The sequence below is a fragment of the Micromonospora sp. NPDC005194 genome (assembly GCF_040608335.1).
GTDB lineage: Bacteria > Actinomycetota > Actinomycetes > Mycobacteriales > Micromonosporaceae > Micromonospora.
Genome location: NZ_JBEXIA010000018.1, coordinates 1 through 110,933, shown reverse-complemented (window position 1 = coordinate 110,933; position 110,933 = coordinate 1). Strand labels below are relative to the sequence as shown.

Annotated in this window: 115 protein-coding genes, 2 tRNA genes and 2 pseudogenes (1 of these 119 running past the window's edge); 54 read left to right on the top strand and 65 right to left on the bottom strand. The window is 71.3% G+C overall.

Annotated features, from left to right (window positions below):
* From ABZU53_RS17740 to ABZU53_RS17725, 4 genes are all read left to right on the top strand, one after another.
* Positions 1-1,447 carry the 3' portion of a phospholipid carrier-dependent glycosyltransferase gene (locus ABZU53_RS17740; RefSeq protein ID WP_355066757.1) on the top strand. It extends 206 nt beyond the left edge of the window, so 1,447 of the gene's 1,653 nt are visible here — the last part of the coding sequence; its start codon lies off the left edge, out of view; its stop codon occupies positions 1,445-1,447.
* A gap of 382 nt (positions 1,448-1,829) precedes the next feature.
* Positions 1,830-2,195, top strand: coding sequence for an MmcQ/YjbR family DNA-binding protein (locus ABZU53_RS17735; protein WP_354861851.1), 366 nt, complete (start codon positions 1,830-1,832; stop codon positions 2,193-2,195).
* An 87-nt stretch (positions 2,196-2,282) separates the two neighbouring features.
* Positions 2,283-3,578, top strand: a complete 1,296-nt coding sequence (locus tag ABZU53_RS17730; protein WP_355066747.1) for a VWA domain-containing protein — start codon at positions 2,283-2,285, stop codon at positions 3,576-3,578.
* Positions 3,578-4,360 (top strand): peptidase, encoded by a 783-nt coding sequence (locus ABZU53_RS17725; RefSeq protein ID WP_355066746.1) that lies wholly within the window; start codon positions 3,578-3,580, stop codon positions 4,358-4,360. Before ABZU53_RS17730 ends, ABZU53_RS17725 begins: the two co-directional genes overlap by 1 nt.
* Positions 4,361-4,414: 54 nt before the next feature.
* On the opposite strand, the gene ABZU53_RS17720 is transcribed toward ABZU53_RS17725, so the two are convergent.
* Entirely contained in the window at positions 4,415-4,684 is a 270-nt protein-coding gene (locus ABZU53_RS17720) for a hypothetical protein (protein WP_354863273.1), read from the bottom strand.
* 185 nt (positions 4,685-4,869) lie between these two features.
* Here ABZU53_RS17720 and ABZU53_RS17715 point away from each other — a divergent pair, with 185 nt between their 5' ends.
* Both ABZU53_RS17715 and ABZU53_RS17710 read left to right on the top strand, forming a co-directional pair.
* Positions 4,870-5,526: a 4'-phosphopantetheinyl transferase superfamily protein gene (locus tag ABZU53_RS17715; RefSeq protein ID WP_354863272.1), complete on the top strand. Its 657-nt coding sequence runs from the start codon at positions 4,870-4,872 to the stop codon at positions 5,524-5,526.
* Between the two features lie 141 nt (positions 5,527-5,667).
* Positions 5,668-6,573: a hypothetical protein gene (locus ABZU53_RS17710; RefSeq protein WP_355066745.1), complete on the top strand. Its 906-nt coding sequence runs from the start codon at positions 5,668-5,670 to the stop codon at positions 6,571-6,573.
* 58 nt (positions 6,574-6,631) lie between these two features.
* Here the strand turns inward: ABZU53_RS17710 and ABZU53_RS17705 are convergent, their stop codons facing one another.
* Positions 6,632-7,642, bottom strand: a complete 1,011-nt coding sequence (locus ABZU53_RS17705) for a hypothetical protein (protein WP_355066744.1) — start codon at positions 7,640-7,642, stop codon at positions 6,632-6,634.
* 184 nt (positions 7,643-7,826) lie between these two features.
* Here ABZU53_RS17705 and ABZU53_RS17700 point away from each other — a divergent pair, with 184 nt between their 5' ends.
* Positions 7,827-8,414: a hypothetical protein gene (locus tag ABZU53_RS17700; RefSeq protein ID WP_355066743.1), complete on the top strand. Its 588-nt coding sequence runs from the start codon at positions 7,827-7,829 to the stop codon at positions 8,412-8,414.
* 83 nt (positions 8,415-8,497) lie between these two features.
* Here ABZU53_RS17700 and ABZU53_RS17695 read toward each other — a convergent pair.
* The 6 genes from ABZU53_RS17695 to ABZU53_RS17670 all read right to left on the bottom strand — a co-directional run bounded on the left by ABZU53_RS17695 (position 8,498) and on the right by ABZU53_RS17670 (position 15,328).
* Positions 8,498-8,571, bottom strand: a tRNA-Ala gene (locus ABZU53_RS17695).
* 421 nt (positions 8,572-8,992) lie between these two features.
* Positions 8,993-9,772 (bottom strand): hypothetical protein, encoded by a 780-nt coding sequence (locus ABZU53_RS17690; RefSeq protein ID WP_355066742.1) that lies wholly within the window; start codon positions 9,770-9,772, stop codon positions 8,993-8,995.
* Between the two features lie 177 nt (positions 9,773-9,949).
* Positions 9,950-10,600 carry a GNAT family protein gene (locus ABZU53_RS17685; protein WP_234584369.1) on the bottom strand — a complete coding sequence of 217 codons (651 nt, stop codon included), beginning with the start codon at positions 10,598-10,600 and terminating at the stop codon, positions 9,950-9,952.
* Between the two features lie 79 nt (positions 10,601-10,679).
* The gene (gene glp / locus ABZU53_RS17680) at positions 10,680-11,993 is read right to left on the bottom strand and encodes a gephyrin-like molybdotransferase Glp (protein WP_139582488.1); all 1,314 of its coding nucleotides are present in this window, start codon (positions 11,991-11,993) and stop codon (positions 10,680-10,682) included.
* On the bottom strand, positions 11,990-12,952 hold the full coding sequence (locus tag ABZU53_RS17675) for a UTP--glucose-1-phosphate uridylyltransferase (RefSeq protein WP_354855901.1): 963 nt from the start codon (positions 12,950-12,952) through the stop codon (positions 11,990-11,992). The genes glp and ABZU53_RS17675 overlap by 4 nt, the downstream gene beginning before the upstream one ends.
* A gap of 9 nt (positions 12,953-12,961) precedes the next feature.
* The gene (locus tag ABZU53_RS17670; protein WP_355066741.1) at positions 12,962-15,328 is read right to left on the bottom strand and encodes a diguanylate cyclase; all 2,367 of its coding nucleotides are present in this window, start codon (positions 15,326-15,328) and stop codon (positions 12,962-12,964) included.
* Positions 15,329-15,413: 85 nt separating this feature from the next.
* Between ABZU53_RS17670 and ABZU53_RS17665 the strand changes: the two genes are divergently transcribed.
* Together ABZU53_RS17665 and ABZU53_RS17660 are read left to right on the top strand one after the other, a co-directional pair.
* A complete protein-coding gene (locus tag ABZU53_RS17665) occupies positions 15,414-16,091 on the top strand; it encodes a 5-formyltetrahydrofolate cyclo-ligase (protein WP_355066740.1) in 678 nt (225 codons plus the stop codon).
* Between the two features lie 27 nt (positions 16,092-16,118).
* Positions 16,119-16,295 (top strand): annotated as a pseudogene (locus ABZU53_RS17660) (FmdB family zinc ribbon protein); the annotation flags it as partial.
* 14 nt (positions 16,296-16,309) lie between these two features.
* Here ABZU53_RS17660 and ABZU53_RS17655 read toward each other — a convergent pair.
* Positions 16,310-16,537 (bottom strand): hypothetical protein, encoded by a 228-nt coding sequence (locus ABZU53_RS17655; RefSeq protein WP_355066758.1) that lies wholly within the window; start codon positions 16,535-16,537, stop codon positions 16,310-16,312.
* 644 nt (positions 16,538-17,181) lie between these two features.
* On the bottom strand, positions 17,182-17,364 hold the full coding sequence (locus ABZU53_RS17650) for a hypothetical protein (protein WP_354855904.1): 183 nt from the start codon (positions 17,362-17,364) through the stop codon (positions 17,182-17,184).
* 95 nt (positions 17,365-17,459) lie between these two features.
* On the opposite strand from ABZU53_RS17650, the gene ABZU53_RS17645 reads away from it, so the two are divergent.
* On the top strand, positions 17,460-17,789 hold the full coding sequence (locus ABZU53_RS17645; protein ID WP_355066739.1) for a hypothetical protein: 330 nt from the start codon (positions 17,460-17,462) through the stop codon (positions 17,787-17,789).
* Positions 17,790-17,822: 33 nt separating this feature from the next.
* Here ABZU53_RS17645 and ABZU53_RS17640 read toward each other — a convergent pair whose 3' ends face one another.
* A complete protein-coding gene (locus tag ABZU53_RS17640) occupies positions 17,823-18,305 on the bottom strand; it encodes a DUF2231 domain-containing protein (protein WP_355066756.1) in 483 nt (160 codons plus the stop codon).
* 203 nt (positions 18,306-18,508) lie between these two features.
* Here ABZU53_RS17640 and ABZU53_RS17635 point away from each other — a divergent pair, with 203 nt between their 5' ends.
* Both ABZU53_RS17635 and ABZU53_RS17630 read left to right on the top strand, forming a co-directional pair.
* Positions 18,509-18,937 (top strand): Fur family transcriptional regulator, encoded by a 429-nt coding sequence (locus ABZU53_RS17635; RefSeq protein WP_354855906.1) that lies wholly within the window; start codon positions 18,509-18,511, stop codon positions 18,935-18,937.
* Positions 18,938-18,987: 50 nt separating this feature from the next.
* Complete coding sequence (locus ABZU53_RS17630) at positions 18,988-19,851, top strand: oxygenase MpaB family protein (protein WP_354855907.1); 864 nt, start codon at positions 18,988-18,990, stop codon at positions 19,849-19,851.
* Between the two features lie 95 nt (positions 19,852-19,946).
* On the opposite strand, the gene ABZU53_RS17625 is transcribed toward ABZU53_RS17630, so the two are convergent.
* From ABZU53_RS17625 to ABZU53_RS17575, 11 genes are all read right to left on the bottom strand, one after another.
* A complete protein-coding gene (locus ABZU53_RS17625; protein WP_354855971.1) occupies positions 19,947-20,774 on the bottom strand; it encodes a PD-(D/E)XK nuclease family protein in 828 nt (275 codons plus the stop codon).
* Between the two features lie 137 nt (positions 20,775-20,911).
* Positions 20,912-21,526: a MarC family protein gene (locus ABZU53_RS17620; protein WP_354855908.1), complete on the bottom strand. Its 615-nt coding sequence runs from the start codon at positions 21,524-21,526 to the stop codon at positions 20,912-20,914.
* 41 nt (positions 21,527-21,567) lie between these two features.
* Entirely contained in the window at positions 21,568-22,440 is an 873-nt protein-coding gene (locus tag ABZU53_RS17615) for a PHP domain-containing protein (RefSeq protein ID WP_355066738.1), read from the bottom strand.
* 242 nt (positions 22,441-22,682) lie between these two features.
* Complete coding sequence (locus tag ABZU53_RS17610) at positions 22,683-23,885, bottom strand: hypothetical protein (RefSeq protein WP_355066737.1); 1,203 nt, start codon at positions 23,883-23,885, stop codon at positions 22,683-22,685.
* Between the two features lie 56 nt (positions 23,886-23,941).
* A complete protein-coding gene (locus ABZU53_RS17605) occupies positions 23,942-24,805 on the bottom strand; it encodes a SigE family RNA polymerase sigma factor (protein WP_355066736.1) in 864 nt (287 codons plus the stop codon).
* Positions 24,806-24,908: 103 nt separating this feature from the next.
* Positions 24,909-25,784 (bottom strand): PH domain-containing protein, encoded by an 876-nt coding sequence (locus ABZU53_RS17600; protein WP_354855912.1) that lies wholly within the window; start codon positions 25,782-25,784, stop codon positions 24,909-24,911.
* 6 nt (positions 25,785-25,790) lie between these two features.
* Entirely contained in the window at positions 25,791-25,949 is a 159-nt protein-coding gene (locus ABZU53_RS17595; protein WP_007455302.1) for a hypothetical protein, read from the bottom strand.
* 116 nt (positions 25,950-26,065) lie between these two features.
* Complete coding sequence (locus ABZU53_RS17590) at positions 26,066-26,776, bottom strand: TFIIB-type zinc ribbon-containing protein (protein WP_355066735.1); 711 nt, start codon at positions 26,774-26,776, stop codon at positions 26,066-26,068.
* A gap of 49 nt (positions 26,777-26,825) precedes the next feature.
* The gene (locus ABZU53_RS17585; RefSeq protein ID WP_354855972.1) at positions 26,826-27,449 is read right to left on the bottom strand and encodes an RNA methyltransferase; all 624 of its coding nucleotides are present in this window, start codon (positions 27,447-27,449) and stop codon (positions 26,826-26,828) included.
* A 53-nt stretch (positions 27,450-27,502) separates the two neighbouring features.
* Positions 27,503-28,027 (bottom strand): hypothetical protein, encoded by a 525-nt coding sequence (locus tag ABZU53_RS17580; protein WP_354855914.1) that lies wholly within the window; start codon positions 28,025-28,027, stop codon positions 27,503-27,505.
* Positions 28,028-28,131: 104 nt separating this feature from the next.
* Complete coding sequence (locus tag ABZU53_RS17575) at positions 28,132-28,647, bottom strand: MaoC family dehydratase (protein ID WP_354855915.1); 516 nt, start codon at positions 28,645-28,647, stop codon at positions 28,132-28,134.
* Between the two features lie 548 nt (positions 28,648-29,195).
* On the opposite strand from ABZU53_RS17575, the gene trxA reads away from it, so the two are divergent.
* The 3 genes from trxA to ABZU53_RS17560 all read left to right on the top strand — a co-directional run bounded on the left by trxA (position 29,196) and on the right by ABZU53_RS17560 (position 31,120).
* Positions 29,196-29,558 carry a thioredoxin gene (gene trxA / locus ABZU53_RS17570; RefSeq protein WP_030329190.1) on the top strand — a complete coding sequence of 121 codons (363 nt, stop codon included), beginning with the start codon at positions 29,196-29,198 and terminating at the stop codon, positions 29,556-29,558.
* A gap of 153 nt (positions 29,559-29,711) precedes the next feature.
* Positions 29,712-30,152 carry a hypothetical protein gene (locus ABZU53_RS17565; protein WP_355066734.1) on the top strand — a complete coding sequence of 147 codons (441 nt, stop codon included), beginning with the start codon at positions 29,712-29,714 and terminating at the stop codon, positions 30,150-30,152.
* The gene (locus ABZU53_RS17560) at positions 30,149-31,120 is read left to right on the top strand and encodes an MFS transporter permease (RefSeq protein ID WP_354855917.1); all 972 of its coding nucleotides are present in this window, start codon (positions 30,149-30,151) and stop codon (positions 31,118-31,120) included. The genes ABZU53_RS17565 and ABZU53_RS17560 overlap by 4 nt, the downstream gene beginning before the upstream one ends.
* Here ABZU53_RS17560 and ABZU53_RS17555 read toward each other — a convergent pair.
* Positions 31,084-31,503 carry a DUF393 domain-containing protein gene (locus ABZU53_RS17555; protein WP_354855918.1) on the bottom strand — a complete coding sequence of 140 codons (420 nt, stop codon included), beginning with the start codon at positions 31,501-31,503 and terminating at the stop codon, positions 31,084-31,086. The genes ABZU53_RS17560 and ABZU53_RS17555 overlap by 37 nt on opposite strands.
* Positions 31,504-31,595: 92 nt before the next feature.
* On the opposite strand from ABZU53_RS17555, the gene ABZU53_RS17550 reads away from it, so the two are divergent.
* From ABZU53_RS17550 to ABZU53_RS17540, 3 genes are all read left to right on the top strand, one after another.
* Positions 31,596-33,662 carry an intein-containing Rv2578c family radical SAM protein gene (locus tag ABZU53_RS17550; protein ID WP_355066733.1) on the top strand — a complete coding sequence of 689 codons (2,067 nt, stop codon included), beginning with the start codon at positions 31,596-31,598 and terminating at the stop codon, positions 33,660-33,662.
* A 26-nt stretch (positions 33,663-33,688) separates the two neighbouring features.
* On the top strand, positions 33,689-34,096 hold the full coding sequence (locus ABZU53_RS17545; RefSeq protein ID WP_355066732.1) for a CoA-binding protein: 408 nt from the start codon (positions 33,689-33,691) through the stop codon (positions 34,094-34,096).
* Between the two features lie 166 nt (positions 34,097-34,262).
* Positions 34,263-35,003 (top strand): hypothetical protein, encoded by a 741-nt coding sequence (locus ABZU53_RS17540; protein WP_355066731.1) that lies wholly within the window; start codon positions 34,263-34,265, stop codon positions 35,001-35,003.
* Here ABZU53_RS17540 and ABZU53_RS17535 read toward each other — a convergent pair.
* Positions 34,984-36,180, bottom strand: coding sequence for an acyl-CoA dehydrogenase family protein (locus tag ABZU53_RS17535; protein ID WP_354855922.1), 1,197 nt, complete (start codon positions 36,178-36,180; stop codon positions 34,984-34,986). The two genes, ABZU53_RS17540 and ABZU53_RS17535, sit on opposite strands and share 20 nt — an antisense overlap.
* 176 nt (positions 36,181-36,356) lie before the next feature.
* Between ABZU53_RS17535 and ABZU53_RS17530 the strand changes: the two genes are divergently transcribed.
* Positions 36,357-36,893 (top strand): DUF4190 domain-containing protein, encoded by a 537-nt coding sequence (locus ABZU53_RS17530; RefSeq protein WP_355066730.1) that lies wholly within the window; start codon positions 36,357-36,359, stop codon positions 36,891-36,893.
* A gap of 13 nt (positions 36,894-36,906) precedes the next feature.
* Here ABZU53_RS17530 and ABZU53_RS17525 read toward each other — a convergent pair whose 3' ends face one another.
* Complete coding sequence (locus ABZU53_RS17525) at positions 36,907-37,812, bottom strand: SDR family NAD(P)-dependent oxidoreductase (RefSeq protein ID WP_354855924.1); 906 nt, start codon at positions 37,810-37,812, stop codon at positions 36,907-36,909.
* 117 nt (positions 37,813-37,929) lie between these two features.
* On the opposite strand from ABZU53_RS17525, the gene ABZU53_RS17520 reads away from it, so the two are divergent.
* On the top strand, positions 37,930-38,427 hold the full coding sequence (locus ABZU53_RS17520) for a DUF4190 domain-containing protein (RefSeq protein ID WP_354855925.1): 498 nt from the start codon (positions 37,930-37,932) through the stop codon (positions 38,425-38,427).
* 76 nt (positions 38,428-38,503) lie between these two features.
* Here ABZU53_RS17520 and ABZU53_RS17515 read toward each other — a convergent pair whose 3' ends face one another.
* Positions 38,504-39,460, bottom strand: coding sequence for a CoA ester lyase (locus ABZU53_RS17515; protein ID WP_355066729.1), 957 nt, complete (start codon positions 39,458-39,460; stop codon positions 38,504-38,506).
* Positions 39,461-39,587: 127 nt separating this feature from the next.
* Here ABZU53_RS17515 and ABZU53_RS17510 point away from each other — a divergent pair, with 127 nt between their 5' ends.
* Both ABZU53_RS17510 and ABZU53_RS17505 read left to right on the top strand, forming a co-directional pair.
* The gene (locus tag ABZU53_RS17510; RefSeq protein ID WP_355066755.1) at positions 39,588-40,412 is read left to right on the top strand and encodes an SDR family NAD(P)-dependent oxidoreductase; all 825 of its coding nucleotides are present in this window, start codon (positions 39,588-39,590) and stop codon (positions 40,410-40,412) included.
* A 9-nt stretch (positions 40,413-40,421) separates the two neighbouring features.
* Entirely contained in the window at positions 40,422-40,697 is a 276-nt protein-coding gene (locus tag ABZU53_RS17505) for a hypothetical protein (RefSeq protein WP_354855927.1), read from the top strand.
* On the opposite strand, the gene ABZU53_RS17500 is transcribed toward ABZU53_RS17505, so the two are convergent.
* The 3 genes from ABZU53_RS17500 to ABZU53_RS17490 all read right to left on the bottom strand — a co-directional run bounded on the left by ABZU53_RS17500 (position 40,675) and on the right by ABZU53_RS17490 (position 43,627).
* Positions 40,675-41,424 carry a hypothetical protein gene (locus tag ABZU53_RS17500; RefSeq protein ID WP_355066728.1) on the bottom strand — a complete coding sequence of 250 codons (750 nt, stop codon included), beginning with the start codon at positions 41,422-41,424 and terminating at the stop codon, positions 40,675-40,677. The genes ABZU53_RS17505 and ABZU53_RS17500 overlap by 23 nt on opposite strands.
* Before the next feature lie 639 nt (positions 41,425-42,063).
* Positions 42,064-42,588 (bottom strand): SigE family RNA polymerase sigma factor, encoded by a 525-nt coding sequence (locus tag ABZU53_RS17495; RefSeq protein ID WP_355066727.1) that lies wholly within the window; start codon positions 42,586-42,588, stop codon positions 42,064-42,066.
* A 97-nt stretch (positions 42,589-42,685) separates the two neighbouring features.
* Entirely contained in the window at positions 42,686-43,627 is a 942-nt protein-coding gene (locus tag ABZU53_RS17490; RefSeq protein WP_354855948.1) for a DMT family transporter, read from the bottom strand.
* A 106-nt stretch (positions 43,628-43,733) separates the two neighbouring features.
* Here ABZU53_RS17490 and ABZU53_RS17485 point away from each other — a divergent pair, with 106 nt between their 5' ends.
* A complete protein-coding gene (locus tag ABZU53_RS17485; RefSeq protein ID WP_355066726.1) occupies positions 43,734-44,459 on the top strand; it encodes an HAD-IA family hydrolase in 726 nt (241 codons plus the stop codon).
* A 15-nt stretch (positions 44,460-44,474) separates the two neighbouring features.
* Here ABZU53_RS17485 and ABZU53_RS17480 read toward each other — a convergent pair whose 3' ends face one another.
* Both ABZU53_RS17480 and ABZU53_RS17475 read right to left on the bottom strand, forming a co-directional pair.
* Positions 44,475-45,005, bottom strand: coding sequence for a hypothetical protein (locus tag ABZU53_RS17480; RefSeq protein WP_354855950.1), 531 nt, complete (start codon positions 45,003-45,005; stop codon positions 44,475-44,477).
* A gap of 12 nt (positions 45,006-45,017) precedes the next feature.
* Complete coding sequence (locus ABZU53_RS17475; RefSeq protein ID WP_355066725.1) at positions 45,018-45,893, bottom strand: PhzF family phenazine biosynthesis protein; 876 nt, start codon at positions 45,891-45,893, stop codon at positions 45,018-45,020.
* A 33-nt stretch (positions 45,894-45,926) separates the two neighbouring features.
* Between ABZU53_RS17475 and ABZU53_RS17470 the strand changes: the two genes are divergently transcribed.
* The 3 genes from ABZU53_RS17470 (at position 45,927) to ABZU53_RS17460 (ending at position 49,068) form a co-directional block, all read left to right on the top strand.
* Complete coding sequence (locus ABZU53_RS17470; RefSeq protein ID WP_354855952.1) at positions 45,927-47,213, top strand: CBS domain-containing protein; 1,287 nt, start codon at positions 45,927-45,929, stop codon at positions 47,211-47,213.
* Entirely contained in the window at positions 47,206-47,832 is a 627-nt protein-coding gene (locus ABZU53_RS17465; protein WP_234584336.1) for a DUF1003 domain-containing protein, read from the top strand. Before ABZU53_RS17470 ends, ABZU53_RS17465 begins: the two co-directional genes overlap by 8 nt.
* An 87-nt stretch (positions 47,833-47,919) precedes the next feature.
* Positions 47,920-49,068 carry an Mrp/NBP35 family ATP-binding protein gene (locus ABZU53_RS17460; RefSeq protein WP_355066724.1) on the top strand — a complete coding sequence of 383 codons (1,149 nt, stop codon included), beginning with the start codon at positions 47,920-47,922 and terminating at the stop codon, positions 49,066-49,068.
* Positions 49,069-49,139: 71 nt separating this feature from the next.
* Here the strand turns inward: ABZU53_RS17460 and ABZU53_RS17455 are convergent, their stop codons facing one another.
* Together ABZU53_RS17455 and ABZU53_RS17450 are read right to left on the bottom strand one after the other, a co-directional pair.
* On the bottom strand, positions 49,140-49,562 hold the full coding sequence (locus ABZU53_RS17455) for a preprotein translocase subunit TatB (RefSeq protein ID WP_354855954.1): 423 nt from the start codon (positions 49,560-49,562) through the stop codon (positions 49,140-49,142).
* Positions 49,563-49,638: 76 nt separating this feature from the next.
* Positions 49,639-50,985, bottom strand: a complete 1,347-nt coding sequence (locus ABZU53_RS17450) for a trypsin-like peptidase domain-containing protein (RefSeq protein WP_354855975.1) — start codon at positions 50,983-50,985, stop codon at positions 49,639-49,641.
* A 281-nt stretch (positions 50,986-51,266) separates the two neighbouring features.
* Between ABZU53_RS17450 and ABZU53_RS17445 the strand changes: the two genes are divergently transcribed.
* A complete protein-coding gene (locus ABZU53_RS17445; RefSeq protein WP_354855955.1) occupies positions 51,267-51,854 on the top strand; it encodes an O-methyltransferase in 588 nt (195 codons plus the stop codon).
* A gap of 3 nt (positions 51,855-51,857) precedes the next feature.
* Here ABZU53_RS17445 and ABZU53_RS17440 read toward each other — a convergent pair whose 3' ends face one another.
* Positions 51,858-53,345, bottom strand: a complete 1,488-nt coding sequence (locus ABZU53_RS17440; protein ID WP_355066723.1) for a leucyl aminopeptidase family protein — start codon at positions 53,343-53,345, stop codon at positions 51,858-51,860.
* Positions 53,346-53,493: 148 nt separating this feature from the next.
* Positions 53,494-53,661, bottom strand: a complete 168-nt coding sequence (locus ABZU53_RS17435; RefSeq protein ID WP_007455245.1) for a DUF3117 domain-containing protein — start codon at positions 53,659-53,661, stop codon at positions 53,494-53,496.
* Positions 53,662-53,851: 190 nt separating this feature from the next.
* Here ABZU53_RS17435 and ABZU53_RS17430 point away from each other — a divergent pair, with 190 nt between their 5' ends.
* The 4 genes from ABZU53_RS17430 to ABZU53_RS17415 are packed head-to-tail and all read left to right on the top strand — an operon-like array spanning position 53,852 to position 58,082.
* A complete protein-coding gene (locus ABZU53_RS17430) occupies positions 53,852-54,670 on the top strand; it encodes a PaaX family transcriptional regulator C-terminal domain-containing protein (protein ID WP_007455243.1) in 819 nt (272 codons plus the stop codon).
* A gap of 4 nt (positions 54,671-54,674) precedes the next feature.
* Positions 54,675-55,466 (top strand): enoyl-CoA hydratase-related protein, encoded by a 792-nt coding sequence (locus ABZU53_RS17425; RefSeq protein ID WP_354855957.1) that lies wholly within the window; start codon positions 54,675-54,677, stop codon positions 55,464-55,466.
* Positions 55,467-55,525: 59 nt separating this feature from the next.
* On the top strand, positions 55,526-56,824 hold the full coding sequence (locus ABZU53_RS17420; protein ID WP_355066722.1) for a DUF1800 domain-containing protein: 1,299 nt from the start codon (positions 55,526-55,528) through the stop codon (positions 56,822-56,824).
* Between the two features lie 16 nt (positions 56,825-56,840).
* On the top strand, positions 56,841-58,082 hold the full coding sequence (locus ABZU53_RS17415; protein WP_354855959.1) for a DUF1501 domain-containing protein: 1,242 nt from the start codon (positions 56,841-56,843) through the stop codon (positions 58,080-58,082).
* Here ABZU53_RS17415 and ABZU53_RS17410 read toward each other — a convergent pair.
* Both ABZU53_RS17410 and ABZU53_RS17405 read right to left on the bottom strand, forming a co-directional pair.
* A complete protein-coding gene (locus ABZU53_RS17410) occupies positions 58,079-58,702 on the bottom strand; it encodes a hypothetical protein (RefSeq protein ID WP_355066721.1) in 624 nt (207 codons plus the stop codon). The two genes, ABZU53_RS17415 and ABZU53_RS17410, sit on opposite strands and share 4 nt — an antisense overlap.
* Before the next feature lie 25 nt (positions 58,703-58,727).
* On the bottom strand, positions 58,728-59,297 hold the full coding sequence (locus ABZU53_RS17405; RefSeq protein ID WP_355066720.1) for a DNA-3-methyladenine glycosylase I: 570 nt from the start codon (positions 59,295-59,297) through the stop codon (positions 58,728-58,730).
* Between the two features lie 138 nt (positions 59,298-59,435).
* On the opposite strand from ABZU53_RS17405, the gene ABZU53_RS17400 reads away from it, so the two are divergent.
* The gene (locus ABZU53_RS17400; RefSeq protein WP_355066719.1) at positions 59,436-60,329 is read left to right on the top strand and encodes a sterol desaturase family protein; all 894 of its coding nucleotides are present in this window, start codon (positions 59,436-59,438) and stop codon (positions 60,327-60,329) included.
* Here the strand turns inward: ABZU53_RS17400 and ABZU53_RS17395 are convergent.
* The gene (locus ABZU53_RS17395; RefSeq protein ID WP_354855963.1) at positions 60,274-60,771 is read right to left on the bottom strand and encodes an SRPBCC family protein; all 498 of its coding nucleotides are present in this window, start codon (positions 60,769-60,771) and stop codon (positions 60,274-60,276) included. The genes ABZU53_RS17400 and ABZU53_RS17395 overlap by 56 nt on opposite strands.
* The gene (locus ABZU53_RS17390) at positions 60,768-61,445 is read right to left on the bottom strand and encodes a DivIVA domain-containing protein (protein ID WP_355066718.1); all 678 of its coding nucleotides are present in this window, start codon (positions 61,443-61,445) and stop codon (positions 60,768-60,770) included. The genes ABZU53_RS17395 and ABZU53_RS17390 overlap by 4 nt, the downstream gene beginning before the upstream one ends.
* 151 nt (positions 61,446-61,596) lie before the next feature.
* Here ABZU53_RS17390 and folP point away from each other — a divergent pair, with 151 nt between their 5' ends.
* Positions 61,597-62,466 carry a dihydropteroate synthase gene (gene folP, locus ABZU53_RS17385; RefSeq protein WP_355066717.1) on the top strand — a complete coding sequence of 290 codons (870 nt, stop codon included), beginning with the start codon at positions 61,597-61,599 and terminating at the stop codon, positions 62,464-62,466.
* Between the two features lie 70 nt (positions 62,467-62,536).
* Here the strand turns inward: folP and ndhC are convergent, their stop codons facing one another.
* Positions 62,537-62,914, bottom strand: coding sequence for an NADH-quinone oxidoreductase subunit A (gene ndhC / locus ABZU53_RS17380; protein ID WP_354855966.1), 378 nt, complete (start codon positions 62,912-62,914; stop codon positions 62,537-62,539).
* Positions 62,915-63,077: 163 nt separating this feature from the next.
* On the opposite strand from ndhC, the gene ABZU53_RS17375 reads away from it, so the two are divergent.
* The 3 genes from ABZU53_RS17375 to ABZU53_RS17365 all read left to right on the top strand — a co-directional run bounded on the left by ABZU53_RS17375 (position 63,078) and on the right by ABZU53_RS17365 (position 67,684).
* Positions 63,078-64,496, top strand: coding sequence for a hypothetical protein (locus ABZU53_RS17375; protein WP_355066716.1), 1,419 nt, complete (start codon positions 63,078-63,080; stop codon positions 64,494-64,496).
* A 313-nt stretch (positions 64,497-64,809) separates the two neighbouring features.
* Positions 64,810-66,657, top strand: a complete 1,848-nt coding sequence (locus tag ABZU53_RS17370) for a 2-oxoacid:acceptor oxidoreductase subunit alpha (RefSeq protein ID WP_355066715.1) — start codon at positions 64,810-64,812, stop codon at positions 66,655-66,657.
* Positions 66,650-67,684 (top strand): 2-oxoacid:ferredoxin oxidoreductase subunit beta, encoded by a 1,035-nt coding sequence (locus tag ABZU53_RS17365; protein WP_354855969.1) that lies wholly within the window; start codon positions 66,650-66,652, stop codon positions 67,682-67,684. The genes ABZU53_RS17370 and ABZU53_RS17365 overlap by 8 nt, the downstream gene beginning before the upstream one ends.
* Before the next feature lie 71 nt (positions 67,685-67,755).
* Here the strand turns inward: ABZU53_RS17365 and ABZU53_RS17360 are convergent, their stop codons facing one another.
* Positions 67,756-68,400, bottom strand: a complete 645-nt coding sequence (locus tag ABZU53_RS17360; RefSeq protein WP_354859580.1) for an NAD(P)H-dependent oxidoreductase — start codon at positions 68,398-68,400, stop codon at positions 67,756-67,758.
* Between the two features lie 82 nt (positions 68,401-68,482).
* Here ABZU53_RS17360 and ABZU53_RS17355 point away from each other — a divergent pair, with 82 nt between their 5' ends.
* On the top strand, positions 68,483-68,962 hold the full coding sequence (locus ABZU53_RS17355; RefSeq protein WP_354859578.1) for a MarR family winged helix-turn-helix transcriptional regulator: 480 nt from the start codon (positions 68,483-68,485) through the stop codon (positions 68,960-68,962).
* A gap of 10 nt (positions 68,963-68,972) precedes the next feature.
* Here ABZU53_RS17355 and ABZU53_RS17350 read toward each other — a convergent pair whose 3' ends face one another.
* The gene (locus ABZU53_RS17350; protein WP_354859575.1) at positions 68,973-69,986 is read right to left on the bottom strand and encodes a potassium channel family protein; all 1,014 of its coding nucleotides are present in this window, start codon (positions 69,984-69,986) and stop codon (positions 68,973-68,975) included.
* Between the two features lie 168 nt (positions 69,987-70,154).
* On the opposite strand from ABZU53_RS17350, the gene ABZU53_RS17345 reads away from it, so the two are divergent.
* The 5 genes from ABZU53_RS17345 (at position 70,155) to ABZU53_RS17325 (ending at position 73,355) form a co-directional block, all read left to right on the top strand.
* Positions 70,155-70,751, top strand: a complete 597-nt coding sequence (locus ABZU53_RS17345) for a SigE family RNA polymerase sigma factor (protein WP_355066714.1) — start codon at positions 70,155-70,157, stop codon at positions 70,749-70,751.
* Complete coding sequence (locus ABZU53_RS17340; protein WP_354859569.1) at positions 70,730-71,317, top strand: helix-turn-helix transcriptional regulator; 588 nt, start codon at positions 70,730-70,732, stop codon at positions 71,315-71,317. Before ABZU53_RS17345 ends, ABZU53_RS17340 begins: the two co-directional genes overlap by 22 nt.
* A 136-nt stretch (positions 71,318-71,453) precedes the next feature.
* Positions 71,454-72,053, top strand: coding sequence for an ATP-dependent Clp protease proteolytic subunit (locus ABZU53_RS17335; protein WP_355066713.1), 600 nt, complete (start codon positions 71,454-71,456; stop codon positions 72,051-72,053).
* A gap of 55 nt (positions 72,054-72,108) precedes the next feature.
* Positions 72,109-72,879 (top strand): hypothetical protein, encoded by a 771-nt coding sequence (locus tag ABZU53_RS17330; RefSeq protein ID WP_355066712.1) that lies wholly within the window; start codon positions 72,109-72,111, stop codon positions 72,877-72,879.
* A 125-nt stretch (positions 72,880-73,004) separates the two neighbouring features.
* Positions 73,005-73,355: a DoxX family protein gene (locus ABZU53_RS17325; RefSeq protein WP_354859563.1), complete on the top strand. Its 351-nt coding sequence runs from the start codon at positions 73,005-73,007 to the stop codon at positions 73,353-73,355.
* A 47-nt stretch (positions 73,356-73,402) separates the two neighbouring features.
* Here ABZU53_RS17325 and ABZU53_RS17320 read toward each other — a convergent pair whose 3' ends face one another.
* Positions 73,403-73,801 (bottom strand): helix-turn-helix domain-containing protein, encoded by a 399-nt coding sequence (locus ABZU53_RS17320; RefSeq protein WP_355066711.1) that lies wholly within the window; start codon positions 73,799-73,801, stop codon positions 73,403-73,405.
* 105 nt (positions 73,802-73,906) lie between these two features.
* On the opposite strand from ABZU53_RS17320, the gene ABZU53_RS17315 reads away from it, so the two are divergent.
* Positions 73,907-74,809, top strand: a complete 903-nt coding sequence (locus tag ABZU53_RS17315) for an NADP-dependent oxidoreductase (protein ID WP_355066710.1) — start codon at positions 73,907-73,909, stop codon at positions 74,807-74,809.
* Between the two features lie 19 nt (positions 74,810-74,828).
* Here ABZU53_RS17315 and ABZU53_RS17310 read toward each other — a convergent pair whose 3' ends face one another.
* The gene (locus ABZU53_RS17310) at positions 74,829-75,350 is read right to left on the bottom strand and encodes a GNAT family N-acetyltransferase (RefSeq protein WP_355066709.1); all 522 of its coding nucleotides are present in this window, start codon (positions 75,348-75,350) and stop codon (positions 74,829-74,831) included.
* Positions 75,351-75,648: 298 nt separating this feature from the next.
* On the opposite strand from ABZU53_RS17310, the gene ABZU53_RS17305 reads away from it, so the two are divergent.
* Complete coding sequence (locus ABZU53_RS17305) at positions 75,649-76,614, top strand: aminoglycoside phosphotransferase family protein (RefSeq protein WP_355066708.1); 966 nt, start codon at positions 75,649-75,651, stop codon at positions 76,612-76,614.
* A gap of 76 nt (positions 76,615-76,690) precedes the next feature.
* Here ABZU53_RS17305 and ABZU53_RS17300 read toward each other — a convergent pair whose 3' ends face one another.
* The 3 genes from ABZU53_RS17300 to ABZU53_RS17290 all read right to left on the bottom strand — a co-directional run bounded on the left by ABZU53_RS17300 (position 76,691) and on the right by ABZU53_RS17290 (position 79,842).
* Complete coding sequence (locus tag ABZU53_RS17300) at positions 76,691-77,128, bottom strand: hypothetical protein (RefSeq protein WP_355066707.1); 438 nt, start codon at positions 77,126-77,128, stop codon at positions 76,691-76,693.
* Between the two features lie 450 nt (positions 77,129-77,578).
* Positions 77,579-77,651: transfer RNA gene (locus ABZU53_RS17295), tRNA-Arg, on the bottom strand.
* Between the two features lie 553 nt (positions 77,652-78,204).
* Positions 78,205-79,842, bottom strand: coding sequence for an AAA family ATPase (locus tag ABZU53_RS17290; RefSeq protein WP_355066706.1), 1,638 nt, complete (start codon positions 79,840-79,842; stop codon positions 78,205-78,207).
* A 517-nt stretch (positions 79,843-80,359) separates the two neighbouring features.
* Between ABZU53_RS17290 and ABZU53_RS17285 the strand changes: the two genes are divergently transcribed.
* The gene (locus tag ABZU53_RS17285; RefSeq protein WP_355066754.1) at positions 80,360-81,070 is read left to right on the top strand and encodes an alpha/beta hydrolase; all 711 of its coding nucleotides are present in this window, start codon (positions 80,360-80,362) and stop codon (positions 81,068-81,070) included.
* Between the two features lie 179 nt (positions 81,071-81,249).
* Here ABZU53_RS17285 and ABZU53_RS17280 read toward each other — a convergent pair.
* From ABZU53_RS17280 to ABZU53_RS17215, 14 genes and pseudogenes are all read right to left on the bottom strand, one after another.
* Positions 81,250-81,707 (bottom strand): annotated as a pseudogene (locus ABZU53_RS17280) (DUF296 domain-containing protein).
* Between the two features lie 70 nt (positions 81,708-81,777).
* Positions 81,778-82,227: a SitI3 family protein gene (locus ABZU53_RS17275; protein WP_355066705.1), complete on the bottom strand. Its 450-nt coding sequence runs from the start codon at positions 82,225-82,227 to the stop codon at positions 81,778-81,780.
* Positions 82,228-82,240: 13 nt separating this feature from the next.
* Complete coding sequence (locus tag ABZU53_RS17270; RefSeq protein WP_355066753.1) at positions 82,241-82,627, bottom strand: hypothetical protein; 387 nt, start codon at positions 82,625-82,627, stop codon at positions 82,241-82,243.
* A gap of 209 nt (positions 82,628-82,836) precedes the next feature.
* Positions 82,837-83,364: a DUF6244 family protein gene (locus tag ABZU53_RS17265; RefSeq protein WP_355066704.1), complete on the bottom strand. Its 528-nt coding sequence runs from the start codon at positions 83,362-83,364 to the stop codon at positions 82,837-82,839.
* A 179-nt stretch (positions 83,365-83,543) separates the two neighbouring features.
* Positions 83,544-84,446 carry a phosphotransferase gene (locus ABZU53_RS17260; protein WP_355066703.1) on the bottom strand — a complete coding sequence of 301 codons (903 nt, stop codon included), beginning with the start codon at positions 84,444-84,446 and terminating at the stop codon, positions 83,544-83,546.
* Positions 84,447-84,784: 338 nt separating this feature from the next.
* Positions 84,785-86,140, bottom strand: a complete 1,356-nt coding sequence (locus tag ABZU53_RS17255; RefSeq protein WP_355066702.1) for a serine hydrolase domain-containing protein — start codon at positions 86,138-86,140, stop codon at positions 84,785-84,787.
* Entirely contained in the window at positions 86,137-87,060 is a 924-nt protein-coding gene (locus ABZU53_RS17250; RefSeq protein ID WP_355066701.1) for an HEXXH motif-containing putative peptide modification protein, read from the bottom strand. Before ABZU53_RS17250 ends, ABZU53_RS17255 begins: the two co-directional genes overlap by 4 nt.
* A 103-nt stretch (positions 87,061-87,163) precedes the next feature.
* Positions 87,164-87,328, bottom strand: coding sequence for a hypothetical protein (locus ABZU53_RS17245; protein ID WP_354858845.1), 165 nt, complete (start codon positions 87,326-87,328; stop codon positions 87,164-87,166).
* A 111-nt stretch (positions 87,329-87,439) separates the two neighbouring features.
* Entirely contained in the window at positions 87,440-88,330 is an 891-nt protein-coding gene (locus ABZU53_RS17240; protein ID WP_355066700.1) for a protein kinase, read from the bottom strand.
* 11 nt (positions 88,331-88,341) lie between these two features.
* A complete protein-coding gene (locus ABZU53_RS17235) occupies positions 88,342-88,977 on the bottom strand; it encodes a hypothetical protein (RefSeq protein ID WP_355066699.1) in 636 nt (211 codons plus the stop codon).
* A gap of 9 nt (positions 88,978-88,986) precedes the next feature.
* Positions 88,987-89,715, bottom strand: a complete 729-nt coding sequence (locus ABZU53_RS17230) for a hypothetical protein (RefSeq protein WP_355066698.1) — start codon at positions 89,713-89,715, stop codon at positions 88,987-88,989.
* Positions 89,712-90,335 (bottom strand): hypothetical protein, encoded by a 624-nt coding sequence (locus ABZU53_RS17225; RefSeq protein ID WP_355066697.1) that lies wholly within the window; start codon positions 90,333-90,335, stop codon positions 89,712-89,714. The genes ABZU53_RS17230 and ABZU53_RS17225 overlap by 4 nt, the downstream gene beginning before the upstream one ends.
* A complete protein-coding gene (locus ABZU53_RS17220; protein ID WP_355066696.1) occupies positions 90,311-92,212 on the bottom strand; it encodes a radical SAM protein in 1,902 nt (633 codons plus the stop codon). Before ABZU53_RS17220 ends, ABZU53_RS17225 begins: the two co-directional genes overlap by 25 nt.
* Positions 92,213-92,249: 37 nt before the next feature.
* Positions 92,250-92,684 (bottom strand): NUDIX domain-containing protein, encoded by a 435-nt coding sequence (locus ABZU53_RS17215; protein ID WP_354858861.1) that lies wholly within the window; start codon positions 92,682-92,684, stop codon positions 92,250-92,252.
* A gap of 534 nt (positions 92,685-93,218) precedes the next feature.
* On the opposite strand from ABZU53_RS17215, the gene ABZU53_RS17210 reads away from it, so the two are divergent.
* Entirely contained in the window at positions 93,219-94,595 is a 1,377-nt protein-coding gene (locus ABZU53_RS17210) for a helix-turn-helix transcriptional regulator (RefSeq protein WP_355066695.1), read from the top strand.
* Here the strand turns inward: ABZU53_RS17210 and ABZU53_RS17205 are convergent.
* On the bottom strand, positions 94,571-96,403 hold the full coding sequence (locus ABZU53_RS17205; RefSeq protein WP_355066694.1) for a prolyl oligopeptidase family serine peptidase: 1,833 nt from the start codon (positions 96,401-96,403) through the stop codon (positions 94,571-94,573). The genes ABZU53_RS17210 and ABZU53_RS17205 overlap by 25 nt on opposite strands.
* A 365-nt stretch (positions 96,404-96,768) precedes the next feature.
* On the opposite strand from ABZU53_RS17205, the gene ABZU53_RS17200 reads away from it, so the two are divergent.
* The 5 genes from ABZU53_RS17200 to ABZU53_RS17180 all read left to right on the top strand — a co-directional run bounded on the left by ABZU53_RS17200 (position 96,769) and on the right by ABZU53_RS17180 (position 101,958).
* Positions 96,769-98,175, top strand: coding sequence for an APC family permease (locus ABZU53_RS17200; protein ID WP_355066693.1), 1,407 nt, complete (start codon positions 96,769-96,771; stop codon positions 98,173-98,175).
* The gene (locus tag ABZU53_RS17195) at positions 98,172-99,191 is read left to right on the top strand and encodes an acetamidase/formamidase family protein (RefSeq protein ID WP_355066692.1); all 1,020 of its coding nucleotides are present in this window, start codon (positions 98,172-98,174) and stop codon (positions 99,189-99,191) included. The genes ABZU53_RS17200 and ABZU53_RS17195 overlap by 4 nt, the downstream gene beginning before the upstream one ends.
* Complete coding sequence (locus ABZU53_RS17190) at positions 99,188-99,871, top strand: GPP34 family phosphoprotein (protein ID WP_355066691.1); 684 nt, start codon at positions 99,188-99,190, stop codon at positions 99,869-99,871. Before ABZU53_RS17195 ends, ABZU53_RS17190 begins: the two co-directional genes overlap by 4 nt.
* Positions 99,872-99,914: 43 nt before the next feature.
* The gene (locus tag ABZU53_RS17185; RefSeq protein ID WP_355066690.1) at positions 99,915-100,583 is read left to right on the top strand and encodes an N-acetyltransferase; all 669 of its coding nucleotides are present in this window, start codon (positions 99,915-99,917) and stop codon (positions 100,581-100,583) included.
* A gap of 259 nt (positions 100,584-100,842) precedes the next feature.
* Positions 100,843-101,958, top strand: coding sequence for a tetratricopeptide repeat protein (locus tag ABZU53_RS17180; RefSeq protein ID WP_355066689.1), 1,116 nt, complete (start codon positions 100,843-100,845; stop codon positions 101,956-101,958).
* Positions 101,959-102,185: 227 nt separating this feature from the next.
* On the opposite strand, the gene ABZU53_RS17175 is transcribed toward ABZU53_RS17180, so the two are convergent.
* The 3 genes from ABZU53_RS17175 to ABZU53_RS17165 all read right to left on the bottom strand — a co-directional run bounded on the left by ABZU53_RS17175 (position 102,186) and on the right by ABZU53_RS17165 (position 105,094).
* Positions 102,186-103,031, bottom strand: a complete 846-nt coding sequence (locus ABZU53_RS17175; protein ID WP_355066688.1) for a methyltransferase domain-containing protein — start codon at positions 103,029-103,031, stop codon at positions 102,186-102,188.
* A gap of 81 nt (positions 103,032-103,112) precedes the next feature.
* The gene (locus tag ABZU53_RS17170) at positions 103,113-104,573 is read right to left on the bottom strand and encodes a tyrosine-type recombinase/integrase (RefSeq protein ID WP_355066687.1); all 1,461 of its coding nucleotides are present in this window, start codon (positions 104,571-104,573) and stop codon (positions 103,113-103,115) included.
* Between the two features lie 200 nt (positions 104,574-104,773).
* The gene (locus tag ABZU53_RS17165) at positions 104,774-105,094 is read right to left on the bottom strand and encodes a helix-turn-helix domain-containing protein (RefSeq protein WP_355066686.1); all 321 of its coding nucleotides are present in this window, start codon (positions 105,092-105,094) and stop codon (positions 104,774-104,776) included.
* A gap of 1,849 nt (positions 105,095-106,943) precedes the next feature.
* Between ABZU53_RS17165 and ABZU53_RS17160 the strand changes: the two genes are divergently transcribed.
* From ABZU53_RS17160 to ABZU53_RS17150, 3 genes are all read left to right on the top strand, one after another.
* Positions 106,944-107,810: a hypothetical protein gene (locus ABZU53_RS17160; protein ID WP_355066685.1), complete on the top strand. Its 867-nt coding sequence runs from the start codon at positions 106,944-106,946 to the stop codon at positions 107,808-107,810.
* Positions 107,811-108,339: 529 nt separating this feature from the next.
* Complete coding sequence (locus tag ABZU53_RS17155) at positions 108,340-109,308, top strand: replication-relaxation family protein (protein ID WP_355066684.1); 969 nt, start codon at positions 108,340-108,342, stop codon at positions 109,306-109,308.
* Positions 109,309-109,932: 624 nt separating this feature from the next.
* The gene (locus ABZU53_RS17150; protein WP_355066683.1) at positions 109,933-110,871 is read left to right on the top strand and encodes a replication-relaxation family protein; all 939 of its coding nucleotides are present in this window, start codon (positions 109,933-109,935) and stop codon (positions 110,869-110,871) included.
* The last annotated feature ends 62 nt before the right edge of the window (positions 110,872-110,933 follow it).

The following is a 110,933-nucleotide window of genomic DNA, read 5'->3' as shown; positions in this document are numbered from 1 at the left end:
GACGTACTACGCCAAGGACGCGTACGGGCTGATCAGCCGGGGCGTCGAGTGGAACTACAAGGACAACGGCCCGTCGTACGTGGTGCACCCGCCGCTGGGCAAGTGGCTGATCGGCGTCGGCGAGTGGACCTTCGGCTATCAGGACGCGGAGTCGAAGGTCTCCGTCGGTGGGCACCTGTTCACCACCGCGCCGGAGTTCGGCTGGCGGTTCTCGGCGGCCGTGATCGGCACGCTGTCGGTACTGCTGCTGGTCCGCATCGGTCGGCGGCTGTTCCGCTCGACGGTGCTCGGCTGCGCGGCCGGCCTGCTGCTCGCGCTGGACGGCTTCCACCTGGTGCTGTCGCGCGCGGCGCTGCTCGACATCTTCCTGCTGTTCTTCGTGCTGGCCGCCTTCGGCGCGCTGGTGCTCGACCGGGACGCCCGCCGCCGGCGCTGGGCGCGCGCCCTGGACGACGGGCTCGACCCGAGTCTGCCGGGGCGCGCGGGTCGGCCGCCGACCGGCTGGCGCACGTGGCCGTGGTGGCGGCTCGCCGCCGGGGTGCTGATCGGCTGCGCCTGCGCGGTCAAGTGGAGCGCGCTCTACTTCGTGCCGGTGTTCGCCCTGTTCGTGGTCCTCTGGGAGGTCGGGGTCCGCCGCTCGGCGGGCGTCCGCAGGCCCTGGCGGGACACCCTGCTCGACGAGGTGCCCTGGCTGGTGCTGGCCGGCGTGCTGATGGTCGGCACCTACCTCGCCACCTGGTCGGGGTGGCTGCTCAGCGACGACGGCTACTACCGGCTCGCGTCGGCCTACCCGAGCGCCCCGCTCAGCGACACCCCGGTGATCGGCCCGCTGGTCAACCTCTTCGAGTACCACCGCGCCGCGTACGGCTTCCACGCCCAGCTCGACGATCCGCACAAGTACCAGTCGTGGCCGTGGCAGTGGCTGCTGCTCGGGCGGCCGGTGGCGTTCCACTGGTCCGGCGACGGCGCCTGCGGGGCGCCGACCTGCGCCTCGGAGATCCTGCTGCTCGGCACCCCGCTGCTGTGGTGGTCGTTCCTGCCCGCCCTCGTGGCGCTGGTCTGGCTGGGCATCGCCCGACGGGACTGGCGGGCCGGCGCGATCCTGCTCACCGTGGCCGCCGGACTGCTGCCCTGGTTCTGGTTCGCCCTCGACGGCCGGACGATGTTCTCGTTCTACGTCGCGCCGGCGCTGCCGTTCCTGGTGCTGGCCGTGGTGTACGTGCTGGGCGCGCTGATCGCTCCGCCCGGCGGCGACGTGGGTGAGACGGCAGCCCTGGTGCCCGGCGACGCGGGCTACGAACGCCGGCTGGTGGGCAGCATCGCGGCCGGGGCGTACGTGCTGCTGGTGGCGTTGTGCTTCGCGTACTTCTATCCGATTTTCGTGGGACGGCTGATCCCGTACTCGGACTGGCTGTCCCGAATGTGGCTCGACGGCCGCTGGATATAAGCACCGGCAGGCGACGCGCCGCACAGCGCGACGGAAAATCGGGCCCGCACGCGTCACGCGTGCGGGCCCGACCTCATACACGAAGACGCGCGCCCCGATCGCCTGCCACGGGGGAAGCGGGCGATTGGGGCGCGCATGAAGAGCTTAACCACCGCGCACCACCGGCACAACGGGTCAACTTGGGTCAGATTTCCGACGGATTCCACCCGGGCCGACGTCTCCCCTCCGACCGTTGACCGAGGGTGACCTGACGTGGACCCAGCGCCCCCGAACCGGCTGACTCGACGCCGACGGAGGCCGCTTCGAGGGCTGCCGGCGACCCGGCCCGACGCACTAGGCTCGCCGTGGTGGGCGTCGGGATCGTGACGGGAGGCGGGGTGCCGTGGAGCTGTTGGAACGGGTCCGGGCGATCTGCCTCGCGCTGCCCGAGGTGACCGAGCGGCCCAGCCACGGGTCACCGACCTGGTTCGTCCGGGACAAGAGCGTGTTCGTCACTCTGCACGCCGACGGGCACCACCAGAACGACTTTCCCCACCTCTGGTGCGCCGCGCCGACGGGCGCCCAGGCGGAGCTGACCGCCGCCGACCCGGCCCGCTTCTTCCGCCCGCCCTACGTCGGCGGTCGGGGTTGGGTCGGCGTACGGCTGGACGGCACGGTCGACTGGGCCGAGATCGACGAATTGTGTCGGGACGCGTACCGGGAGATCGCGCCGACGCGGCTGGTCGCACTGCTCGACCCGCCCGCCTGACCCGGCCGGGTCCACGCGTCCCCGGTCATCCGGGACGACCAACCACCCCAATGATCATCCAAAGTGGATTTTACTACACTGCCCGCCGTGATCAACTTCAGACGATCGGCGGCCGTCCTCCTCGGACTGCTGGCGACCACCGCGCTGACCGGGCCGGTCCCGGCGGCGGCCGACGAGGAGCAGGCGGCCGAGCCGCCCCGGGTCGAGCTGGTGCTCGACGTCAGCGGCTCGATGCGGGCCGCGGACATCGACGGGCGCAGCCGGATCTCGGTGGCCCAGCAGGCGTTCAACGACGTGGTGGACGCGCTGCCGGAGGAGACCCAGCTCGGCATCCGGGTGCTCGGCGCGACCTACAAGGGCAAGGACAAGAAGGTCGGCTGCCAGGACACCCAGCAGATCGTTCCGGTCGGGCCGGTCGACCGGACCCGGGCCAAGGCGGCGGTCGCGACGCTCCGACCGACCGGGTTCACCCCGGTCGGGCTCGCGCTGCGCTCCGCCGCGCAGGACCTGGGCACCGGCGCCACCACCCGGCGGATCGTGCTGATCACCGACGGGGAGGACACCTGCGCACCACCGGACCCGTGCCAGGTCGCCCGGGAACTGGCCGCGCAGGGCACCAGCCTGGTCGTCGACACGCTCGGTCTCGCGCCCGACGAGAAGGTACGCCGTCAGCTGCTCTGCATCGCCGGGGCGACCGGAGGCACCTACACCGCGGCGCAGAGCGCCGACGAGCTGACCGGCCGGATCAAACAGCTCGTCGAGCGGGCCGGTGACACCCACACCCGGGCCCCGACCGTGGTCGGCGGCGCGAGCGCCTGTGACTCCGCGCCGCTGCTCGCCCCAGGCGTGTACGCCGACCGGGAGTCGTTCTCCGAGCACCGCTACTACCGGGTGCCCGTACGCCCCGGGCAGGAGCTGCGCGCGTCGGTGAGCATGGCGCTGGACCGGCCGGTGAACCGGGACTACGGGGTGCTGCTGCGGGCCACCGCGGCGGATGGCCGGGAACTGGTCCGTGGCGCCGACGCGGGCAGCGGCCGGGCCGACGTGCTCTCCGCCGGTCTGCGCTGGTCGGCCACAGCCGACGACGAGGACACCGCCGACGACGAGAACGCGACCGCCGACACCTCGACGCCCGTCGTCGAGCCCACCACCGTCTGCCTGGTGGTGAGCAACTCGTTCGCCGCACGCCCGGGCACCGCGGCGACGCCCGGCATGCCGGTGGAGCTGACCATCGACGTGGTCGCCGCCGCGGGAGCCCCGGACGGGCCCGACCTCGGCCGGGGCTGGGTGCTGCTCGCCCTGCTCACCGTGGCCGGCCTGCTCACCGGCCTGATCGCCGGCCTGCTCACCCGCTGGTGGGTCGCCACCTGGAGGGAGAACTGATGCTTACCGCACTGTTCCGGTCGCTGGCGGCGCTGCTCGCCGCCGGTGGGGCCGCGCTGCTGCCCGGGCCGGCCCTGGCCGCCCCCACCCCGTCTCCGGGCGCCACGCCGGTGACCCGGGCCGGCACCTCGTTCCTCACCGCCACCCCGATCACGGCCGGCCAACCGGTGCGGGTGGACGCCTCGGTCGGCGACCACCTCTACTGGTCGTTCCCGGCGACCGCCGGGCAGGTGCACGAGATCAGCGCCACCGTCACCTTCCCGAAGGCACGCAGCGGCGCCTCCACCTGGACCGTCGACGTGTTCGACGGGCTGCGCCGACGGCAGGCGTGCACCGCCGGGGCGCAGACCCCGACGGTGGACGGCAAGGCGTCGAGCGTGGCGCTGGGCTGCACGCTGCGCGAGGTGCGGCCCTGGGCCGAGCCGTGGTCGGCCGACCCGCTGCCCGGCACGTACGTCGTCCGGCTCTCCGTCATCGACCTGCCCGAGCCCGACCTGGGCGCACCCGTCGACGTGGACCTGCTGGTCGGCGTCCTCGCGGACCGGGGCGCCTCGGCCGACGACGGTGAGCTGGCCGCGCCGCTGGTGGCGAACACCAGGGCGGGGACGGTGCTCAACGCCGTACCGACGCCCGACCCGGAGGCCGACGACGAGGGCGACTCGCCGGCGGACTGGCTGCCGGATCTCGGCTCGCGGTGGATCTGGACCGGCATCGGCGGCGTGCTCGCCGCGGTGGCCGGGGTGTTCGGCTTCGCGCTGACCCGCCGGCCTCGCCGGGCCTGAACCCGCCCGGCCAACCGGTGGCCCCGCCCACGCCGGGCGGGGCCACCGGCGGGCTCAGCGGCGTCGCGCGCCGCGGGGCAGCCAGCCGATGAACCGGTCCTGCAGCGACATCACCGGGGCCGCGCGCAGATCCTCGGCGGCGGCGGCGAGACACGAGCCCAGGTAGACGCTGAGCATCGCCCGATCATCCCCGTACTCCGCGAGCAGCCGGCTGCGCTTCGTCGCGCACGGCCACTCGTCGCCGCAGGAGCCGCAGCTCCAGCCCGGGGTCGTCGGTGCGTGGTCGTCGGCCCGATCCCCCGGCGGTTCGGTGCCATCGCTCATCGCAGGTCCTCTCAAGATGTTCGCGGGACTGGCCAGGTGTTGATGGTGGTCCCCCCGGAGCCATCCTGGAGGGCGCGACGCGTCCCTCCGGTGTTACATCTTTGCGGTACCTTCTCCCGTCGTGGGAGTCGGAAATCTGACGGTCGAGCGGATGCCCCTTCGCTACCGGACGGTAGGTGGCGGCCGTGCGTGACCTCCTGCCGCCGACGGTCGCCGTGGCGGTCGCCGCACCCGACGACTGGACCGGGGAACTCCTCACCGCCGAACAGGCGTGCCTCGGCGAACGGGCGGTGCAGACCCGTCGACGGGACTTCACCGCCGGCCGGGTGTGCGCCCGCCGCGCGATGGCCGACCTCGGCCTGCCGGTGGCGGCCGTGCCGGCCGCCGCCGACCGCGCGCCGATCTGGCCCGCCGGGGTGGTCGGCACCATCACCCACACCACCGGCTACTGCGCCGCCGCCGCGGCGCGCGCGACCGACCTGCGATCGGTCGGCATGGACGCCGAACGGCACCGCGAGATCAATGCGGGGGTACGCCGACTCGTGCTGCTGCCCGAGGAGGAGGAGACCCTCGCGCGGCTACCCTCCGACATCTCCTGGCCCGTCGTGCTGTTCAGCGCCAAGGAGACCGTCTACAAGGTCTGGCACCCCGTCGTCGGAAGCTGGCTGGACTTCCACGACGCCCACCTCACGCTGGACCCGGACTCCGGTACGTTCACCGCCCGGATCGCACCGGCGCGGGTGGACGCGGCGCAGGTCGCCGATCCTCCGGGCACGATCACCGGCCGGTTCGTGGTCGCCGACGGCCTGGTCCGCACCGCCGCCGTCCTCACGCTGCGCTGACCCCTGCACCGTCCATTCTGGCCGGTGCGTCGACGACTCGCGGACGGTGGGACACGAGCCGGCGCGGCGACCGGCGGGTCGGCGACGCACGGTAGCGTCGGCGGGTTCCCGAACCGCACGTACGAGGCGTCAAGGAGTACGGTGACCCACCCCCAGCCCCCCGCCGGGCCGCAGGACCCTCAGCAGCCGAACCCGGAGCCGCCGACGCAACCGTTCGCGGCGACACCGCAGCCGCAGCAGTCCGCCGCCGACCCGACGGTCCCGCAGGCGCCGGTGCCGCCCAGCCCGTGGTCGGCAGCGGCGAACCCGCCGCAGCCGCCGTTCTCGGGCGGCGCGTACCCGCAGGCCGGCGGCGCTTACCCGCAGCCCGGCGCGGGCGCCTACCCGCAGCCCGGTGGGCCGGGCTACCCGCTCATGCCGCCGCCGCCCGTGCAGACGAAGAACTCCAAGAAGACAGTGGTGGCCATCGCGGTGACCGCGGCCGTGCTCACCCTGCTGTGCTGCGCGGGCGGCATCGTGGCGGTGGTCATCGGCGCGAACCGCGCCGCGAACGAGGTGACCGACGCGCTGCCCACCCCGGCAGTCACCCGTGGTGTCGGGCAGCCGCCGGCCAGCACCGCGCCGTCGCCCCGGGCGTCCGCCGACAGCGACACCCGGAACATGTCCGCCGGGGACACCCTGGTCATCGACGACAACGGCGGCACCGTCGAGATCACCGTGACGAAGTTCAGCACCGCCACCAAGCCCTGCACGTCGTACGGCCTCAAGCCCGACGAGGGCATGTACGTGATCGCCGACGTGACTGTGGCGGTCACCAAGGGCACCGGCTCGGCGAACCCGCTGTACTTCCAGTGGGTCGCCGCCGACGGGACGGAGACCAACGCGATCGCCGGCGCCTTCTCCGGCTGCGGCAAACCGATGCCGGCCGCCAACGACCTGACCGCGGGCACCAAGCGCACCGGCAGCGTGGTGTTCGACGTGCAGGACACCTCGGGAGTGCTGGAGTACCAGCACAAGTTCGCGACCGCCGGCTCCTGGAGGCCGTGACGTGCCGTGGGGCCGGCCCGGTGATCGGACCGGCCCCACGCCCCCGTTTGGTGCGCGGTCAGCAGCCCGTCCAGCGCACCGGCGTCACCCGGTCGGCGTTGCGGAAGCCGACGATGGTGCCGGTGTCGGAGATGGCCCGAGCGCCGATGTTGATCCGCTCGCCGCTGCCCGGCAGGACCCGCGAGGTGGACCCGCGCGCGACCCGGTCGCCACCCACCACGACGCCCTTGGCGTTGACGTCGTCCAGCCCCATCTCCTGGTCGAGGAACGTGTACGAGCCGTCGCGCACGTCCCACCGCACCTTGGCCGGGCTGGTGCCATCCAGCCAGGCCTGGCCGACGGCCCAGTGGCCCGCGGCGGCGTTGAGCGAGGTCGACCCACCACCCGTAACCGCGAGCGGCTTGATCTTGCCGTTCGGCCGGCGGACCCAGCTGGTCCAGTCACCGAACGGGCCCGCGTAACCGACGATCGTCCCGTTCGGCGAGATCCCCACCGGCTGGGCGTTGACCGGGGCGTCGAGCACCTCGACCGTGCCCGGGCGGGCTGCCGGCCAGCGCAGGGCGACGAACTCGCCGGGCACGATGTCCGAGCCGTAGCCGACGATGTCGCCGGCCTTGTTGATGGCCGAGACGAAGATGCCGGTGGACGGCAGCACCGGCAACTGCTCGAGCTTGCCGTCGCGGAACGTCCACGGTCGGCCGATGCCGTTCTCCGCCCAGCCGTTGCCGATCACGATGCCGCTCTCGTTGACGTCGACCGGGTCGATCCCGTTGCCCGGCGCCTCGGTCTCGGTGAGCTGCTGCCCGTCCCAGGTCAGCAGCAGGTACTGGTTGCCGTCCTCCCGGATCCGCAGGGCGGTGCCGGCGACGAAGCGGCCCGACGGGTCGATGACGCTCGCGTCGGCGCGGTAGGTGTCCGTCGGATAGGGCAAGGTGCTGATCGTGCAGGCGCTGGTGGCCCCGGTCCTGGGCGCGGCGGTCGCCGTCGAGGCCACGGCGACGCCGAGAGAGGCGGCCAGCAGGCCGGCGGCGGTGCCGGCGAGCATCCGGTGTCGAGCGGTGTGCGTCATTCTCTTCTCCCCGTGCGGGCGGCCCGGATACTCCCGGGCGTCAACTGATGCCAGAAGCACCCCTGAACATGCCTCTCGGTTGCGGCAGGTCGGATGGACGACATGATCGACGTCTGCGGGCTAACCGTCTGGTATGGACGGATCACTGTTGCCCGGTGTGCGGCGTGGCCGGAGGATGGGGCCGGTGAGCACCGATCGGCCGCACGCCGGGCCTTCGCTGGATTACCACCTGGTCCGGTCCGCGCAGGGCGATCATGAGGTGGAGGGCATCCTCGTCGAGGAGTTCACCCGGCACGACGACTTCACCACGACGGGTCTGCACAGCGCGGGCTGGACGCCGAGCGCCGGTTGGTGGAGTTCCGCCTCGCTGAGTCGCGGTCTGCGCACCGATCCGGCCGTGCTCGCCCGGGTTGTTCCCATCGCACACGCCGACGCCGTAGCCGCCTACCGCCGCCTCGGAGGTCGGCACCTGCCCTCCGAAGCGGTCCTGCGCACGTACTTCCGTGACCATCAAGCCTTCGCGACCGCCCCGCCACTGCGGCTCGGCCCGACACAGCCACCGGAGGGCTTCCACGAGCGACGCGTGTACCGCGTCCTCTTCGCCAAGGACCTCCGGGCGGATCAGGTGGCGACCCTGAGGACCGTCTGGCGGACGACGGACGGCTGCACCGTCGGATCCGTCGCCGGTGGCCACCGTGAGATCCTCTACGAGCTGACGGAGGTCCTGCGGCAGCACGGCCTCGTGCTCGTGACCACCGAGCGCTTCAGTTGACCGTGCACGTCCGCGCCGCCGCGCTTGCCTTCATGATCGAAAAAGGCCGTCTCCGACTCGCGGAAACGGCCTTTGACCTGGGGTGGAGCTGAGGGGATTTGAACCCCTGACCCCCTCGATGCGAACGAGGTGCGCTACCAGTCTGCGCCACAGCCCCCCACCGGCGAACCGGCTTCGGTCCCACCCGGCTTACACCGGGCGGGCCGGCAGCAAGGCTAACAGGTCGCCGGCCTCCACCGCGAATCCGCCCCCGGTGCGGCGCTGTCACCAGCACGGAGATCGACTCGACTTCCAGGAAACCGGGGCATCCGGGACGCCTCGACACCCCGCCTTCCAGGAAGTCGAGTCGATCAAGCCCCCGCACACCCTTGATCGACTCGACGTCGCCGATGTGGCGGCATCATCTCGCGGCGATACCCCCACCTCGGCGAACCGGAGTCGATCAAGCGCCGCGACACCGGGCAGCGCGACGCCGGGCGTCGCGAGACCGGGCGCCGCGAGGCCAGGCGCCGCGAGGCCAGGCGCCGCGACACAGGGCAGCGCGACGCCGGGCACCGCGAGGTCGAGGCAGCGCGGGGTCAGGCGCCGCGGCCGGCCTCGTAGGGGCGGCCGCGCAGTCCTCCGGAGCGACGGTACGAGACCGAGCCGCCGTTGACGGCCGCCGGCAGGTCGCCGGGCCGGTCGAGGCCCATGGCTGCTCGGCGTACCCCCTCGCGCTGGGCCGCCAGGCGGCGTTGCGCCTCCCGGCGGGCCGCCGCGCGGCGGGCCTGTTCGCGGCGGACCTCGGCCTGGCGGGCGGCCAGCCACGCCGCCTCCCGGGCGTGGGCGCGGCGTCGACGCCGGCCGGCGAGGGCACGCCCGCGCAGGTGTACGACGTACAGGGCCAGCAGCAGGAAGGTGACCGAGAAGCCGATCCAGAAGCCGGGGCTGACGAACAGCACGCCGATCAACTCGACGACGTTGAGCAGCAGCAGCGCGGCGAGCACCCGGCGTCGGCGGTACACGGCGGGGGTGTGCTGCCGGCGCGGCGGACGACGGCGGGAGCGCTTCGGTGCCGGCGGTACGGCGCGCAGCCGGCCGGAGCGGCGTGCCGCCGGGGGCGCGGAGACCGGCGCAGCCAGCCTTCCTGTAGTCGCATCCTCACTGAGGGTGACGACGAGGGAGCGGGGCGGGTGCACGGGCTGCCGTCCTGGCACAGTGCGGCGCCGTCGACGGCGTTGGAGCACCCGCGCCGTCGACTGCGCCCGCTCCGCCACCAGCCGCTCGGTGGCGTCGTACCGACGAACCAGCGCCGGGGCCAGGGCGAGCAGGCCGGCGGCGGCGAGGACGGCGAGGAGCACCGAGGTCGGCACCCTCACCCCTCCCGTCACCGAATTCGGAGCAAACGCTGCCCGACCGCAGGATCTTCCACCGATCGTGCCTGGGTGCGTAGATCGTCCGGGCGGTGAGCGCTTGCCGCAGCTTGCAGTTACTTGAGGTTACGGCGCACCGACCGTGATGCCGCCGCGCCGCGCCGATCCCGTGCGTGGGACGGCTCACCGCGCGGTGGCGCGTACCCGGTGCCAGCGGGCCAGCAGACCACCCTCGGCGGCGACCTCTTCGCTCGTCATCGCGTATCCGATGTGGTCCCGCCAGGCGCCGTCGATGTGCATGTAGCGCACGTGGTACGACTCCTCGCGGAAGCCCAGCTTCTCCACCACCCGCCGCGACGGTCGGTTCTCCGGCCGGATGTTGACCTCCACCCGGTGCAGCCCACCCGGGCCGAACGCGTGGTCCACGGCGAGCGCGAGCGCCGTCGGGATCACGCCCTGTCCGGCGACTCGGGCGTCGACCCAGTAGCCGACGTAGCCGGAGCAGAAGGCGCGGCGCACGATGCTGCCGACGTTGAGGTGCCCGACCAACCGGTCCCGGTCGGCCTCCCGCAGGCAGACCGCGAACGGCATACCCTCGCCCTCGCGGGCGGAACGCCGCTGGTCACGGTGCACCCAGCGGAACGCGGCCGGCGAGTTCAGCTCGTCCCAGCTGCCCGGCAGCGACGACTCCCACGGTGCCAGCCAGGCCCGGTTGGCCCGGCGCACCTCCGACCACGCCGCCGCGTCGGAGCGCCGGTAGGGCCGTAGCAGCACCGGGCCGTCGACCAGCACCGCCGGCCAGCCGGGGGCTCGCGCGGGTCCGAAGAGGCTCACCCGCACAGTCTCCCGCGCGGGACCGGATCGTGCGCAAGTGGACCCACCACGCGCACCGTCGAAGAACAGCCGAGCGCACTCACCGGCGCCGGTCGAGCAGCAGGACGTCCACGGTGGAGCCGGCGGCGGCGGTGGTGACCCGCTCGCCGAGCACCAGCAGCCCGTTCGCCTCGGCCAGGCCGGAGAGGGTGAACGGGCCGCCGCGCAGCGGCTGCACGGTGTAACCGCCGCCGCGCCGCTCCGCGACGTGCGCGGGCCGGAACTCCCGCAGCCCGCCGGGGGACGACACGGTCTCCAGCAGGTGCGCCCGGACGCTGGGCCGGAACACCGGCTCGGCGCCGGCGAGCAGTTGGATGGCGGGGCGGGCCAGCACCTCGAAACCGATCAGCGCGGCCCCCGGGTCACCGGGCAGGCAGACCACCGGCACCTCCTCGGCGCCGACGGTGCCGAACCCGAGCGCGGTGCCGGGATAGAGCGCGACGTCGGTGAAGGTCACCGGCCCGGCGCGGCCACCCTCGCGGCGGGACAGGATCCGCCGCACCATGTCCCCGGGGCCGGTGCCGGTCCCCCCGGTGGTGATGATCAGGTCGGCGCGCAGGGTCTGGTCCTCCAGCAGCCCGCGCAGCCCTTCCGGGTCGTCGTCGCAGATACCGACCCGGTACGCCAGCGCGCCCACCTCGGCGGCGGCGGCGGTCAGCGCGTGCGAGTTCGCGTCCACCACCTGACCGGGCTGGCTGCCCCGGCCCACGTCGACCAACTCGTCGCCGGTGGCCACGATGACCACCCGAGGGCTGGGCCGGACCACCACGTGCCCGATGCCGGTGGCGGCGAAGACCGCGACGAGCGCCGGCGAGACGTACGTGCCGGCGCGGGCGAGCAGGGTGCCGGCCGGCAGTTCCTCACCGGCGCGGCGTACCCCGTACCCCCGTTTGGGGGTGCGGAAGATTTCCACGGCGGCCATGCCCTGGTCGGTCCACTCCACCGGGACCACGACGTCCGCGGCGACCGGCAGGGGCGCCCCGGCGGCCACCGAGAAGCACGAGCCCGGGGTGAGCCGCACCGGCCGCCAGCTCGCCGCGCCGAGGTCGCCGACCACGTTGAGCCGGATGGTCCGGCCGCCTGGCGTGCCGGAGGGGGCCGGGACGTAGCTCGGGCCCCGGCCCCCTCCGGAAATGTCCTCCCACCGGGCCGCGTACCCGTCCACGGCCGCCTGGTCGAAGGCCGGGAAGGCGTGCGGCGCGACGACATCCTCGGCGAGGACGTTGCCGTGCGCCTGGGTGAGGTCGAGGTCGAGTGGCGGCAGCGCTCGTAACCTGCGCAGCACGCTGCCCAGGTAGTCGGCGAGCGGCGTCAACTCGTTCGCGGCCGCCTCGGCGTCGGCCGTCGCGGTCATGTACCAGATCCGCCTGCCGCGTCGGCCTTGACGAACTCGGCCAGCCAGGAGCGGAACTCGCTGCCGAGGTCCTCGCGCTCGGCGGCGATCTGCACGACGGTCTGGAGGTACCCCAGCGGCATGCCGGTGTCGTAGCGGGTGCCCCGGTAGACGATCGCGTGCACCGGTGTGCCCTCGGTGCGCAGCAGTTCCATGGCGTCGGTCAGCTGGATCTCGCCGCCGCTGCCCGGCTTGGTCCGGCGGATCGCGTCGAAGATCTTGCCGGGCAGCACGTACCGACCCAGCACCGCGAGGTTGCTCGGCGCGTCCTCCGGCTGCGGCTTCTCCACCATGCCGGTGACCTTGACGACCTCACCGATGTCGGTCAGCTCCGCCTCGGCCGGCTCGACGGAGGCGATGCCGTACCGCTTGGTGTCGGCCGGGTCGACCTCGAAGAAGGCCAGCACCACGCCGCCGGTGCGGGCCTGCAGCTCCAGCATCGCCGGCAGCAGCGGCTCGGACGGCTTGACGAACTCGTCGCCGAGCAGCACCGCGAAGGGCTGGTCGCCGACGTGGGACTCGGCGTACCCGACGGCGTGGCCCAGCCCGAGCTGCTCCGGCTGCCGGACGGTGTAGATCTCGGCCAGCTCACTGGGCCGGCGCACGGCGGCCAGCCGCTCGGCGTCGCCCTTCTCCTCCAGCCTGGTCTCCAGGTCGGGGCGTCGATCGAAGTGGTCCACCATCGACGTCTTACCCCGGCCGGTGATCAGCAACACGTCGCCGATGCCGGCCTGGGTGGCCTCCTCGACGATGTACTGCAGCACCGGCCGGTCCACCACCGGCAACAGTTCCTTCGGCACCGCCTTGGTGGCCGGCAGGAAGCGGGTGGCCAGTCCGGCGGCCGGGATAACGGCCTTGACCGCCACGGGACGGCCGGTTGCGGCGACCGTCGATGAGGGGTTCGCTGAGTGCTCCGACATGCCGCGAGACTATCGGCCACGGCTCTGCCGCGGCGGGTGTGGCCCAGAAGACGCGCCGCCGCCCGACCCCGGCCGGGTGACGTCGGGGCCGGCCCGCGCGGCGTCCGCGGCGGTGGCCGCCGGCTCGTCCGCCGGATCCGGGCCGGCGTGCGCGGGCCCCGACCGGTTCGATTCCGGTACGCCAGCAGTCGACTCCGACCGGGCGTGCCCGCCCGGCTCCCGGGGCGCCTGCACGGGCCGGCCGGCACGCGGCAGCCCGTCGGGTGGGCTGACGGCGCAAGCGGGCACCGGTATCTCCCGCGTCGGCACGTCGGGGCGGGCCTCGGCCACGCGATAGGTGTCCCGGCCGGCCGCCTTGGCCGCGTAGAGGGCGTCGTCGGCGGCTTCCAGCACCTCCCGTCCGGTGCTGCCGTGGTCCGGGTAGACGGCGATGCCCACCGACACGGTGACCACGATCGGCCCCGCGTACGCCTCGACCGCGATCGGTGTCTCGCGCACCGCCGCGCCCAGCCGCTCCGCGACGATCGCCGCACCCCGGGCGTCGGTCTCCGGCAGGAGCAGCACGAACTCCTCGCCGCCCTGCCGGAAGGCCAGGTCGACCTCGCGGATCTCACCGCGTACCCGCCGGGCGAACTCGGCCAGCACGGTGTCCCCCGCCGCGTGCCCGTACGTGTCGTTGACGTCCTTGAAGCGGTCCAGGTCGAGGGCGAGGACGCTGAGCATCCGGCCGAACCGGCTGGCCCGCTCCACCTCCCGCCGGATCGACTCGCGCAGGTAGCGGTAGTTCCACAGCCCGGTGAGCGGGTCGGTGAGCGAGAGCCGCTGCGCCTCCTCGTGCACCCGGACGTTCTCCACCGCCACGGCCGCGTGGCCGGCGAAGGTGCGCAGGTTGACCAGGTCGTCGTCGTCGAACTCGTCCGCGCCCACCCGGTCGTAGAGCGCCAGCACACCGAGCGCGGCCGCAGCGGCGCCGGCCTCGTCGGGACTCCTCTCGCCGCCCGGGACGGTCGTTGTCGCGCCGCCCGGTGTGCTCGCGCCGCCCGCTGTGCTCGCGCCGCCCGGGGTGGCGAAGGGGACTGCGACGTAGGTGCGGCAGCGGGGCTCGCCGGTCGGGGCCTCGGTCGGTTCCACCCGGCCCCGCTGCGGCTCGCCGGTCGCGGCCACCGCGCCGACCACGCCCACTCCCACGGGCACCCGCAGTCCCTGCGACCCGTCCGGGTCCCCCGCCGGCCAGCGCCCGTCCAACCCCTCGCTGCACTGCGCGACGAGCACCCCGCCGGCCTCCACCAGCAGCACCGCGCCGGCCCGCGCCCCGGTGGCCGCGATGGCGCTGTGCAGGATCACCCGCAGGATGCGTTGCAGGTCGTGGGTGCTGGCCAGGGTGTCGCCGAGCACCGCGAGGTGCCCGCGTAGCTGGTCGCGGCTGCTGGTCAGCGCCGCGACGTACGACCCGGTCTCGCGGGTCATCCGGTTGAACGCGGCCGCCAGCCGTCCCAGCTCGTCGCGGCTGCGCACCGGCACCCGGGCGGTCAGGTCGCCGTGCGCCACCCGGTCGACCGCTCCGGCCAGCTCCACCAGTGGCCGGGTGGTCACCCGGGCCAGACGCCAGGCGGTGAACACGGCGAGCAGCCCGGCCAGCACGACCACGCCGGCCAGCGTGACGTGCAGCCCGGGCGGCCGCTCGCTCGGCACCGACAACACCAGCGGCAGCGGCTGGCCCGCGGACGGCCCGATCCGGCGCACGTACCGACCCTTGGTGCTCTCGGTGACGCGCTCACCGCTGGTGGCCCCGGCGGCGGCCAGCACCGCGTCGCGTACCTCCCGGGACTCGGTGGTGTGGGTGACCCGGGCGGCGCTCGCGCCGCCGTCGAGCAGGGTGACCGCGACCCCGGTCACCGCCGCCAGCCGGGCCACGAAGGCCGGGTCGATCAGGTGCGCGGCGGCCACCGTGCCCAGCAGCGCGCCGGCCGGGTCGCGGCGGTCCACCCGGGCGGCCAGCGCGCGGACCGGGCCGGACGACGCGGTGGCCGGCTCGGAGCAGTCCCGCCAGGGGGTCGACGGAGCGCCGGGCGAGGCGTACGTGACGCGTCCGTTCACGTCGGTGACCAGCACCGCTGCGGCCAGCCCACGGCCGACGAGCTGGCCGGCGGCGACGGCCGGGTCACCGGTGAGGGCGACCGCGTCGGCGGCGGCGCGCAGCTGCTGGCAGAGCGCGTCGACCGAGGTACGCACCGTGGAGGCCGCCACCGCGAGGCGCTCGGTGGACCGGCTGCGGTCGACGGCCGTGACGGTGGAGGCCACGAAGAACGCCCCGAGCAGGACCGGGCCGAGCACCACCACGAGGAAGGCTGCCGTCAACCGCCCGCGTAGCGTCACTCGGTCCCCCCGGAAGTTCCGCCTCCGTTGCTTGCGATGCTGACACAGAGCAACCGTGGGAGTGGCGTTGCGTCAGGAGTGTTGCGTGCCGGAATTTTCTGATGAAGCGGAAGTGACCCGAGTGGCGAAGCGGGACACCCGCGTCGACCTGCTCGCCCGCCGTCGGGCCCTGACCGCTCCGGCGCGGGCCGAGGCCGCCGGGCGCGTCCAGGCCGAGCTGGTCGCCCTGGTACGCCGGCTGCGCCCGCGCCGGATGACGGCGTACGTCCCGGTCGGCTCCGAGCCGGGCGGGGCCGACCTGCCGGAGGTGTTGCGGTCGGCGCTGCCGCCCGACGCCGAGTTGCTGCTGCCGGTGCTCCTCTCCGACCTGGACCTGGACTGGGCCGCGTACTCCGGACCCGATGCTCTAAGCGCGGCCGGTCGGGGTATGCGGGAGCCGACCGGCCCCCGCCTCGGCGTGGCCGCGGTCACCGGAGCGGAGCTGGTGGTCGTGCCGGCGCTCGCCGTCGACCGACGCGGCCGACGGCTGGGCCGGGGCGGCGGCTCGTACGACCGGGCGTTGGCACGGGTGCCCACGGCGACCCTGACCGTGGTCCCGCTGCACGACGGGGAGCTGGTCGAGGCGCTGCCGGCGGAGCCGCACGACCGTCCGGTCCGCGCGGTCGTCACCCCCACCGACGGGATGCGTACGCTTGACGACGGCCCGGGTGCGGCGCAGGGTGTCGCGCCCCACACGTCCGCTGGACGAACCCGGGGCGAATGACGCACCATTGGCACTCGAATACGTCGAGTGCCAACTGGCCGAGCTCAGATACCGGAGGAGAACGTGCCCACGTACCAGTACGCCTGCACCGCGTGCGGTCACCAGCTCGAGGCGGTGCAGTCCTTCTCGGACGAGCCGCTGACCGAGTGCCCGGCGTGTCAGGGGCGGCTGCGCAAGGTCTTCAACTCGGTCGGCATCGTCTTCAAGGGCTCGGGCTTCTACCGCACCGACTCCCGCGCGTCCGTCTCCGAGACCTCCGCTGGAGGCACGCCGAGCAAGCCGGCCAAGTCCGAGTCGTCCTCGTCGTCCTCGTCGTCCTCGTCCTCGGGTGGGGATTCCGGATCGTCGTCTTCGTCCTCGTCGTCCGGGTCGTCGTCTGGGTCTTCGTCCGGTGGGTCTTCGTCCGGTGGGTCGGGCGGCGGCAAGGCTCCGGCGGCCAGCTCCACGTCCTGACCTCAGCCTTCCCCAAGCTCGCCGACAGCGCCGCCCGCGATCGCCCGGGCGGCGCTGTCCATCCTTGATCCACTCGGGTTCCCGAAAGTCGGCCGGGCCGGGTTGATCGCCCGGATTGCCTTTCCGTGCCATAGCGGGTCCCGCCGGGTGCGATAGCAGATCCAGCCGGTAAATGGGCGTTATCCACAGGCCGGTCGGTTGTCCACAGGCGGGGACGAGTGGTCCGCAGCGCCGGCCGTTGCCGGCCTAACGTGCCGCTCTACGGGTGTCACCACGACGGCACCCGGGACGGAGGCGGCAGATGATCACCCGCAAGTTGGACTCCGCGCGGGCGTTGCGCCCGCTGCGCCGGCCGGCCCTGCCCGGCGGTCGCACCCTGCTGCGGGCCGGGCTGGTCGCCGCGCTGCTCGGCCTCGCCGCCGCGATTCTGCACACCCCAACCGGGATGGACACCCCGTCCGGCCAGCACACCGCGACCGGCTGCCCGGCGACCAACGGCGCGGCCGGGGCGCCGGTCCGGCTTGCCCGACCCGCCGTGCTGACGGTTGTCCGCCCTAGAGTCGCGGTCGGGGTGTGGGCCTGGCTTGCCCGACCCGCCGCGCTGCCGGTGGCCCGCCCCGCAGGCGCGGCGTCGGGGTCAGTCCCAGTGTGGGGGGCGTTGGGCGAGGAGCCAGTCGTCGTTGCCGCTGCTCCGCTCGCCCCAGCCGTGGTCGGTGTCGTCCGTGGTCTGCTCGGGCAGCACCACGAAGTCGTCGCTCAGGTCGACGGTGCGGTCATCATCGCCGCGCGCGCCCTGCGTTCCGGGGTCCTCGGTGCTCACGAGCGGCAAGACTAGCGCAGGCGACAGCTCGCCGACGGTTGGCACATCGACCAGAAGCGACCGGGCCGCCGGCTCCGTTGGTAGCGTCGGACGCCGTGACGACCCCCAGCGGTGGCAGCACCCCGGACGACGACTACTGGCGCCGGCCCGGGACCGGCGACGGCGGGATGGCGGACCAACCCCCACCCGCCACCACACCCACGAGCGGGTACGCGGGGCCACCCCCGAGCGTGCCGCCCCCGGCCGGCTGGCGTCCCCCGGTGCACCTGGAACCGGCCCCGCCCCGACAGCTTCCGCCACAGGACATGGCCGTCCTGGATGCGGCCGAGCAGCGTTCCCAGCGGGTCACCTACGGCTTCGGCGCCGCAGCCGCCGTGGTGCTGGTGGCTCTTGTCTGCCTGCTCTGCTCGCGCCTCATCTTCTGAGCGGCGTCGGTGGCGCGCACCCCGACCGGCCGGTCAGAGGGTGGTGCCCCAGACGGCCTCGGCGCCGGAGTGACCGGTCAGGTAGACGTAGATCAGGGCGGCGATGGCCAGCGCGACGGTCGCCACCGCGAGCACCGGCGTCACCAGTGCCGGCAGCCGCGGCACCCGCGGGTGCCCACTGGTCGCCACGAGCAGCGCGATGGCCACGATCCCCAGGGGCACCACGATCCGGAACAGGATGTCGCCGTAGCGGGAGTGCTCGAAGATCTGGTCGAGGATCTGGCCCTGGTAGCCGCGGGCGACCAGGGCGTCGGTGAAGGCTTCACCGGATTCCACGGCCACGAACGCGGTCACCGGCGCGACCACGGCGAGGATGGCCAGCGCCCAGTCCAGTCGGTGCCGCCAGCGCGGCAGCCCCACGTATCCGATGGCCAGCACCGCCAGCAGTGGGACGATGACGACCACCGCGTGGACCACGAGGACGTGTACCGGTAGACCCAGGATCTCCTCGAACATCGACACCTCCAGGTGGATCACGGTGAGGGATCGCCAGCGTACGGGCCGCCGGTCGTCCCCGAGCTCTCGCCCGGAGACACGCGCGCGTCGGCGATCAGGTTCAGCACGGCGCGACCCCGCAGGTCGGTCCTGCGGGCTGTGTCCGTGGCCACCCCCAGCGGGCGACGGTTGTCGCTGCTGGTCGTACGTGCTGTCATTGGCGCATGTCCGGTGGCGAGGAGCTGTTGCGGTCGAGGGGCCTGCGCGTCACCCGACCGCGCCTCGCGGTGCTCGACGTTCTCGCCGACGGCGGTCACCTGGAGGTCGACGAGATCACCCGCAGGGTCCGCGAACGCCTCGACTCGGTCTCCACGCAGGCGATCTACGACGTGCTGGGGGCGTTGAGCCGGGCCGGCTTGTCCCGCCGGATCGAGCCGGCCGGCAGTCCCGCCCGGTACGAGGCGCGCGCCGGCGACAACCACCACCACGTGGTCTGCCGGGGCTGCGGCGAGATCGCCGACGTCGACTGCACCGTCGGCAGTGCCCCGTGCCTGGAACCGGGCACCGCGCACGGCTTCGAGGTGGACGAGGCAGAGGTGACCTTCTGGGGCCTCTGCCCGAGCTGCCAGTCGCGCCGCGCCGCCGACAGCTGACCCGGCCCGCACCACCGACACCGACCGGTGGGCCGTGGCACGCTTGGTCGGTGGACTCCGATGACCTCGGCCTCTTCGGTCCGGGTTCGGTCACGTGGAAGGTGCACGAGGAGCCGATCCTGATCGTCGCGGGCCTGCGCTCGCTCTACCTCCAGGCGTTGCACCCCCGGGCCATGGCCGGGGTCGCGCAAAACAGCAACTACCGCACCGACGCGTGGGGGCGACTGGTGCGTACCGCCACCTACGTGGCGACCACCGTCTACGGCACCACGGCTGAAGCCGAGCAGGCCGGGGCGCGACTGCGTCGCCTGCACGCCCGGCTGCGGGCCACCGACCCCGACACCGGCGAGGACTTCCGGATCGACGACCCGGACCTGCTGCGCTGGGTGCATGTCACCGAGGTCGAATCGTTCCTCAGCACGGCCCGGCGGGCGGGTCTGCCGCTCACCGACGACGAGGTGGACGGCTACTACACCGAGCAGCGTCGGTCGGCCGGCCTCGTCGGGCTGGACCCGGCAACGGTGCCGGGCACCGCCGCCGAGGTGGCGGCGTACTACCGCGCGGTGCGGCCGGAGCTGCGGATGACCCGGGAGGCCGCCGAGACGGCGATCTTCCTCACCGCCCCACCGCTGCCGTGGAAGCTCAGCCTGCCGGCTCGGCTGGGCCTCACCCTCGGCCCGCCGCGCTGGGCGTACCTGGGCATCGCTGGCACCGCGCTCGCGCTGCTGCCTCCGTGGGCCCGACGGATGTACGGCGGGTTGGGGCTGCCCACCACCGAGCTGTCGGCGGACCTCACCGTGCGCGCCCTGCGCCTGGCGCTCGCCGCGGTACCGCGCCGCTATCGGGAGGGGCCGTTGATGCAGGCCGCCAAGGAGCGGGCCGAACGTCACACCGCGACCCCGCTGGCCGGCTGACCAGCCGGACCCCCTCGGGGCGAGGTGCGGACACGCCGCACAGTGTCAGGTGCGGACAGGCCGCACGGAGTCAGGTGCGGGCAGGCCGCACGGGGTCAGGCGTCGGCGGACCGGTCCACGGCCGCCCACGGCTCCTTGCCCGGCGTCTGTGCCCCGGTCGGGCAGTGCCGCCGGAAGTCGCACCAACCGCACCGCGGGCCGGGCGCCACCGGGAACGCCTCGTCGGCGTCGCCGCCGTCGGCGACGGCCCGCTCGGCGGCCATGATGTCGCGGGCCGTGTCCTCGGCCCGGGTCAACTGGCGGTTCAGCGACTCGACGGTGTGGTCGTGGCCGGCGACCGTGCCCGTCGGCAGGTGGTGCAGCTCCACCCGGCGACACGGCCGGCGGAACACCCGCTCGGCCGCGTACGCGTAGAGCGCCAGCGCCTGCGAGCCCCGAGCGTCGTCGGTGTCCAGCCCGGTGCGACCCGTCTTGTAGTCGACGATGACCAGCTCCGGGCCCTCCGGCCCGGGGCGCGAGTCGATGCGGTCGGCCCGGCCGTTGAAGGCCAGCACCGCGGTCTTGACCGCCACCACCCGCTCGACACCGAGCGGGTCGGACTCCGGATCCAGCGTCTCGACGTACGCCTCCAGCCAGCTCAACGCTCGCCGGTAGGCGGCCCGCTCCTGCTCGTCGTCGCGGTAGCCCTCACGGACCCAGGTGCCCTTGAGCAGGGTGGCCAGCGCCTCGGGGCGGCGTCGGTCGGCGGGCAGCGCGTACCAATTCTTGAGGGCGGTGTGCACGCTGGCGCCGAGCGAGTTGTGTGCCCACGGCGGGCCCTTCGGCGGTGCGGGCCGGTCGACGTAGGAGTAGCGGTAGCGGCGGGGGCAGTCCGCGTACGCGCCGAGCTTGCTCGGGGTGCAGACGAACAGCCGTTCCGGCATCCCCTCGAAGCCGAGCTGCTCGGCGCCACCGGGGCGCTGCTGAGGGGCCCGACCGCCTGCGGCGGGTCGTCCGGCTGAAGAGGCTCGTCGCACGCCTGCGATCCTGCCATCCACCGCCGACATTCCGGGTGTGCCGGTCAGGCCATGTTCACGTACTGGGTCACGAAGGCCGCCACCGCGTCGGCGATGAGCTGTACGGCGATCGCGGCCAGGAGCAGGCCGGCGATCCGGGTCAACACCTCGATGCCGCCGGGGCGCAGGATCTTCACGATGCCGCCGGAGAAGCGCAGCACGATCCAGACCGCGACCATGACGGCGAGGATGGCCGCGGCGATGGCGGTGAAGTCACCCAGCCCGTCGGCCTGCTGGACGAAGAGCATGGTCGCCACGATGGCGCCCGGACCGGCCAGCAACGGGGTGCCCAGCGGCACCAGCGCGATGTTCGAGGTGACCTGCTGGCTGGGATCGTCGGCCTTGCCGGTCAGCAGCTCCAGGGCGACCAGGACGAGCAGCAGGCCGCCGGCGGCCTGCAACGCGGGCAGGTCGACGTGCAGGTAGTCGAGCAGGGTCTGCCCGGCCACCGCGAAGATCACGATTACGCCGAGAGCCAGCGCGACGGCCTGCCAGGCCGCCCGGTTGCGGTCCCGTGCGGGCAACGGCCCGGTCAGCGCCAGGAAGATCGGCATCATGCCCGGCGGGTCGGTGATCACCAGCAGGGTCACGAAAACCTCGCCGAACAGCTTCAGATCCACGTGATCAACCTAGCCGCGCCCTGGTGGGCGAAATACCCGGATCAGCCCGAAGCGACCTCGGTCACCCCGGCGGCGACGATCCGCTCGTACGCCTCGACGCCGGTGGTGAACGCGCCGAGCTGGACGCTCTTGTGGGTGCCGTGAAAGTCGGAGGAGCCGGTGACCAGCAGGCCCAACTCGGCGGCGAGCGCGCGTACGTGCGCCTGCTCGGCCGGGCTGTGGTCCTCGTGGTCGGCCTCCAGGCCGGCCAGTCCGGCGGCGGCCAGCTCGGCGATCAGCTCGTCGGGCACCACCCGGCCGCGTCGGGTGGCGCGGGGATGGGCGAAGACCGGTACGCCCCCGGCGGCCCGGACCAGCCGGACCGCACGGAAGACGTCGATGTCGTCCTTCGGCAGCCGGTACCGCTCGCCCAGCCAGTCCGGGCCGAACGCCTCCCGGGTGCTGGCGACCAGACCGGCGCGGATCAGCGCCTGCGCGATGTGCGGGCGACCCACCGTGCCGCCGCCCGCCCCGGAGAGGATGTCCGGCCAGCTCACGTCGATGTCGTCGGCGCGCAGCAGCGCCACGATCCGTTCGCCGCGTGCCTCGCGGGCGGCCCGCACCCGGGTCAGCTCGGCGACCAGCTCCGGGTGGTCCGGGTCGAACAGGTACGCCAGCAGGTGCAGCGGCACCGGCGGCTGCGCGCCCGACCAGTGGCAGGACAGCTCGGCGCCTCGGATCAGGCGCAGACCGGGCGGCAGCGCCCGTACGGCCGGCGCCCAACCGGCGGTGGTGTCGTGGTCGGTGATGGCCAGCACGTCCAGACCCGCGTCGGCGCCGGCGCGGACCAGGTCGGCCGGGCTCAGCGTGCCGTCGCTGGCGGTCGAGTGGGCGTGCAGGTCGATCCGCGGCGCGGGGCCGGTACGCGAGGTCACCTCCCGACGCTACCCAGCAGACCCGAATCCGGCTCGCGTAGGTGCCGGCCAGCCGTAGAGCGCGGCCCTCAGCGCGCGCCGGCCCGTGCGCCAGGCCGTGGGCCCGCCCGTGCGCCAGGCCGTGGGCCCGCCCGTGGGCCAGGCCCCCGCGGCGCAGGGACGGGAACGCCGGCCAGCGAGCCGAGGCGATCGATCGCAGCGCGGGACGCCGCGACCACTCCGGGGAGCGACCCGGGTGCGGATCAGGAGCCGGTGACCAGGACCGGCCGGTCACCGGGCTGGAGGCCGGCCACGGGCACCGGCTCGGCCGGTTGCCCGGCACGCACCCGTTCGACGTCGACCTGAACCAGCTTGCCGGCGCTGTCGACGTAGGAGACGTCCGTCCGGGTCGTCCAGGCGACAGCGCCACTCAGCGCCGGGCCGGCCGGCATGGCGTTCAGCGTCGTCCCGAGCCGCTGCAGATCGACCAGGAGGGCCCGGTCGCTCGCGCCGACCTTCCCGTTCACCAGAAGCCACCGCCCGTCGTCGGACACGCCGCCCGCGCCGTCCAGGCTCAACTGTGCGCCGCAGGCGGTGCGTACCGGTTTCAGAGCCCGCTTCGGGTCGAGCGCCGCCAGGCAGGTCCCACCCGGCCCGCTCGCGGACACCTGACCGATCAGCCGCCCGTCGGGCAGCGCACCGTAGACGTTCAGGGTGCCCCGCTCGGACACCGCGGTCAGCTCCCCCGCGCCGGGCCGCCACAGGGCGTGGGCCGGCCCGTCCCGGTCGAGCCGGACCAGCACGCTGTTTCCGACGAACCGGACGGGTTCCGCGCCGTCCGGGACCGGAATGCGTACCGTGCCGATGAGCTGGCTCCCGACCACCCCCGCCACGAGCAGGTCCTTGCCGTCGCGCCAGGCGACCTGGCTGGCGTCCGGCGCGAGAACGATCTGGCCCGCGCCGGCCAGCAGCACCTGCACCAGGCCGTCGTCCTGCGCGACCCAGAGGGAACGGCCGGCGGTGGTCGGGGCACCGACCACCAGCAGACCGGCGCCGCTGGGCAGGCTGTGGGCGCGCTCGGCGGGGCCGACGCTGGGCAGCGCCAGCCGCTTGCCGTCGGCGTTGATCAGGGTGCCGTCGAGGAGCAGACCGGCGGGCGTTCCGGGCGACGGCGCGGGTGGGGCGACGGCGGCCGAGGGGAGCGGCCGGACGGACAGATCCGGATCGCCGATCACGACGATGGGCGGGCCCTGCCGGCCGGTCTCGTCGGCGAGCTGCGTCATGCCGGCGCCGATCAGCACGGTGGTGACCATTCCGAGCGCGACACCGACACCGGCACGCCGCCGTCGGATCCGCTTGGCCCGGCGGATGGCCTGACCGGCCGGGTCGGCGGTCAGTGGACGGGCGACGGCGACCTGGTGCGAGAGAGTCTCCCGCACCGCACCTTCCAGCTGGTCACGTCGCACCTGGTTAGGACGCTGCGGACCGCCCGTCAGGTTGTCGGGCCGCCGGGGGAATGCGCTCACTGCTGGTCCCCGGCGCCGGTGCCGACGGGCACGACCGCCGGAGCGGTGGGCAGCTCGACCGCCGGTGCGATCGGGCGGGGCACGGACGGGCGGGGTGCGACCGCGCCCGGCCCGGCCCGGCCGGCCGCCGGACGCGGCGTCACCGCGGCACGGCCCCCCGCATCCCTCCCGTCCGGACCAGGTCGGGCAGCGTCGACACTTCGGCCACCTCGCGCGGCGTCGCCCCGGCCGGAGAGGGCAGCGCCACGGTCCCGACCCGAGAGAGTGGCGTCGCGGCTCCCGGCGGAGAGGCCGGCGTCGCGGCCCCGGCCGGAGGAAGCGGTGTTGGCGCTCCGGTCCGTCCCGGGGGCGTCGGCCAGGTCCGGGGTGGCGGCGCCCATCCGTCGGCGCAGCGTGGCCAGTGCCCGGGAGGCCTGGCTCTTCACCGTGCCCGGCGAGATGTCCAGCAGCGCTGCCGTCTGTGCTTCCGACATGTCCTCGTAGTAGCGCAGGACGAGCACCGCCCGCTGCCGGTTGGGCAGCTCCCTGAGGTGCCGCCAGAGCAGGTCGCGGTCGAGCTGCTGCTCGATCTCGTCGACACCGGGCCGTTCGGGCAGCACCTCGGTGGGGCGCTCACCGTGCCAGCGTCGCCGCCACCAGCTCGTCGAGGTGTTGACCATGACACGACGGGCGTACGGCTCGACCGCCTCGATCCCGCCGAGCCGCTTCCAGGCGAGGTAGGTCTTGGTCAGCGCCGTCTGGAGCAGATCCTCGGCTGTCGCCCAGTCGCCGGCGAGCAGATAGGCGGTACGGAGCAGAGCGGCGGAGCGAGCCGCGACGAACTCGCGAAACTCCTCCTCCAACGGGTCCCTGCTCGCCACCGCACACCTCCGCACCCACACCGTCCTGGCAGAGTGCCACGTCAGAGGCGTGTCGGTCCATGACGAAAGGTGCGCACTTGCTCCGATGTTCGGACGAAAACTTTCACGCCCCGTCGTCGGCCTTGGCCTCGTCGGCCTCCTTGCCCAACCGCGCCTCGACCGCCTGCGGCTCGTACATCTCTTCCACGACTCGCAGGTACAGCTCGTTCGGGTTGGGCAGATTCTTGATCTCGCGCAGCGCCTGCTCCTGGCCGGCGGACTCCAGGACGAAGGTGCCGTAGTTGAGTGCGCGGCCGGTCGGCGTCTGCTCGTACTTCATGTCGGTGACACGGACCAGGGGCATCATGGCCACCTTGCGGGTGACGATGCCGTTGACCACCATGACCCGCTTGTTGGTCAGGATGAACCGGTCATACCACCAGTCGGCGACTCTCCAGGCCACCCAGCCCATGACGGCGAACCAGAGCAGCACCGCGATGGTCGTCAGCGCGCCCACGTTGTTGCCGGCGAGGAAACCGGACAGGTAGCCGAGCACGAACGTCGCCGCGATGCCGATCAGGATCGGGTTGGTGAGGTGGATCCAGTGCCGCTTCCACTCGCCCCGGTAGCGCTCGGTGGGGAAGAGGTAGCGGGCGACCAGCGAGCTGGGCTCGTCTTCCAACGGAAGCACCCGCCGGGGAGTCGCCCCCGTCGCGTCGGCACGCAGCCCCGCGAGCTCGTCCTCGGAGATCTGCGGTGGCTGGTAGGCGGCCTCGGGATCACGGATCCAGCCCCGGCCGGACCGCCCTTCGCCGGCGTAGCCGGGCCCTTCGCCGTAGCCGACGTCGTCCGAAAGGGACGGCCCGTCGGACAGGCCGGGACCGGCTCCGTAGCCCGGGCCGTCATCCGGCCCGATCCGCGGTATCGGCTCGGTGTCGCGCTCGCGACGTTCCCGGTCGGGGTCGTCCGGGTCGAAGGGTGGACCGGAGGGGCTGCCCATCGACGGTTAGGCGACGAGGCTGGTGAAGAAGTCGCCGAACCCCTGGGCGATGTCCATGATCCCGCCGCCCAGCGACTTGAAAACATCAGCCGCAGAGTTTGGCCGATAGGCGACGAAGAAGATCAAGAATGCGATTCCGGCCCAGGTGAGGACCTTCTTGACCATGGCGGGCCATCCTCTCGCGCGGCGCCGGGTCCCATTACCGCAGCGGCACCCAGAGTATCAGTGTGGTGTCGTACAGTGAATATCTGCGTCCGTTCTCCGTCAAACCCGGAAGGTTGTCAAGCCCTCCCGGACAGGTACGGGGATGGTGCGCCGTACACGAGCTCGGGCGGAGTCCACTCGGTGAGGTCGTGCAACACGACGTCTTCCGCGAGGAGGTGACCCGCACTCGCCGGCCAGGCTATCGCATGCAGCCACATTCCCCGAGCCTCGCCGGCGTACGCGCTTCGATCCGTCGGAGAATTCACCAGCCACAGTGGAGTCGGGTGCCCGCCGACGCGGATCCTGGCCTGCCCCACGTGCTCGGGATGCCCCGGTCCGGGGTCGGTCAGCGCGTCGACGAGTTCCGGTCCGGGATCCGGGCCGGCCAGGCCGGCGAGCCGGGTGCCCAGGCCGACGCCCGGCTCCTCGGCCACGAAGACCAGATCCGCCGGACCGTCGTCGAGCGGCGCGGGCCCCGCGCAGGCCACCGCCGTCGCCCGCACCCCGGTGCGGTCGTCACCGGCGTACGCCACGCCGGTGAGGGTCCAACCTGGTGGCAGCGGCCACGGGCACCACAGCGGCGTCCCCGGTGGACCCGCGGTCGCGGCGATCCGCTCCACCACGCTCGCGACGATCTCCGCTCCGATGTGTTCGGGCACGTGCAGCGGCGGCACAGGACCGCAGCGCAGGCACCTCGACTCGGTGTGCATCAGATCCGGCACCCGTACCGGGCCCCCGCATCTCGGACAACTCACCGCGACACTCACAACCCCACCGTCACCCGGCATCGCTGGCACGTCAAGCCGGAAACGCCCGATTGCGCCGACGGGGCGAGGGTCAGTCCGGTGGCGGGCCGGCGTGCGTGCGGATCCACGCGTGCATGGCGATGCCGCTGGCCACACCCGCGTTGATGGACCGGGTGGAGCCGTACTGGGCGATGGAGTAGAGCGCAGCGCAGGCGGCGCGCGCGGGCTCGGACAGGCCGGGCCCCTCCTGGCCGAAGAGCAGCACGCAGTCCCGCGGCAGGACGCCGGTCTCCAGCGGGCGGGAGCCGGGCAGGTTGTCGATGCCGAGCACGGGCAGCCGCCGCCCCGCCGCCCAGTCGACGAACTCCTCGATCGTCGCGTGGTGCCGGACGTGCTGGTAGCGGTCGGTGACCATCGCGCCGCGCCGGTTCCACCGTCGCCGTCCGACGATGTGCACCTCGGCGGCGTTGAAGGCGTTGGCGTTGCGCACCACCGTGCCGATGTTGAAATCGTGCTGCCAGTTCTCGATGGCGACGTGGAAGCCGTGCCGGCGTCGGTCCAGGTCGGCGACGATCGCGTCGTGTCGCCAGTAGCGGTAGCGGTCGACCACGTTGCGCCGGTCCCCCTCGGCCAGCAACTCCGGGTCGTAGCGCGGGTCCTCGGGCGGGTCCCCCGGCCAGGGGCCCACGCCCACCTCAAGCTGGTCGTCGGTCACGGTCATCAGAGGGTACGGGCCACCTCGGCGTCCGCCGCGACGGCCCGCCGACCTCAGCCGAGGCCGAGCGCGTCACCCAGCCGGTCCAGGAACCGTTGGTCGGCGGGGCTGGCCGGACGTCCGCCGGGGCCGGGCACCGCCCGGCAGACGCGGGCCGCGACCGACTGCACCCACTGGCGGTACGCGGCCGAGTCGGCGGGATCAGCGCGCCGGCGCAGGACCCGAACGGCCGCCCGGCACGCGACCAGCAGGTCCACCAGGTCGGTGAGTCGCTCGACGGGCGCCGGGGCGCCGTCGTGGCGGGCGTAGATCGCGGCGACCACGGCACGGACCAGATCACTGTCGAACCCGCGGCCGGCAGCCACCGCGTCCAGACCCGCGAGGCCCGCCATCACCCCCCGCTCCGGGCGGCCGGCGCCTGGCGCTGCGGCGGCCACGAGCACCCGAGCGGGCAGGCTGGTGAGCAGGTCCCACTCGGCGGCGGAGTAGACGGCGGTGGTCAAGGGTGCGGCGCGGCGGCCGGCAGAGGGCGGCTCTCCGGCGACGGAGTGGCTCATCGGAACCTCCGGCGCCAGCATAAGCCCCGAAACGGGCGACGGGCCCCCTCCCCGACAGAACCTGCTGTGCGGGATGGAGGCCCGTGCCTCGGCGGCGGCGACTCCTGCTCAGCGCCGCCGGGGGTTCAGCGCGGGTTCGGGAAGCTGGGCCGCTCCGGGTCCACTCCCTCGGCGACGGCGTCGGCCGCGTACTCCCGCTTGGGGACCATGACCTTGCGGCGGAACACGCAGACCATGGTGCCGTCCTGGTTGTAGCCCCGGGTCTCCACGGACACGACGCCACGGTCTGGCTTGGAGCCGGACTCGCGCTTGTCCAGCACCGTCGTCTCGCCGTAGATGGTGTCGCCGTGGAAGGTGGGCGCCACGTGCCGCAGCGACTCGACCTCCAGGTTGGCGATGGCCTTGCCGCTGACGTCCGGCACCGACATGCCGAGCAGCAGCGAGTAGATGTAGTTGCCGACCACCACGTTGCGCTTGAACTGGCTGGCCGTCGCGGCGTAGTGCGCGTCCATGTGCAGCGGGTGGTGGTTCATGGTGAGCAGGCAGAAGAGGTGGTCGTCGTACTCGGTGACGGTCTTACCCGGCCAGTGCCGGTAGACCGCGCCGACCTCGAACTCCTCGTAGTAGCGGCCGAACTGCATCCTGGTCCCCTTCGACGGGCGGCGATGGAGTTCGGCACAGCATGCCTTACCGATGGTTAAGGCGACGGTCGGGGCCGGACCCCGGCGGAAATGTCACACCGGTCACTCACCCGAGGGGAGACGCAATGAGCGGCGGGGCCCTCCCCGGCACCCGCCGCCCACGCTCTGATGTGAGGAATTCTGCCCTACGACGGCGTAGGTTCGACAGAGATCGAGGTCACATTTATCTTTTTGTAACACTACTCTGCGTGACGGAGAGCGGGGTGATCAGCGATCTCCGCAGGCCGGATACCTCCTCGTCAGGGCTCAAGTTACCGATTCGTAGCGCTCGATCGGGTGGATCTCCTTGGAACCGCTCCCATCACCGCAGGTCACGCAAGTGCGTCATGCACTTGCGTTCCGCAGGACGGGATGAACTGACGCAGTTCGATGGCCGCCGAGGGCCCCGGGCAGCCCTGCGCACGTTTCGTGCTGGACGGCCCGGGAATTCGATACGGTCAGCCCTGGTTCTACGGGACGCAGACAAACCGCGGTGATCGGAGAGTGCAATGGCAACCGTTGAGCTGACCTCGGCGAACTTCGACGAGGTGACCGGCAACGACGGCATCGTCCTGGTCGACTTCTGGGCCGACTGGTGTGGTCCGTGCAAGCGGTTCGCCCCGGTCTACGAGCGCTCCTCGGAGAAGCACCAGAACATCGTCTTCGGCAAGGTCGACACCGAGGCCCAGCAGGAGCTGGGTGCGAAGTTCGACATCCGGTCGATCCCGACGATCATGGCGATCCGCGACGGCGTCATCGTCTTCGCCCAGCCGGGCGCGCTTCCCGAGTCCGCGCTGGAGAACCTGATCGAGCAGGTCGAGGCGCTGGACATGGACGACGTCCGCAAGCAGCTGGCCGAGCACAACCACTGAGCCGTCCCCGTGACGGCGCGCGAGGGCCGGGCCCGGTCGGGTCCGGCCCTTCGTCGTACCCGGGCACCGGCGCGTGATCATCGACCTGGGCAGGCGGAACTGGCCATCGGTGGGACCCCGCACGGCCGGTACATCCCGTATCGTCACGACCCGATGGAGACCCTGACCACCCGCGGGCGCGCGACCCGGCTGGGCGCGACCGCCCTCGGTCTCGTCCTGCTGCTGCTCGGCACCTTCTGGGGCAGCGACGACGACTTCCCGTTCGGCCCGTTCCGGATGTACGCCACCTCCAACCCGCCGAACGCCCCCGCCCCGGACACCCGCGTGGAGGGGGTGAACAGCGCCGGCGCGGTGGTCGACCTCGGCCAGGGCGCCACCGGCATCCGCCGCGCCGAGATCGAGGGCCAGCAGGACCGGTACGCCGCCGACCCGACGCTGCTCGCCGAGGTGGCCGACGCGTACGCCGAACGCCACCCGGACGCCCCGGCGCTGGTCGAGGTCCGCATCGTCATCCGCTGGCACGGCATCCGCGCCGGCCGACCCACCGGGCAGCACACCGACGAGACCGTGGTCCGCTGGCAGGTCTCCCGATGAGCGGCTGGCTGACCGAGGCGGTGCCGCGCGGCCGGATCGCCGCCTTCCGCACCCTGATCTACCTCTTCGTCGCCGCCGACCTGGTGGTCTTCACCCCATGGGTACGCACCAGGGCCAGCGTGCCCGGCGAGCTGTACCAGCCCCTGCTGATCGGCCGGCTGCTCCCGCTGCCGACGCCGACGCCGACGGTGGTGGCGGTGATCTTCTGGGCGCTGCTGCTGCTCACCCTGCTCGCCGCGACCGGCCGGGCGCCCCGGCTGCTCGGCTGGTCGGTCTGCGCGCTCTACCTCGAGTGGATGATCATCGCGATGAGCTACGGAAAGGTCGACCACGACCGGTTCGGGCTCCTCGTCGCACTGGCCGTGCTGCCCACCGCCGGCCGGGCCCGCCACGGCGACACCACCCGCACCGAGGCCGGCGGCTGGGCGCTGCGGGTCACCCAGATCGCGGTGATCTGCACGTACTTCCTGGCGGCCTGGGCCAAGCTGCGCTTCGGCGGCCTGGACTGGCTGACCGGCTCGGTGCTGGCGCGGGCCATCATCCGACGTGGCACCGACCTGGCGGACCTCATCGCCCAGGTGCCGTACCTGCTGATCGTCGCCCAGTTCGGCATCGTGGCCTTCGAACTGTTCAGCCCCGTGGTGTTCCTGCTGCCGGCCCGCTGGCGACTGGCCATGGTCGGCTTCTTCTACTCGTTCCACGTGGTGACCATCGCGACCATCACGATCTCGTTCGCACCCCACCTCGCCGCGATGACGAGCTTCCTGCCGCTGGAGCGGGTCCGCCCGCTGGTCTGGGCCCGCCGGTTGACCGGCCGCGAGACCCCCGGCGCACCGACGGACGCGCCGGAGCCGGCCCCACCGAACGCCGACCCCGAACCACGCGATCAGGCCCCGGCGGACGCCGGCACGGAGCCGGCGCGGCTCGGGGATCAGGCCCCGGCGCTCGGGCGGCCGGCCGGCCCGTAGAGCCGCTCCCGGGCCTCCTGCGGCAGCGAGCACGCCGCCGTGCCGCCCGGGAGCCGGTGCCGGTTGCGCGCCACCCAGCGGTACGCGGGCCAGGCCACGGCGCGTGCCGGCGGAAACCGCAGCCCCGCCCCGGCGACCCGCCAGAGCGGACCACTCGCGGCGAGCAGCTTCGCGATGGCGTCCGGCCCGGCGGCGCGTGAGCCATCCGCGCCGACCCACTGCACGGCCTCCTCGCACTGGGCGGCCGTGAGGCCGAGCGCGTCCAGATCGGCGAACTGCCAGGGCACCACCCGGGCGGCGGTGGGGATGCGGCGTTCGATGAACTCCGCGCAACTCGTGCAGAACGCGCAGTCCCCGTCGTAGACGAAGGTCGACCTCTCCATGGCGTCCATCCTCCCCCGCGCGACCGCCCGGTGGGCTCCGGTGTCCGGCGAGTCACTTGCGCGGGCCTCGTACACGTGTTCGAATAGTGCCCATGCGCTGGGACAACCTCACCGCTCCCCCGGTTGAGGGAGACCCCGAGCGGGCAGCGCCAGCGACGCCACCCCTGCCGCTGGCGCTGCCCGGCGCCATCGTGCGCACCTTCGACACCCCCGAGTTCGCCGGGATGACCTTTCACGAGGTGCAGGCCAAGTCCATCCTCAACCGGGTGCGCGGCCAGTCCCGCGTGCCCTTCGAGTGGACGATCAACCCGTACCGAGGATGCAGTCATGCTTGTGTTTACTGCGTATCGGGCGACACCCCCATTCTGATGGCGGACGGACGCACGAAACCGATCAGCGAGCTGGAGTCGGGCGACCGCATCTACGGGACCGAGCGACGCGGCGCCTACCGCCGATACGTCGTCACCACCGTCCTCGACAAGTGGTCCACCGTGAAACCGGCTTATCGCGTCACCCTGGAGGACGGGACGACGCTCGTCGCCAGCGGGGACCACCGCTTCCTGACGGAGCGAGGCTGGAAACACATCACCGGCGGCATGTTCGGCGCCGGTCAACGGCCCTACCTCACCACCAACAATCGCCTGATCGGCACTGGGGCGTTCGAGACAACTCCGAAGGCCTCCCACGACTACCGTCGCGGCTATCTCTGCGGCATGGTGCGCGGCGACGGAACCATAGGCACCTACGCCACAGGCAGGAGCTGGAGTCACCAGTTCCGCTTGGCGCTCGCGGACAGCGAGGCCCTCGATCGTACCGAGCGGTATCTGAAGGAAGAGGGCGTCGACACAAGCCGCACCTCCTTTGGCCAGGCCAGGCCCGACCGGCGGCCGATGGAGGCGATCCGCGCCTCGGGAAAGCAGAAGGTCGATGCAATCAGGGAGATCGTGCAATGGCCGCAGCATTCGACTCCTGACTGGCAACGAGGGTTCCTTGCTGGCATCTTCGATGCCGAAGGCAGTTGCAGCCAGGGCATCCTGAGAATCGCCAACTGCGACGATCAGGTCCTCAGCCACACGACGGAAGCACTGCGCGCCTTTGGATTCGCCACCGTCCTCGAGGACCGGAGGCGGACGAACCGCCTGCGCTATGTACGGCTGACCGGCGGTCTCCCGGCGCGGTTGCGCTTCTTCCACCTGACCGACCCGGCCATCACTCGCAAGCGTTCGATCGCGGGTGCCGCTCTGAAATGCAGGGCCGCACTCAGGGTTGTCGACATTCAAGCGCTCGGGCTGGAGTTGCCGCTGTGGGACATCACCACCGGCACCGGCGACTTCATCGCCAACGGAGTGGTCAGCCACAACTGCTTTGCGAGAAATACTCACACCTACCTCGATCTTGATGCTGGTGCGGACTTCGACCGGCAGGTGATCGTGAAGGTCAACGCCGGTGAGCTGGTACGGCGGGAGCTGGCCGCGCCGAAGTGGCGGGGCGCGCACGTGGCCATGGGCACCAACGTGGACTGCTACCAGCGGGCCGAGGGGCGTTACCGGCTGATGCCGCAGATCATCGCGGCCCTGCGCGACTTCGCCAACCCGTTCTCGATCCTGACCAAGGGCACGCTGATCCTGCGAGACCTGCCGCTGCTGCGCCAGGCCGCCGAGGTGACCAGAGTCGGCATCTCCTACTCGGTGGGCTTCGTCGACGAGCAGCTCTGGCGTGGCGTCGAGCCGGGCACGCCGCACCCGAGCCGCCGGCTCGACGCGGTCCGCCGACTCACCGACGCCGGCTTCGAGGTCGGGGTGCTGATGGCGCCGATCCTGCCCGGGCTGAGCGACGGCGACGAGTCGATCGACGCCACCGTGTCGGCGATCGCGGCCGCCGGGGCGACCAGCGTGACTCCACTGGCGCTGCACCTGCGCCCGGGCGCCCGGGAGTGGTACGCGCAGTGGCTCGCTCGGGAGCACCCGCACCTCGCGCCCCGCTACCGCGAGCTCTACCGGGCCGGCGCGTACGCCCCGCAGGCGTACCAGCGGGAGCTGACCGCCCGGGTGCGGATCGCGGCCCGCCGCCACGGGCTGCACCGGGGCGAAGTGGGTGACAACCGTCGGCTGCCCGAGCCGCCCCCACCGCCGGCCGCCGAGCAGCTGACCCTGCTCTAGCCAGCAGGCGGCGCTACAGTCGGCGGGTGCGCACCGCTCAGCAGATCCTCGCCGACTCCGCCGTCATCGCCGTCGTCGGCGCGTCGCGCGACCCGCGCAAGGCCGCGCACGGCGTGCCGTTGCAGATGCAGCAGTACGGCTGGCGGATCATCCCGGTCAACCCGACAGTCGACGAACTCTTCGGCGAGCGGGCGTACCCGACGCTGGCCGACATCCCGCACCCGGTGGATCTGGTGGACGTGTTCCGGCCGGCGGCCGACGCCGTGCAGGTCGTGCGGGACGCGGCGGCGATCGGCGCTCCGGCCGTCTGGCTGCAACTGGGCATCGTCTCGGCCGAGGCGCGACGGATCGCCGAGGCGGCCGGGATGGACTACGTCGAGGACCGCTGCCTCATCGTCGAGCGCGCCGCCGCCGGCCTGACCCGGCTCGGCTGATCCCGCGTCGGTCCGACGGGCTGGCCGACGGCCGGACGGACCGGAAGCCGTCGACAGGCCGGTGGGCACGACGTGAGCGGCCGGCATTGGCACGAACATCTCGTCGTCGAGCGCGCCGCCGGCCTGACCCGCTTCACTGGGTTCCCGGTGGTCGTACGCTGCGGGCATGGTCATCCCGCGGCGCGGCCGCGTACCGGCGCTGGGCGACGGGCTCTGGCCGCGCCGGATCCTGGCTCTGACGGCCGGGTTGGTGGTGACGGCCGGGGTCGCCGGTGGGCTGCTTGCGCCCCCTCGGATCAACCCGTCCACCGCCAGCCTGGCGGTCTGGTCGGCCATCGGCATGCGGTGGCTGACCGGGCGGTGGTGGCCACGGCGGACCGGGCATCTGCGCTGGCGGGAGCGTGCCTCCGGCCTGGACGCCGTCGAACCGGGCCTGGTGGCACGCCGGTCGCTCGCCGGGTGGGTCGACCTGGCGGCCGGTGCGACCACGCTGCTCGCGATCGGAGGGTGGCTGATCGCCAGCCTGCCCCCGCACGGCCGGTGGGTCGAACTGACGCGGCCGGTGCTCGCCGTCGGGGTCGCGGCCTGGCTCGGTCGTGGGGTCTACGAGGAGACGCGCTTCACCGGAAGGCTGGCGCTGACCGCCAGCGAGATCCGGCACGGCCGCCAGATCGTGGACTGGACGAACATCGACCGGGTCAGCCCGCACCGGCGCGACGGCCGGCTGAACGGGGTGCGGCTGCGGCCGGCGGTCTGGCAGTCGCTGCGGCCGGCGCCGGTGGTCGGCGGCCGGGACACGGCGGTGCCGGAGGACCGGCTGATCGCCGCGCTCGAGGACTACCGGTTCCGATCGCGGGAGCTGGCCGTCGAGCCGGATCAGGGGCAGCTCAGAGCTTGTACTCCTTGAGCAGGCCGCGGGAGATGATGGTCTTCTGGATCTCCGAGGTGCCCTCGCCGATGAGCAGGAACGGGGCCTCGCGCATCAGCCGCTCGATCTCGTACTCCTTGGAGTAGCCGTAGCCGCCGTGGATGCGGAACGCCTCCTGCACGACCTCCGCGCAGTACTCCGAAGCGAGCAGCTTGGCCATCCCGGCCTCGACGTCGTTGCGCTGGCCGGCGTCCTTGAGGCGGGCGGCGTTGACCATGAGGGCGTGCGCGGCCTCGATCTTCGTGCCCATCTCGGCGAGCTTGAACGCGATCGCCTGGTGCCTGGCGAGCGGCTGGCCGAACGTCTTGCGCTGCTGGGCGTACGCGACGGCCAACTCGAAGGCGCGGATGGAGATGCCGCAGGCGCGGGCGGCCACGTTGACGCGGCCCACCTCGATGCCGTCCATCATCTGGTAGAAGCCGCGCCCCACCTTGTCGGCGCCGCCGAGGATGGCCGAGTCGGGCACGGTCACCCCGTCGAGCACCATCTCGGTGGTCTCGACGCCCTTGTAACCCATTTTTTCGATCTTGCCGGGGATGGTGAGGCCGGGGGCGGTCTCGCCGAAGCCCGGCTCCTTCTCCAGCAGGAAGGTGCTCATGTTGCCGTACACCGACTCGGCGCCGGTGTCGGTCTTGACCAGGGTGGCCACCACCGAGGAGTACGCCCCGTTGGTCAGCCACATCTTCTGCCCGTTGAGCACGTAGCTGTCGCCGTCGCGGACGGCCCGGGACTTGATCGCCGAGACGTCGGAGCCGGTCTCCGGCTCGGACATCGAGAACGCGCCGCGCACCTCGCCGGTGGCCATCTTCGGCAGGAGGCGGGCCTTCTGCTCGGCCGAGCCGTGCTGGGAGATCAGGTACGCCACGATGAAGTGGGTGTTGACGATGCCGGAGATCGACATCCAGCCCCGGGACAGCTGCTCCACCACGAGGGCGTACGTGAGCAGCGACTCGCCGAGCCCGCCGTACTCCTCGTCGATGGTGAGGCCGAACAGCCCCATCTCGCGCATCCCGTCGAGGATGTCGGTGGGGTACTCGTCGGCGTGCTCCAGCCGCTGGGCGTGCGGGATGATCTCCTTGTCGGCGAACTCCCGGACGGTCTCCAGGATCGATCGCTGCACATCGGTCAGGCCGGGCGTCTGGGCGAGTCGGGCCATCTCAGCCTCCGGGGATCAGCGCACTACTCATGGGTAACTGAACGCTCGGTCAGTATCGGCCTCCGGGTCGGCAAGGCCAAGGTGACCAGTCCACACAACCGCTGTGAAAAGGTTCACCGCTGCGGGTACCGTCCGGCAAGAAGGACTTTTCCGGCACCGGCAGGAGGAGGACAGCCGTGAGCTACCCGCCACCGTCGGGCCCCCCGGGGGACGAGCCGCCGCCGTCACCCTACGAGCCACCCCGGGACCAGTCGCCGTACGCGCCACCGCCGGCCGGCCAGTCGCCGTACCCGCCGCCGCCGGACCAGTCGTCGTTCGGGTCGCCGGAACGCTCGCCGTACGGGCCCCCCGCCGACGAGCCGTCGCCGTACGAGCAGCAGAAGCCGCACCAGCCGGCGCACTGGGGGCAGCAGCCGCCGTACCCGCCGCAGGGCCCCTACGGCCAGTACGGCCCGCCGCCGTCCGGACCCGGTCGGGGCACCAACGTGCTGGCGATCCTGTCGCTGGTGTTCGCCTTCGTGTTCCCCCCGGCGGGCGCCGTGCTCGGCCACGTGGCCAAGCGACAGATCCGCACCAGCGGCGAGGACGGCGACCAGCTCGCCACCTGGGGGCTGATCCTCGGCTACGCCTTCACCGCGCTGACCCTGCTGGCCTGCTGCGGCTGGCTGGCGCTGGTCATTTTCAGCAACACCGGCGACAGCGGCGGCTACTGACCCGCCCGGCCGATCAGCGGAAGCGCGCCTCCCGGACGCTGTTGCCGCCGTCCACCACAAGCATCTGGCCGGTGATGTACGAGGCGGCCGGCGAGCAGAGGAAGCTGATGGCCGCGGCTACCTCGTCCGGGGTGCCCGGTCGACCGACCGGTGTGCCCAGGCCCTGCTTGATCTCGGCCATCGTGGACGCCGCCGTGTAGATGGTGCCGGGCGCCACCGCGTTCACGGTCACCCCGTCGGCGATCATCTCCATGGCCAGCGCACGGGTCAGCCCGACGACACCGGCCTTCGCGGCGGCGTACGCGGCCTCGGTGGGCAGGGCGTTGACCGGGCCAGCGGTGGCCGCCAGGTTGACGATCCGCCCCCAGCCCCGCTCGGCCATCCCGCCGATGAACGCGCGACTGCACAGGAACGCGGTGGACAGGTTGCGGTCGATCTCGCCGCGCCACTCGTCGTAGGTCAGCTGCGCGACGGGACGCAGCACCCCCTGGCTGGCCCGGCTGGCCAGACCGGCGTTGTTGACCAGCACCTCGACGTCACCCAACTGCTCGGCGACCGCGTCCGCCAGCGCGCCGACCTCGGACTCGTCGGTCAGGTCCGCGACGAACCCGGTCGCCCCCAGCTCACCGGCCCGCTCGTGGATGCGCCGGGTGGTGCTGACGATGGCCACCCGCGCCCCCAGGTCGGCCAGCCGCCGGGCGGTGGCATAGCCGATGCCGTCCGGGCTGCCGGCCCCGGTCACCAGGGCGACCCGACCGTCGAGCCGCATGGTCACCGGGTCCGTGAGTGCGACCGGTTCGTCGGGGCCGGGTGCGCCGGCCGGCGTGGCCGCCCGACCGCGGCGGCCCGCACCCGGACGGCTCACGTCCCGTCGCGGTCGGCTGCCGGAACGGTCCGCGGCGCGCGCGTCTATTGCCATGCCAGGGATCCTGCCCGTTACAACCGGCCCGAGCAACGCGGCACCCGGGAGCGGGGCCATCGGGTTTAGGCACCCCTGGCTACTCTGACGGCGCACCCGAGCCGACGGAGAGTTCGCATGACCAATCCCCCACCCCCCGGCGGTTGGACCGACCCCACCTGGTCGGCTCAACCGTCGAGCGCGCCGCCGGACCCGACCCTGGTGGCCGGCCAGCCGATACCGACCCAACCCGGCCCCGCAAACCCGTACGCGCCGGTCGACCCGTACGCGGGTGGGCAGCTGCCGCCGGGCGCGTACGCGCCGCCCGGCTACCCGCCGCACCCCGGTTACGGGTACCCGCCACCGCCGAAGACCAACGGGCTGGCCATCGCGGCGCTCGTGCTGGCCTTGGCCGGCCTGACCACCTGCGGCATCACCGCGCCGATCGGGGCGATCCTCGGCCATGTGGCGCAGAAGCAGATCCGGGTCAGCGGCGAGGGCGGCGAGGGAATGGCGAAGGCCGGCATCATCGTCGGCTGGATCGTCACCGCGCTGATGGTGCTGGCGATCGCGTTCTACGTCGTCGCGATCGTCTTCGCGGTCACGACGGGCGCCGGCAGCGACAGCAGCTACTGACTCGGTCGTCGGGTCCGCGTACCGCCGGCTGGTAGGCCGGGTCGGCAGCCGGCGGCGACCGACCCGGCCCGAGGCGTCACTGCGCCGGTGGGGTGAACGACGAGGTACGGCTCATCCCGGCGGCGCGGCCCTTCGCGGCGATGACCAGCGCCATCTTGCGGGACGCTTCGTCGATCATCTCGTCGCCGAGCATCACCGCACCGAGCTTGCCGCCGGCCTCCGAGGTGTAGTGCTCGTACGCGTCGAGGATCAGCTCGGCGTGGTCGTAGTCGGCCTGGGCCGGCTGGTAGATCTCGTTGGCGGCGTCGAGCTGGCCCGGGTGCAGCACCCACTTGCCGTCGAAGCCCAGCGCCGCCGAGCGCTTGGCCACCTCGCGGAACGCGTCGACGTCGCGGATCTGCAGGAAGGGGCCGTCGATGGCCTGCTTGTCGTGCATCCGCGCGGCCATCAGGATCCGCATGAGGATGTAGTGGTACGGGTCGCCCGGGTAGTCCGGGATCAGGCCGCCGACCACCAGCGACCTCATGTTGATCGACGCCATGAAGTCGGCCGGGCCGAAGATGATGGTCTCCACGCGCGGCGAGGCGGCCGCGATGGCGTCCACGTTGACCAGACCCGCCGCGTTCTCGATCTGCGCCTCGATGCCGATCCGGCCTACCTCAAGGCCGATCGTCTTCTCGATCTGGGTGAGCGTCAGGTCCAGCCACTGCACCTGGGCGGCGTTCTGCACCTTCGGCAGCATGATGCAGTCCAGGTTCGCGCCGGCGCCCTCGACCACCTCGATGACGTCCCGGTAGGTCCACGGGGTCGTCAGGTCGTTGACCCGGACCACCCGGGTCTTGCCGGCCCAGTCACCGTCGTTGAGGGCGGCCACGATGTTCTTGCGCGCATCCGGCTTGGCCAGCGGCGCCACGGCGTCCTCCAGATCGAGGAAGACCTGGTCGGCGGGGAGACCCTGCGCCTTGCCGAGCATCTTGACGCTGGAACCCGGCACGGCGAGGCAGGACCGGCGGGGACGACCGACTGCGGCCATGAATGCGCTCCTCTTCCAGCGATCGGCGAGCACGCCGACGCCACCTGACTCCGAAGAAAACTTAACGATCCCAAAGGGCGTGGTGACGTCACGGTAACCTCGCGCCATGACCGGGGTGAATGGACCTGTGGAAGATCTCACTGGGCGTCGGCTGGTGGTGGTGACCGGGGCAAGCTCCGGCATCGGGTTGGCCGCCGCGGTGAGCTTCGCGTGCCGCGGAGACCAGGTGGTGCTGGTCGGACGGGATCCGGCCCGCCTGCAGGCCGCGGCGGAACGGGTACGGGAGACCTCGGGCGAGCGTCCCGAGCTGTTCCGGGCCGACTTCGCGGTGCTCGACGACGTACGCGGGCTCGCCGAGCGGCTGCGCGACGCGTACGACCGGATCGACGTGCTGGCCAACAACGCCGGGGCCATCGCGCTCCAACCGCTCACCACCGTCGACGGCTTCGAGCTGTCGATCCAGGCCAACCACCTGGCCCCCTTCCTGCTGACCAACCTGCTCGCCGGCCGGGTGGGCCGGATAGTGGTGACCGCCTCGGGCGCGCACCGCTACGGCGGGCTCGACCCGGCCGACCTCAACAAGCCGCTGCGCCGTTACCGGTCGATGGCCGCGTACGGCACCAGCAAGCAGGCCAACATTCTGTTCGCCGCCGAGGCGGCCCGCCGCTGGCCGCACATCCCCACGCACAGCTTCCACCCCGGCGTGGTGCGTACGAGGTTCGCCAACGACAGCCGGATGGTCGCGTTCGGTATGCGGTTCCTGCCGTTCCGCAGCCCCGAGAAGGGCGCCGAAACGCTGGTCTGGCTGGCCAACCAGGATCCGGCCCGGCTCATCAACGGGGCGTACTACTACAACCGCCGGCCACGCCGGCCGTACCGCAAGGCAGCCGACCCGCAGCTCGCGGCCCGGCTCTGGGAAGCCAGCGCCACGGCCGTCGGCATCGACCGATAGCGTGGCGTCATGCTGACCCTTGTCGCAGTCGTCGAGTATCCGGCCGGGGCCGAGGCCGCCGGGCAGCGCTACGAGGACACCGTGCTGGCGCTGCTCGACCGGCACGGTGGCCGGCTGGAACGACGGCTGCGCGGCACGGACGGGCGGGCCGAGGTGCACGTGATCACCTTCGACGGGCGGGCCGGCTACGAGTCGTTCCTGGTCGACCCGGAGCGGGCCGCCCTGCGCACCGCCCTCGGCGAGGCCGCCCCGACCACCCGCGTCATCGAGGTGCACGAGGGCTAGGCAGGCGACGGCGGCCGCGCCACCGCCGCAGCCACCTCAGCACGGGCAGCGCCACCAGGACCACCAGCACGAACCCCGCCGCGAGCGCCCAGAACGGCAGCGGCCCGTAGTCGGGGCGACCGGATTCGCGTACCGCCCCGTCGATCGCCAGGTCGGCGGCGACCGACAGCTCAGTGATGCCCTCCGGGGTGCGGAAGAGCACCTCCGGCGCGAGCGCGCCCCGGCGCAGCGCCACGAGTTCCACCGCCTCCGTTCCGGGCTCGTGATACGGCCCCCAGGCCACGTCGTGGTCGTCCGGGCGGTCCACCGCCGCCGGACCCGGCACCCCCACCAACGCGACCGCCTCCTCCGCCGAGCGCCAGCCGAGCAGTTGCACGAACGTGCGGGAAGGCAGCGGGGGGAACGCGGCACCGGCCACGGGCGAACCGTCGACGGTGGACCGCAACGCCAGCGTCCAGGTGCGCCGGAAGGACGGCACCGGGCAGTCGTCGCAGGTGGACCGATCCAGGACCGCCACCGATCCGCCGTCCGGCGACCAGGACCCGGCCCCGGCGAGCCGGCCGCCGGCGAGCGGCAGCTTCCGGTACGGCTCGGCGACCCGATCGGCGCCCGCGTCGGCCACCCGAGTGAGCCAGACCTCGTCGCGGACCTGGAGGGCCAACTCCCCGCCGTCGGGCGAGAGCGCGGCCGCGCGTCCGGGCGGAATCCAGGCCGTCCCGACCCGCACCCACAGCACATCCGCGCCGAGTTTGCGGTCGTAGACAACCGACGTACGGGGTGCCGTAGCTGTTGGGCGGGGTGAACGTCGTGTCGTCCTCGGCGTAGACGAGACGCTCCCCGTTCGGCGCGAACGCGAGCGGGTAGCCGCCCGTGCGATCCGGGGTGAGCTTCCCGGTCCGCAGGTCGAGCAGTGTCGCACCGATCGAGGCGTACCGGCCGTCCGGAGACAGCATCGCCTCGAAGCCCGCGACGGCCGAACCGGCGTCCAGCACCCGGTAGCGGTCGGCGTCCGCGGCGAGCACACCCATCCGGGTCTCGAACCAATCGGTGCGCACGGCGGGACCGCCGAAGAGCATCGCCGCCGTGCCAGGTGCCGAGGCCCGCACCGAGGCGGTTCGCAGCGGCGGGTCGACGAGTCTGGTGGGCAGGCCGGGGGCGTCGTGCCTCGGGCCGGCGGGGATCGGCAGGGCGACCGGGCGCAGCGCGTACCCGGTGCCCAGGAGCAGGACCAGGACGGCGAGCGCGCCCGCGACGGCGGCCCGGCGACGGCGGTGCCGGGTCCGCGCCGCGTCGAAGAACCCCGCCGGTACGCGCGCGGGCGGCACGTCGTCGGCGAGGCGCCGCAGCGCTTCCGAGAGCCGGGCGGTCACCGTGCCACCTCCTGCGGGTCACGGCCGACAAGTTCGGCCAGTTCGGGGGCGAGTACGCGGAGTCGGCCGAGGGCGTGGCGGGTCTGGCTCTTCACGGTGCCGACCCGGCAGCCGAGCAGTTCAGCCGTCTCCGACTCGGTGCGGTCCTCGTAGTAGCGCAACACGAGGACCGCGCGCTGCCGCACGGTCAGCCGAGCCGACGCCGCCGACAGCACCAGCCGTAGATCGGCGTCGTCACCCGGACCGGATCGTTCCGGCAACGCCCCGCCCAGCCGCTCCGCCGGACGGGCCCGCCGCCAGCGCCACCAACTGGCGGCCTGGGTGCAGAGCACCCGGCGCAGATAGGCGGGCGGATCCTCGATCCGCTCCCAGCGCACTGCGACGCGAGCCAGCGCCACCTGGACCAGGTCCTCCGCATGGTGCCGGTCACCGGTCAGCAGGTATGCGAACCGGGTCAGCCCGGCGGTCTCGGCCCGGACGAAGTCGGCGAAGCCGTCCCGGGCGCGGTCCTCAGTCGTCAACGGATCGCCCTCCTCACCCGGACAGACGCCGGGCGACCCCGCCGCGGAGGGAACCCGTGTCCATGTTCCTCACGTCGTCGCGGCACGGTGTCGGGGATCAGTCGGCCAGCGGTGTCGGGTCGGCCGGCAGCGCGGTGGGTTCGCTGCGCCGGCCGCCGAGCACCACCGCGACCCCGACCAGCAGCAGCGCCATCCCGAGCAGCGCGTACGGGCGGGGCAGTTGACCCAGCCAGGCCCATCCGAGCAGGGCCGCGCCGGGCGCCTCCAGCAGGATCAGCACGCTCACCGTGGTCGCCGGGATCTTCTGCAGGGCGTAGTTGAACATCGAGTGCCCGAGCAGTTGGGCGCCGGCCACCAGGGCCAGGATGGCCAACCACGTACGCCCGTCGAACCCGGTCAGCCGGACGCCGCCGACCAGGCAGATGGCCAGCAGGATCAGCGCGCAGATCCCGTAGCAGATGGTGGTGTAGGTGGTGGTGCTGATGCTGGTCCGCGCGCGCTCGCCGAAGGCGGTGTAGACAGCGGCGAACAGGGCGCCGACCAACGCCAACACGTCGCCGAGGACGGCCCGGCCGGAGACGCCCACGTCCACCCCGGTGGCGACCGCCGCGCCGCCGACCGCCACCGCGATGCCGATCCAGACCACCCGGGGCAGCGGACGCCCCTGGGCGCGGGCGATCAGCCCCTGCCAGACCGGCTGGGTGGCGACCAGGGCGGTGGACGTGGCGACCGAGGTGAGCTGGGCGCTCGGCACCCAGGTCGCGAAGTGCCCGGCCAACGCGACCCCGGACAGTACGCAGAACAGTCCCTCCCGCCGGCCCGCGCCCACGGTCAGCCTGCGGAACTCGGCGCGCCGCCGGGCCAGCGAGAAGGGGCTCAGCACGGCCACCGCGAGCAGGTTGCGCCAGAACGCGATGGCCAACGCGGGAGCGGCGGCGTACGCGATCAGTGGCGCGGACGACGACACGGCGACCACGGCCAGCCCGACCGCGCCGGTGGTCAGCGGATCCAGGGTCGGCCGATGTGAAGGTGGGGGCACGGGACGTAATCCTCACACGTATGACGGTCAGCACCGAGGGTCATCACTCCGTTACGATCACGCGGTTCCGCGCCGGCGAACCTCGACCGCCCGGAGGCGTTCCCCCATGTCCAGCTACCAGGCGGTGCTGTTCGACTTCTTCGGCACCCTGACCCGTTCGGTACAGCGCGGTGCCGCGCACCTCGGCACCGCGGAACTGCTCGGCTGCCCCACCGACACGTTGACCGAGGTGCTGGACCGCACCTACTACGAACGGGCCAGCGGCCGACTCGGCAACGCGGAGGCGACCCTGCGGTGGGTGTGCGCCCAGGCCGGCGTACACCCCAGTGACCGTGCGCTGCGGGCGGCGGTGGCGTCCCGGCACCGGGCGATCCGCGCGGACACCCGGCTGCGGGCCGACGCGGTGCCCGTCCTGGCGGCGCTGCGCCAGCGCGGCCTGCGCACCGGCGTGGTCAGCGACTGTACGCACGAACTGCCGGCCTTCCTGCCGCAGCTCGCGATCGCGCCCCTGCTCGACGTGCGGGTCTTCTCCGTGCAGGTCGGACGCTGCAAGCCGGACGCGGCGCTCTACCTGACCGCGTGCCGTCGGCTCGGGCTCGCGCCGGACGAGTGCCTGTACGTCGGCGACGGCGGCAGCCAGGAGCTGACCGGCGCCGAACGGGCCGGGATGACCGCCGTGCGGCTGGCCGCGCCCGACCTGGCCGAGCACATGGTGTTCAACGCGGACCGGGAATGGCGCGGCCGCACGCTCGGCACCCTGCGCGAGGTGCTCGACCTCGCGGGCACCGCCGTGGGGGTCGCTGCCGTCGGGGTGGGTGGTCCGACGGGCTGACCGGCCGGGCGGCGGTCAGCGGCGGCGGACCCGGTGCAGGCGGAACGGCTTGCGGGTGGCGCGGACCGCCGGAGTCTCCCGAGGCTGCTCGGCCTGCGCGTCGGACGGCAGGCCGGCGCCGGTCAGCGGCTCGCCGGCCTGGACGAGTCGGTTCACCGCGCAACCCTCGGCGGCCCAGCGGGCCACCAGATCGGCGGTCGGGCCGGGCGCGTTCAGGCGCTTGGCCGCCACCAGCGGCGCGGTGGTGTCCCACGCGTCGGTGCCCGGTGCCAGCCGGGTCACCCGGGCCGGCCAGGTGACGATCCGTCCTCCGTGGTCGCCGCGCAGGGTGACCTGCGCCTCGGTCGCGTCGGCCAGCCCCGGCGCGGCCTGCTCGCCCGGCCCGCTCACCACGAAGAGCGCGCCCTCCAGCGGCGCGCACCAGAGCGCGAGCGCCGGGCCACCGGACACGCTGACCCAGGCCACCGCGGCCTTCTTCATCGCCTCGTCGACCAGCGGCGTGCCACCGGAGGCATCCTCGTCCGTCACACCCGCATTCTCCCGCATCGGCACCGTCACTCAGCCCACGAACGGCGGCACGGCGATCTCGCCCCGGGCCACCGGCATCACCTGACCGGCGACTGTCGCGCCGACGGCCACACCGTTCGCCGCGGTCACCGTGCAGGCCAGCGCGGATGGGCGGTTCATCTCGATGCCCTGGCGCACCGCGTAGTGCGCCAGACCCTCGCCCGGCAGCAGGCCGGTCGCCACCAGCCAGACTCCGAGCCCGAGCGCCGCCGAGCCGGTCGCCGGGTCCTCCGGAACGCCGAGCCCCGGCACGAAGACCCGGGCGTGTGCGGTTTGCGTGCCGGCGTCCCAGGAGAAGACGCTGACGTGCGCCACCCCGTACCGTTCCGCTGCCGCCGGGTTCACCCGCGCCCTGGCCACCGCATCCGGACGGACCGGCAGGTAGGGAAACTCCAGCCCGCAACCGGCCACCCGAGGGGCGGGCCCGGCATGGTCATGGTCGTCCGCGACCAGCCCGGCGATCTCCAGCAACGGCTCCGGGTCCAGCTCGGGGCCGAGGGTGGGGCTGCCTCCGGTGAGCGTCGCCCCGGTCGCGGTCACCTCGACCGGCAGCACACCCGCGCCGCACTCCTGGGTGACCTGCCCCACACCGAACATTCCGCGCCGACTCGCGGTGACCGCCGCGCCGACACTCGGGTGCCCGGCGAACGGCAACTCTTCGGCCGGAGTGAAGATGCGGGCCCGGTAGGTGGCCCCCACCTGGGTCGGTGGCAGCACGAACACCGTCTCGGAGAGGTTGAACTCCAGCGCGAGCGCCTGCATCTGCTCGGTGGCCAATGCCTCCGCGCCGAACACCACGGCCAGCGGGTTGCCGGCGAACGGGCGGTCGGTGAAGACGTCCACGATCTCGTAGGCCAGGGTCGACATGTTGATAAACACTAGGCGCTTAGGCTGGTGCCCGTGAGCACGCCGACCCGGGTCTACATCGCCCGCCTCGCCGGAGTCGCCGTCTTCGATCCGAACGGCGACCAGGTGGGGCGGGTCCGTGACGCCGTGGCACGGCTGCGGGCGACCAAGCGGCCCCCCGAGGTGGTGGGTCTGGTCGCCGAGATGCCGATGCGCCGACGGATCTTCCTGTCCATCAACCGCATCACCTCGATCGACGCGGACGCGGTGGTCCTCGGCTCCGGCACTCTCAACCTGCGGCGCTTCGAGAAGCGCCCGAACGAGCTGCTGGTGCTCCAGGAGCTGCTGGACCGGCGCGTACAGCTCGAACCGGGCGGCCAGCCCGGCTCGGTGGTGGACGTCGCGATGGAGTGCACGCGCGGCGGCGAATGGTCGCTCAGCCGGGTCGCGGTCCGCGAGCAGACCGGCCGGCTCACCCGCCGCGGCCACCTGCACCAGGTCGAGTGGGACCGGGTGCGCGGGCTCAGCGGCATCGCCGACAACCGGGGTACGGCGAACCTGCTCGCCGTCCTGGAGGACATGCGCCCGGCCGACCTGGCCAACGCGCTACAGGACCTGCCCGACGCGCGGCGCAACGAGGTCGCGGCGGCGTTGAACGACGAGCGGCTGGCCGACGTGCTCAGCGAGCTGCCGGAGCACGACCAGGTCGAGATCCTCGCCGCGCTGGACCGGGAACGGGCCGCGGACGTGCTGGAGGAGATGGACCCGGACGACGCGGCGGACCTACTCAACGAGCTGCCCCCACCGGAGCAGGACGTGCTGCTGGACCTGATGGAGCCGGACGAGGCCGACCCGGTACGGCAGCTGCTCAAGTACACCCCGGGCACGGCGGGCAGCGTGATGACCTCGGAGCCGGTCATCCTGCCGCCGGACGCCACCGTCGCCGAGGCGCTGGCGCGGATCCGGGAACCGCAGCTCTCCCCCGCCGTCGCCGCCCAGGTCTTCGTGACCCGGGCCCCGCAGAACACCCCGACCGGCCGCTACCTGGGCATGGTGCACTTCCAGGCGTTGCTGCGTGAACCGCCGGCCGACCTGCTGGGCAAGGTGGTGGTCAACGACATCGACCCGCTGCGTCCCACCACCCCACTACCGGAGATCACCCGCCGGATGGCCACCTACGACCTGGTCGCCATGCCGGTGATCGACCGCAGCAACCGGCTGGTCGGCGCCGTGACGGTCGACGACGTACTGGACCACTCGCTGCCCCGGGACTGGCGCGACCGGGACGCCCTGGCCGCCCCGGGCACCTCCGACGCGGCGCTGGACGGCGACGGTGGCTGAGCAGCGGCGCACGGAGCGGCTCGACCAGCCCCGCGAGCCCCGGGGCATCAAACTCCCCCGGTTCGACGCGGAGGCGTTCGGTCGCTGGTCGGAGGGCATCGCCCGGGGCATGGGCACCGCGAACTTCATCGTCGTCATGACCGTGGTGATCGCGATCTGGTTCGGCTGGAACACCCTCGCCCCGGCCGAGCTGCGCTTCGACCCATACACCTTCACGTTTCTCACGCTTGTGTTGTCGTTGCAGGCCAGCTACGCCGCGCCGCTGATCCTGCTGGCCCAGAACCGGCAGGCCGACCGGGACCGGTTGGCGCTGGAGGAGGACCGGCGGCGGGCCACCGCCCAGAAGGCGGACACCGAGTACCTGGCACGGGAGATCGCCGCGCTGCGGATCGCCCTCGGCGAGGTGGCCACCCGCGACTTCCTCCGTTCCGAGCTGACCCGGCTGGCCGAGGAGCTGGACGAGGCGGGGCAGCGCCGGCAACGCCTGGAGCGCCGGCAGCAGGAGAAGGACAGCCAGCAGGAGCGGCGCGCGCAGCGGGCGACCGACGGCCTGGGTCTGGACGAGCCGCGCGACGACCTGGACGGGGACTTCGCCCGCGACGCCCGGCCCGACCGCTGATCAGCGGTTCGGGTTCGCTCATCGTTTGGCTCACACCACTGTCGGCCAGCGGTCGGATCGGATGCCCCGCGACGTAGCATTGCGGGCATGTCAGCACCCGTGAGCACGGTCGAGGACGCGATCCAGGCCGCCCTGGCCACCGTCAACGACCCGGAGATCCGCCGGCCCATCACCGAGCTGGGCATGGTCCGCTCCGCCACGGTCGGCGCCGACGGCGTCGTACGCGTCGAGCTGCTGCTCACCGTCGCCGGCTGCCCGCTCAAGGACAAGCTGCGCACGGACATCACCGCTGCCGTCGCGGCGGTGCCCAGCGTGACCGGCGTGGAGATCGACTTCGGTGTGATGAGCCCCGAGCAGCGGCAGTCGCTGCAGTCGCAGCTGCGCGGCGGTGGCGCCAGCGAGGAGCCGGTGATCCCGTTCGCCCAGCCCGGCTCGCGCACCCGGGTGTACGCGGTGGCCAGCGGCAAGGGTGGTGTCGGCAAGTCCAGCGTGACGGTCAACCTGGCGGCGGCGCTCGCCGCCCGTGGGCTCTCCGTGGGCGTGGTCGACGCGGACATCTACGGCCACTCGGTGCCCCGGATGCTCGGCGCGGACGGCCGACCGACCCGCGTCGAAGACATGATCATGCCGCCGCAGTCGCACGGCGTGAAGGTCATCTCGATCGGCATGTTCACCTCGGGCAACGCGGCCGTGGTGTGGCGCGGCCCGATGCTGCACCGGGCGTTGCAGCAGTTCCTGGCCGACGTCTACTGGGGCGACCTGGACGTGCTTTTGCTCGACCTGCCCCCGGGCACCGGCGACGTGGCCATCTCGCTGGCCCAGTTGCTGCCCAACTCGGAGATCCTGATCGTGACCACCCCGCAGACCGCCGCCGCCGAGGTGGCGGAGCGGGCGGGTGCGATCGCCCTGCAGACCCACCAGCGGGTGGTCGGTGTCATCGAGAACATGTCCTGGCTGGAGCTGCCGGACGGCTCCCGGATGGAGATCTTCGGCGCCGGCGGTGGCACGGCTGTCGCCGAGTCGCTGAGCCGGACCATCGGCGCCCAGGTGCCGCTGCTCGGTCAGATCCCGCTGGACACCCGGGTCCGCGAGGCCGGCGACGCCGGCACCCCGATCGTGCTGGCCGAGCCGGAGTCCCCGGCCGCGCAGGCGCTCGGCACGATCGCCGACCGGCTCGCGCTGCGCCGCGAGTCGCTGCTCGGCAAGCCGCTCGGCCTCAAGCCGGCCGGGCGCTGACCCCCCGATCGACGACGCCCCGCCGGCCCACTCGGGCCTGCGGGGCGCTTTCGTCTCGGTGCCGTACCCGCTCAGGTGGCGTCGTCGTAGCTGGCCCGCGGAGCCGGTGCCGGCGAGGCGCCGGTGGCCGTGCCGGACCGGGAACCGTTCGACCGCGGGTCCGCGGCGTTGGCCACGTCCTTCAGCTCGTCGTGCACGCCGCTGACGTCCGCGCGCAGGTTGTCGTAGACGCCCTGCATGGGCTTGCGGATCGCCGCCTCGTCCTCCTCGCTGAGGAGGTGCTTGCGGATGAAGGCCTTCGGGTGCAGATCCTCGAGCTGGATGTCGGTGCCCAGCTCGCGACTGAGGTCGCCGGTGGCGTTGCGGGCCATGTTGCGCAGATTGCGCACCATCCGCAGGCCGTCGTTGATCACGGCAGGCAGCCGGTCACCAAAGATCAACAGCGCCAGGAGCAGCAGCGCCCCGACTTCCCACATGTTCAGGTTCTCGAACATCCCGCGGGCCTCCTCTCGGCGTCAGCAGCAAGACTACGCACGTCGGACGGTTTTCCGGCAGGGGGTGACCCGCTGTTCACTTGGCATCCGCGGCGAGGGTCACCGACGTGTTCTGCCGAGCGGCCCCCCGCCGGAACTCGACGGTCACCACCGAACCCGGAGCGAACTTGCGGACCAGGGCGATCAGGTCGGTCGGCTCGGTCATCGGCCGGCCGTTGAGCTTCAGGATCACGTCGCCGACCTTCAGCCCCGCCCCGGCCGCCGGCCCGGAGGGCTCCACGGCGGCCAGCCGTACGCCGCCGTTGGCACCCGCGCCCGGGCCGCCGACCTGGGCGCCGATGACCGTACGCCGGGCCTTGCCGGTGCCGATGATGTCCTGGGTGACCCGCTTGGCCTGGTTGATCGGGATGGCGAAGGCGAGCCCGATGTTGCCGGCCTCCTGCCCCTCGGCCACCAGCGACTTGATGGTGGAGTTGACCCCCACCACCCGCCCGGCGCCGTCGACCAGCGGGCCGCCGGAGTTGCCGTGGTTGACCGCGGCGTCGGTCTGGATGGCCGCGTAGTAGCGCACCGGGCCACCCGGCTCGCCGGCCTGCATCGTCCGGTCCAGGGCGCTCACGATGCCGGCGGTGACCGTGTTGGCCAGCGACAGGGGTGAGCCGATGGCGAGCACCGGGTCGCCGACGGCAAGCGCGTCGGAGTCGCCGAACTCCACCGGTCGCAGCCCTGTCCGGTTCACCTTGATCACCGCGATGTCGGACTCCGGGTCCTGACCGACGACGGTCGCCGGAGCGGAGGTGCCGTCGTTGAAGATCACCGAAGCCTTGCCGTTGCTGCCGGCCACCACGTGGTCATTGGTGATCACGTGACCGTCGGCGCTGGCGATGAAGCCGGAGCCCTCGCTGGTCCCGCCCAGGCTGCTCACCCGGACGGTGACCACGCTGGGCAGGACACGTTCGGCGACTCCGGCCAGTGACTCCGGCTTGCGCTGGGCCAGCACCGGCGGCTCCGCGGCCTGCGCGCCGAGCACCGTGCCGGCGGCGCCACCACGCACCGCGAACGCGTAGCCCAGCGCGCCACCGAGGGTGCCCGCCAGCAGCGCGGTGATCACCGGGATGAGCAGCAGGTGACGCAGCGTCGGTCGGCCCGGCGCGTCCGGGTCGGTGACCGGCTCGGGCTCGGTGCCGGCCGCCACCACCCCGGGCACCACCACCGCGGCGGGCGCCGCCGGGTCACGCCACGGGTCGCCGAGCGCGTCGGACCACCAGGGCGACGCACCGGCCGCAGCCGCGGGCGCGGTGTCGCTCCCCGGCGTGGTCGGCGGCCCCGTCGGTGGGGCCCCTGCCCCGGGCGGGCTCGCCGGAGCCGGAGTCTCACCGCCCCGGCGCCAATCCCAGCCGTCGGTCACGTCGGTGCCTCCCAGTCCGTCCCCGGATCCCGCGCGGCGTCGCCCGGCCACGGTTCGGCGCGGTCGAGGCTGACGGAATACCGCTTCCAGGATTGCACGGATGCGCGCGGTGGAGTCAGCGGTTGCCTCCGGCGATCGCGAGGGGACGGAGGCGCGGCTGCGCCTCCCGCCGGTCGCCTCTACGCTCACAGTGCCAACCCGCCCCCGCACCACGCACCGCCCGGAGGTGCCCCATCGCCACGGTCGCCGGTTCCGGCAGTTCGACGACCCAGGCTCAGCAGTTCGCCGAGTCGTACGTGACCGAGGATCTCGTCCTACGGACCGCCCGCAGCCTGGCCCACGAGGTGGGCCTCGACGCGGTCACCCCCGGAGCGGGTGCGGCGCTGCGGCTGCTGGCCGCGGCCGGTAACGCCCGCGCGGTGGTGGAGATCGGCACCGGCACGGGCGTGAGCGGTGTCTGGCTGCTGCGTGGCATGCGCGCCGACGGCGTGCTCACCACCATCGACGTGGAGGTGGAGCACCAGCGGATCGCCCGGCGGATCTTCACCGAGGCGGGCTTCGCCGCCGGCCGTACCCGGATCATCACCGGTCGTGCCCTGGACGTGCTGCCGCGGCTCGCCGACGGGGCGTACGACCTGGTCTTCGTCGACGCCGAGGCGACCGGATTCCACGCCTGCGTGGAAGCGGCGCTGCGGTTGCTGCGCCCGGGCGGCGTGCTCGCGCTCAACGGCATGCTGGCGCACGGTCGGATCGCTGACCCATCCGCCCGGGACGCGGAGACGGTGACGGTCCGCGAAACGATCAAGGCGGTCCGGGAGTCGGAGCACTGGATTCCCGCGCTGCTCCCGGTCGGGCACGGGGTGCTCGCCGCCGTGAAGTGCTGATGGTCAGTCGACGCCGGCCAGCCAGCGCAGCAGGGAGCGGACACCCCAGCCGGTCGCACCGCGGGTGAGCTCGGCCTGGTCGCCATCCGCCCAGGACGGGGCGGACATGTCCAGGTGCAGCCAGCGATCCCGGAGGTCGCCGGTGAACTCGCGCAGGTAGAGCGCGGCCGTCACCGATCCGGCGCCCTGCGCGGGCGCGCTGTAGAGGTCGGCGATCTCGCTGCCCAGGTACTCGACGTAGTCGGTGTGCAGCGGCATCCGCCAGGCCGCCTCGCCGGCCGCCCCGATCGCGGCCAGCAGGTCGGCGGCGAGCTCGTCGTTCTCGCTGTAGAGGGCCGCGGTGCGCTTGCCCAGCGCCACGGCGTTGGCGCCGGTGAGGGTGGCCAGGTCGATCAGCAGATCGGGCTTGAGCTGCCGCACCGCGTACGCCAGGGCGTCGGCGAGGACCAGCCGGCCCTCGGCGTCGGAGTTGGTCGTCTCGCTGGTCGTCCCGCCGTAGTGCCGGATCACATCGCCGGGGCGGAACGCCGAGCCGCTGACCATGTTCTCGGCGAGCGGGGCCAGGGTGGTGACGCGGACCGGCAGGCGCAGCGCCGCCGCGCCGAGGGTGGCGGCGACGACCGCCGCCGCGCCGGCCATGTCCTTGCGCATCAGCTTCATCGCCGGCACCGGTTTGATCGAGATGCCGCCGGTGTCGAAGGTGATGCCCTTGCCGATCAGCACCACGTGGGTGCGCGCGTTCGCGGGATGCCAGTCCACCTCGACCAACCGGGGGCCACTGGCCGATCCGCCGCCCACGGCGAGGATCCCACCGAAGCCCTCCGCGGCCAGCTCGGCCGGGCCACGCACCGTCAGGCGCAGGTCCGGCAGGTCGGCGGCGGCGGAGGCCACCTGGTCGGCGAACCACTGCGGGGTCTTCACCGAGGAGGGGGTGTTGGTCAGATCGCGGGCGAGACGGGTCATCGCGGCGGTGGTCCGCGCCGTGGCCACGGTGCTCTCGTACGCCGTCGGGTCGGCGAGCAGCAGATCGACGCCGGCGAGCGCGGGCGGGTCGTCGGCGTCGGTCAGCCGGAACCGGTACGAGGCGAGCAGCAGCCCCTCGGTCAACCCACGGACCGCGTCGGGGGTCACCTCGGCCGGCAGCGCGATAGTGATCTGCGTCTCATCTGCCGCCGAGCGGGCCAGAGCAGCGCCGGCAGCCCGCCAAGACGACTCCCCGCCGTCGCCGATACCGAGCAGCACCAGCCGACCAGGGCTGCGCCCGGGACGCAGGTGGGTACGGATCTCGCCGGCCCGGCCGCTCAGTCGGGCGACCGGCACCAGCGCGGCAGCCTCCTCGGCGGTGCCGTCCGGCGGCGTCACGGCGGTGGGCGCCAGCTCCGCCGGGGGGTCACCTCCCGCCGCACCTCCCGCCGCCGGATCGGTGGGGCGGACGGGCAGGACGAGGACGTCGAGCCTGTCGGGCTCGGCGAGCGGACGGATGGCGAGCACGCGGAACCGTACCTCCAGGAAATGTCGCAGAGTGGGACCGAGCCATCGCCCGCCCACGCCGATGAAGACCCTGAGCCACCGGCGAATCCGGTGGCTCAGGGTCCAAGGAACGCTCCGAGCGGCGTACGCCGTCCGGGTCGCTCCTCACTCAGCCGGCGGCTGCCTTCAACGCGTCACCGAGCGCGTTGGCCTCGTCGGGAGTCATCTCGACGACGAGCCGGCCACCGCCCTCCAGCGGGACCCGCATGACGATGCCCCGACCCTCCTTGGTGACTTCCAGCGGACCGTCGCCCGTCCGCGGCTTCATCGCCGCCATGTTGTCTCCCCTCAGACCTACACCAGGGTCGGTGGGTTGCCCCACAGCCACTTCGTCACGACCTCCCGCAACTCTCGCGGGGGTGTCGACAGACGATTTTCCCTGATGAACACCGCCGGACCCAAACCGGAGCAGCATTGATGTAACAGCATCTAGCTTATCTTGAGAAGGCCTGTCACAATGTGCGGTCATGCAGGCACGGTCGGCTCTCTTCGACCTGTACGGCGACCACCTCCGACCGAGGGGTGGCCGGGCACCGGTCGCCGCCCTGGTCAAGCTACTGGCGCCGTTGGGAATCGCGCCGCCCGCCGTTCGCACCGCCGTGTCCCGGATGGTGCGTCAAGGCTGGCTCGACCCGCTCCGGCTGGCCTCCGGACCGGGATATTCGATCACACCAAAAGCCGCCCGACGACTCGACGAGGCGGCGGCCCGGATCTACCGAACCGGTCGGGTCACCTGGGACGGCCGGTTCGATCTGCTCGTGCTCGACGCCCCGGGTTCCAGGCGGGACCGGCAGCGACTCGCCGCCACCCTCAGCTTCCTCGGCTACGGCACGCTCGACGAGCAGACCTGGGTGGCGACCCGGCCCGCCGAGGACGTCGACCTGTTGCTGGCCGAGGCCGGCATCCGGTTCGAGCGGTTCACGGCCTCGCACTTCTCCGGCACCCCCGGCGCGATGGGCGTCGTCCGCCGCGCCTGGGACCTGGCCGAGATCGGCCGCGCGTACGAGCGGTTCGTCGCCGACCAGCGCCCCCTCCTCGGCGCGGTCACCGTGCGCAGCAGCGACGAGGAGGCGTACGCGGCCCGCTTCCGGCTGGTGCACGCGTGGCGTACCTTCCTGTTCCGGGACCCGCAGCTGCCCCCGGCGCTGCTGCCCGAGCGCTGGCCCGGCACCGCCGCCGCCAGCTTCTTCGACCGGCACGCGGCCCGCCTGCGTCCGGCCGCCGACCGGTACGTCGAGCAGTGCCTCGACGCCGGCAACCGCATCGTTCGACAGAAGGGTCGTTAGACACGTGACCGAGCCGTTGCTCGTCGACCGGACCGACGCCGTCGTCACCCTCACCCTGAACCGGCCGCAGGCGATGAACGCGCTCGACCTGGCGCTGAAGGAGGCGCTGCGGGACACGCTGGCCGAGCTGGAGACCGACCGGTCCTGCCGGGCGGTCGTGCTGGCCGGGGCCGGTGGAGCGTTCAGCGCCGGGCAGGACCTGCGCGAGCACGTGGCCACCCTGGGCAACTCCTCCGCGCCGCCGCTGGACACCGTGCGGGCGCACTACAACCCGATCGCCGCCCGGCTGGCCAACCTGCCCAAGCCGGTGGTGGCCGCGGTTCGCGGGATGGCCGCCGGCGCCGGCGCGTCGCTGTCCTTCCTCGCCGACATCCGGATCGGCGGCCCGAGCACCAGCTTCCTGATGGCCTTCGCCAAGGTCGGCCTCGCCGCCGACACCGGCGCCTCCTGGACGCTGCCCCGACTGGTCGGCCACGCCAAGGCCGTGGAGCTGCTGATGCTGGCCGAGCCGGTCCGCGCCGAGGAGGCCTGCCGGCTGGGGCTGATCACCCGCCTGACGGACGACGACGAGCAGGTGCTGCCTGTCGCGCAGGACCTGGCGGCCCGGCTCGCCGCCGGCCCCACCGTCGCGTACGGGGCCATCAAGCGGCAGCTCTCGATCGCCGACGCCGGCACGCTCGCCGACGCTCTCTCGGCCGAGGCGCAGGCTCAGGCGATCTGCGGTGCCACCGCCGACCACCGGGCGGCCACCCTCGCGTTCGTCGCCAAGCAGAAACCGGTCTTCGAGGGACACTGAACGCGATTCGCACCCCGCCCTTACCGTCCTCGTACGCGGGCCGCCTAGCGTCGGACCGCATGAGCGATCGTGAAGCGGTGGCGCACCTGCTGCGTCGGGCCACCTTCGGGCCGACCGCCGACGAGGTGGACGCGGCCGAGCGGGCCGGGCCGGCGGCGACCCTGGACAACCTGCTCGCCCCCGGGCGAGCCGACCGGGGCGCCGCGGCCACCCCGCCGCCGACGCTGCCGGCGGACCCGTACGCCGCGCTGACCAAGGAATCCACTCGCGAGCAGCGGCAGAAGGCCAACGCCCAGCGCCGAAAGCAACTCCAGCAGGTGACCCTCTGGTGGCTGGACCGGATGGTCGCCGCCGAGGACGGGCTGACCGAGAAGCTGCTCTTCTTCTGGCACGGGCACTGGGCGACCAGCGCGCAGAAGGTCAAGTCGGCGCGGGTGATGCTGGGCCAGTTGGAGACACTGCGCCGCCACGGGCGCGGGCCGCTGGCCCCGCTGGTCGCCGCGATGGTGCGCGACCCGGCCCTGATCATCTGGCTGGACGGGCAGAAGAACACCCGCAAGGCGCCGAACGAGAACCTGGCGCGCGAGCTGATGGAGCTGTTCACCCTCGGCATCGGCGCCTACACCGAGGCCGACGTGAAGGCCGGCGCGCGGGCGTTGACCGGCTGGGTGGTGGACCGGCGCACCGGCGTCGCCCGTCTCGAGGCCAAACGGCACGACCCCGGGGAGAAGACGATCCTGGGACAGACCGGCCGCTTCGACGCCGAGGCGTACGCCGGGCTGCTGGCCGCCCAGCCGGCGGCGGCGACGTTCGTGGCCGGGCGGCTCTGGTTCCGCTACGCCGGCACCGACGTCCCGGCCCCGGACGGCCTGGCCGGCGCGGACACCGTCGCCACCCTGCGCACGCTGTTCTCGTCGCCGGCCTTCGCCCAGACCCGGGGCACCCTCGTGAAGCAGCCGGTGGAGTGGATGGTCGGCGCGCTGCGACAGCTCGGCGTCCGGCCCTCCGCCCTGCCGGAGCAGCAGCGCAAACAACTGCTCTCCGGCCTGAACGCGCTGGACCAGGTGCCGCTGCGGCCGCCCAGCGTGGGCGGCTGGCCGGCCGGCGCCGCGTGGCTGACCACCTCGTCGTTGCAGGCCCGGCTCCGGATGGCCGGGATGCTGGCCACCGCGGCCACCCCGGCGGTGCTGGCCCGGCTGACCGCCGCGCCCGTCGCCGGCCGCCCGGACGCTCTGGCCCGGCTGCTGGTCGTCGACGGCTGGGGCGCCCGGACCCGGGCCGCCCTCACACCGTTGGCCGGCGAGCCGCGCAAGCTGCTGGCCGCCGGCCTGGTCAGCCCCGAATACACCGTCAGCTGAGCGGAGGAGTCGAGAAGTGGACACCCTGACCCGACGCAAGTTCCTGCTCACCAGCGGGGTGGTCGGCGCGGGCGCGCTGGCCGCCGGCGCCGGCGCGTACGGCCTGCGGGACCTGCTGGACACCGCCGGGGACCGTGACCCGCAGTCGCGCACGCTGGTGCTGGTCACCCTCTACGGCGGCAACGACGGCCTGAACACCGTCATCCCGTACGGCGACCCGGCCTACCGGGCGGCCCGCCCGGAGCTGGCGTACCCCGACGGCGAAGTGCGGCGGCTGGACGACGATTTCGCCCTCAACCCGGCGCTGGCCGGGCTGCACCAGCGCTGGTCGGGCGGCGGGCTCGCGATCGTGCGCGGGGTCGGCTACCCGAAGCCGGACCGCAGCCACTTCCGGTCGATGGACATCTGGCACACGGCGCAGCCGGACCGGCCGGGCAACACCGGTTGGCTCGGCCGCTGGCTGGACGGGGCGGGCGGCGACCCCCGGCTGGCCGTCTCGTTCGAGCCGGCGCTGCCGCCGCTGCTGGCCGGGGCGCACAGCGCGGGCGCCGCCGTGCCGGTGACCGACCGCAAGGCCGCCAAGGGGCTGTCGGCGGAGACGCTGAAGGCGTTCTCCGCCGCCGAGGCGGGCGAGTCGGCGGCCCGGGGCCGTGCCGCCGCCTGCTTCGCCGACCTGCGGTCGGTGGACGAGATGATCCGCCAGGTACGCGACTCCGCCGCCGCGGAGGCGGACGACCCGGACGGCGAGCAGGCGCCCGCCACGGCCACCGGCGGGGCACGAACCCCGCTGGACGCGCAACTGGACCTGGTCGCGCAGTGTGTGGAGGCGAACGTGTCCACCCGGGTCTTCTCGGTGTCGCTGGGCGGCTTCGACACGCACGCCGACGAGAAGCAGTTGCAGGCCGTCCTGCTGGGGCAGCTGGACCGGGCGTTGACCGCGTTCGCCGACCGGATGAGTCGCAGCGAGGCGGGCCGGAAGGTGGTGGTGGCGGTCTACTCCGAGTTCGGCCGTCGGGTCCGGGCCAACGCCTCGGACGGCACCGACCACGGCACCGCCTCCGACATGCTGCTGCTCGGCGCGGGGGTGCGCGGCGGCTGGCACGGGGACGCGCCCAGCCTCACCGACCTCGACGACGGCGACCTGAAATACACCACCGACTTCCGGGACGTCTACGCCACGCTGCTGGAGCGGGTGTTGGACACCGACCCGGGCCCGGTGCTGGCCGACTGGCGGGGGCGACTCGACAAGCTGGTCTAATCGTCCTCTTCCGGGTCCTGGTTGGCCTCCGCGCCCAGCACGAACGCCTGCATGGCCAGTTCGTCGCCGGCCGGTGACACGAAGGCCGGCAGCTCGCGCGGCCCCAACTCCTGCACGTACGACCAGAACAGGCGCACCGCCTCGGCCGGCGTGCCGGCCTCGATCGGCAGGTCGAGGCTGACCAGCCAGGTGCGCCGCGCCGGGGGCGGGCCGAGCTGGTCGGCCAACGCCCGGAAGGCGGCCGGCTCCAGTGCGGTGACCGGCCCGTCGAGGGTGAGCAGGTCGGTCGGCACCGGCTCGTCGAAGGCCCGCCGGGTGTACGTCACGACGAGCGTCCCCGGCTCGATGTCGGACTGCGGATCGTCCGGATCCTCGGAGTGCCGCTGCGTCGGCGCGGTGACCCGGCCGAGGGCCACCAGTCGCGGCGGCGCGTCGGCCAGCACCGCCACCCGGTCACCGGGGCCGGGACGCCCGACGTCGGTCAGCCCGGTCAGCTCCAGGGAGTCGTGGTGCACGAGCCGCTCGGCCTCGTAACGCTCCGGGGGCAGCAGCACGGCCCAGGTGCCCGGCCCGTCGGCGTTGCCGGCCGCACCGGCCCGGTACGCGGTCTCGGTCGTCATGCCTGCCATCCCATCACGCCGCCGTTCAGCGGGTGACGTGACAGCCGACGATGTGATCGTCGACCATCCCGGTGGCCTGCATGAGGGCGTACGCGGTGGTCGGGCCGACGAACCGGAAGCCGCGCTTCTTGAGTGCCTTGGCCATCGCCGTCGACTCCCCGGTGATCGGCGCCAGCTCGGCGAACGAGGCGGGGCGGGCCGGCCGGCGCTCCGGCGCGAATGACCAGAGCAGCGTGGAGAGCCCCTCGGGCAGCTCCAGCGCGGCGCGGGCGTTGGCGATCGCCGCCTCGATCTTGGCCCGGTTGCGGACGATGCCGGCGTCGGCGAGCAGCCGGGTCACGTCGGTCTCGCCGTAGTCGGCCACGGTGGCGATGTGGAACTCGTCGAAGGCCAACCGGAACGCCGGGCGTTTGCGCAGGATGGTCAGCCAGGACAGGCCTGACTGGAACGCCTCCAGGGTCATCCGCTCGTAGAGCGCGTCGTCGCCGCGCAGCGGCCGCCCCCACTCGGTGTCGTGGTAGACGACGTAGTCCGGGGTGCTCGCCCCCCAGGCGCAGCGGGCCAGCCCGTCGGCGCCGATCACCAGGTCACTCACGTCGCACACGCTAGGCCATCGCACCGACAGCCCATTGCCACCGGCCACTTCGCTGCCTATCGTGCTTGTTACCGACCGGTAGGTCAGGGTCACCCAGCGGGGCGTCCCCGGCCGACGACGGCGAGTGGAGGCGGCGCGATGAAGGAATTTCCGGACGTCATCGCCTGGTCGATCCCGGCCTTCCTGCTGCTCATCGTGCTGGAACGGGTCTCCTACCTGCTGCACCGCGACGACGACGAGGTCGGCTACGGCGGCGCGGACACCGCGACGAGCCTGGCGATGGGGCTCGGCAGCGTCTTCACGGACCTGCTCTGGAAGGTGCCGATCGCCGCCGCGTACGCGCTGCTCTACGCGCTCACCCCGCTGCGGATCGCCGAAATCTGGTGGAGTTGGCCGCTGATCCTGCTGGCGCAGGACTTCTGCTACTACTGGTCACACCGGGGCCACCACGTCATCCGGATCCTCTGGGCCTCGCACGTGGTGCACCACTCGTCGCAGCGGTTCAACCTCTCCACCGCGCTCCGGCAGCCGTGGACCGGGCTGACCAGCTGGGTTTTCTACATCCCGCTGATCCTGGCCGGCGTACACCCGGCGGTCGTCGCGTTCTGCGGCTCGGTCAACCTGCTCTACCAGTTCTGGATCCACACCGAGCGCATCGAGAAGATGCCGCGCTGGTACGAGTTCGTCTTCAACACCCCGTCGCACCATCGGGTCCACCACGCTTCCCAGGGCGGCTACCTGGACCGCAACTTCGGGGGCATCCTGATCGTCTGGGACCGGCTGTTCGGCTCGTTCGCGGCCGAACGGGAGCGCTGCGTCTACGGTCTGACCAAGAACGTGGGCAGCTACAACCCGGTGCGGGTGGCCTTCCACGAGTACCTCTCGATCGCCCGGGACCTGCGCGCCGCCGTGACGTGGCGGCACCGCGTGGGGCATCTCCTCCGAGCGCCGGGCTGGCAGCCGGCGCCGGGCGTGGTCAGGGCAGTCGGCCCTGCTCGACCAGACGGCCGAACCTCTTCAGCGCCTGGGTGAGACCCAGCTTGGAGCCGGGCCAGAGCACCGGCCACGCCAGCCGGCCGGCCCGGCCGCCCGGCAGATGGAACCACTCGTGCCAGACGACCTGGGTGCGAGCCTGGCCAAGTGCGGTGCAGCGCAGGACACCCGGGCCGCGCAGCACCTGGCCGTGGTGCACCACGCCGATCTCGTACGGCTCGTCGACCCGGACCACCCGCATCTCGTCGCGCAGCGTCGCCCGGCCGAGCGCGGTCACCGCCTCGATCCGGCTGCCCTCGCGCCCGTCGCCCTCGACGACCCGCACCTGGGTGAACGGGATCCAGTCCGACTGCCGTTCCCAGGCGAGCAACGCGGCGAAGACCCGGGCCGCCGGGGCGTTGACGATGACCGTGGCGGTCACCTCACCGGCGCCGGGTTGCGCCGCCTCCTGAAGATCGTCGGCGCCCTCCGGACCGGTCACGCCGACTCCGACCGGACCACCGCGCCGTGCTGCCCGACCCCACCAGCCGGCTCGTCCTCGGCCGGCTCGTCAGCCGTCCGATCGCCGTCGGTCGGCGTGCGGTCGCTCGAATCGCCGTCTACCGGCTTGTGCGCGGTCGGCTCGCTGTCGGCCGGTCCGTGGGCCGGCTCGCTGTCGGTCGGCTTGTGGGCGGTCGGCTCGCCGTCGGCCGGTGCCACGCCGTCGGCGTCGGCCGCCGAGGAGGTGGGAGCGGGCAGGTCGTCGGCCGGCGACACCTCCGCATCCGACTCCGCCGTGGTCGCGCCCGGCACCGCCCCGGCGGCTTGCTCGCGGGCCTGGCGCAGCACGTCCGCGTCGTCGGTGCGGCCCTCGCGCAACGCGATGACCTCCGCCTCCAGGACGCCGATCAGCTCGGACTTGTAGCCGATGTCGTAGGCCGCACGGCGCATCGCCTGGTCGACCTGGGCCATCCGGTACCCGCGCAACCCGGTGTCGAAACGGACCGCGCCCACATCGGATTCCCGCAGTGGCCGGGTGCCCGGCAGCGGGATGGCCTGCGAATCCGGTTCGGTCGGCGCGAGGCCGGGATCCCGGCCACTGACCAACACCGTCACGCCGAAAACCACCGCCGCGACGGTCAACGCCACGACCAGGAGGAGCAGAAGCTGACCCATGCACTGATCGTGGCACGACAGCCGGCTGGGAGCGACCCCACCACCCCGATCGCGATCCACGCCCACGCCCGCCCCGCGCGTCGGCCGACCGACCGGCTAGCGTCGGTAGCGGCCGGAGCGGCGGCGACGGTGCGGACAGTCGGGAGGCGTCATGGCCGGGGCACTTCGGCTTGGTGGGCGGACGTTCGCCCAGGGTGAGCTGGTGGTGATGGCCATCGTCAACCGCACACCGGACTCGTTCTTCGACCGGGGCGCCACCTTTGCCGCCGACAGCGCGCTGCGCGCCGTCGAGCGGGCGGTCGACGAGGGCGCGGCGATCATCGACATCGGCGGGGTCAAGGCGGGGCCGGGCACCGAGGTGGACGTGGCCGAGGAGATCCGGCGCACGGTGGACACCATCGCCGCCGTACGGGCCGCGTTCCCGGAGGTGGTGATCTCCATCGACACCTGGCGTGCCGAGGTGGCGACGGAGGCCGTGGCGGCGGGTGCGGACCTGCTCAACGACACCTGGTCGGGCGCCGACCCGGCGCTCGCCCGGGTCGCGGCGAGCACCGGCGCCGGCCTGGTCTGCTCGCACGCCGGCGGGCTGGTCCCCCGGACCCGGCCGCACCGGGCAGCCTTCGACGACGTGGTCGCCGACGTGGTCGAGACGGTGACCGGGCTCGCCGGGCGCGCGGTGGCGGCCGGGGTACGCCCCGACGGCATCCTCATCGACCCGGCGCACGACTTCGGCAAGAACACCCGGCACTCCCTGGAGATCACCCGCCGGCTGGACGAGCTGACCGCGACCGGCTGGCCGGTGCTGGTGGCGCTCTCCAACAAGGACTTCGTCGGCGAGACGCTGGACCTGCCGGTGGCCGAGCGGCTGGAGGGCACGCTCGCCGCGACGGCGGTCTCCGCCTGGTTGGGCGCTCGGGTGTTCCGGGCCCACCAGGTCGGGCCCACGCGTCGGGTGCTGGACATGGTCGCCTCGATCCGCGGCGACCGTCCGCCCGCGGCGACCCGGCGGGGTCTGGCCTGAGTCGCCCGGTCGGTGCGGCAACCGACGTGAACGGTCGGCGGAGCGGCACGATCGCCGGAGGTCGGGGCGCTCAGGTCCAGCGCAGGATGTTCCTACGCCAAGCGTAGAGGATGCCGAGGGCGAGCACCGCCACGAACACCGCCATCTCCACCACCGTGACCAGGCCGAAGCCCGGTCGGTCGAAGACCACCGCCCACGGGAAGAGGAACACCGCCTCGACCGCGAACAGTACGTACAGATAGGCGTACACGTAGTAGCGGATCTGCATCTGCGCCCAGTCGGCGCCGACCGGGTCGAGCCCGCACTCGTAGCTGGTCCGCTTGCCGAACGGCTCAGCCGGACGGGCGGGACGTAACACCCGGTTGGCCGAGAACGCCGTCACAAAGAACAGGACACTGGCGAGCAGCAGGAGCCCGAGCGTCGCGTACGAGCCCAGGTAACCGGTCACACCGGGAGCCTACCGCCCACCCGGACAGGCCGTCCCAAACACGTTACGGATTTGTTTCCAGGTGGGACTAGTGCACTGTGGCAACTGTTACCAACATTGGACTTCCACCCATGGCACCGGAGGACAGATGGCCCGCGTGAAGGTATCGCCCAAACGCCGGGCTGTGGGGCGGCCTCCCACGCCCCTGCTGGCGGCCTCGCTCGCGCTCGGGCTGCTCGCGGCGCTCGCGGCCGCTCCGGCCCTCGCCAGCGCGGCGGTGCCGCGCATCCACCCGATCGCCGCCGTGACGGAGTCGGCGCCCGAACCCGATCCGGACCCGGAGACCACTCCGGCCCAGGAGCCCACCCCGACCGAGGATCCGGGCGGCGATCCCGTGCCGACCAACCCGGCCCCGGAGACCACCGCGCCTCCGCCGGAGACGACGCCGCCGGCGCCTCCGCAGACCACCGCGCCGAACGTGCCGCCGCCGCCGACCACCACCGCTCCCGCGCCGGGGGGCAGCACCCGGCCGCCGACGCCCGGGCCGCCGGCTCCCCCGGTGCCCCCGGTTCGCCCGCCCGCGCCGGGTGGCACCCCGCCGGCGGCGCCGAGCCCGCTCGGCGTGCAGGTGACCACCGAGGACGTCCCCCTGCCCGAGGCGTACTGGAACGCCGCCAGCACCACCACCACGCTGCGGGTCACCGTGGCGAACACCGGCACCGCCGCGCAGCGGGTCCGGCTCTCGTACACCCTGCCGGCCGGGCTGACCGACGCCGGGACGAAGGGGTGCGTCGCCGCGGGCGGTGGCGCGTACCACTGCGGGGCCTGGACGGCCGAGGCGGGCGTCCGGTTCAGCAGCCTGATCCGGCTGCGGGTCGCCGGCAACGCCTGGGAGCGGATGCCGCTCAGCGGCTCCGTGCAGGTCGTCGCGGACGCGCCGGGGGTGTCCGGCGAGGTGGCCGACGACCAGGGCTTCGCGGTGCTGTTCCCGCCCGGCCCGCCGGTGCCCGGGATCTCGCTGGCCGCCGACGAGGTCGCGTTCGACATCAGCGGCGCGGCGAGCACCCTCGCGGTGCGGCTGGTCAACACCGGCACGGTGGACGCCGCCGGCCTGGTGGAGGTGATCCTGCCGGCCGGGGTGAGCGTGCCGACCCCACCGGCGGGTTGCCTGCCGGCCGAGGCGTCCCGCACCCGGTGCGACGGGGGTCTGCTGTCGGCCGGCGAGACCCGCGAGCTGCGGCTGCCGGTGGAGGCGACCCCGCAGGCCCAGCGGGAGGCGCCGCTGTCCGGAGCGGTGATCGGTCAACTCGACCCGCGCAACGGCGCGACCCGGCGGGTGCAGATGAGCTTCCGCATCACCGCTGCGGCCGCGCTGGCCACGCCGGTCGTCTCGCCGCCCGCGCCGACCGGCTCCCAGGGCGTACTCCCGGCGGGCGCCACCACCGACGACGACGGCGGCATGACCTCGGTGCAGCGCACCGCGGTCATCCTGATCGCGGTCTCCGCGCTGCTGGTGGTGCTGGCCCTCACGCTGGCGACCACCTCGCTGCGCCGCCGCCTCGGCGAGCCGACGGCCGAGCCCACGGCTCCGCCCACCGACTGACCGATCGACGACCCTGGCCGTCCCCGACCGGGGTCGCGGCCGGCCGGGGACGGTGATCTGAATTACGGCGGGCGGGGCGAAACCCCGCAATCACGGGCGAATATCACGTTGATCGGGTCTCAGTCGGCGGACCTCCGGGGAGGGTCGGGGGTCCGTTCGACGTAGGCTCTCGGTGAGGAACGACAGCGGACCGGACCAGCCTGGGGCGGTGCGGTGCAGCGTTGCGTCAAGGAGGTCCCGTGGCCGGGCAAGGCGAGGTCACCATGATGTTCAGCCGGCCGCGCGACCGCGCGCAGCGAACGAAGGTGGCACAGTGACCAAGCAGATCCGTCAACTCGACCGGGTGGTCATCCGGTTCGCCGGTGACTCCGGCGACGGCATGCAGTTGACCGGCGACCGGTTCACCTCGGAGACGGCGCAGCTCGGCAACGACATCTCCACGCTGCCGAACTTCCCCGCCGAGATCCGGGCTCCCGCCGGCACCCTGCCCGGTGTGTCGAGCTTCCAGGTGCACTTCGCCGACTACGACATCCTCACGCCGGGCGACGCGCCCAACGTGCTGGTGGCGATGAACCCGGCCGCGCTCAAGGCCAACCTGGCCGACCTGCCGCGCGGCGCGGACATCATCGTCAACACCGACGAGTTCACCCGGCGCAACCTGGCCAAGGTCGGCTACCAGACCAGCCCGTTGGACGACGACTCGTTGGCCGGCTACGTGGTGCACCCGGTGGCGCTGACGTCGATGACGGTCGGGGCGCTCGCCGCGCACGAGGTGTCCAAGAAGGACGCCGAGCGTTCGAAGAACATGTTCGCCCTCGGTCTGCTCTCCTGGATGTACTCCCGGCCGTACGAGTCGACACTGCGCTTCCTGGAGCGCAAGTTCGCGGCCCGCCCCGAGCTGGTGGCCGCGAACGTGGCCGCCTTCAAGGCCGGCTGGAACTTCGGCGAGACCACCGAGGATTTCGCGGTCCGCTACGAGGTCAAGCCGGCGAAGATGCAGCCGGGCACGTACCGCAACATCACCGGCAACGCCGCGCTCTCGCTGGGCCTGGTCGCCGCCGGGGTCCGCTCCGGGCTGCCGGTCTTCCTCGGGGCGTACCCGATCACTCCGGCGTCGGACATCCTGCACGAGCTGAGCAAGCACAAGCGCTTCGGCGTGCTGACCATGCAGGCGGAGGACGAGATCGCGGCGGTCGGCGCGGCGCTGGGCGCGTCGTACGGCGGGTCGCTGGGCGTGACCACCACCAGCGGTCCGGGCGTGGCGCTCAAGAGCGAGACGATCTCCCTGGCGGTGGCGCTGGAGCTGCCGTTGGTGATCGTGGACGTGCAGCGGGCCGGGCCGTCGACGGGCATGCCGACCAAGACCGAACAGGCCGACCTCAACATGGCGTTGTTCGGTCGGCACGGCGAGGCGCCGGTCGCGGTGATCGCGCCGAAGTCGCCGTCGGACTGTTTCTTCGCGGCGTTGGAGGCGGCGCGGATCGCGTTGACCTACCGCACGCCCGTGATCCTGTTGTCGGACAACTACGTGGCCAACGGCTCCGAGCCGTGGCTGCTGCCCGACGTCGAGTCGCTGCCCGACCTGCGGGTCGAGTTCGCCACCAAGCCCAACGGCGAGGACGGCACCACCTTCCTGCCGTACCTGCGCGATCCGGAGACCCTGGCCCGGCCGTGGGCGATTCCCGGCACTGCGGGGCTGGAGCACCGCATCGGTGGGCTGGAGAAGGCCGACAAGACCGGTGACATCTCGTACGACCCGGCGAACCACGACTTCATGGTGCGCACCCGGGCGGCCCGCATCGAGACCATCCCGGTGCCGGACATCGAGGTGGAGGACCCGGACGGCGACGCCCGGGTGCTGGTCCTGGGCTGGGGCTCGACGTACGGCCCGATCGGCGCCGCCTGTCGCGGGGTGCGCCAGCGCGGGCTGTCCATCGCCCAGGCGCACCTGCGGCACCTCGCCCCGATGCCGGCCAACCTCGGCGAGGTGCTGCGCTCCTACGACAAGGTCGTCATCCCGGAGATGAACCTGGGTCAGCTGGCCCACGTCATCCGGGCCCGCTACCTGGTCGACGCGATCAGCTACAACCAGGTCCGCGGTCTGCCGTTCACGGCCGCCGAGCTGGAGACGACGCTGGAAGAGGTCCTGAAGAATGTCTGAGCCTGTCGCCCTGAAGCTCACCGCGAAGGACTTCAAGTCCGACCAGGAGGTGCGCTGGTGCCCCGGGTGTGGTGACTACGCGATCCTGGCGGCCATCCAGCAGTTCATGCCGGAGTTGAACATCCCTCGCGAGCGGACCGTGTTCGTCTCGGGGATCGGCTGCTCGTCGCGTTTCCCGTACTACATGAACACCTACGGGATGCACTCGATCCATGGTCGGGCCCCGGCGATCGCGACGGGCCTGTCGGTGTCGCGGCCGGACCTGTCGGTGTGGGTGGTCACCGGCGACGGTGACGCGCTCTCCATCGGCGGCAACCACCTGATCCACGCGCTGCGACGCAACGTCAACCTCAAGATCCTGCTGTTCAACAACCGGATCTACGGTTTGACCAAGGGCCAGTACTCGCCCACGTCCGAGGTCGGCAAGGTCACCAAGTCGACGCCGGCCGGCTCGGCCGACGCGCCGTTCAACCCGCTCTCGCTCGCCCTCGGCGCGGAAGCCAGCTTCGTCGGTCGCACCATCGACTCCGACCGCAAGCACCTGCAGTCGGTGCTGCGCGCCGCCGCCGAGCACGAGGGTTCGGCGTTCGTGGAGATCTACCAGAACTGCAACATCTTCAACGACGGGGCGTTCGACCAGCTCAAGGACCCATCCACCCGCGACGACTACCTGATCCGCCTGGAGCACGGGCAGCCGATCACCTTCGGCGCGGACGGGCAGTTCTGCGTGGTGCATCCGCCGGGCGCGTTCGGCCTGGAGGTCCGGGAGACCGGCTCGGTCCGCCCGGAGGAGATCGTCGTGCACGACGCCACGGTGACCGACCCGGCGTACGCCTTCGCGCTGTCCCGGCTGCCCGGCCTGGACCTGCGCAACACCCCGATCGGGGTGTTCCGGTCCGTGGACCGGCCGTCCTACGACAGCGTGGTCCAGGGCCAGCTCGCGGCAGCCAAGGCGACGGTCACCGAGACCCCCGAGAAGCAGCTCGCCGGCCTGTTGGGCAGCGGCGACACCTGGACGATCCTCTGACCCGTCCTAGCTGAACGAGAGCGGCCGTCCCCGATACGGGGACGGCCGCTCTCGTTCTTACCGGTGCCGCCTCAGCGCTGGGCGGAGGCCGGCAGCCAGAGGTTGTCGATCTCCTTCTCAGTCGCCGCGAGGCTCGCCTCGTGCAGCGGGATCAGCTCGGCCATCGCCGGCACCGACGGTGCCAGGGTCAGCTCGGTGCTGATGAAACGCGGCTCCAGACCGGTCATCGACAGACCATGCGGGAGCCACTGCTCCGCGTGGTCCCAGCCGTGCCGCGGGGTGCCCTCGCCGTAGCCGCCACCCCGGGTGGCCAGCACCACGAACTCGCGGCCACCGAGCAGGCCCTCCTGCGTCGTCGGGTCGTAGGTGAGGCCGGCAACGATCAGGTGATCGACCCAGGACTTCACGCTGCTCGGCGCGCCGTAGTTGTAGAGCGGCAGCCCGAGCAGCACCACGTCGGCCTGCTTCACCTCGTCGATCAGCCGCTCGCTGAGCTCCCACGACTCGCGCTGGGCCGGAGTGTGCTGGTCCGGCGGCGTCATCCGCGCCAGCCCGCCCGCCGAGTCCAGGTGCGGCAGCGGCTCGGCACCCAGGTCACGGTAGGTCACCGTGCCGTCGGGGTGTGCCGCGCGCCAGGCCGCGGCGGCACGGGCGGTGAGCCGCCGACTGACCGACCAGTCACCCCGGATACTCGAATCGATATGCAGCAGGTTCATGATTCATCCTCCAAGGATCGTCTGTGAGACACCAACTATTTATAGCAGGCAGATATTGCGGCGCGTCGGTAGACTGGGTCACATGTCCGCCCTGCCGCTGGATCCGACGGAGCACCGCTCGGGCCCCCTGCTGGACCACCTGGCGCGGCGGATGCGACTGCGGGCGGAGTCGGTGCTCGCTCCCCTGGGCCTGCGGCCCCGACACCTGGTCGCGCTCACGGTGTTGCGCGCGGGCGGCGGCACCAGTCAGCAGGCGCTCGCCACCACCCTCGAGATGGACAGCACCAACATCGTCGGGCTGCTCAACGACCTCGAAGCGAGAGACCTGGTCGAGCGCCGACGGTCACCGCAGGACCGCCGACGACATGTCGTCGAGCTCACCGAAGATGGTGCGAAACGCCTCAACGAGGCGGAGTGCGCTCTCGCGGGCGCCGAAGACGAGGTGCTGGGGGCGCTGGAGCCAGCCGAGCGGGAGACGCTCTACGAGCTGCTCAGGCGGGCCGCCACCACGACACCGGTCAGCTGCGGCGCAGCGCTCATCGACGAGCCCGACGCCTGCTGACGCAGCAGCGTCAGACCGTCGCCGTGGACTGCGGGCGGTCGTCGCGGACGTGCACCAGCATGTCGCCGGTCTCGATCACCGCACCGGCCCGGTCGGCCAGGGTGACCACCTTGCCCCGCCGGACCAGGGCGATCACCAGTGAATCCAGCTCACGCGGTGAGCGACCGACCTCGTCCCGCTCCGCCGAGCGCATCGCCAGCGCCATGCCCTGCCCCGGCGTGAGCAGGTCCTCCACCACGTCGATCAGCGGCGGCGCCGAGGTGGACAGGCCGAGCAGGCGGCCAGCGGTCGCCGAGGAGACGATCACATGGTGCGCGCCGCTCTGCTTGAGCAGCGGGGCGTTCTCCGCCTCCCGCGCCGCCGCGATGATCCGGACCTGCCCGGCGGTGAGCTGCCGTACGGTCAGCGCCACAAGCACCGAGGCATCGTCACTGTCGGTCGCGATGATCACTGCCTTCGCGTTGCGCACGTGCGCCTCGTTCAGCACGGACGACCGGGTCGCCGACCCCTCGATCGCCACCAGCCCGGCCGACGTGGCCTGCCGCAGGGCGGCGCTGCTGCGCTCCACCACCACGATCCTCGACCGGTCCAGGCCGTTCTCCATCAGGGCGTTGACCGCACTGCGGCCCTTGGTGCCGTAGCCGCAGATGATGACGTGGTCCTTCACGGTTCTCCTCCACCGCGACAGGCGACGGCCGGTCCGGTACTGCTCGGTCAGAACTTCCAGGGTGGTGCCGACCAGGATGATCAGGAAGACAATCCGGGCTGGGGTGACGAACAGGACGTTGACCAGCCGGGCCGACGGCGCGGCCGGGGTGATGTCCCCGTAGCCGGTCGTGGAGAGCGAGACGACCGCGTAGTAGAAGCAGTCGAGCAGGGTGAGGCCGTCCTCGTTGACGTCGCGATAGCCGTCCCGGTCCAGGTAGACCGCCGCCACCACGGCGAAGACCAGGCCCAGGGCGGCCGCGAGCCGGAGGCTCAGCGCGCTCAGCGGGCCCCGGCGCTGCGCGGGAAAATGGATCACCGTCGAACCTGCTCCGCCGCCGTCGCCTGCACGACCACAACATAGCGGGTACGCCGCACGTCGCACGCCCGGGTCGCGCAGCGGACAACCGCACCGGCCCCCGCACACGACTATCGGGCGACAACAACGAACCGGTGCAGGCCGGCAGACGGAGGGGGCGCAACCCTCGTGACGAGCGGCAGACGGCGAACCGAGGCCGACGACGAATACACCGAGTATGTCCAGTCCAGGATGGTCCAGTGGCGAAGGACCGCCTACCTGATGTGCGGGGACTGGGACCGGGGCGACGACATCCTGCAACGCGTGCTCACCGAGTTGTACCGCTCCTGGGCGCGAGCGCGGCAGGCCGACCACCTGGATGCGCTCGTCCGCACCATGCTGCTGCGGCGGCTGATCGACGAGCGGCGGTCGCGCTGGGCGCGGGTCCGGCTCGGCGCCGCCCTGCCCGAGGTGTCGACGACCACGGTCGACCCGACCGACCGGATCACCCTGGTCGGTGCGTTGCGGCAGGTACCGCCGCGCCAACGCGCGGTGCTGGTCCTGCGGTACTTCCAGGATCTGAGCGTCGAGGAGACCGCCCGGGCCATGAGTTGCTCGACGGGGACCGTCAAGAGCCAGACGGTCAGTGACGAGCCGGGCCCGCGCTGGACGGCGGCGCGGGCCTGCTCGGGACCGCCGACGGGTCCGACAACCGGCATGATGGGGGGTGTTCCTCCGACGACGACCGCGAAAGTGAGGTCCGCATGTCGTTGCTGCGACGAGTGATCGGCGGGGTGCTGCGCCGGCTGCGCCAGAGCCAGGGCCGCACGCTGCGCGAGGTGGCCGCGTCCGCCGGGGTCTCCGTGCCCTACCTGTCCGAGGTCGAGCGGGGCCGCAAGGAAGCCTCGTCGGAGGTGCTCGCGGCGATCTGCCGGGCACTCGGCATCCGCCTTTCCGACCTGCTCGAACAGGCCCGCGACGACCTGCGCCGGGTCGAGCGTCGCATTCCCGCCGCGCCCCGGGCCGCCCTGGCCCGGCTGGAGCAGGCGCCCTCGGCACGCAACGAGACCGGCCCCGCGTTGCGGATCGGCTTCCAGCCGGGTGGGGCGACGCCACCCGTGGCCGCCGCCCCGGCCCCCGTAGGGCAGCCGGCCGGGCCGGTGCTGCGGCTGGGCGGGCCGATCCTGCACGTCGGCGGTCCAGCCTCGCCCGTCGGGTCGACCGTCCAAGGAGCGGGGCTGCGGGTTCGGCTGATCGCCTCCACGTCGGCCGGGCGCCCCGGTCCGCGTACCTCCAAGATGCTGGCCTGCCGCCGGGCCCGGGCGGGCCGGCGGCGACTGACCCTCGTGTAGGCCGGCCGGGGTTCTGCCCTGGGCGGATCTGCCGCCGGCAGAATCCCTGGGCCGCGACCGCCGCCGCGCGCACGCTGGAGGAGCCGGCTCCCCGGGCGGTCCCGCCGCCCGCCGGCACGGCGGAAGGCGGCGACACATGATCGGGTACGGCGTGCAGATGCGGGACAGCGGGCAACCGACCTTCGGTGACCAGGTGTTCGAGCGGCTGCTGCGGGAGCGGATCGTCGTCCTCGGCACCGAGGTGACCGAGGAGTCGGCCAACCAGATCTGCGGGCAGATCCTGCTGCTCGCCGCCGAGGACGCCGACCGGGACATCTACCTCTACATCAACTCGCCGGGCGGCTCGGTGAGCGCCGGAATGGCGGTCTACGACACGATGCGCTACGTCCGCAACGACGTGGCCACGCTGGCGCTCGGGTTCGCCGGCTCGATGGGGCAGTTCCTGCTCTGCGCCGGCACGGCCGGCAAGCGGTACGCGCTGCCGCACTCGCGGGTCATGATGCACCAGCCCTCCGGCGGGATGGGCGGCACCGCCTCGGACATCACCATCCAGGCGGAGAACATGCTGCACGTGAAACGGACCATGCAGGAGCTGATCGCCCAGCACAGTGGACGGACACTCGACGAGATCCAGCGGGACTGGGACCGCGACCGCTGGTTCACCGCCGAGCAGGCCCGGGAGTACGGCCTCGTCGACCGGGTGCTCACCCGGGCCGATCAACTGCCGGCGGACTGACCTGCGGGTGGCCGTCGTACACCGGGGGTGGTGCCCATTGGTTAGGGTCGCGTCTATGCGTCGACTGATCCCTACCCTTTCGATTGCCCTCGCCGCCGCCCTCGTGGCCGGCTGCGGCACCACCTCCGGCGACAACACCGGAGGGGCCGGCCCCTCCGCCGCCCCCGCCACGACCAAGGTCGAACCGGTCGCCGCCGTCCGGCAGGCCATGGACCGCAGCCTCGCCGGCACGGTCACCATGGACGCCTCGGTCAAGGCCGGCAACCAGTCGATCACCCTCAGCGGCAAGATGGACCCCGCCGCCAAGGCGATCCACGTCACCGGGAACGCCCCGGAGCCGATCGAGGCCCGGCTGATCGGCGATGCCGCCTACATCAAGTCCGACTCGCTCGAGGGCGAGAAGCCCTGGATGAAGATCGACCTCAACAAGCTCCGGCCGACCAGCTCGCTGCGCCAGTCGTTCGACCTCAAGGCGCAGACCGGCATCATCGGCGGCATCGTGACCGCCCAGGAGGTGAGCCCCGGCCGCTACAGCGGCACCGCCGACCTGAACAAGGCCGCGGAGGCCGCCGGCGCCGACGGTGGAATGCGCGACGGCCTCAAGTCCACCGCCAAGCTGGCGAAGGACCCCACGGCGGTCCCCTTCGAGGCGACCGTCGACGCCGACGGCCGGCTCACCGCGCTGTCCTACACGATCGCCACGAAGAGCGTCGGTGATCTCGTCACCGACATGAAGATGAGCGGCTTCGGCGAGCAAGTCTCGGTGACCGCGCCGCCCGCCGGCGACACCGAGCCGGCCTCCGCCGAGATGTACAAATTCCTCTGACCCTGCGACGACGCGGTGCCCTCCGGGATGCCCCGGAGGGCACCGGGTTCTGCTGAGCGCGCCACGCCCGTAACGTTTCGCGGAGCTGCCCCGTCCCTGAGGTGACAAAACCACAGGGAGGGTCCATGTTCGCCGCTTACGTGACAGTCACCATCCTCGCCTCGGTGTTCACCGGCATCGCCGCGGTCACCTACCTCATCGGCCACGACTATCCCAAGGCCCAGGCGGACATGAAGCGGGTGCCACGGTCCTGGCTACCGGTGCTGGGCCTGCTGTTGGCGGCCGGCTCCGTGGGACTGCTGGCCGGTTTCGCCGTACCGCTGCTGGGGACCCTCGCCGCGGCGGGGCTGGTGCTGTACTTCGTCGGCGCGCTCATCGCGCACCTGCGGGTGGGGTCACGTCATCTCGTGGGATGGGCCGTCTTCTTCGTCACCGTGCTGGCCGCACTCGCCGTGAACCTGGCCTACCGCTGGTGACTGCCGTTCGGTCGGTGCTGGACCAGAATCGCGCCTCCGGAGCCCCCTCAGGGGAGTGCGTCGAATCGGGCTCGGGCTTCGAACACACGGTCCATGTGTGACTCCGCCCAGTCCTTGATGGAGATCATGACTGGGAACAGTTCATGGCCCAACGGGGTGAGCTCGTAGTCGACGCGGACCGGCACCGACGCGGTGACCGTACGGGTGACCAGGCCGTCGCGCTCCAGCGTCCGCAGGGTTTGCGTGAGCATCTTCTGACTGATGCCGGCGATGCGTCGGGCGAGTTCGCCGTGCCGCTGCGGGCCGTCCGCCAGCGCCGGGATCACCAGCGCCACCCACTTGTCGGTGAGCCTGCTCAGCAGCTCCCGGGTCGGGCAGCGCTCCAGGAACGCGTCGTAATCACGTTTTGCCTGCTCGCGGCGTTGCGCTGCGGTTGTCGTCGTCATCTTGCCCTCCTGCGGTGCCCTACGCACTTCGAGGTACCTACTTTCTCACGGTGCCCGTCGCTTCGTACGGTCGTGGTGATCACGACGGCTACGAGGGAGACGACGATGCGCGGAGTTCGTTACGAAGAGTTCGGAGGGCCGGAGGTCCTGCACGTGGCGGATGTACCGACGCCCGAAGCCGGACCGGGACAGGTGCGGGTACGGGTCGCCGCGTCCGTCGTCCACCCGGTCGACCTCATGGTCCGCTCCGGCCGGTTCCCGGCGCCGCTGCCGACCGGCCTGCCGTACACGCCCGGCTGGGACGTGGTCGGCACCGTCGACGCCGTCGGGCCATCGGTCGGTGAGTACGCGATCGGCGATGAGGTCATCGGCTTCTCGCCATGGCTGCAAACCACTGCCGGGGCCCACGCGGAGTACGTGGTGCTCGACGCCACCTCGCTGACCGCCGCACCCACCGGCGTCCCCGCCACCGAGGCGGCGACCCTGCCGACCAACGGCCTCGCCGCCGCCCAGGCCCTCGACCTGCTCGCGCTCCCGGCCGGCTCGACCGTGCTCGTCACCGGCGCCGCCGGGCAGGCCGGAGGGTTCGTCCTGGCCCTGGCACGGGCGGCCGGCCTGCACGCCACCGGACTCGCCGGAGCCGACGACCGCCAGTTCATCGAGTCGCTGGGCGCGGCGTTCCTGTCGCGCTCCGACGAACCGACGGGGACGTACGACGCGGTCATCGACCTGGCGGTGATCGGTTCCTCGCTGCTGGACCACGTCCGGGACGGCGGCGGCTACGTGGCCGCGTCACCTCCGCTGCGCCCGGAGCCGGTGCGGGGCATCCGGACCTTCGCGCTGGAGGTGGAGTCGGACGGATCCCGCCTGGCAGAACTGGTCAAACTCGTCACCAGCGGCGACATCCCGCTGCGGGTCGCCGGCGTGTACCCCTTCGCCGACGCGGCCGCCGCCCACGAACGGCTTGCCCAGGGCGGCGTACGCGGCGGCGTGGTCATCGTCCCCTGACCGGCGCGGTGGGACAGAATCACCGAACGAGGTTGATCCAGTAGCGCCTCACCGGGCCATGCTCGGTGTCGCGAATGCCCTCAAGAACACCGCCATTGCGTTCGACGGTTCGTGCCGAGGCAAGGTTGTCCGCGAGGCAGGTAACAAGGAGACGGTCCAGGCCCAGGTCAGCCCGGGCCTCCTTGAGCATCTCGCCCAGCGCCCAACTCACCACGCCGCGTCCACGCGCGGAGGGACGTACGCCGTAGCCGATCTGCCCGAGGGCGTCGTCGAATGTGTGCCGCAGGGCCACCCCGCCGAGAACCTGGCCGTTTTCGACGATCCACCGAGGCGAGCTGTGCTCCTCGTCCGGGCACGGCGTTCCCCTCGGATGGGCCAGCCGGACCTGCCGATGCACCCAATGAGCGAAGCCATCCGGCGAATCCACGTCGTCGTCAGCGCCCAGGCCGAAGCCGTCCTCGTGCACGCCGGGGCCCCAGTCGTCGCGGCACTGCAGAAATGCAGCGTGCAGGCCGATGGTCGGCAGTATCAATTCGGGCATGCGGCCGACGGTAATGCCGGCCCGGCGGCTGGACCAGCGTGCCTACACCCAACGACAACAGCACTCAGAGGTCCGTCCAGCCACGACGATGGCCATCCCTAGGCAGGGCAGGGGTGGCCGCCCTCTCACAGTCCAGAGCCGCACGGGAGTACGCAACGGGATTTCAGTACTGGGAACAGGTCAGTCAGACGCGGCTTGAAATCTTACGGCTCGTGACGTGCGCCACACGTATCTGCTGACTCCGCCTACAGGTGGCAAATCCCTTGCTGGACGGACTGCGAGCTGCAACGCTCCGTCGATGTTCGACAAGCCTGACGTTGACGAACGGTTGCTCGCGGCCGAGGTGGCCGCCGCTTGGGCCGTGGACGTGGCCGATCTCGTGTTCATGCCGGTCGGGCTCGACGGGCAGGCATGGGCGTACCGGGTAGACACGTCTGACGGCGAGCGCTACTTCCTGAAGATGCGCCGCGGTGAGTTCACTCAGGCGGCCGTCCTGCTGCCTCGCTTCCTTCGAGCGCAGGGCGTCAGGCAGGTCGTAGCGCCGATCGACCTTCCAGGGGGCGGAGCCTGTCGCGGGTTCGGGGACTACCAGCTGCTGCTCTATCCGTTCCACGACGGCGGCAGTCTGTGGGGCCGCGGCCTCACCGACGGTCAATGGGTCGAGTACGGGGAGTTCCTGGGTCGGCTGCACGCGGTCAGGCCGAGCGCCGATCTCGCCGCGGTCTTGCCGGTCGAGACCTACCGATCGAGCGCGGGCGAGCGGCTGCGAATCCTCGGGGAGCAGGCCGCAGCGAGCGAGACCCTCGGCGCTTTCTGGGACCGGTACGGTGCAGCGCTACATCGGTTGTCCGCAACGGTCGATGGCCTCGCCTCCCGAGTGACGCAAGCTCAACACGTGCTCTGCCACGCCGACATCCACCCCGGCAACCTGCTCGCTGACGACGACGGTCCACTGCACGTCGTGGACTGGGATGCGCCGATCCTGGCGCCGCGCGAGCGGGACCTGATGTTCGTCTACAGCCAAGACTTCGGCGAGCACCCGGTCAACGCGCACCGCGCCGAACTCTTCCGTCGAGGCTATGGGCCGCTGGAACCGGACCAGACCATGCTGAGCTACTACCGCGCCGAGCGGCAGCTCGACGACGTCGCCGTATTTCTCGGCAGCATCCTCAACCCCGAGTCCAGTCCAGAATCGCAAGCCAACGACCTGCACTGGCTGACCCTCATCGCCAAGACCGTCGCCGACCCCACCTACGCGCCCTGATCTCCTCCCGATTGGCCAGCGCACCGGCACAAGCGGCCGTGCCGGCGTCTCGGTCTGCTGGTGTCTTGTGCCCCATCTATGCCCCGCCCCCACCGATGAACTTCCTGCGCGACTCGTCGTAGGGAAGTGCCAGGGTAGCGGCGAGGTAAGCGTTGCGGCGTGCGATGAGTCGTTGCAGGTGACGTACTTGGTGGCCGTGCTCCTGAGCTGCCTTCAATGCGGATGTGAATGATTCACGGATCTGCGCCTGGTGTGACTCGGTGACGAGGGGCATAAAATACTTGGCCTGCCAGATGACGACCGCGCCAGCCAGGTCACCAACGAGAACGTCGATGGCCCAGTCGCCGGGATTCGCGGCGATCAGGCGCGCGCCTGGATGCGTGGCGCGGACCAGCATGGCGAGCATCTGCTCGAAGTCATCGCGGGCGCCGGCTGAGTTGCCTGTTCGTACCTCATGTGCACGGAAGTTGATCGGGGGCTCACCCGTAGCCAGAATCGGCCCAGCAGTCAGCATCCCGCCCCTCCGCGCACCCTGGCGCAAGCATTCCAAACAGCGTCACGGAAGGCAATGCAGGGGTTACTCGAACGGTGGATGCAGCGGGTGCGTCCTCGCCCTTGTCGGGCTGACTGGCTGCAGCGATGGAGTGTGCGCGAGAGCCAGCCTTGACACCCACAGGTGGCCTGCCCGCCGGCCGGACCACCGCCCAGGAGGCAGGAAGCGGTTAGGCAGCGGATCGAAGACGCGCGGGACAACTGCGGTGGCTAGGCGCGGCGACAGCCCCCACCAACCGGATCTTGCCCGGCACAGGTAGCGCGACCTGGCAAAGCTCCGCCAAAATCAGTCCGTGAATAGTCCGTGGACAGCGACAAGTAGCGGCATCAGGCGACACACCACTGCATAGAGCAACGCATCGACGGAGGTGCAAACTCCCTGGCCAGAAGGTCTTTCTGCTGATCTTCGAGGTGCCCCCGGCAGGATTCGAACCTGCGACACACGGTTTAGGAAACCGATGCTCTATCCCCTGAGCTACGGGGGCGCGAGGGCACAGTCTAGCGACCTGGGGGTTCACCTGGGGTGGCAGGGAGTGGCCCACGTTCACCCACGTCAGTCGGGCCCCGTTGTCGCAGCCCAGGACCACACGCCGAGCACACGAACCCCGGTTTGCGACCGGCGGTCGGCCGCGGTGACCCGCGTTGGCACCGGTTCACCCGGGTTGGCACCCGCTGGAGAGCACACACCGAGCACATCGTCGATGATCATGATGTGCGCTCTCTCGGCCCGGGACCCGTCGGCCAGGCGCCGGACGGCGGTGACCGACGCGGTGTCAGCCCTCGGCCTCACCCCCGCCGAAGGCGAGGCCCGCCGAGTACGTTGGCGGAGGCTTGGTTCATGGGGTTGGTGCGTCCAGCCTGTGAAGACGACGCACCACCCTGATGCCTACGGCGACGGTCCCATCAGGTGTCCGCTCATGCCGAGAAGCGCGCGTTCCGCACGCTCGCACCGTGTCGGAATGGTTGATCGTGGCAGAGGTTCTGATCCCCCGTCTGCTTATCCGCGACCGAGAAGGATCAATGCTGAGAGGGTGGCGACTAGGGTAGTTCCCCCACGACAGTGCGGAGCCTGTCGAGGAGTTCTGGAGTGCTAAGCAAACGGGATCGGACAGCCTTCTCGTAGTCGTCGTGATTCAAAAAACGAAGACGCTTGGCTAAGGCGGTCAGGAACCCGCTGCTCCGTACCGAGAAGCGCTCAAGCACGCCATCGTAATCGGCACCGTCGATGCAGCCTCGCAGGTCCGCCTCTTGGGTCTGATATGTCGATTCGAGGTTAATGGTCACCGTCGACCCAGCCTGCATGAGTTCATTGGCTCCAGGGAGGTGCGCCATCGCCTGCTGACGAAGAACCTTAATCGCATTCTCGGATGCCAGATGCCTGATGTTCTGGTCGTTGAGCGACGTCAATGCTGCGCCTCGCGCCTCGGCAGCCATCGAGGCTCCATCCTCCCCGAGCGTCAAACCTTGATGCTCGGCGACGGCGTCGACTATCCAAGAGAGGTAGTACAGGTTCTCGACTTCGTTAACCGGCAGCACCAAGATCTTCTTCGCTGCCATCGCGGCGACTTCATTCGCACTGCGCGCGTCCCCGTCGAGCACGCCACGTCCGTCAACCCAGTGGAAAGACTCTGACTCATTGAGTCCGGCGACGGCCCGCTTGACTCCCTCACCGCCCCCGCACGGCACGACCGATCTGTCAGGGAAGAGGAGGCGATACAGCGCAAAGTCGAGGCTTGAGACCTCGCCTTCCACGAACAACAGTTTTGATCGGCCTCCCAGAATAGCCTGCCGGACGGAGTCGGGTACGTCCAACTTCCGTTGCTCTATTCGGACGGCCCAACCCGATGGGTTTGGTCCGTTCCAGCTGACCGCACTCACAGTGCAAACGGTGGTAGACGTCGCGTCCAACTTACTCAGCAGATCGAGATCATGCGTAAATAGAATAAACCCGGCATCAGGCCGCTCTAGCGTGAGGGCCACGATGAAGTCCGACGAGATCGATCGGTGTAAGTGTCGTTCGGGCTCGTCGACCAGCAACACGCTGCCAGGTGGGGCGAGCAGCGCCTCTGACGCCAGCAGGAACGCTCCCTTCTCGCCGTCTGACATCTGAGAGATCGGGTAAGGGGTACCGGCCTCGGTGACGGCGTCGAATCCACCCGTGTCCGTAACGCGAAAGCGAAGAGCCATGCCTGCAGCCGCGAAGACACGTTCGAGTTTGGCCAGCATGCCTTCTTCCACGCCATCGCCAGCAGCGGCTACCTCGCCTCGGTCGTATCGATCGGCAGCATGGGCATTCCGCATGTTGACCTTCGCGAGCAGGTCGTACAGCACTCTCGCCGAACGCTGCTCGTCCAACACGACAGTGGTGCGAGAGTTGGGCTGCGAGTCGTAAGCTTCGAAGGTGGCCTCGGTCTGCGTCCGCTGGCTAGTTGTCATCTCCGCGCCAGCAGAGGACAGCCAGATTCGGCGGTGCGCGATGACCCTGACTATCGGCGCAGGCCAGTCTCCTTTGTTGACACTCAGCCAGAAGCTGAGGGCCGACTTCCCAGCCCCGTTGGGGCCGACGAAGACCAAGGTTTCGCCCGCGCGCACCGACAAGCCAAGGTATTTAGTGCCGTCCTGGCTGGGGACAGCCCACCGCATCAATGGCGGGGCCTCCTCCTGGGGCTGCATCATCACCGAACTCCTCGCCTCACGTTGAATGCCTCCCTCCCGGGAGACTCAGGCAGTGCGGGGCATCAGCGTAGATGGGCGCTCAGCGCACATGTGCCGCCCCTCGCCGAAGTCCCCTTGCACATGCCGACCCGAGCGCGAGGCGAGTCACCAGTTTCTGCGGGTCCTTCCGGTCAACTTCCGTCAGGAACCGAACCGCTGCGTCGCCACGGAGGACGCTCACAGGTCGGCCATAATGGAGCAGCTCGACGTCGCACTCCTTCGCAGGCGGTAGGTGAATCCTTCGGGAGCTTCGGTCAACCGCGCATCATCTGGCGCTGGCAGTGTTCACCGGGACGGAATAAGCGCCGGCGATGCCGCCGACGGCATCCGATTCTGTCGCTGACCACGCGTCCGGCACCGCCCTGTTGCCGGCCGACAAGCGCGCTGCGTGCTGGGAGGTGTGGGCGCGATCCTGTTCATTCGGCATGAACGGCTCGGGTAGCGGACGGCAGGCAACGTCGTCGATGCTGAGCGGGTGATGCCTGGGTTCGTGCTGGTGCACAGCCTGTTGCTGGGTCCTCGGACGTGGACGGCCGTGGCGGCCCGGCTCGCAGCTCTGGGTGCTGAGACGGTGGTGCCGTCACTGATCGACGTGGTCGACGTAGACGACCCACCGTTTTGGCCGCGCGTCAGCGCGACCATCAACGGAAGCCTCTCCTGCCTACCGCAGGGTCAGCCAATCGTATTGGTAGCGCATAGCAACGCCGGCCTGCTGGTTCCGGTTATCGTGCAGGCGGTGCGACGTCCGGTCGTCGGGTGTCTCTTCGTCGATGCCCGGCTGCCCCCGCGGGCCGGATCCACGCCCGCCGCATCGCCCGAGCGGCTGGCCTACCTCCGGACCAAGGTCACGCGGGGCCGGCTGCCGCAGTGGACGACGTGGTGGGACGAGGAAGACGTCGGCACGTTGTTCCCCGATCCGCAGACCAGGTGGGCCGTCTCGGCCGAGCAGCCCAGGCTCCCAATCAGCTACTACGAGCAACACATTCCTGTCCCCGCTGGCTGGGACCATCGGCCATGCGGGTATCTGCTGTTCGGACCGCCGTACGACCGCATGGCGCAGGAGTCGCGCAAGCGCGGCTGGGACGTAGCCGAGGAGCCCGGTGGACACCTGCACCAACTCGTCGATCCAGACACGGTCACCGCGCGGATCGCCGCCATGACCGAGACCTGGGGCTCCCCAGCACGCTGACCCGACACGCGCTCATGCCGCGATGATGGCAGCCTGCGTGCCCCAGGTCGGCCCCTCCCGCAGGAGGACTCGGCGTAGGTAGTCCTGCTCGACGAGGGCGCAGCTGCGGCTGCTACCGAGACGCCGTGGCTTAGGGCAGCGATCCAGTGTGTGTGGCGGTCGTGGATGCCACTGGTCGGTCAGTTGTCGCCGATACGCAACAGCGGCACGTCGTAGAGGCTCGCCTCGGGGATACGACGCATGACGGGCGCAGCGACCTCGATGATCAGCATCTCGGTGAGGAACTGGACCGTAGCGGGTGACTGGTGTGGCCGGTCGCGCTGTGCTCCTTGAATCCGACGCTGACGTGGATGTGCGGCGCGATCCGGTCGTGTGCGTCGTCGTCGGCGATGGTTCCGCCGCCGAGCGCTTCGACGTTGGTCAGGTGCACCCGGTCCCAGACCGGGGCTTGGAGGTCGTCCGGACGCTGGCAGGTGCCGACGATCTCGACCGTGCTGAACTCGGCGATAAAGACGGGGATGTAGCCCTACCGGATGCCGTTGGCGCGGCAGGCGTCAGCGAGGGCGGTGAAGAAGTCCTCGCCATGATCGAAGGTGACGCCGATCATCCGTCCGGGCGTGAGGTCATGGCTGCGCATACTGAGGCACTTCCGGTCGGGTTGGTCGGGGGAAGTGGCTGTGGTGGGTCCAGCCGAGGACGTACGCCTGTCAGAGGTGAAGAATCCTGTCGTAGTCTTCGTCGTACCAGCCGTCGGTGTTGTGCTTCTGGATGGTCCCCGCGATGCGCGTCAGCATCAGTACATCGCCGTTGAGGGTCAGGGCGGCGTCCTCGGCCCTGCCGGTGAGGATCCTGGCCACGGTTGCCAACATGTGGGGCTTGCCCTTGTCGACCAGGGTGTCCTTGCGCATGTAGAAGCTGACGTCGACGTAGGTCTCCGGCTCCCATTCCCACAGAGCGCCACCGTCGTCCTCGGCACTGCAGTAGCCGTGCCTTCCGCCAGTGATGTCCACGACGTACCCGCAATTGTCGTTCAGGTCGGCGCTGAGCATCCTGCCGCCGGACGCCGTGGACGTCTCGACTGCTCCGGGAGCAGCAAGTTCCGCCACCTGCTCCAGTGGAATGTCGCCCGCCAGCGTCAACCGGTACTCGACAGCCATCTGCACCCCTTCATCAGTCTCGCCGGATGATCTGAATGATCGCACCGTCGCGCGTTACCGCCGCCAGTTCCTTCAGCCCTGCTACGGGCCAATCGTGGAACTGCTTGTGCAGGGCGACGAGGTCTCCTCGCCAGTCGTGGAGGTTCAACATCACGCGTTGGGTCTGCTCCGTGTCGACCTTCCTGGACACTGCGCTCCAGACGGCGCGGGGCGGCACAGGGGCAGTGGGCGCGTAGCAGTCGAAGACATGCCCCTCGATGAGGAAGTCGGGTGCCTTCTCCGGCCTCCCAGAATCGCCGGTCTCGCGTCGCGCGTCCGCGACCTCCTGCCTCGTGGGGTTCTGGTGAACCCGGTACCCCTTGCCGGCGACCCTGTCGGCACACTCGTTCTCCAACTCCAGGGCACGCCGCTCCCGTGGCTTCTCGTTCGCGGAGATCCGGGTTCGACGTCCGGCAGGTGACCCGCCGAGTAAGCCGGTGGGACGCCTGGTCCACCGGGTCCCTGCGTCAGTGTCCGTGGAGACGGTGCCGCCCGGGGTGGGGGTCGTCGGGGATGGGCTGGCGGTGGTAGCAGGGGCAGGGCTGGCCGGTGGATGACCGCCAGCCCCTGTCAGTTTCCCGACGAGCCCAGCTGGCGGGCCTGCGCGATCGCCGCTTCGACGGCCTGCCGGGCCCCGCCAGTGCGCTGAACCATCAGCACCAGGACCTGCTTGATGGCCTCCAACGCCTGCAACAGCGGCCCAGGCTGCCCACCCTGCAGGACCACGGCGACGAGCTGCTGTGCCTCACCGACTCCAGTGATGGCCCCAGCCGCTGCGTCACGGGCGGCGTCCATGGCGCTCTGCACGGGTGCCAGGCCGGCGATCGTCTCCTGCGGGGTGGCCTCGTTCGGCACCGCCGCGGTTGCCTTCGTCGCCTCACCGATCGAACCGGCGAGACTTCCCAGGCCGCCCTGGATGCCGGTGATCGCGTTGCGCACCCGCGCCACGCCCGCCGCCACGGCGACGAAGCCCGCGCCGGCGGCCCGCAACGCCACCTCCTGCGCCTGGCTGTCGGCGGCGGCTGCCAACCCCTGCGCGCGTTCGACCCCGGTCATCAACGCGCGGAGTTCACCGGTGATCTTCTCGATCTGCGACACGTGGGCGGCACCTCCAATCGATGAAAGCGAAAGTGGTCGACAGCTGAAACTACCGGGCTCCTTGCGAGGCCACTAGACACCGACGAGGTCGTCGACACCACAGACAGACCCCCAAACTTTCGGTCATCTCTGCATCTGCGAACAGATGCAGGGTGTCGTTGTGGCTGCTCAGAGTTGGATCATGCTGACCTCGCTGCAATGAGCCGTTGTACGCGGGTGCTGGCCGAGGTCCAGGCGGCCTCGATGATCGCCAGACACCGCATCCGGGCCGGGTCGTCCTCGGGCAGTTCGTGGTGCAGGCGCAGCTCGCGGGTCAGGACCACAGCGAGGTTGAGCGCGAATGCGGCCTCGATGCCCGTCTCACTCACGATCGCCTCGATACGCTCGCGGATCAATGGCGTACTCGCGCCGACCTGGGTGTGGAGCATCGCAAGGTCGAAGCCAGGAAGGAACAGCCCAGTGAACTCCCAGTCGACGAGCACCGCCGTGGTCTCGGCCTCGTCATCGCTGTCGGAACGGCCGGCATTGAGAAGGATGTTGCTGGCCAGTGGGTCGCCGTGATTGAGCTGCGCCGGCGCGTCGCAGCGGGCCAGCAGACTGTCCAGAGCCTCTCGCTGGCCCTCAGTGAGGTACCTTTTGGCCTGGTACCGAGCCAGCCGTTCGGAGTAGTCGAAGGTGGGCGAGAACCGGACGGCCGGGTAGGTCCACTCATTCAACGCGGCGATGCAGTCCAGGACGGCATCGACCTCCCGAGTATCGAGCTCACGCTGGGGGTAGCGTTCGACCGCGAGGGGCGATGCGTCGACCCATTCCAGGACCAGCAGCCGGTCACGGTCGGTATGGAGCAGCCGAGGAACGCGGACAGGCGGGGTGGTGTCACCGAAGACCTCGTACACGTCCAGCTCGTGCCGCCACCTGGCCGCCCAGAAAGGGTCTGGGTCGATCAGATATTTCACCGCTGCCGGTTCGCCGCAGAACGAGCCTCGCGCCAGCAGGGTCTTGTCCGTGCGCCGTAGCACCGTGTCGATGGTCAGCCCGATCGTGACTGCTGAGCCAGGCAGATCAGGCGGCGTGTGCGACATCAGCGGTCTCCTTGATCGAGTCGATGAGCCGTTGGCGAAGGCCGATCTCGAAGCGCTCCCCGTGCTGGACCACGGCGATCTGCCGACCCGTTGCCCATTTTGGGCTTGTCTGTGTCCGTCTGATTAGTGGAATGTTGATCGTCGAAGATGGTCGAGCTCCTGGGAGTGCGAATGCTCAAGTGGAGCCTGAGCCGAGATGCAGCCCTCGACGTAGTAATCATGAAGCTTGATAAAAGCGGGGTAGCTCACATCAAGCCCGGCTGACAACGGGCGGCCAGGGGCCTCCGTGTCGGATCGGGAGGCTTGAGAACCACCGACGTTGTAATGGTGGCAGTCGGTCAATCGGGCCGTCGTCGATAGTGCAGCCCTGGTGCGCGATCGAGATCAAGAACAAGGCCATTGGGCACTGGCAGATCCTCATCCGCCGAAGAGGTATCGAGTGTCAGCGTGTAGCCGTCCGCAACGTACGTGGACCCGGTGCAGGTGAGCCGGTCGAGGGTTCCCCGACGCCACAAGTACAGCGAGCCCGCACGGCGGGTCAGGCGTACGGTGCCGGGAACCTCGTCGCAGACATAGGTGCCGAGCGATGTGTGAGCCTCTTCGGTGTCGGCGCTGCCCGTGGAGGTGGTGGTCTTGGGCGCAGGAAGGCTTTCCAACGCGCGAGACAGCAGTTCGCCCGGATCGGCGCCGGATTCATGGGTGGGGTCGGCGAGGGCCGCGGCGAGTACGTGGTCGGCGGCGATTCCGGCGTGGTTTGACAGGCAGATAGCGCGGAGCCCTGAGTTGGTGAGATGGACGGCTGCGGAAAACCCCTGTTCATGACCGTAGTGGAAGACGGCGGTGCGGCCGGGGCGCGGATCGGCGTACAGCCCGGGACCATATGTGAACGGCGCATGGTCGCTGGACTGATAGCCGAGGTGCTGGTCGAACGGAAGCGCGTCGGCGGCCCGGCAGTGCCATTCGTGCCAGAGGTGAACGAGCCATCGATCCAGGTCAGCGGCGGTGCACCAGAGGGAGCCGGGGCCGGGCAGGGTGACTGAGCGCTGCTGGTGCTGCCATCCGCTGGCGACGGCCTGGTAGCTGGCGGCGGCACCGGGGATCACCTCGCGTGGATCAGTCTTGAAGCGGGCCGAGGTCATGCTGAGCGGGGTGAAGACCTGCCTGCTGGCGATCTCGTGGAGTCCGGCGCCATACGCGTGCGTGAGGACTTCAGCGAGGAGGAGATAACCGGTGTTGTTGTAAAGGAAGCGGCCCGGCTCGACGGCTCGGTGCCGCTGACGGTAGGCGAGTTGAAGCAGGTCGGCGGCGGTGTAGTGGTCGAGTTCGCGGAAGCCGGCCAGGGACAGGAGGGATTCGGCGTCCCGGATGCCGCCCTGGTGGTTGATGAGGTCGCCGATGGTGACGCCGGGGATGTGGAAGCGGGGCAGGATGTCGCCGACGGGCCGGTCTAGGGTGAGGAGGCGGTCGCGGGCGGCGCGGATGCACAGGTACGCGGTGATCTGTTTGGCGACGGAGCCGATGTTGAAGGCGGTGTTCTCCCCGATGGGCGCGGCGAGTTCGAGACTGGCCAATCCGGTGTGCGCCTGCGCCGTCGGATGGCCGGCCTGGCCGACGCGCAGGATGACGCCGGGCTCGCCCAGCCGGACCGCGAGGGCGGTCTCGGTAGCGGGGAACGAGGTGTCGGTGGAGTTCACAGGCTGAGGGCTTCGCGGTGGGCAGAGCGCAGGCGTTCCCGCAAGGTGGGGTCGGTGATCAGGGCGAGTGCTCGGTCGTGGTCGGCGGCGGTGGTGGCAAGCAGTCCGCGCTGCTGCTCCAAGTAGACGGTCAGGAATCGGTGCAGGTCGCCGCGGGTTTGAGGCAGGACGCGAGCGGTGTAGATCATGGTGAGGGGGAAGGCGAAGCAGGCGTGCAGGAAGCCGAAGGCGGGCCTGTTCGTCTTCTTCCAGGGGGAGTAGAACCCGACTTCGTCGCTGATCTCGCAGGCGGCGGCGCCAAGGGCGTCGTTGAGCCAGTTGTGGCCCGCCTCGTGGATCAGGTCGCGAGCCAGGACGACGGGCTCGTTGACGTGGTCGCAGTAGATGGTGCCGGGCAGCCGGGTGATGGTCCAGCTGTCGAGGGTGTCGCCGAGCTGCTTGTGGCGCAGCAGGCAGACGACGACTGCGTGGCCGGCGAGAAGGTCAGCGAAGCCGTTCTTCGCGCCGGTGTCGTATGCGGCGGCGGCCAGGTCCCGCAGGCCCGGTGGGGCAGCAGTGGTGTTGGGGCCCAGTACGTAGTAGGGGGTCTCGGAGATCGGTGAGCGGGGCAGGCGGTCAAGGTCGGGGGCGAGGACGATGCGCGGACCGACGGCGGTGGGTGTCGAAAGCGCTGAGGCGTTCGCGTCCGGGTGGCCGCCGTACCAGTTAAAAGTGGCAGTCTCGCGGGAGCGGGCGGCGGTCTCGGCGCCTTCGAGAACATGGTGGGCCAGGCAGTAGTTGAAGGCGTCCGTTCGCTGCGAGTCGGAGGTGCTGGCCGTCCGTTGGGCGGCGGGCTTGAGGACGGCGCGTATCCGGCGAGTGCGGTCGCGGTGGTGGGCCTGGATGAGGGCGAACGAGAAGGAGATGGTGGGCGCGTCCACGGGAGTGGGTCCTTCCGACGGGCTGGGCCTGGGGCCGGCCCCGTGAGGGTCCGGCCCCAGGAGGTGCTTACCGACGGCGTGCCGCCGGTGAGGTGCGGGGCGTTCAGGCGTCGGTGCCGTCGGTTGCCGCGGTGCTCGCCGGGGCCTCAGCGGTCGGCCAGCCCTCGGCCGAGACGCTGGAGGTGTGACGGGTGCTGCGGACGGTCTCGTCGTCGCCGCGAAGGTCGTCCACGGCGGCGAGGAAGTCGCTGATCCGGTCGTTGTCCATGAGTGCGCTCGTCCTTTCCGAAAAGGGGTTTAGGTCGTGCACCTTTTGGAGCCGATTCCTGCGGCGGCGAGCGGGCGGTGGGCACCCCGTCTCCTTCCGGTTGATGGTGGGTCAGCTGCTGCGCTGGGCCGGCGTGGCGGCGGTGGTGGCCGCTTGGCGCAGGGCATCGCGCAGCTCTCTCATGGCGGGCCGGTCCTCGGGTGCCGGGGCGAGCGCCGCGGTGATGATCGGGCGGAGTCCGGTGGGCGCGGTGTGCAGCCGGGAGGGGCCGTGGCGGGGGATGTCGGCGCACAGGTAGCGGTAGGTCAGGACTCCGAGGCTGAAGGCATCAGCGGCTGGGGTGGCGCGGTCGTAGGAGGTGGCGTACTCCGGGGGCCAGTGCACCTCCGGGCCCCGAGCGGTGGGGCCGCGCGGGGTTTCGGTGCGACGCGCGGCACCGAGGTCGGTGATTAGTCCTTGGCCGTCGTGGATGAGGATGTTCTCCTGGTAAACGTCGCGGTGCACGATCCCGTGCTGGTGCAGGTTGCGCAGACCTTCGGCGATGTCGGCCAAGATGCTGAGCCCAGCTGTCCCCAGGTTTCGGTTGAGGGCGGTGGTGAGGTACGGCCCGAAGTTGCCGCCGACGAAGTGGGGCATCGTGTACCAGTCGAACCGGTCGGTGCTGCCCTGCTCCAGCAGCGGCACGACGTGCTCGGCGCTCTGGGCGGCGCGGGTTACGGCGATCTCATGGCGGAAGTCCTCACGGGTCAAGGCCCTTTCGGCCTCGGTCATCTCCGCGTACCAGTAGAAGCCGTAGGCGGCCTTGCGGGTGGCCTCGTCGAGCTCGGCCAGGACGTGGTTGCTGCCGAAGCCGGCCTTGAGAACCACCGGAGGCGTCCCGTTGTGGCTGGCGAGCACCAGGGTGCTGGCGCGGGTGAAGCAGAGGAGGTCGTGGACGTGCCAGCCGGCGTAGCGAAGCTGGTCAACGACCCAGGCGGCCGGGTGCATCGGGTGCAGGTGCATGGGCTGCCTCCTCATGATCGCGCCGCAGCCGGTGCGGAGTGGCGCAGCCGGTCCAGGCAGGTGGTGGCCAGCCGGTCGAGGTCAGCTTTGGTGGCGCACGGGTGGCGCAGCACGGGCAGGCCGGTTGCCTCGGTCCATGCGTTGACCGCCTGCTCGTACAGGTCGGCATACCGAGCGGCGGTCTGGCGGTCCTCTCCGAAGCGACGCGTTGTGGGCCGCTTGGACAGCCGGGCATGGCACAGCTCGGGCTCGGTGGTGAGCAGGACGATCAGGTCCGCCCGTGCGGCCGTGACCTCGGCGAGCTGCTGAACATAGTGGGCGACAGGATGGTCGTGCAGCAGGGCGATCAGGCAGGCGGTCGACAAGGTGAGCCGGTCAGCGATGACCGGTCCGAGGGACAGGGCGGGGGCGAGGTTGTAGCGGGCATGGAGTTCCAGGTCGTGGCGGACCGCGGCCAAGATCCGCACGCCGTTTGCTGCCGGACGGCCAGCCCGCAGGCTGATGATGGAGCGGGTCGCTTCCAGCGACAGCCAGGAGAACTGGCCGATATGCCCGAGGCGGACGTCCTCGCAGGCGGCGTTGGCCAGGATCCGGTCGCGTAGCGTGCTCTTCCCGGCTCCAGCGATTCCCTCCAAGGCCAGCAGCATGCCTCGCTCCTAGTTCTTTTCGGCGATCAGCCAGCTGATGAACTTCGCGACGCGGCCGGAGGTGACAGGTTCGGTGCCGTGTGTGAGCTGGGAGCCGTAGAGCAGGGCGGTGCCCGGGGCGGGGCTCACGCTCCATCGGGTTCGGGGCATGGCCGCATACCAGTCGGCGGAGTGGTCGGCGCCGTCGTGGGCCAGCCACATACCGCCCGCGTAGCCCTGTTCCTGGGCGTCGTGGTCCAGGGGGGTGTTCCACAGGCGGTCGCTGGACGTGCTTTCGACGTAGAACGCGCCGCCGGCCTCGGCCTCACGGATCACGACGCTGATGCCGGCGATTTGTCGCGGCCAAGCGAGCGGCTCGGGGGCGATGCCGTCGAGGTGGCCGGTGATGTGCTGGCCGGGGCCATACTCGACGTAGGTCCACGGCCGACAAGCGGTGATCGACGGCATGACGCGGGACAGAGCGGGGCGGGCGCGGTCGAAGGCCTGCTGAAGCAGGGCCTCGGCTCTGTCCGGGATCTGTGGGACCTCGATCCGTCCGGCCGGCTCGTAGACGGCCATGGCCTGCTCGTTGGAGCGACCGGGGATCTCATGGATCGAGGTGGCCCGCCTCGCGCCAAAGCGGAGCCGGGCCTCGTCGCTGAGGAAGTCGTTCATCGTGGCGGCGAGTTGGTCTCGCTCCTCGGTGTCGACGAATCCCTCGACGCTGCCGACCGCGACGGTCTCGGCGATGTGGATCACGAGTCGGTCCTCCTCGTCTCGAGCACCCGGCGGACGTCGTCCAGGCCAGTGCAGTGATTGAGCCAATTGGCCACAGGGTGGTGGACGTCAGTGATCGGGCTGGCCCATAGGGCCAGCAGTTCTCCCGTCAGCGGCAGTTCCTCCGCGCCGGGCAGCGCCTCTGACTCGGCCAGCCGGTCCAGTGCCGGGCATCGGGCCGCGTGCTGTGTGGCGAAGGCCTGCCCCAGCCGTGCTGCCGTTGCCAGTTCGCAGGACCGCAGGAGCGTTTCGGCAGGCTCAGCCCGCTGGTAGCTGCGGTGCTCGGTAAGTGCCCATCCAGCCCCGACCGCTGCGGCGGCGGCCACAACGCGGCAGGTGGCACAGCACGCGTCCTTGGCCTTCGGGCACTGGTGATCGTGGGCGGGGAGGGTTGTGGCGACCTCGACGAGAGCCGCCCAGGCGGAGTCCGTCAACAACTCGCCGATGGTGCCGCGGTCCGGTTCCGGGCCATGGTTGCAGCACACCGGACCAGGCCGGCGCGGGGCGCTGGGAAGGAGCGAGGGCTCGATGAACAGGGCGTGGAAGTACACGATCCGCCCCAGCAACTGATGGATCGTCAGCGAGGCTGCGACGCTACCCATGCCGCCTCCTCATCGATCGGAGCGCTCTGAGGCGCTGGGCAGCGGCAGCCGTCCTCGGTTGGTCGCTCGCCGCGCAGCATGTCGGCGACGGCACGGGTGGCGACGTCAACGGCGTCGAAGTACGCCGGCCAGCCGTGCCCGGGACGCGGGCGTAGAGCCAAGTCGAGTACGGGGCTCGTCCGTCCGGTGGTCTCGCACGTCAGCTCCGCCCGTCCGATGGCCACCAGCACCGTGGCGGGCAGGTGGGTAGTCACAGCGGTGACGGCGCGGCATAGGGCAGCAGCGGTTCGCGCGTACTCGGTTCGGTTGCGTGGAAGGATGCCGACCCGGCGCTCGGCGGGCGGCAGGTCAAGCCCCGGATAGGGATGTCCCTGGCAGCTGTCGTATGTGATCAGGCACCAGTCCTGGGTGACAGCGTCAACCAGAGGGCGAACGCCGGGCTCGATCGCTTCTCGCCACTGCGGGTGGGCCGGATCGAGGTCGTCGGCCTCGTGCACGCCGGGCAGGCCGACGGTGTTTATGTTGCCGTGCGAGCTGGTGCGCAGCCGCATACGCGGACGGTTCGCGTCGGCGTGGTCCCAGCGGGCGAGGAAAGAGGCGACGTCACGCATGCTGTTCGGAGTACGGGGGCGCAGGCGCACCCTGCGGCACCAGGCGCCTGCCGGGTCGGCGGGTTGGGCGAGGAGTGCGGCGATGCCGTCGATCATCCGCATCCGGTAGTCGCAGTAGGCGTCCTGGTCGCCGTCCTGGTCCTGACGCCAGCGGGTGGCCACGCAGCCGCCGCCGCACGTTGACCGGTACTCGCAGGTGGTGCACCGCTCCATCAGGGCCTTGCCCTGGTTCAGCAGCGGCAGCCGCCGCTGAGCCGCGACGACCGCCTTCTGTCCGGAAGGCTGGTCCAAGAGGGTGAGCTGGGCCTGCGGCCATGGCAGTTCGTCGCAACTGCCGAGTCGTCCGTCCGGATAGAGCGTGAAGACGTGGTCGCACTTCAGGTTGGAGAAGTGGCAGAAGCCGGTATCCAGTCCGCGCAGCCGCCGAATGGTGGATACGGACGGTTCCAGTTTCAGCCGGGCGAAGTGGCCAGCGCCGATCCAGCGAACGGTGGCGGCGAGTACGAACTCGGCGTACTGGTCCGGGGTGGTCGCCCACCCGGGCCCTTGCGGGCCGCGAAGAGCCGCGCGTTGAAGGACCCGGCTCGCGGGAAGGCGCTGCCCTTGGGCAGCGGTAGGGCCTTGAACGGAGGCATCAAAGCAGGGCACGAAGCTGACGGCGTTGACCGCCTCGAAGCCGGCGAGGTGGTCCAGGACGGCCTCGGCACGGCCGAGCACGGTCGGAGTGACCGCGGCGATCACGCCCACCTTCCGCCCGCGCTCAGCCAGCAGCCGCAGGGCGGTGGCCACGCGGGGGTAGACCGGCTGGCCGTCGTACCCGACCCGCCAGGCGTTGCCCGCCTCGTCTCCGTCGAGGGAGATGCCGATCTGGAGACGTGGATACAGGGCGTCGATCAAATCCAGCCACTGCTCATTGAGCAACACGCCGTTGGTTTGTATCGACACCCGCACCACGCTGGGCTGGGACGCGAGTTCACGCAGTACCTCGGCGACGTGGTCGCGTCCGGCCGTCAGCGGCTCGCCGCCATGCAGTTCCACGGCGAGCGGACGCCCCGAGAAGAGCTCGGTGAGTCGACGCACTTGACTCGCGTCGATCCGGGCTCCCCCCGGGACCTCCTTGCGTTTCTCGTAGCAGTACAGGCAGTCGATGTCGCAGGTCTCACCCCGTAGCTTGAGGATCACCGAAACGGCACTGTCGGCGTCTTCGACGTCGAGGCCGCGGTACAGGTGGGCCATCGGGTCGTGCTGATCGGTGGTGCCGTGCATCGGCTGCCTCCCAGGCGTGGGCCGAACCGGGCGGGGATCAGTCGTACAGGCGTCCCAGCAGGGCGCCCTGGCCGGACTGGAGGATGTGGGCGGCCTCCAGCGGAATCCAGAAGCATTCGAAGTGCGTTGGCTCCTGCTCCCCGTCGTGGTCCTCCTGGCTCATCCACCGCTCCGACGTCGGCTCGGTCAGTTCCAGGTGGAATACGTGGCGGCGCTGGAGCTCGAACCGGTATGGGCTGATGTCGTACTCGGCCTCGCCGAGCTTCCGCACGACTTTGAAGTCCTTCAGGCCGGTCTCCTCGCGGGCCTCCCGCAGCGCCGCCGCCTCCGGCGTCTCGCCGGCGCGGACGCTGCCGGCCGGAACCTGGATGCCGACTTCCTCGTAGCTGTAATCGGTGTGCCGGAAGACCAGCAGCTTGCCGTCACGTACGACGTAGCAGAGAACCTTTTCCTTGGTGATCCGCTCCGGCATGGGAGAACCCCTTTTCATTCGTTGACTTCAGAAGCTCGTAGGCCCACGGGTATCAACGGAACCGCATGCGGTATTGAGCGGCGCCCGCCGACCGTTGGGCAAACGACCTTGAGTCTAGGTCCGGTGACCGAACGTCACGAGGAGCCAAGTGGTGCATCAGCAGGGGCGTTGCACTGGGCTCATCGCCTGATGCCCGAGCTGCGGGCTCTATCCCAATCCCAGCACCCGTCACGACCACGGAGGATGGCCTCGTTTCGTGCTTCATCACCACCTCCGTGGTCTTCTCGAGATCCGGAGCAGATTGACGAGAGGTCGGTATCTCGTCCTCACACCCTCGCCCTTCGAGCCGCGGTCGTGAACACCGAGCATGCGGACGGAGTGGTTGTCCGCATGGCGCTCGCCCGGTGAGCCGGTTCGGATCGACACCCTTTCGTCGTTCCTGGTTGCGCCGCGCTGAACGGTGAGTGACCCTATGTGCGCGATGTCCACGCTGCTCAATGCCATCTCGAAGTGGGCAGTCTGAAAGGCGGTGTCATGGGCCAGACCCCGCGGGCGCTTCAACCGTCCATGTCTGAGCGACATTTCTTCGGTGCTGAGTTGCGTCGGCTGCGGGAGCACGCCGGCTTTTCGCAGGCGCGGCTGGGTGCCATGATCCGATTCAGTGCCGACCTGGTGCGTCGAGTCGAGACGGCGGACCGGTTCCCCTCGCGGGACTTCGTCGAGGCATGCGACAAGGCGTTGACGACCGGTGGCGCCTTGATGCGCCTGCTACCGCTGCTCGAGAGAAATCGGGTCAACGCGGGCAAGCTAGCGACTGCGCCGACGGGCGTCATCACCCTGCTCTCCAGTCGGTCGGCTGAGACCTCGGGATTGGCCGACATGGTTGTCCGGGTTCCGTTCCAGCCAGGTGTCCTCGATCGCGCCGCTCTGGACTGGCTGAACGCTGCTGCGGGACCCCGACTGTCTGCGGCCGGCCGGCCCGGTTCACCTGATCAGGTTCGCGAGGAGGACCTCAGCTCCGCTGAGACCGCTCTGGCGATGTTCCGTCAGCTGGACCACACCCACGGTGCCGGACGTGTCCATGCCCAGGTGCAGCGGTACGTCGAAGGCGAGCTGAACCGATTGCTGGCGAACACCCCCGCCTCGGAGGCGATCGGTCGGCGCCTGTACAGGCTGGCAGCGGGCTTCTTCGAACTGTGTGGGTATCAGGCAGTCGACACCGGTGCCCACGGTCTCGCGCAGCGCCGTTACTTGCGCGCTCTGCGGCTGACGCAGGCCGCCGACGACCGCCTCTACGGCAGCTACCTGCTCGCCGTGAACATCGGCCACCTGGCGCTGCACTGCGGCCATCCCGAGCCGGCGCTGCGGATGGCGCTCACGGCGGTGAGAGGCAGTGAGACCCAAGCGACGCCCGCCGTGGAGGCCGCGCTACACGCCGTGGTGGCGCGGACGTACGCCCGACTCGGGCGAGAAAGCGACTGCTTGGTCCACCTCGACATCGCAGAGCGGCAACTGACTCGCAGCAGGGCCGAGGACGAGCCGCTGTGGATCCAGTACTTCGATCCGGCCTATCTCGCCGACGAGCTTGCCCACTGCTTCCATGATCTGGGCCGGCCGCAACAGACCCAACGGCACCTGGGTGATGCCCTCGCCGCGCTGAGTCCCACACACGTCCGCCGACTGGCCATCGACACCGCGCTCCTGGCCTCGTCGTTGGCTGCCGCTGCCCGCATCGACGAAGCCTGCGCCGCCGCCCGAGTGGCGGTGGATCACGCCGCGCGGACCACTTCGCACCGCTGCTTGGAGCGCATCGTTGAGGTGCAAGCCGACCTTGAGCCCTACCGGTACGAGTCGGAGGTCCGTGAGTTCGGCGAGTATGTGCGTTCTCAGCTACCGCTGGCCGCCGTGTAGTCCCCGCACTCGGCAGCCGCAGCCGTCATCACGAGACGGTAGTGCGCGAGTTCCGCTTCCAGCGCCGTGCCCGCCTGGGCGGAGGTCGCCACGTAGTGGCCGACGTCGGGGAGAAGCAGCATGTCGTGGGGCACGCCGTGAGCTGTCAGTTGTTCTGCGAGCTCTCGCACATCCTCAACCACCGCCACGTCATCGGCGGTGCCGTGAACGAGCAGCACTGGCCGCTGAACGGTTGCGGCATCGACCCGCCCGGCACCGCCTCGCAGCCGTCTGGCGTGCGCGCGCTGAAACCGAGGCACGGATTGCACCCAACGGTCGGGATCCACGATCGCTGATACGGCGGTGGCGGCGGCGAATGGACCGTTTTGCGCCACCGCGTGCAGGGCTGTGTATCCGCCGGCGCTGGCTCCGCGGATGAAGACTTGGCCCGGCACGGCTCGTCCTGTTGCGAGCAGATGGTCCGCCACCGCCGCGCAGTCATCAACGTCGTCGAGGCCCCACCGACCGTACAGCGCTTCCCGGAAGACCCGGCCGTACCCGGTGCTGCCGAGATAGTCGACGTCCACGACGGCGAACCCCCGACTGGTGAAGAACTGCGCCTGCCAGTCCAGACGCAGAAGGCACGAGGCGGTTGGCCCCGGGTGTGCCCTCACGATCACCGGTGCCCGCCAGTCTGCCGCAGAGGCCGTCGGCGGATACACCAGGGCAACTACCTCTCGATCACCCGCGACATTAACCCGCAGTTCCGTCGGCTTCGACACTTGCGCCCCGTCGAGTTTGGCGTGCTCCGAGCGGGCAAGCACCTCCACCTGAGGATCGGCGGCCGTGAGATGCACGAGCGCGACCTGTGGGGCCGCGGTCGGCGACGCCCCGATCAACGCCACCGTCGTTCCTTGAACGGCCAGATAGGGCTTGATGGACGTATAGGGAAGGTCGACCGGAAGAACAGTGCCGTCAGGGTCGATGACGACGAGGCGGTGCCGCGGCCCGTCCTGCACCGCCACGACGATCCGGCCGTCGTCAAGGAAGTCGTACGACGCGTAGCCCAGCTCCCACGGCTCTGCGGCGCACTCACCTGCGATCGGTGCCACCGGCTTCACCTGGTGGCCGTCCCACCGGTAAAGGTTCCACCAGCCGCTGCGGTCTGTCACGAAGTACAACGCCCCGTCGGGTCCCCACCTCGGCTCCACCGCCGACTCTTCCGAACCGCCAGCGAGCTTTACCGGGTTCCCGACCTGGCCACGCGGCGAGTAGGAGGCGACCCATATCTCACACCCATCCCAGGGCATGTCGCGCTCGCTCCAAGTGGTCCAGGCCAACATGCCTGGACCCGGCCGAGGTGCGCCGAAAAATCCCCGGGATGCTGCGAGAGCCCGTATGTCCGGGACGCCGGTGAGCGGCACCGCGATGAGGTCGTCACCATGCTCTGACTCCCGCACAGCCAGTAACTCGCCGTCGCCGATCGTCAGGTCGCCGAAGGATCCCAGACTGACCAACTCGAGTTCATCGTCGTGAAGACGGCTCCGATAAAGGCCGTCTCCGCCGACGCACCACAACGTCCCGTCATCGACCGCGAACGCCCCGCCTCCGTACGCGTGAACGCCGCTGGTGACGTCGAAGCCCTCCGGACTGACGTCTCGCGCACCCTCGCCGGGTCGCCAACACGTCACCGTCGCGACCCCGCCGGCTTCGGGTCGGGTCTCCAACCAGTACAGCGCGCCATCCCCGGCACGCAGCTGGTCGTAGCTCACTGAGGCGCGAACCGCGTCCTCCGTCGAGATCGCAGCGATCCTGTCCGCCAGCCTCACGGGTCCTCCTCGAACAACTTCCTTGCGCGACTGGGCGCCAGCGAGCCTTCGTCGACCGGCCTCCGGGCGCTGGCGACGGCGCGGCAGAAGTTGTCGTGCCGCCGCCGGCGCGAGTGCTCCTCAAACAAGGCCGACTCTACGCGCAAGCACTTTGTCCCTGTTGCTGGACGGCGCGGCTCGAACTGCCGCCAGCCACTCGCGTTCGGGAGCGACAAATTCGATGCGGACAACATCCTTTGTCCGCATTTCCGGTATCGACCACGCCATTCGCATCGAGCGACCATTCGGAGCGTGAAGCAATTCACGCGCGGCCCCAACATTGGGACGTTTCGCCGCCGCCGACACGAGCCTTTCGGAAGGGTGCGATGCAGCTACAAGATGAATTGACGCGCTACGGCTACCGCCAGGAGTTGGCCCGGAGGCTTCGGTTCCGGGATCTGGTCGCGTACGGGTTGGTGTACATGGTGCCGATCGCGCCGATGGCGATCTTCGGCAGCGTCTACGCCGGCTCCGGTGGGATGGTGGCTCTCGCGTACGCCATCGGCGTGGTGGCGTTGGTCTTCACCGCTTTCTCATATACGCAGATGGTGAAGGCGTTTCCGATGTCAGGCAGCGTCTACAACTACGCGGGCCGGGGTATCAGTGCGCCGGTCGGGTTCCTGGCCGGCTGGGTGATCCTGCTCGACTACGTGCTCGTGCCGGGGCTGTTGTATCTGGTGGCGTCGGTGGCGATGCACTCCACCGTGCCTGCGGTGCCGGTCTGGTTGTGGTTGCTCGGCTTCGTCGCGGTCAACACGGTCGTCAACTCGGCCGGGATCCGGATGACCGCGATGGTGACCCGGGTGATGCTCGTCGGTGAGCTGATCGTCCTGGCAGTCTTCCTCGCTGTCGCCGGTTGGGCTCTTGCCTCCGGCAAGGGCCGGTTCAGCTGGGACGCCTTCTACAACTCCGACACCTTCACCTGGTCCCTCGTGGCCGGAGCGGTGTCGATCGCCGTGCTGTCCTTCCTCGGCTTCGACGGCATCTCCATGCTGGCCGAGGAGACCAAGGGCGGTTCCCGGCAGATCGGCCGATCCATGGCTGCCGTGCTCATCCTGGCCGGCGTGCTGTTCATCGCGCAGACCTGGCTGGCCGCGATGCTCGTCCCGGACCCCGCCGGTCTTCTCGCGGAGGGCGACCCGAACGGGACCGCCTTCTACGACGCCGCAGCCGCAGCCGGCGGCGGCTGGCTGGCCACCCTGTGCGCGGTGGCGACGGCGATCGCGTGGGGCCTTCCGAACTCGATGGTCGCCCAGGTCGCCACGTCCCGCCTGCTGTATGCGATGGCGCGGGACCGGCAGTTGCCTGCCTTCTTGGCGAAGGTGTCGATCCGTCGGAACGTGCCGATCAACGCGACTCTGCTCACCGGCGGCGTGTCCCTGGTGCTCGGCCTGTACATGGCGACGCGGGCGGACGGGATCACGGTGCTGTCGTCGTTGATCAACTTTGGGGCGATGGTCGCGTTCCTGGTCCTGCACGTCTCGGTGGTCGTGCACCATCTCATCCGCCAGCGCAGTGGAAACTGGTGGGCGCACTTGGTCATGCCCGGCATCGGGTTCGTGATCCTCGCCTATGTGGTGGTCAACGCGAACATCGCCGCGCAGCGCCTCGGTCTGGCGTGGCTCGCCCTGGGCGTGGTCGTTCTCGCCTGCCTGTACCTGTCCGGCCGCAGGCCCGCGCTGTCGGGTTTGGCGCCCGCGCAGCCGCAGGCCCGCCACGTGGAGCGGGTGTGACCACAATGGACGCGATCACCTACCGTCCGGCCCGCGACGAGCTGGCCTACACCTTCGGCGGGCGGATGCCGGTGGCCCACGTCCGCTCCGGCGACGTCCTGCAAGTCTTCACCGAGGACTGCTTCGGCGGGCTCGTCCGCGGCCCGGCGGACCTGCCGTCGCAGGTGTGCCGCATGCCCTACCTGAACCCGGTGTCGGGGCCGTTCTTCGTCGAGGACGCAGCGCCAGGCGACACCCTGGCCATCCACCTCGCCGCCATCACGCCCGCCCGGGACTGGGGTGTCTCCTCGACGTTCCCGCACTTCGGGGCGCTGACCTCCACCTCGCACACGGCGACCCTGCAGCCGCCTCTGCAGGAGCGGGTGTGGGTGTACGACATCGACCGGCAGGCGGGCACGGTCCGCTTCCACGCCACCGAAAGCGGCCACAGCGTCGACCTGCCGCTGGATCCGATGATCGGCACCATCGGCGTGGCGCCGGGCGGTTTCGAGGCGCGTTCGACGATCGTGCCCGACAGCCATGGCGGGAACCTGGACACGCCGGAGCTGCGCGCCGGTACCACCCTGTACTTGGGGGTGAATGTGCACGGGGCGATGCTCGCCCTCGGCGACGGGCACGCCCGCCAGGGCGAGGGTGAGGCCTGCGGGGTCGGGGTGGAGATCGCCACGACCACCACCCTGATCATCGAGGTCGTCAAAGGCGTCCCGACGGTGTGGCCACGCCTGGAGACCGACACGTCGATCATGTCCGTTGGCTGCGCCCGTCCCCTGGAGGACGCGTACCGGATCGCGCACCGCGACCTGGTCGGCTGGGTCAGTGACCTCACCGGCCTGGAGCAGCTCGACGCCTACCAGCTGGTGTCGCAGGCAGGGCGGGCGCCGATCGGCAACGTCTGCGACCCGAACTACACGGTCCTCGCCGCCGTCGACAAGGTGCTGCTTCCGCGGCCGCAGGCCGCCTACGGCGGGATGCACGCCCACCTGCGGCAGCACGTCGGCAGGCCGGGGTCGAGATGACCTCCTCCATCCCCCAGTTGCCGTTGCGCGACGAGTTGTTCCTGCTCGGTCACGACGACGACACCGGCCAGCCGCACATCCACCGCCAGGCCCTCGCCCTCGGCCTGGCTGGGGCGGTGCTGATCGACCTGTTCCTCGCCGGGCGGATCGCTCTCGGCACCACGGACGACACCCCGTCGGGGGAGGAGCAGCGTCTGTGGCTGCACCTGGACCGCCCGGTCGGGGACCTGATCGCCGACACCGCCCTGGCCTCCATCCGCTACGCCCACCCGAGCCCGCCGCTGCGGGGGTGGCTGCGCGGGTTCGCCGACGACCTGTACGACCGCACCCGCGCCGGCCTGCACGCCGGCGGGATCCTGCGCCACGACGTGCGTCGCCGCCTCGGTGGGCTGGCCCGCACCGACCGCTACCTGCCCGCCGACCTCAAGTGGCCGGTCGTCGCCCGCGCCCGGCTGCACTACATCGCCGCCGGCCGTGACCAGCCCGACAACCACACCGCCGCCCTCGGCGGCCTCGTCGCGACCCTCGGCCTGACCAACCACCTCTACCTGACCGACGACATCGCCGCCCTCACCGTGCAGCTACGCACCATCGCCGCGCAGCACCACCGGCAGGTACGCGACATCACCGCCGCGGTCGACGCCGCCGTCGGTGACCTCGCCACCGCCACCTACCGGTAAGCCCGCACCGCACCACCCGTTCCGCTGCCCTTGGAGGCATCTCATGGACGTCAATCCGCGTATCCGTGCCGCCCGGTGGGCGGACAAGCAACCGGTCGCCGCGCTGATCGCCGACGCCCTGCATCCCGGCCCGCTCGCCCAGTGGCTGGTGCCCGACCCGACCTGCCGGCGGCGGACCCTGGCCGACGTGGCAGTCATCTGGGTGGAACACGCCATGTTCTTCGGCGACATCCAGATCACCGACGACCTGAGCGCCGCCGCGATGGGGTTTCACCGCTACCGCAGCATCCCGCCACCGTCGAACTACCGCAGCCGACTGGCCGACGCCGCCGGCCCGCACGCGCGGCAGTTCGAACTCCTCGACCAACTCCTCACCCAGGTCCGACCCACCGAGCCTCACTACCACCTGGCAGTTCTCGCCGTCCTTCCCGCCGCCCGGCGGCGCGCTATCGGCGCGGCGATGCTCACCCACCACGAGAGCCGCCTCGACCGCATCGACATGCCCTCCTGGACCGAGACCATCCATGGCAGCCAGGACGTGTACCGGCGGCACGGCTACCTCCCGAGACCCGCGCTCACCCTGCCCGACGGGCCGGTCATCGCACCGATGCGCCGCAACCCTCACCCTGCTCGCGGATCCTGGCCCGTGAACACCGCCAGGCCGGCGGCCGTCACCGCTCCGGCGCGCCCCCAGTCCGACGCGCAGCGCTAGGCAGGGTGCGGACGCCCAGGTATAGCTCCCACCGACCGTCCCGCCTCGCCGCCCCGTGCCCACGTCGGGACGGACAAGCCGGTCGCCCGCCCGTAGAGGGACGGCAGCGGCGACCGACGTGGCCAGCGACGACAGTCCCCGCTGTCGTCGCCGGCCGCACCCTCCGCCCGAACGCGCAGCCCTCGGCCGCGACCGCCCGCACCCGCCCAGCGGTGCTACCCGCACCCCACCCGAACATCAACAACAGGAAGGAACGCCAATGCCGACGCGGACGCCAGTCCTCGCCGCGTGGACACCCACCTTCGTCGCCGAGGCCGTCGCCGCGACCATCGAGCACGCCGCCGTCCACGGCCTGCACCACGCGGCCCGGGACGTCGCCCGCCGCCACGGCCTGTCACCGGCGACGGTCGAGGAATGGGTCGCCCGCGCCCGCGCCGTGCAGGGCGCGCCCGTGCCACCCGACCTCCTGGCCTGCCACACCTGCGCACGAGCCATGATCCTCATCCAACTGCCCAGCTGCGGCAGGGCATACCTGTGCGCGCCGTCCTGCGGGCGCACACCCGTGCCGGCCGACGAGATCCGCGACGCCGTCGCCGCGGTGATCCTGCACCGCACCCCACACCTTGTTCCGGCCGGCAAGACGACCCAGGCCGCCTCCTACGCGCTCGGCCCGATCCACCGCGTCACCGTCGGCGCGACCGGCACAGACCTGCACATAACCTGGAGGACCGTCTCCCGGCAGATCACCAATCCGATGATGGCCATGGCCCAACGTCTGCACCTGGCCCAACGCCACGCCGCCGACGACACGCCCGAGCGTGCCATCGACGTCCTGCACAGCGGGCTCCTGCACATCGACCCCACCAGCGGCAGACTCGCACTGGACACCGCGACCGCCCGCGCCGCCACGCTCCTGGCCGCCCTCACCCTCACCAGCGGCGACCCAGCCGCCGCGCTGCCCTGGGCCCAGTGGGGACACCGCAGCCTGCGCCACCTGCTCCGAAATCCCACCAACCCGCAAGTCCGCGCCGCCCTGCGCGTCCTGGCCGCCACCCACCGCGCCGCCGGGAACCTCACCGCCGCCGCCGACTGCTTCAGCGACCTCATCCGCCACCACACCCAAGCCGACGGACCCTACGCACTACCCACCCTCGCCGCCCAAGCCACCCTCGCCGTCGTCCTGCACGAACACGGCCGCCAGGAACCGGCGCGGCAACTCCTCACCCGGACCATCGCCGATCACCGCCGTGTCCATCCCCACCACCCCGCCGTCGCGCGCATGACAGCCGCCCTGTACCGCATGCACACCACGCCTACCGGCCCGCCGGGTCATCCCACGCGCGTCGCAACGTCCGCCATGCCCGGTGCCAGCTAGACCGCCCGCACCTGACTACCCACCACTGGGACAGCTTGCCTGGACGCACTCGCGCCGAGCAGCAAGGACGCGCGATGACCGCTGTTCGGCCCGCAGCCAGCCCAGAGGTGTCCATGCCAGCGAGAACGCTTCGGTTCGGATCCTCGAACGCCTCGGTGGTGGTGTCCCGCTTCAGGAGGCACGGCTGGCTCAGTGCCCTGTCGAAGGGCATGGATCGCTATCGCCCTTCAGGCGTCCGCTGCCCGATGTCGGGGACTGGCGGGAAGGGCATCGTGGTTTCGTCGCGGCGCCGTGTACAGCGCGGTGACGTAATTGTCGGTCGCCGTCGCGCCGGGTTGGCGGGCGACCACCTCGGCGACGCCGTCGAGGAACGCCTCGCGCTGGTCAGTGCTCAACTCGCGGACGTTCGGGAAGGTCCCCCACAGCCCGCGCGCGCCGTGCGGGGTCAGCTGGTGCTCCCAGCGGATCATCTCGACCTGGACGGGGCCGAACCAGTCACCTGCCCGCAGTTCCGCCGTGCGCACGGCGACCCGCAGCGGCGCTGGCAGACCGGCGGGGCCGCGCCCCTGCCCCGGTAGCCACCGTCGGTACACCGCGTCCAACTCCGTGCGCCAGGGCGGGCTGCGGTCGGGGTCACCGAAGACCGTCCACCACACCGCCAGCCTTCCGCTTGGCCGAACGAGGCGGGCCAGCCGTCGCACCGCCGCGCCCGGGTCCAGCCAGTGGAACGCGGTGGCGCAGACCGCTAGGTCGAAGGTGCCGTCGGGCAGCGCCACGGTGGCGAAGTCGCCCTCGACGACGGTCACGTCGTGGCCGGTCAGGTTCGTTCGCAGCCGGGCGGCGAGGCGGCCACCGAGTTCCACCGCGAGCACCGATGCGCCGGCGTCCACGAGGGGACGGGTTACCTGCCCGGTGCCGGATCCGATCTCCAGGACGCGGGCGCCGGGTCGCAGCCCGCACTCGGCAAGCACCTCGTACACCCGCCGCGGGTATCCCGGCCGGGCCGCCTGGTAGTTGTCCGGATCCTCGTCGAAGCTGCCGCGCCGGCTCAGCCGCTGGTCGTCACCGCCCACGTCGCGAGCGTATTCGCTCGGGCGACCGGGACCGGCCCGACCGCACGCGGTCGTGCGCCGCCGCTTTCGTCAGGGTGGGCTTCACCCCGCCTTGCGGCGTTTCTGGTTGATCTTCTGCGCGACGGCGTCGGCGGCGTCCTGGTGCAGCTGTTTGGTGACGCTCTGGTAGGTGTCGCGAGTCAGGGTCGTGGTGGAGTGGCCCAGTTGGTCGGAGAGGACCTTGATGTCGACGCCGGCGTCGAGGGCGATGGTAGCGGCGCTGTGCCGCAGGTCGTGCAGCCGGATCGGCGGTAAGCCGGCCTTGCGCACAAGCCGGCGGAAGCGTTGGGTGACGGCGTTGGGGTGCCACGGCTGCCCGTCGGGGCGGACGAAGAACAGCCCGGTGTCGGGCCACGCCGGGCCCGCGGCGAGTTGCCACTGGGCGCGGCGGGCCCTGTAGGCGGTGAGGACCTTGACGGTGTCGGCGTCGAGGGCGACGTCGCGATTGCCGGCTCTACTCTTCGGCGGTTTCTGCACGGCGGTGTAGCCGTGGGTGGCGATCTGGTTGTTGATGGTGGTCTCCCGTCGGTGCAGGCGGACCTCGCTGTCACGCAGTCCGCAGGCCTCGCCGCGCCGGGGCCCCCGGTAGGCCATGTAGTGCCACATCGGGTGCAGGTCGGGAGCGTGCTGGGCGGCGTGGTCGAGGAAGTCGACGAGCTGGGTGTCGGTCCACACCATCACCGGTCCGGGCACCGTGCCGGTGTCCTTCCAGCGCTGCACGCGTTCGTCCTCCCACACGATCGGCATCGGTCGGTCACCCGGGGTTTTGACCAGCGCGGCCGGGTTGGAGCCGACGATGAGTTCGTCGGCGAGGGCATCGTTGATGGCCTTACGCAGGCAGGCGCGGATGCGCTGCCGGGTCGTGGGGCCGGTGGGGCGCACCCCCGCGACCGACTGGCGCACCGCCGGGTCGGGGCTGGTTCTGGCCGCGAGGATCTCGTCGTTGCGACGTCCTATCGCGGCGAACAACTCACGGATGTGGCTGGTGCGCAGCTTGTCCAGCGGAACCTCCCCGAGGTGCGGGATGAGGTGCACACGCACGATCGACTCGTAGCCGCCGACGGTGTTCGCGTCGATAGTGAGGTGGCCCAGCCAGCCGGTCAGGTACTCGGCGACGGTCGGCATGTCCGCCAGAGGTCCGTCGCCGCGCAGCCGCTGCCGGAGGCGGTCGACCTCGGGCAGCGGCCGCTTGGCCCGCACTGCGGCCTGGAGCACGTCGGCGACGTCGGTGCGCCGCCGCCGGTCCCCACCGGCGAGGGCGAGTAGTTCCCGGGCCTGGTCGAGTTCATCGGAGGCCGCGCGGCGGTTGGGTAGACCGGCGCGGCGTAGTTGGCGGCGTCGGCCGTCGGTGGTGGGTGGGAGTTCGAGTTGGTAGGCCCAGTGGCCGTGCTCGGAACTCCAGGCACGGTTGGGGCGGCGCAGCTTGGGACAGTCGTTTCCGAAGGGCTTGCCGGTGTCGGGATGGCGGCAGCCGCAGCGCTTGAAAATGCTTCCGTCAGGCATGACAGGTGGTGCTCCTCAAGTTCACGTCAGGGGTGCATCGGTTTGGTCGATCGACATCCACGCGTGATCCGCGGGCACGATCAAGTCGCCGGGACCGTCAGACGACGGTCCCGGCGCAAGGTCGGAGCGTGAACAAAGCCGCGCGCGTTAGCGGGGCGTAAGGGCTGAACGGGAGGCGTCCACGCTGGCGCGGAAGACGCCTACGGTGGAGCGCTCGCGGCACCAGCGGCTTGCTCCGGAGTGGTCCCCGGGTCGTGCAGGTGCAGGGCGGTGAGTAGCGGCGCCGTCGGTATCCGATAGTGGGCGCCGACGCGGAAGTGCGGAACGGGAAACGCGTCGCGGCGGATCAGCTTGTAGGCGGCAGAGCGGGACATGCCGAGCACCGCCGCGGCGGTGGCCAGGTCGGTGCTGGCACCCAGGCAGCGGATCCGCTCGGCCGTCCACGCCGGCTCCCGCCCACCCGCGGCCGCCTCTTTCCCGGACTGCGGTGGCACGGTTCGAGTGCGTCTGGACGATCTCATGGTCATCTCCTCCGGCGCTGGGTAGGGCGTACGGCGTCAGGCACGGGGGCGCACGGCGGTGAGGCCGGATGCCCGGATGCGGACCCGGCCCTCACGGTCGGACCGCAGGAGCAGATCCGACAGGCGCTCGACCTTGCCCGGCGACATCCAGCACGGCCGGCCGGATCAACTCAATCGGTGCCTACGTCGGTGCTCGCTCATCTCGATGGCGGCTCCGCGCCGCGCCGGTCAGGGCGCTGACATCTGTAAAACCGCGCCTGTGTGCTCTGGCGAACGCCTGCCTGACTCACCGCCACTCACAGGGACTCACAGGACCGCCCGTCCGGCCGCTCCCCCGGACCCCGCGGATGCGTCGCCGCCTTCTCGCCGACCCCCCCCGGACAGTGGCAGAAGTCGATGAAATGGTGGGTGACGTGACGGGTTCACGGGTGCTTCGACAGCGTGTCCGCCGACGACTCGGCTGCGATGACAACGTGTCACAGGGCTCAGCGACGACCACCGGTCGGACAATCAGGTGCGTCGATGACATGTTGTCCGGAGGCTTGTCCATGGCCGACGGGCGCGGACACGGCTGGCGGGCGCGGACACGGCTGGCGGGTGACTGACACACTCGGCCATGCGGCGCGGTGATGTCACGCCGGCCTGGCCATCGCCGACACGGGTCGGACTTCTGCCAACCTGCGCCGGTGTCACTCCAGATCAATGACACGCGCGTGACCGAACTGTCCCGGCCCTGATCAGCAACCCCGCCGGACACTTTGTCAACGACGGGCATCCATGACATGCGCGGCGTCGCGGACACTGGGCCGGACACGGATGACACACTGCGCCGGCCATGAGTCCACGGCCGCCGCGCACGCTATTAATCGAGATACCTCGACGTCGTGTGACCCGTCGGCGAACGCGTGTCCGGACAATGTGACACAGCGTCTCCGCCGACGTTCCTGCCCTCAGGAAGGCAGTCGCCGCCGCCTGCGTCGACAGGATGTCCATCGACGGATCTCGTTGACACTGGTTTACGCGCCTCCGGCGAGGCAGCCGGGACGGCGGGTTGCCTACCACTGCTGCACCCGCCGACGACTGACACGGGTGCGGTGCCAGGCATGTTCCCCCTGGCGGGGGGATGCGGCAGGTGTTCGGGCTTCGCGCCACTGCCGGCGTCGTCGCTGGCGTTGGGTCGTGCGGGCAGAGGATGCCACGCCGCTGTGAGTCGCTGTGAGTCTTTGTTGTGAGCGGCTGTGAGTCGCTGTGAGTGGGAGGGTGTATAGGGGCCCTCCGGAGACTCTCTTGTCGGACACTTCTCGCACCCGCCCCTACGCTCACAGCCCTGCTCAGCACCCCTCACGCGACGTGACCAGCGGCGGTGCGACCTCGCTGGCGAGAACGGCAGCGGCGCACCTTCGATGGCGCGAAGATCAACAGACATGTCAGTCCGATGCCAACCGAGATGGTTCCTTGCCAACGGCAGTGACCCGATCGCCGATTTCGGACGAGATTCGCTGACAAGACGGGCGGGGCCAGCCGCTGTGAGCCGCTGTGAGCCGCTGTGAGTGGTGGGCGCGGCTTGACGATCGTGACCCTCTCGCTGAGCCGTCCGGGTGCCGCCCACGGTGCGCCTCGGTGGCTCACAGCCCTGCTCAGCCGTACTGCGGCCCGTCCGCGTCGCCCGCCAGGTGCCGGACTGACGCCCGGAGTTCGGGTGGGGCGCGACGGCGGCCCGCTGAGGGCGAGAAGCGGGCCTGACCTGCGCTGTGAGCGGTTGTGAGTGGGTCGTGGCGTAATCGGCGTCCCAGCGTCGCCGAAAAGACGGCGGCGACCCTCGATGGTCTCTGACCGAGGAGTACTGATCATGAGTGTGTCCGACACGATCTTCCCTGCCGCGCCCCTGGACGCCGTCGACGTGGCGTTCGCGGCGCTGACCAGCGACCCGGCGCCCCTGTCCCTCGACCTCGACGAGTTCGGTCCGGATGACGGCCTGCCGAAGGGTGTCCTGGCGCTGCCGGCGCTGCGGGACTGGCTGCTGGCGAAACCGCGCGCCTACACCGCCCGCGACGCGGTGTGGCGGGAGCTGATCCGCCGTGCCCGCCTGGACGGGCCGCAGTGGGTCATCGCCGCGGTCGGCATGGCGATGCCAGCGCTGCGCCGCTACGCGAGACGGTTGTCCGACGGCTACCGAGGTGACCCCGACGACATCAGCGCGGAGATCCTCACGGGTTTCCTGGCGGCCCTGCGCGACCACGTGGACGTGGCCCGCCGGGCGCCGTACGCGTCGTTGTGCCGGGCCGGGTGGCGCGCCGGGCACGCGCTGCGCCAGCAGGCCAGCGAGTTCATCGTGGTCGAGGACGTGGAACGCGTCACGGGACCACGAACCCCGCGGGTGCCCTACGGGCATCCCGACGTGCTGGTACGCCGCGCGGTGCGCCTGGGCATCCTCGACGCCGACGACGAGCAGCCCTACATCGACGTGCGACTGGGACGGCGGGCCATGGACCCGATCGCGGCCCAGATGGGCATCAGCACCGACGCCCTACGCATGCGGCTGGGTCGCATCGACACCCGCCTCGCCGAAGCCCTCGCCAGCGGCATGCTGACCGGCGCGGCGTCCCCGCAGGCCGCGAAGGCACTGGCGGCGCGAGCCCAACGCCGCGCCAGTCTGCGCGCCGCCAGCCGCAATCGCGTCCCCACCACCACCGCCACGTCGACGGCAGTCGCGTAGGTCCGCTCCCGGAGACCCCCTCGTGACGACGTCATTTCCTTGCCGGGTTCACCTGAGCCTGGGCTGGATCTGTCCGTCGACAGCGAAGCCGAACCGCGTCCGCCCCCGCGAACAGGGGCTGGGTCATCTTCGATGGCAAGAAGCTCAACGTCGGCGGCAACGGACAAGATCACCTCGGCTGGGAAAACCGCCCGCTGTGAGCGGCTGTGAGCGGCTGTGAGCGGGGCAGGCGTTCGCCAGAGCACACAAACGGCGGTTACTTAATGACGGCGCCACAAGCCGCACTCGGATTCTCGCCGTACCGCAGGTACCGGCCGGTGATCCGGCCGTGCGGACCGGTCGGTTCCGTGCCCGGGTGGCTGTCCGGGCACGGAGCCGGCGATCTGGCACCGCACTGTCACCCGCCGCGACGCGCGACCGCGGTGGCGTGATCCGCCCGAGGTGTGCCGCACCGACGCGGTCACACGGGCATTCATCCCACCCCTGCCACCCCCTATCCGGGGATGGCACCATCTTGGAGGTACCGGTCATGTTGACCACCTACCATCCCCAGTTCACTGTCCCGTCCACCCGACCGATTCCGGTGGAGCTGCTCCTGGCCGAAGCGGGCCGCATGCGCCTGCCCGACTGGTGGGCCGTCGAGATGCTCGCCGAGCACCGCGTCCTGACCACCGCGCAGCTCACTGCACTCGGCTTCGCCACCACCACGGCGTCGGCCACCCGACGTCTGGCGATCCTCGCCCGCCGCGGCTGGATCGACCGCCTCTGGAACACCAGCGCCGCGGCCACCGCCGACACCTGGTGGTGCCTCGGCCCGATCGGCACCCAACTCACCCCACTCGGCGAAGACCACGACGTCACACCGGCGCAGGTGTACCGGGCCCGCGACCGGCTCCGCCAGCATGTGGGCCTGCCCGGCCTGCTGCGGGCCAACGACTTCTTCGTCGACCTGGCCACCCACGCGCTCACCGAACCCGGGAGCGACCTACGCACCTGGTGGTCACCGCGCACCTGCCGACACGTCACCGCGGCGCGGCATGCCGCCTGGCACGGCGAGTACATCCACGACCGTGACCGCCACGCGTTCTGGTACCAGCCCGACCCCGGCGAGATCCGTCCCGCCGACCTCGCCGACCACATCCACGGCTACCGACACCTAGCCGAACAAACCGGCCTGGCGACCCTGCTGTTCCACGCCGCCGACCCGCAGCGAGAGCAGGACCTGCGCCGCCACCTCGAGCGCCGCAACACGCGGCACCTCACCGTCGTCACCAGCAACCCCGAGCACGGCCACCCGGCCGGCCCGGGCTGGCAGCCGATCGGCGAGACACACCGCCTCGCACTGACCGACCTTCCCCACACCCCCGAGCAGTGGCCGCCCGACACCGTGACCTTCAAGCAGGTACGGCCCCGAGCCCCACACCCCCTCTACGACCCCGAGCGGCCCTACGAAGAATCCGTCGCCAACGGCGAGTACCACTACCCGCCGCGCCCCTGACCAACCGACCACTGCTCCTCGACCGGCCCACCCGGGCCGGTCGAGGAGCAGACCGGGGCGACCCACCGAAGCGCCCACCCGGTCACTGTCAGAGGACTGGCGAGGTTGCCGCTTGCTTCGAACCCGAACGACAACGCCCCCGGCTCTCACACCGCAGGTCACAGCCGCTGTGACCAACGTCGATCGACAGGCGACTGACACCGCCCGCGTCACCGGAAGTTCGCCATACGCGCGAGAGCAGGCAGTTGGCATGTCCTACCAGACATTCCGTACAGCGACCGCGAACCTCCCGTTGCTTCCGCCCGCCGCGGCCGCGGGGCGCACAACCTCACACCGACTCACACCTCTGACCTTGGAGCAACAAGATGATCACCCCGCACCGTGAACCTCACCAGCGTCACCGGCCAGACTCACATCCACCCTCACCGCACCGTCACGCCGAACCCGTTGTGCCCGGCACTTCAGCAGTCAGTGCCGATCTCCGTTCTACCGTCCGTCTTGATCCTGACCCCCAACCTGACCCCCCGCTGCCGCTCACAGCCCAGGTCAGCCCCGCTGTCAGCAGTCTGGGACCACTCCAGACAGACCCTCCAGTCTCGGGTCTCTCCCCCAGGGCTTGCGCCCATGGGTAAACACCTACCCACCGCGGACCCGCTGCTGCGCCTGCAGGCCAGCATCACCGCCCGCGACGACCGGCTCCTCGGTTGGCTCTACGACCACGGAGTGCTCACCACCGACCAGATCGCCGCCGCCCTGTTCCCATCCCTGGACTTCACCCAACGCCGCCTACGCCGCCTCACCGTGCTGCGGGCGGTCGACCGGTTCCGACCCAACAAAGCAGACGGCGGCTCCCACCCCTACCACTACGTCCTGGACCAACTCGGCTACGACCACGTCCACGCCCAACGCGGACTCCCACGAGGCCGCCGCGACCAAGCCCGCCGCCGCAAACACCCCCTGACCAACCGACCGGACCTACCGCACCTACTCGGCGGCAACCAGGTCTTCATCGACCTCGCCGCCCACGCCCGCACCCACCCCGACACCGAGCTGGCCCGCTGGCAACCCGCATCGGCCTACCACGAACCCGGCACCCTCTACCGCAAAGGCGCCAACCCGAACCTCATCCTCCCCGGAGCGACCGGCTTCCCCCGCCCCGACGGCGCCGGAATATGGACCGAGGACGAACGGTCCGTGCCCTTCTTCCTCGAGTACGACACCAGCGGCGAGAACCTGCAGGTCCTCATCGACAAAATCATCAAATACGAGCGGCTGTACACAATGAGCACCTGGGCATGGCCAGTGCTGCTGCACCTACCCTCCGCACGCCGCGAGGCGAACCTGCACCACCGCCTCGCCGGCATCAGCTTGGAAGCGGCCATCGCCACCACCACCGCCGAACTACGCACCGCCCTCACCGCCAGCCCCGCCCACCAGATCTGGCAACTACCCGCCCGTACCGGCCGTCACCGCCTCATCGACCTGCCCTACACCGACACCCACCACGACGACCAATACCCCACCCACGACCAGCCCACCCCCGGCGAGCGGGCCGCCCAATGAGGGGAGGCGGAACTCACGGCGGCGTTCGGCGGCCTGCTGACCGGGCTGGTGGCCGCCGCGCT

Bases quoted from the DNA above. Each gene is read 5' to 3' on its own strand.
- ABZU53_RS17725 (WP_355066746.1), top strand. From the start codon at position 3,578: ATGCTTACCGCACTGTTCCGGTCGCTGGCGGCGCTGCTCGCCGCCGGT.
- ABZU53_RS17220 (WP_355066696.1), bottom strand. From the start codon at position 92,212: ATGCACGGCACCACCGATCAGCACGACCCGATGGCCCACCTGTACCGC.
- ABZU53_RS17520 (WP_354855925.1), top strand. From the start codon at position 37,930: ATGACCAATCCCCCACCCCCCGGCGGTTGGACCGACCCCACCTGGTCG.
- ABZU53_RS17460 (WP_355066724.1), top strand. From the start codon at position 47,920: ATGTCAGCACCCGTGAGCACGGTCGAGGACGCGATCCAGGCCGCCCTG.
- ABZU53_RS17340 (WP_354859569.1), top strand. From the start codon at position 70,730: ATGTCGTTGCTGCGACGAGTGATCGGCGGGGTGCTGCGCCGGCTGCGC.
- ABZU53_RS17300 (WP_355066707.1), bottom strand. From the start codon at position 77,128: ATGCTGACTGCTGGGCCGATTCTGGCTACGGGTGAGCCCCCGATCAAC.
- ABZU53_RS17245 (WP_354858845.1), bottom strand. From the start codon at position 87,328: ATGGACAACGACCGGATCAGCGACTTCCTCGCCGCCGTGGACGACCTT.
- ABZU53_RS17360 (WP_354859580.1), bottom strand. From the start codon at position 68,400: ATGAACCTGCTGCATATCGATTCGAGTATCCGGGGTGACTGGTCGGTC.
- ABZU53_RS17555 (WP_354855918.1), bottom strand. From the start codon at position 31,503: ATGGAGAGGTCGACCTTCGTCTACGACGGGGACTGCGCGTTCTGCACG.
- ABZU53_RS17480 (WP_354855950.1), bottom strand. From the start codon at position 45,005: ATGCGGGAGAATGCGGGTGTGACGGACGAGGATGCCTCCGGTGGCACG.
- ABZU53_RS17535 (WP_354855922.1), bottom strand. From the start codon at position 36,180: ATGGCCCGACTCGCCCAGACGCCCGGCCTGACCGATGTGCAGCGATCG.
- ABZU53_RS17290 (WP_355066706.1), bottom strand. From the start codon at position 79,842: ATGATGCAGCCCCAGGAGGAGGCCCCGCCATTGATGCGGTGGGCTGTC.
- ABZU53_RS17210 (WP_355066695.1), top strand. From the start codon at position 93,219: ATGGGCCAGACCCCGCGGGCGCTTCAACCGTCCATGTCTGAGCGACAT.
- ABZU53_RS17190 (WP_355066691.1), top strand. From the start codon at position 99,188: ATGACCTCCTCCATCCCCCAGTTGCCGTTGCGCGACGAGTTGTTCCTG.
- ABZU53_RS17240 (WP_355066700.1), bottom strand. From the start codon at position 88,330: ATGCACCTGCACCCGATGCACCCGGCCGCCTGGGTCGTTGACCAGCTT.
- ABZU53_RS17170 (WP_355066687.1), bottom strand. From the start codon at position 104,573: ATGCCTGACGGAAGCATTTTCAAGCGCTGCGGCTGCCGCCATCCCGAC.
- ABZU53_RS17720 (WP_354863273.1), bottom strand. From the start codon at position 4,684: ATGAGCGATGGCACCGAACCGCCGGGGGATCGGGCCGACGACCACGCA.
- ABZU53_RS17355 (WP_354859578.1), top strand. From the start codon at position 68,483: ATGTCCGCCCTGCCGCTGGATCCGACGGAGCACCGCTCGGGCCCCCTG.
- ABZU53_RS17150 (WP_355066683.1), top strand. From the start codon at position 109,933: ATGGGTAAACACCTACCCACCGCGGACCCGCTGCTGCGCCTGCAGGCC.
- ABZU53_RS17260 (WP_355066703.1), bottom strand. From the start codon at position 84,446: ATGTCGCACACGCCGCCTGATCTGCCTGGCTCAGCAGTCACGATCGGG.
- ABZU53_RS17590 (WP_355066735.1), bottom strand. From the start codon at position 26,776: ATGCCGGGTGACGGTGGGGTTGTGAGTGTCGCGGTGAGTTGTCCGAGA.
- ABZU53_RS17160 (WP_355066685.1), top strand. From the start codon at position 106,944: ATGAGTGTGTCCGACACGATCTTCCCTGCCGCGCCCCTGGACGCCGTC.
- ABZU53_RS17165 (WP_355066686.1), bottom strand. From the start codon at position 105,094: ATGAGATCGTCCAGACGCACTCGAACCGTGCCACCGCAGTCCGGGAAA.
- ABZU53_RS17475 (WP_355066725.1), bottom strand. From the start codon at position 45,893: ATGTCGACCCTGGCCTACGAGATCGTGGACGTCTTCACCGACCGCCCG.
- ABZU53_RS17365 (WP_354855969.1), top strand. From the start codon at position 66,650: ATGTCTGAGCCTGTCGCCCTGAAGCTCACCGCGAAGGACTTCAAGTCC.
- ABZU53_RS17215 (WP_354858861.1), bottom strand. From the start codon at position 92,684: ATGCCGGAGCGGATCACCAAGGAAAAGGTTCTCTGCTACGTCGTACGT.
- ABZU53_RS17185 (WP_355066690.1), top strand. From the start codon at position 99,915: ATGGACGTCAATCCGCGTATCCGTGCCGCCCGGTGGGCGGACAAGCAA.
- ABZU53_RS17515 (WP_355066729.1), bottom strand. From the start codon at position 39,460: ATGGCCGCAGTCGGTCGTCCCCGCCGGTCCTGCCTCGCCGTGCCGGGT.
- ABZU53_RS17310 (WP_355066709.1), bottom strand. From the start codon at position 75,350: ATGCCCGAATTGATACTGCCGACCATCGGCCTGCACGCTGCATTTCTG.
- ABZU53_RS17420 (WP_355066722.1), top strand. From the start codon at position 55,526: ATGAGCGATCGTGAAGCGGTGGCGCACCTGCTGCGTCGGGCCACCTTC.
- ABZU53_RS17600 (WP_354855912.1), bottom strand. From the start codon at position 25,784: ATGGGCAGCCCCTCCGGTCCACCCTTCGACCCGGACGACCCCGACCGG.
- ABZU53_RS17315 (WP_355066710.1), top strand. From the start codon at position 73,907: ATGCGCGGAGTTCGTTACGAAGAGTTCGGAGGGCCGGAGGTCCTGCAC.
- ABZU53_RS17200 (WP_355066693.1), top strand. From the start codon at position 96,769: ATGCAGCTACAAGATGAATTGACGCGCTACGGCTACCGCCAGGAGTTG.
- ABZU53_RS17675 (WP_354855901.1), bottom strand. From the start codon at position 12,952: ATGTCGGAGCACTCAGCGAACCCCTCATCGACGGTCGCCGCAACCGGC.
- ABZU53_RS17180 (WP_355066689.1), top strand. From the start codon at position 100,843: ATGCCGACGCGGACGCCAGTCCTCGCCGCGTGGACACCCACCTTCGTC.
- ABZU53_RS17485 (WP_355066726.1), top strand. From the start codon at position 43,734: ATGTCCAGCTACCAGGCGGTGCTGTTCGACTTCTTCGGCACCCTGACC.
- ABZU53_RS17560 (WP_354855917.1), top strand. From the start codon at position 30,149: ATGAGCGGCTGGCTGACCGAGGCGGTGCCGCGCGGCCGGATCGCCGCC.
- ABZU53_RS17335 (WP_355066713.1), top strand. From the start codon at position 71,454: ATGATCGGGTACGGCGTGCAGATGCGGGACAGCGGGCAACCGACCTTC.
- ABZU53_RS17705 (WP_355066744.1), bottom strand. From the start codon at position 7,642: ATGACGCACACCGCTCGACACCGGATGCTCGCCGGCACCGCCGCCGGC.
- ABZU53_RS17640 (WP_355066756.1), bottom strand. From the start codon at position 18,305: ATGTTCGAGGAGATCCTGGGTCTACCGGTACACGTCCTCGTGGTCCAC.
- ABZU53_RS17390 (WP_355066718.1), bottom strand. From the start codon at position 61,445: ATGGGTCAGCTTCTGCTCCTCCTGGTCGTGGCGTTGACCGTCGCGGCG.
- ABZU53_RS17275 (WP_355066705.1), bottom strand. From the start codon at position 82,227: ATGGCTGTCGAGTACCGGTTGACGCTGGCGGGCGACATTCCACTGGAG.
- ABZU53_RS17330 (WP_355066712.1), top strand. From the start codon at position 72,109: ATGCGTCGACTGATCCCTACCCTTTCGATTGCCCTCGCCGCCGCCCTC.
- ABZU53_RS17430 (WP_007455243.1), top strand. From the start codon at position 53,852: ATGCAGGCACGGTCGGCTCTCTTCGACCTGTACGGCGACCACCTCCGA.
- ABZU53_RS17525 (WP_354855924.1), bottom strand. From the start codon at position 37,812: ATGGCAATAGACGCGCGCGCCGCGGACCGTTCCGGCAGCCGACCGCGA.
- ABZU53_RS17410 (WP_355066721.1), bottom strand. From the start codon at position 58,702: ATGACGACCGAGACCGCGTACCGGGCCGGTGCGGCCGGCAACGCCGAC.
- ABZU53_RS17155 (WP_355066684.1), top strand. From the start codon at position 108,340: ATGTTGACCACCTACCATCCCCAGTTCACTGTCCCGTCCACCCGACCG.
- ABZU53_RS17550 (WP_355066733.1), top strand. From the start codon at position 31,596: ATGCGCTGGGACAACCTCACCGCTCCCCCGGTTGAGGGAGACCCCGAG.
- trxA (WP_030329190.1), top strand. From the start codon at position 29,196: ATGGCAACCGTTGAGCTGACCTCGGCGAACTTCGACGAGGTGACCGGC.
- ABZU53_RS17540 (WP_355066731.1), top strand. From the start codon at position 34,263: ATGGTCATCCCGCGGCGCGGCCGCGTACCGGCGCTGGGCGACGGGCTC.
- glp (WP_139582488.1), bottom strand. From the start codon at position 11,993: ATGACCGCGACGGCCGACGCCGAGGCGGCCGCGAACGAGTTGACGCCG.
- ABZU53_RS17235 (WP_355066699.1), bottom strand. From the start codon at position 88,977: ATGCTGCTGGCCTTGGAGGGAATCGCTGGAGCCGGGAAGAGCACGCTA.
- folP (WP_355066717.1), top strand. From the start codon at position 61,597: ATGGCCGGGGCACTTCGGCTTGGTGGGCGGACGTTCGCCCAGGGTGAG.
- ABZU53_RS17575 (WP_354855915.1), bottom strand. From the start codon at position 28,647: ATGCAGTTCGGCCGCTACTACGAGGAGTTCGAGGTCGGCGCGGTCTAC.
- ABZU53_RS17320 (WP_355066711.1), bottom strand. From the start codon at position 73,801: ATGACGACGACAACCGCAGCGCAACGCCGCGAGCAGGCAAAACGTGAT.
- ABZU53_RS17625 (WP_354855971.1), bottom strand. From the start codon at position 20,774: ATGCCGGAACGGCTGTTCGTCTGCACCCCGAGCAAGCTCGGCGCGTAC.
- ABZU53_RS17305 (WP_355066708.1), top strand. From the start codon at position 75,649: ATGTTCGACAAGCCTGACGTTGACGAACGGTTGCTCGCGGCCGAGGTG.
- ABZU53_RS17400 (WP_355066719.1), top strand. From the start codon at position 59,436: ATGAAGGAATTTCCGGACGTCATCGCCTGGTCGATCCCGGCCTTCCTG.
- ABZU53_RS17565 (WP_355066734.1), top strand. From the start codon at position 29,712: ATGGAGACCCTGACCACCCGCGGGCGCGCGACCCGGCTGGGCGCGACC.
- ABZU53_RS17225 (WP_355066697.1), bottom strand. From the start codon at position 90,335: ATGGGTAGCGTCGCAGCCTCGCTGACGATCCATCAGTTGCTGGGGCGG.
- ABZU53_RS17505 (WP_354855927.1), top strand. From the start codon at position 40,422: ATGCTGACCCTTGTCGCAGTCGTCGAGTATCCGGCCGGGGCCGAGGCC.
- ABZU53_RS17435 (WP_007455245.1), bottom strand. From the start codon at position 53,661: ATGGCGGCGATGAAGCCGCGGACGGGCGACGGTCCGCTGGAAGTCACC.
- ABZU53_RS17285 (WP_355066754.1), top strand. From the start codon at position 80,360: ATGCCTGGGTTCGTGCTGGTGCACAGCCTGTTGCTGGGTCCTCGGACG.
- ABZU53_RS17325 (WP_354859563.1), top strand. From the start codon at position 73,005: ATGTTCGCCGCTTACGTGACAGTCACCATCCTCGCCTCGGTGTTCACC.
- ABZU53_RS17455 (WP_354855954.1), bottom strand. From the start codon at position 49,562: ATGTTCGAGAACCTGAACATGTGGGAAGTCGGGGCGCTGCTGCTCCTG.
- ABZU53_RS17595 (WP_007455302.1), bottom strand. From the start codon at position 25,949: ATGGTCAAGAAGGTCCTCACCTGGGCCGGAATCGCATTCTTGATCTTC.
- ABZU53_RS17580 (WP_354855914.1), bottom strand. From the start codon at position 28,027: ATGCTGGCGCCGGAGGTTCCGATGAGCCACTCCGTCGCCGGAGAGCCG.
- ABZU53_RS17635 (WP_354855906.1), top strand. From the start codon at position 18,509: ATGTCCGGTGGCGAGGAGCTGTTGCGGTCGAGGGGCCTGCGCGTCACC.